This is a genomic window from Paenibacillus sp. FSL H7-0918 (genome assembly GCF_038007025.1).
Classification (GTDB): Bacteria; Bacillota; Bacilli; order Paenibacillales; family Paenibacillaceae; genus Paenibacillus_AQ; species Paenibacillus_AQ odorifer.
On sequence record NZ_JBBOWJ010000005.1, the window covers coordinates 115,343 to 230,685 of the forward strand.

The following is a 115,343-nucleotide window of genomic DNA, read 5'->3' on the forward strand; positions in this document are numbered from 1 at the left end:
TATGTACCATTACTTAAACATGGCAAGAGGGAACTACCGTGATTATTTGCAAGGCGAACAGGTCAAGATCAAAAAGTACTTTTATGTACTTCGTCCCGTTCTAGCCTGTGAATGGACTCACCGATATGGAGAGATGCCGCCGATGGAGTTCGATGTACTGGTAGAGCGGCTTATTCCGCAGGATGAAGAGCTGTGGCAGGTGATTCAGCAATTGCTGGCACGAAAAAAATCCGGTGAGGAACTAGACTACGAGCCGCAGCTAACCGCGATTAACGATTATTTAGAAGAACAGTTCCAAGTGTTGGATAAGGTGGCGGCGTCCTTGAATGCTAAGGAGAACAACAGAGATCATCAGCTGGATGCTCTATTTCGAGAAGCTTTACAGGAAGTATGGGGACGGGCCCTATAGAAAGATTGATAGGAGGAAGATGGTAGTGGCTATTGTACAACTGAAATCTACGAATCCAAAATTCACTTTTTTAATTAAAAAAAATCCAGTGACAGGTATGCAGCTTCGTCCGGTTCGTCAGGGATTGGCTTATGGATGGTATTCTGATGAGGCAACTTATAACGTTTATTTTAAGGACGCAGATAACGATATATCCTACAAGCAGAACGGAAGCGAGAGCTTTGAGTATTTAAATGTCTCCCGGTTTAATACACCTCTATTTCCGCTTAATACGGTCAATGAGTTTTTCTCTACACCCTTCAAAGCCCAGGATGAACGGGATGCGGAAGGATATGAGCATTCTTTTTTCATCAATATGGTTCAGGTTGAGCGGATACACTATATTGAATTTTTCCAAAAGCATTTAAAGGGCTATACCTTCTCCTTGCAGCATCAGGCACATAAGAGCTATTCGCTGACGATTACCACACATAAAAGCTTGTATCACCTCTTACATGTTGTTGGTGTGCTGTCCTTGTTCTTATCCATATTTGGGGATGAGTACATAGATATTTCGGATGCTATTTTGGATAAATATATCCGCAGCCTTAACGTCATTGATGCACCTTTTTATATAAGAAGTCTATTTGCAAGGAATTTCCTTACCTCTAAGGAACGGTTCAAGCGATATAAAGCCTCCATCGAACAAACAGACCAGTATTCTATTGGGCTGGAGTATGGCGGTACTGCGATGCAGCGGCGTACTTTTATTTCGAGTGTGCTTCCATTCAATAAGCCGATTCTGGACATCGGCTGCGGAGAAGGTTTCTATGCAATTCCGTTTGCCGGAAAAATAGAGAGCACCTATTATGCGGTAGATATAGCCGAGGCGTTGCTGGAGGTTGTGAATCGGAAAGCGAAAGCTAAGGACATTGATAACATTGCAACCTTTGGCTCACTGGACCATTTTCTGGAGTCGTACAATGGGGAGCAGGTTGATGTGATTCTAACAGAAGTTGTAGAGCACATGAGTGAGGGTGAAGCGGCAGAGCTTATTCAGCAAATAATCGGTAATGTGAATTTTCAACAGCTTATTGTGACGACACCGAATGCTGATTTCAATCGTTACTATGAGCTGGAAGGATTCCGGCATGAAGATCACAAGTGGGAAATGGGACAGGAAGCGTTCGGGCAATGGGTTTTGGATACGGTTCAAGGTTTAGCAGTCGAGGTTGAATATTTGATGGTTGGTGACCGGGTTGGCGAGATCCGTACGACGCAATGCGCTATTGTGCGAAGAAAGGAGGAGTAGGCAGTGGAAATTCAAACGCGTGTACATACCATATTTCTGCTTGTAGGAGCAACGGAATGCGGGAAATCAACTTTTGCTAAAGAAGTTCTGATCCCGCAGTTAAAACTAGAGGATGCCTCCAAAGGTTTACGTACGAATGTGCAGTATTTATCCTCGGATAGTATCCGCCAGGAGATATTGGGCTACGACTATGATAAGTATGATCAGGTTATGCTGGAGGCGAGTTCGCATACCTTTCAATTATTGTTTGAGAGATTGAAGTTAGTCACTTCTTTTCCGATTAATGCGGAGTTTGTGGTGATGGATACCATTGGGCTATCCGAAGATTACCGTAGTAAAGTCCGTGAGATCGCCGGGCAAAATAATTATAATCTGGAGGTTATTCTGTTTGATTACCGTAAACGGGAGGATTACTACGTCTCGGAGCGCTCGAAGAAGCTGATCTCCAATCATTTAAACCGGCTGAGAAAAGAAGTCCTGCCTGTTCTGTCACGGGAAGGTTACAACAAGATTCATAAAGTGCGTGCTAAAGATTTTATTCTCGAGGGTGAAGGGATACCTAACCCGGACTACCGGGTGATTATACAGGATTGGGATACTTACGCATCTACGGTACTTCTACAAGCACAAGAGTATATTGTGGTTGGGGATGTTCATGAGTGCGTCGAAGAGCTTCAGGGACTATTACGTAATTACGGCTACCGGGTGCACGAAGGTAAGTTAAGTGCAACAGATAAGCTCAGTAACACACAAGTCATTCTTGCTGGTGACTGGATTGATAAGGGCAAAAAGACACGGGAGACGATTGAGTTCTTATTTGATAACCGCGAGCATTTCCTATTTGTTATGGGCAATCACGAGAACTTTGTATACAAGTACGTAAAGGGTGAGATTCAAGGAACCGATCCGGAACTGCTAAGAACGTACTTTGATTCCACCCAAGTGCTTAAGGAGGATACCGCGCTTTTTAGTAAATTTTCGGCTTTAGTGGAGCAATCTCAGCCATTTTACCGCTATATAGGTATGCAAGGTCCTTCTTTTTATGTTACTCATGCTCCTTGCCGTAATAAGTACATTGGTAAGCTGGATACGAATTCACTACGCCATCAGCGTAACTTTCGGCTGGATCGTGAGGTTTCCTTTGAGGAACAGCTTGATTTCCTAAAGCAAGAGGCTGTGAGTAATCACCCCTTTCATCTCTTCGGACATATTGCAGCCAAGCAGACTTTTCGGATCAAAAACAAACTCCACCTCGACACAGGGAGTGCGCAGGGTAATGAACTAACTTCTGTTCGCATGTCGTTTAAACCTTTCTATAAAAGTCAAAAATCGCATGTGACTACGGTGCACGAAGAGCTACCTATCCTGTTCCGGGAACAGCAAACCGTATCCTTGTTAGAGCTTGATTACGAGTCTGTGCGCAGACTGCAGTATTCCTCGCAGAACCGGGTCAACTTCATCTCCGGGACGATGTCACCTGCGGATAAGGATATGGCTGCCGGTGAGCTTGAGTCTCTGCGAAAAGGGTTGGATTATTTTGCCGAGCGTCGTATATCTGAAGTCGTCCTGCAGCCTAAATATATGGGATCACGCTGTAGTGTGTACCTTTACCGGGATATAGAGGAGTGTTACGCAATTAGCCGGAACGGCTACAAGGTTAAGGCGGTCGATCTGACGCCTATCTACGAACAACTGCTGCATAGATTCGGAACCTATATGGCTGAGCAGGGGATCCGTGTGCTTTTACTGGATGGCGAGCTGCTGCCTTGGAAAGCGCTTGGGGATGGGTTAATTGAGCGTCAGTTCCGGCCGATTAGCAAGGCGCTGGAGACAGAGCTGGATTTCTTAAGACAATATGGATTTGAGGAGTCACTGGGTAAACTGATACAGGATTTTGAAGCAAGCGGGTTTGAACAAGACCAGCACCATATGTCGAAAGAGGCGCTTAACAACAACTATGGGTCTCATGTTTACCAGACTTTTAAGCATGTCCGTGACATAAGAGAATCGTATGTAGATCTTGACCAGCGTGAGGAAGCCTACCGAGTATACAAGCAGCAACTGGAGTTGTATGCGGGTGATGCAGAATTAGCGTACAAACCTTTTGCAATCCTGAAGGAAGTACTGGAGAATGGTGCTGAACGGGTACCTGACGGTAAAACCTCCGAATTATACAGGTTCTTAAATGATGATGAATCTCTGGTTTTGGACTTGAAAGAGCCTGATGCCTACATCAGAGCAGAGGAGTATTTCGCAAAGATAACAGTAGAGAAACATATGGAGGGAATTGTAATCAAACCGGAGCAAGAACAGCAGGGAGTAGTCCCATATATGAAGGTCCGCAATCCGGGCTACCTGTCGATCATCTACGGGTACGACTACAAGTTTCCACATAAGTATGCCAAGCTGATGAAACAGAAGAATATCGCTCCTAAGCTTCGGACGTCCTTAATCGAACACCGGCTGTGCAGACAAATGCTAGAAGTGAAGCTGGATGAGATCTCGTCTGACAACGAGGACTACAAGCAAATTGCAGCAAACCTGTTATTCGAGGTAACGAAAGAGAAAGAGATCGACCCGAGGTTGTAGAGGATTGTTACAGGCGAAGAAACTTGGTTTGCCAATTATGAGAATGAGTTCAGGCTGTCGGGAAGGTCCCGGCAGTCTTTTTTTCGTCAATTGTATCCAGCTCAATCGCGGTCATAGAGCCGGAAGGCAAGTGTACAAGCCTCGTTCTAATTGTAAAAACAGGAGGACGCACCTTATCGGGTCCGTCCTCCTATCTATTCCTCATAAATACGCCTTAACCCATAATAACGAGCACGTTGTTTTCTGGCGCCATTTTGGCCACCGGGATCAGGTTGCCTTGAATTTCTTCACCGTTAATAACGATATGGGTAACCCCTTTTTGTACACCCTTCTTGTTCTCCACCTGGATGTTCAGCTTCTTCCCACGGAATTCCCGGACCATGGAAAAGTCTGTCCAGTCGGAAGGAACACACGGGTTGAGGCGAAGGCCATCAAATTGCGGTTGAACCCCCATAATGCCTTCCACCAAGGAGACCATCACGGTTGAAGCGGTGCCGGTCAGCCAGTGGACATGCGCCCGGCCTTGATATGGGCTGTCCTTGGACTCGACAAACTGGCCATGTACATAAGGCTCGAGTTTACGGATTTCAGCCTTATCGTTCATGCTGGCCGGACTGCAATTCAGGAAGTATTCGAACGCGCGCCCACCGTTGCCGATCATGGTTTCCGCCAGAATGAGCCATCCCTGCGGCTGGCTGAAGATGCCGCCGTTTTCCTTAGTTGAGGCGTTGAAAAGAGCCATCAACGCTACTGGCAAACCGTATTCACGGAACGGAGGGTAGAATAACATAGTGCCGTAATCGGTCCGCAGATTCTCATACACTTTGTCCATGGCGAGCTTCGCCTGATCCGGGCGGGCTGCACCGCTTAATACGGCCCAGCTTTGCGGATTGAGCCAGATCTTGGCTTCATCATTTTCCCAGGAGCCGATGGTATAGTTGTCTTCGGTAAATCCGCGGACGAATTGATCGTTCTCCCAAGCGTGTTTTTGAATGTTATCGTCCAGCTCATCAAGCAGGCCCTGCGCCCATTGAATATCTTCAGGCTTGTTCTTATTTTGTGCGATTTCCATGAATACCTTGAATGCCATATACAGCTGGAATGCGACGAACAACGACTCACCCTTGGCTCCAAGCCGTAGGCAATCGTTCCAGTCGGCATGAAGCCCAACCGGCATGCCGTGTGCGCCCATACGATCCAGACTGAACTGAAGTGCCTGGCGCAAATGCTCGTACACTGTGCCCTCGCCTTTATCCGAATAAGGGATTATTTCATCTGTGAAATCCCAGTTGCCACTTTCATTCAAGTATTTAATGACGGTGGGGAACAGCCATAAAGCGTCATCAGCCCGATAATGGGGGTGACCGGTTTCCCGCACGTATTCTGGATCATCCGGTGTGCCCTCATGCCCAGGATTGTGGTCAAATTTCACCAACGGAAGTCCACCGCCGTTGGAAACCTGGGCGGATATCATCAGTCTTAGACGTTCAAGGGCCATCTCATGATCCAGATGAATGATGCCTTGAATATCCTGCACGGTATCCCGATATCCGAGTCCATTACGAAGACCGGAGTATTGGAAGGAGGCTGCACGTGACCAGATGAAAGTGATAAAGCATTGATATGCATTCCAAGTGTTGATCATGTTGTTCAGGTTATCGCTTGGTGTCTGAACCTGGAAGCGGTTAAGTTTGCTGTGCCAGAATGCTTTTAACTCTTCGAGTTCTTTATCTACCACGGACAAGTCCTTATAATGGCTGAGAATTTCGGAAGCGCCTTTCTCATCATACTGTCCCAGTAGAAATACGATTTCTTTCTCTTCTCCCGGCTGCAAATCTACGTTAATCTGCAGGGCCCCGCAGGAGTTAGTATTGTAGTTTAATGAATTGGAGCATTGGCCGTTCTCAACAGAGGCCGGATTGCCATAACTGCGGTAATCGCCTAGGAACGTATCCCGGTCACCGTCATAAGCGGTAACTTCTGCACCTGCAGCCCCGAAGAATCTCCAGGTTTGTTCTTCGGGGGTGTTTTCATTGATGACTTGAAGGATCATATTATTTTTATAGTAGGTCCGTGAAATAAACAGAGTGTACTGAAGGTTGACGGTATCCTGCTCATAGTTGTTATTGTTGGTTAATTCAACAAATCCGAAGAGAGCCAGCTTGCGTGCTTTGGAGCCATCATTGCGCACCTTCATGCGCCACACCTCATAGGTTTTGTTCAGTGGTACATAATATAATGATTCTGTATGGATGTTATCGTAGTCCGAGACAATGTTCGTGTATCCGGTTCCATGATGGCATACCGACTTATATTGCTCCAGATCTTTACCCACTGGCTGCCAAGAGCCGGACCAATAATCCCCGTTCTCCAAATCTCTCACGTAAATATAGCGTCCGGGCTCGTCCTTAGAGTTGAAGTGGTAGCGGATATGCCGCCCATTTGCGCCAGACTTTACAAAGCTATAGCCGCCTGCGTTACCTGAGATGATTGCACCGTATTCCGGCGAGCCGAGGTAATTCGCCCAAGGGGCAGGCGTATTCGGCTTGGTAATGAGGTATTCCTTGTTTTTTTCATCAAAATAACCATATTGCATGACCATTCCTCCTATTAAGTGGTTAATGGGCCGATCTATAAACGCGCGTTCACAAAGAGGTGAAATATCCATGTGTAATTTTATTATAAGATACTTTTAGTAAATCGATAACCCTATATTTTAGCGAAAAAACGAACAAAAATGCTAACTTTTTTAGTAGGGTGTAAAGCGAAAGACACCTTAAAAGGTGTCTTTTTTTATTTTAGCGGCAATGTCTACTCCACTAAAACACCATTAACAAACGTCATAGTTTTATCTTTGAATTCAAGAATAAACTTGTTTGGAAAATCTAGATCGGTATGAATCTCCGTCCCCAACATAACTTTTTTGCCTACATCATCAAAGGGATTATGAAGTAAACCTCTAGGCGTATACCTAGTTTCAGAACCGATTACATTATTATTCTCATCGCGGATAAATTTGGTTTTTCCTGAGAACACGAGGTCCTTGCCATTTTCCAAAGTTAGATGAACTTCCAAACGATCCTTTGTTTTCTGATAATCTATGACTACATCTTTAGAGGATACAGGGAAACCGATAACAAAAAGTCCAATAAGGGCTGTAGCCAGTATGAGTACCGATAAGACGGAAAAAATGAGAGTTTTTATATTCTTTTTTTTCACTTTTTTAAAATAATTGAGTTTGTTAACTTCCTCTTTATCAATAATAGGCACACTTAGATTTGCTGTGGCAGTCATTTCATTATAGGATTGAAGGCAGCTTTCACAGGATTGCAGGTGTTTTTCGATTTCTTCGTTACTATGTACAGAGGTTAGCTTTTCAATATAGGAAGGTAATAAATCCTGAATGATCTCGCATTTCATGAAGATCTTCCTTTCATTAATTTTTGTTTTCCACGGTAAAAGGTAACTCTTGCCCAGGTCTCATCTCTGCCAAGAATTTCGCCAATTTCCCGAAAACTGAATTCTCCGGTCAAACGCAGATATAATACTTCCTTGGTATTTGGATCAAGTAAATGAAGTTGTTTAAATAAATCCATTTTGTCCTGAGCAAAAATGAACTGGGATTCTGTTGAATTTGCGTTAGCCAAAGGAGCGTCTTCTAATTCCTCAGACTTCCGCTTGCGCTGCTTGTCCAGCTCCTGATACCACACATGTTTAGCAATTTGACAAAGCCAAACGTATACTTTGCAGGTCCCATCGTATTTATCTATCGATTTTATAGCTCTATAAAAAGTTTCTTGGGTGATTTCTTCTGCCAGCAAGTGATTATGACAAAAGCTAAATACGAATTTATATACTTGGGTTGAATATTCCCTGTATAATTGCTCGTTGTCCTCCATCCATTCACCTCCTCAAGTTATATATCCGTAAAAAGCTATAAACGTTACAAGTTTTTTTAAAAAAATTTGATTTATACAATTATCGCCTTTCAACCCCGGTATGTGAGGGAATTAAGGAGGTTCAGCGTTAAGGCTGGTTTCACAGTTGGTTTACCCTTTATAATTACATGAGATCTTATTGTACAAGTTACAAGGGGGTTCATATATGATAACAAAGGTAAACCGGCAGTTAAATGAGGGTCCTAAAATTCAAAAAGAACAAGAGCTTGTTACCAAAATGATTCGTATATATTGTAAGAAAAAACACCATCATAAAGGCTTTTGTAAGGAATGTCAGGAATTAAATGAGTATGCGCTGAAGAGGTTAGCCTATTGTAGGTTTGGTGAAGAGAAAACAGCTTGTGCCAAATGTCCTGTTCATTGTTACAAACCGGATTATCGCCAAAGAATTAAAGGGGTTATGCGTTTTTCTGGTCCGTGGATGCTGCTCTATCATCCCATTGAGTCGATTAGGCATATTCCGCTACCCAATAAATTGAGAAAATAAGTGAAAACCGGACATCATTTGATGCCCGGTTTAATGTATTTTTAGATATCATTCTCCCAGCTTTTCAGCCTTCACCAAAATCTCTCGCAAAACACGGGCAACCCGGCTTTTTCTTCTCTTTACTTTTACACTTATCCGTCTTAACGACTCTTGGTATACGGCGGTATCAATGGGTTCATAGAGCTGTTTGGCGGCAATCCGTAACGTCCTTCTCATTAATATTGCTGATGAACGTGTTGACTTCGTTCGGTATCCTCTGCGCAAGACCCGTATAGTATGTTTGTATTTCTCCAGGTCTTCGTTTGGAGGAACAAGGGCGAACAGATTTAGGGAAGAGTCATTGAACCCGTAGCTTTTGAACATGATTTTTAGATTCTCAATATTTATGAGATTTCCTCTGAAGTGGGTTGGATGTTCTTGGTGAACGCCGACAACTTCTTTGATGCTGTGAAAAGGGATTTTTAATCGATGCAGTCGATACCCAAGATCCCAATCTTCGAGTCCATAGAGGATAAACTGTTCATTAAAACCTCCAGCCCGAGTTAATTGGCTGCGTCTTATGGACACACAACGTGTGACGAGTAACATCCATGGGGCTACATCTGTGCTGGCAAATTGCTTTTTAGTATTTGGAGGAACTCTTGAGGCAAAGGTGACTTTTGATAACGTCTCCGTCTGCTGAAGGATATCATTGGGTGTGATTATTGGGATAATTTCAGTCACTGATTCGAAGTCAGGATTCCATAAGTTAGAAGGCGAAAGTGTATTGCGGCAATGTTCTTTTTCTTCAGGAGAAAAGTCTGGGTAGTAGTGGGTATAAGCATCATCCCATGAGTGTGGAATACCTGAAATTATGGACTTAGGATATTTACGGTGATACTGGTTTACGATCCTAATGAATTCAGGGAATACCAGAAAATCAGCATCGCAGAAGATGACGTATTTCCCTTTTGCCTGACTCAGCCCCAGATTTCTTACGGCAGAACGGCCGCGTTGTTCCTGCTGAGCGACATAAATAAGCGGATAAGAAGTTTGAAAGCTTTCGACCATTTCCTTAGTACCATCTGTAGAACCGTCATCTGCGACGATCACCTCGAACCGATCCTTCGGATAGGTCTGTGTCTCGAATGAAGTGAGTGTAAGTAGCAGCTGCTGAAGTCGGTTATAGGTTGGAATTATGATGCTGTAACGGATAGCCAGAATGATCACCCCCACCATTTAATAAAAGTCCTTGAATAGGATAAATAATAACAATATATTCAGGGACTTTAGCCTGGTCTAGTCAAACGCCTTTAAGGGTGGAAATAGGCAGGGGACAGGGTTTAGCACGAATCAAAGATTTTATATTTTTGTGAACTTACCTAGCTCCGTCTCATCTCTATTGTAAAGAACCCGCTATATTAGCGGGTTCTTTACTGTCTGTGCGCTTAATTGTAGTAGACAGAATGCTCGGTATATGTGAAGTGCTATTAGTGAGATATAAGAACCCCATATTGTTTAAAAAAGTTGGTGATTTCAGAGATGTCCATCCGTTCATCAGGTAGATCTTCTGGATAATAAATGCCTGGGACCCATGGTTCTTCCTTTGATATCCGCAATAGCTTTTCTGCTTGGACAGCAGCTCCCAAAGCGGTAAGATGAGTCTGACCAAGCGGGTCAGAAATCGCTATTGTCCGTTCAACCCAGTGCCCATTATGATCCAGACCCTTTAGATGAATAAGGATATGATGTGCACTGCCAGTACCAGGATTGTAGAGCAGTCTTCGTCTAAGCGAACGGAATCGGTCCCCGCTGATCATCTTCCATATTCCGCTGTTAACTAGTCCGACAAGGATGGAGGTGGAGGCTTTGCTGTCGAAGGAGATGCGGAAGCTGGCGGAGTCGATATGCTCAGCTGTTGGCAAGGTGACATGATCTGGGGTGTCAAGCCGATAGCATTTTGCTGTATATCCATCTGGAAATTGGACTTTGATGGGGTCAGTCATTGGAAATACAAGACGTTTTCCCCCCCGTTCTGTAATATGGAATGGAATGGTCATACGATCCATGTACGCCGCGGAGTCGGGTCCTGCTTTGTCACGTAGAGAGTACAACGCGTGAATATCAACGGCGACGTTTTGAAGTGTGGCCGAGTGCAGCATGGCGAACAGCGAAGCAGTTCCCGCCATCCATCCCGAAGAAAGCACGATAGGAGCATAGAGGTCTGCTTTTTCTAACTTTGTGATTGATTGTTGGAATATCTCTGTCCAGCGAGTAAGATCGATCAGTGGGATTTTTCTTCTAACTGCAGACATAAGTAGCCGATCCTGCAGATCGTTGACGGAATTGATGATTAGCGATACATTATCGCCTGCATAAAGCAGTGGATCATCCGCATTATTATCAACTACGACTGTTTGTACCCGTGTGGACTCAAAAGGTGCTGCTTTTTGCGGTGACCTTCCTCCCAATATAATCTCGAGATCGGGATGTCGATCGTGTAATATTTGAGCAATTTGTCTGCCGACGGCACCGTATCCTCCTACAATAAGTACCTTTTTCCTATGCATATCTGCAACCTCCGTTTAAATGTTTATATGTTTAAGTTATTTAACATATCGCTTAAAAAAATAGGAATGACAAGTGCTAGTCAGGTTAATGGCATTAGCACTGGCATTCCTCTTCAACGAAATGGACAAGTTGTTTCATAAGCGCTATCGCTTCGTCAAACTCAAGTCTGTAGAACATTTCCGTGCCCTTCTTCTGAACCTTAAGCAGCCCTGCTTGCCGTAATATTTTCAGATGATGAGAGACTGTAGGCCGGGACATGGGGATATGCTCTGCAATTTGGCTCACATTCATACTCTCTTTGTCGATCAGCAATGCAATGATTTGCTGACGTATAGGATCTCCCAAGCATTGGAAATAGGGGCTTAAATTCTCAAAAATGTGAATCGCCTTCTGATTACTATTAGATTCGTTCATAACTCCCTCCGTTATAATGTTTAATTGTTTAAACGTATCATAATATATTTCAGGGAATAATTCAATGCGTTGATAATCTCCGTTATTTTGGAGGAATCCTAGTTTATTAAATATAATCAAGGGACATATGGATATTTGTATTAAAATTGTGAGGTCATATGGTAAGGCGGTTTTATGGATGAACTCAAGTAAAAAATAATCATGTCCTTAAACAAAAGACACCTCGATGGGTGTCTTTTGTTTAAGGAATTCCAGAAGGTAGCATACAAAGCTCGGCTTATTCGCGGGGATAAAAAAGGATCAATAAGAGGCTGCTCCTTTTTATGTTCTATTTTCCACTAGGTAATAATTTATTCAATAATATTGCTGCCAATGAAGCAGCTAGGATAGGTGAGCCTAATAAATACTGTACGAATGTAGGCAAAGAGTTCAAGTAGTCACCAGGAATGAGTACCAAAGCCAAGGTGATGATCATTGGTAAGGCAATAATGTACATTTCTTTTTCGCCGATGGTTACATTCTTCATTACTTGCACACCATTAATTGCGATGATGCCGCAGATGATGGCGAAGACGCCGCCGATTACAGCGGATGGAATGGAAGAGATCAAAGCGGCGAGTTTACCGGAACAACCAAAGAGGACAAACCATCCTCCTACAGCGAGAAAAACCCGGCGGCTGGCAACACCTGTAATGGAGATGATCCCTGCATTAGTTGAATAACCTGTAACAGGAGTCGAACCGAGCACAGACGCAATAAGACAGCCAATTCCTTCTCCAATTACGCCGCGGTTAATATTTTTGTCTGTCAAAGGTTTATTGATTACATTGCTGACCGCAAACCAGGTGCCTGTTGTTTCAGCCAGCAGCACGATATAAATAATAACCATGGTGATAATAGCTGAAAAGTTGAAGGAAAAGCCGAAATCAACAAAAGCGATCCGCGGCATGCTAAACCACTTGGCACTACTTATCGCTGAGAAATCTAAAACGCCCATAATATTAGCGGAAATACATCCGACTACTAACGCCATCATTACGGAAAGAATTCGGAAGACAGATCCTTTATTACGGAACAAAGTACCAAGAACCACAAAAACAAGTAGTGTAGCGCCTGAAATGAGGGCTAATAATACATTTTGATTAATTGAAGCCCCGGAGGCTCCGTAGATATTATCTCTGATCGCAACAGGCAATAAAGATAGACCTACAATGAAAATGATTGTGCCACCTACGATAGGCGGAATAAAGTTTTTAACGATTTTATTAAAAATCCCCGCATAACCCAAAATAATAACCAGGATAGCCCCGATTAAGCTGGCACCTAACACGGAGCTCCAACCGAGCTCTCCGCCACCACTAGCTGCATAAATACTGACGATCGCACCCAGCGGAACATAAGAAGGACCTTGAGCGATAGGCAGCTTCATACAGAAATAGGTTTGCACAATCGTTGCAAGTCCTGCGGCAATAAAGGTGGATTGGATTAACGCGCTGGACTGATTGGGCTGTAAGCCGATTAACATCGCAATAAGGAATGGCACTACATAGACATCCATAGCCAATACATGTTGAAAGCCGAGAATGACGGATTTACTAAATGAAACTTTTTCATCGGGTAGGACAGTTAGTAGCTGTGATTCCAAATGTGCTTGCTCTTGTACGTTTACTTGTGTTTTCACTCCGATGCCCACCTTAAGTTTTCTAGTTTAATTAATCTTTAACGCGAATGAACTTTTTCACCCTGTACCCAGACTTCACGGATATTTTCAGGTCTAGCCAGATACATTATCTTTTGAAAAATATCTTGCAAATCTTCATTCTCATCAAAGACGGGCAATTTCGCCGAGGGTACTTTCGTATCGATTATTTGAACATCCCATGCATAACCTTCTAGTAACCGGCCGATAGGTAAGCTTAAGCTTTCTCCGCCGCCAGCGGTAGCAAGATAAAAGGATTCATGGATCGTAATTCGTGATCCCGGTACTCCGCGGTTTTGTGCAGAAAGTGAGGGATTCACACCATCCTCCAGCATTCTTGAAGACATTACGGCTTGTCTAATGTTGTCGAAGAGACTAGGTGAAAAACCTCCGGAAATATCAGAGCCTAAACCAATCTCAACGCCTTTGGCATGGAAGTCAGCGATCGGAATGACACTATTGGCAAAATACGCGTTGGATATCGGACAATGCGCAATAGCTGTTCCTGTCTCTGCAAACAAATTCACATCATTTTCATCTAAAAAATTACAATGAGCCATGACAGATTTATCACTGAGCAGACCAAAATCATGCAAGGCAAAAGCATCGTTCTTTTGGAATCGTTCTTGCACATAACCGTGCGCCCAATCACTTTCACTACAGTGCGATTGCACATACGTATCATATTTAGCGGCAAGTTCTCCCAAGCCTTGTAAAGCCTCATTAGTGCAGCTTGGAATGAACCTTGGTGTCACTACTGGATAAACGCCTTGTTTAGTAGATTTAGCGAGTTCTTGTACAGCTAGTATAAATTCTTCCGTATCCACTAGTGCGGTGTGGGTGTCGGAGTCGCGGTAATTCTCAGGATTTCCCTGCGGATCGTCCATAACCACTTTTCCAACGAGTCCACGTTGTCCTTTTTCCGCACATATTTTAGCCAATAATAGACTGGCCTCTTTATGCACCGTTGCAAAATAAAGTGCTGTAGTGGTTCCGTTTGCGAGCAAAGTACCAACCACGTCATCGTAGACTTTTTTTGCAAAAGCCAGGTCCGAAAATTTAGACTCCAGTGGGAAGGTATAAGTATTTAGCCAATCATAGAGCGGGATATCTAATGCAGTTCCAGATTGAGCCCATTGTGGCGCGTGGACATGCAGATCGATAAAGCCGGGCAAAAAATACTGGCCCTCGGCTAATACATGAAAATTGTCCTGACCTTGATAAGCATCAAGCAAGGGTTGATAGTCGGCGTGCTCCGGTGCAACGATCATTTCTATCATCCCATCCGAATTGATACAGAAGAGATGATCCTTTAAAATTTGAATTTCTTTTGGGGATAGGCTAGAAAATGAAGTGCCTAGGAATATTTGCATATAATTTCTCATGATTTCCGCCTTAATGTTCGTCTTTTGGTGTGCATTTGTTATTATAATCCGTGAAAAAGGATAAGTCCAGACCAAAAGTCGAATAAAGGCGTAATTGACGGATAGGAGGAACTGAGGAATTGAAAGCGAATATGACGCATAGACGTCACGTTCGCTAGGCTAGAATACAGAAAAAGATAGAGGGAAGTAAAAAATACTGATCGGCTTCGATTTCTTTACGGTTATAGGAAATGAATGCGGTTACTATCTTGTGATATAATAGATGAAATCGATCAATAGTTTGAGAAAATTGGATTAGGAGTGTTGCCTGGATGAGAAGATACAACATTTGGCGCCCGTTGATGTTAATTATTGTTGCTGTACTTACAAAAAGCTTGGTCACTAACCTGTGCATTTTGTTTGGTATGCAGGCTGAATCAGCAAGTAGTATGGGGACGCTGGGCATGGTCATTGCCGGTTTAGTGATGTACAATCGCATGACAAATCGCCGACGTAAATAAGCTGGCCGGATAGATTATAAACGTCTGGTTATTATGTTATAGTAAAGATTGAAATAAAACTTGTATCGACCTGAAAAGGAGTACTTCATGACACAGTTTGTCTACAAACAAATTATTGATGACTTAAAAATGAAAATTTTTGCTGGGCAGTTTCCCGATATGAAATTACCGGATGAACGAACGCTTAGTGAAACTTATCAAGTGAGTCGTAGTTCTATTAAAAGTGCTCTGACTAAAATGGCAAATGCCGGCATTATTTTTAAAAAGCGTGGCTCAGGGACATTTATAAATCCTTTATACATAAAAAATGAATCTATTTTTAACTACGAAGGCTCTAATTTAGGTGTCACCGACAATTTTCAAATGAATGGGAAGAAGCCAAAGATTAAAGTTTTGAAATTTGAGGTCATTCCACCAACGGAAGAACTACAGCGGGATCTGTTTTTAGGCCCTCATGATTTTGTTTACAAAATCATTCGCTTACGTCTTTTTGATGATGAACCCTTTATGATTGAAACGGGTTATATCCCAATCAAAATCGTGCAGAATTTAAATCAGACCATTATTGAAGGATCTATCTTTAATTATTTGGAGGATTCACGAAATCTGGCGGTAACCAAATCCTTTTTATCGATATCCGCAGAACCCTCTGAGGCTACGGATCAAGAGCTGCTGCATTTGCAGGCAAATGAGCCAGTAAGCATTATGGAAGGGATTTTCTTTTTAGATAATGGCACGCCATTTGAATTCTCCCATATGCGCTTCCACTATAAATACTTAAAATTTAATACCTTTGTGTCCGTTCATTAAAGTAAGACTGGGGAATTTTTCTCGGTCTTATTTTTTTTGTTTTGCGCAAAATAGATGAAGGATAAGGAGCAAATACCCCCGCAAACTTCAGTCCATATTTTTACATATATATTAATATTGACGTATTTTTACAGACAATTGACACTGTATTTCATACTATGTTCATATTTTCACAAAATTGGACCGTATCATTTGTTGAAAAGGTTGAATTAATTTTTCGCGGCGGTATGATGTACTTGTGGAAGAAATTACGGCAATGTAGACACAGAAAAAATTTTGGGGAGTGGAAGAAATGGTATTATCCATGGATGTTGATTACTCATCAAAAACTTATTTAGAGAAGCTTGATGCATACTGGCGCGCAACTAACTACATCTCTGTAGGTCAACTGTATTTGAAAGATAATCCGTTGTTAAGAGAACCGCTGAAAGAAGCAGACGTAAAGATTAAGCCCATTGGACACTGGGGAACTATTCCAGGCCAGAACTTTATTTATGCCCATTTGAATCGGGTCATTACTAAATATGATTTGAATATGTTCTACATCGAGGGCCCTGGTCATGGCGGTCAGGTTATGGTTTCGAACTCCTATCTCGATGGTAGCTATACTGAAATTTATCCGGAAATCACACAAGATATCCCAGGCCTGAAGAAATTGTTCAAACAATTCTCTTTCCCAGGTGGAGTTGCTTCCCATGCTGCCCCTGAAACACCTGGATCGATCCACGAAGGTGGCGAATTAGGTTATTCTCTATCCCATGGTGTAGGTGCAATTCTGGATAATCCAGATTTAATCTCCGCTGTTGTTATTGGTGATGGAGAGGCTGAAACTGGCCCATTAGCGGCTTCATGGTTCTCCAACCGGTTCATCAATCCAGTTACTGATGGTGCAGTTCTGCCGATCTTGCACTTAAATGGTTTCAAAATCAGTAACCCAACGATTCTGTCTCGTCAATCCAAAGAAGAAATTACTGCATACTTTAAAGGTATGGGTTGGGAACCGTTCTTCGTTGAAGGCGAAAATCCTGATCTAATGCATCCGGAAATGGCTAAGGTGCTTGATACCATCGTTGAAAGAATTGAAGCGATTCAAAAGAATGCACGTGACAACAATGACCTGACGCGTCCGGTTTGGCCAATGTTGGTCTTCCGTTCTCCTAAGGGCTGGACGGGTCCAAAGCAATGGGATGGTGTTCCGAATGAGAACTCTTTCCGTGCCCATCAGGTGCCGATTCCAGTGGATCAAAAAAATATGAAGCATGCTCCAGCGTTATTGGAGTGGATGAACAGCTACAGACCAGAAGAATTATTTGATGACAATGGTCGTCTGAACGCTGAACTTGCTGAGATTCTGCCAACTGGCGACAGACGTATGGGAATGAACCCAGTTACTAATGCTGGCAACCAAATTAAAGATCTAAACTTACCGAATTTCCGTAAGTTCGCACTTGATAATTCCAAACCAGGTGAAGTAATAGCACAAGATATGGCCGTTCTGGGTAAATACATGAAAGATGTTATCTCTCTGAACGAAGAGAACCGCAATTTCAGAATTTTCGGACCGGATGAAACAATGTCCAATCGTCTGGGACCTGTCTTTGAAGTGACGAAACGTCAATGGTTGGATCAAGTGATTGAGCCGAATGACGAATTCCTAGCTTCTTATGGCCGTGTTATCGATTCCCAATTGTCTGAACATCAGGCAGAAGGTTTGCTTGAAGGTTACGTATTGACAGGTCGCCATGGTTTCTTTGCAAGCTATGAAGCTTTCTTGCGTGTCGTGGATTCGATGATTACTCAGCATTTCAAATGGCTGCGTAAAGCAACAGATCAAAGCTGGCGTGCGGATATTCCATCATTGAATGTGGTAGCAACTTCAACTGTATTCCAGCAAGACCACAATGGTTACACTCACCAAGATCCAGGTTTGCTAGGTCACTTGGCTGATAAAAAACCAGAATTTATCCGTGAGTATTTGCCGGCTGATGCCAACTCCTTGCTGGCTGTCTTTGACACCGTCTTAAATGACCGTCAAAAAATTAACTTGATTGTTTCTTCCAAACATCCTCGTCCACAATGGTTCAGTGCGGATGAAGCACAAGAGCTGGTGGATAAAGGACTGAAGATTATTGACTGGGCAAGCACCGATCAAGGTGGAGAGCCTGATGTTGTCTTTGCTTCTGCAGGTACAGAACCAACTATCGAAAGCTTGGCTGCCATCTCTATCCTGCATGAAAAACTGCCGAACCTTAAAATTAGATATATCAACGTGGTAGACTTGTTGAAACTGAGAAGTCAAAAATTAGATCCGCGTGGCTTATCTGACGAAGAGTTTGATCAATTTTTCACAAAAGATAAACCAGTTATCTTCGCTTTCCATGGATATGAAGGTCTGATTAAAGACTTGTTCTTTGATCGCCATAACCATAACCTGCACGTACACGGATACCGCGAGAATGGCGATATCACAACACCATTCGATATGCGCGTATTGAATCAAATGGACCGCTTTGACTTGGCGAAGGAAGCTGTTCTGAGCTTGCCTAATGCTAACGACTATAAAGCGATCGCAGATGAAATGGATGCTATCGTTAAGAAACATCACCAATTCATTCGTGAAGAGGGTATTGATTTGCCAGAAGTAGAGAACTGGGTATGGAAAGCTTTGAAATAAGCGTATAGCCAGTACCATAGGAAGTAATACAAAAAGACACCTTTAGAGGTGTCTTTTTATTTGTTTAAATAACCATACAAAACAATTATAATCATTTTTTCATCTTTACCACTGTAAATATATGTGAGTAAATAGGTGGGTAAAGAAAGGGGAGAAATGTATGACATCTATTGATAAACTTCCCAAGTCTATAGAAATACAGCTTACAGAACAACCTTTATTTCACTCTGTATCCGATTTAATGAAAGATGGGCAATTCGGTGAGCAGTGGCTTGTATTGACTGAGAAGGAGATTTCCGTTTGGGGAACGGACGGGAAACTGGTCTCAAAGCTTCTAGTCTCGAATATTACTGATGCCCGGGTAGTAGGCGGGGTAGGCGGCGGATCGTTGCTTGTGGATACCCAAGAAGGGCCTATTATACTTATACGTTATACAGCATCACTTACCTCTATATTTGGTTTTGCTTCTAAATTAATTGGCGCTGTAGCTAAAGGCGAGGAACGGCCAACCGCTTCTGAAAAAGAGTTTCCAAGAAATTGTCCAAAATGCCGCAATCCACTGCCGGAAGATTCGCAAGCTTGTCCGGTGTGCAAGAGTAACGGCAAGGTTCTATTTCGGATGCTGAGCTATGCCAAGCCTTATAAGATCCAAATGATCGCTGCGGCGATTATGTTGATTTTTACTACATTGGTAGAGCTTGTTCCACCATTTTTGACGAAGATGATCGTTGATAATGTGTTGACAGAAAAGGATATGGGCTCAACGCTTCTATGGATTGTGATCGGGCTAGCAGCCACATCCTTAGTAATTACTTTAATGCAGACTGTACGTGGACTTATAGGGGTATGGATTGGTTCCAAAATCATGGGTGATCTTCGTCATGATGTGTATCATTCCTTGATGAAATTATCTTTATCTTTTTTCGACCGAAGACAATCTTCGCAATTTATTGGACGGGTGAATAATGATTCAGAGGCGATGCGGCAATTTATGACTGACGGTGTAATCTGGGTCTCGGGTGAATTGCTGCGGGTAATCGCTATTTTCACTATTATGTTCAGTATGGATTGGAAGCTAACGCTGCTTGCTATGCTGCCTATGCCGCTTATGGTGGTGCTGTCGACCGTGTTATGGCCGATGATTGGCAGACGTTGGTACCAGCAGTGGAGATCTATTTTTAGATTAAACGCTTTGGTTGGCGATTCTTTGCAGGGGATTCGTGTAGTCAAAGCATTCGGTCAGGAAACAACAGAGATGTCACGTTATACAGTCGCCAATAAGGAGCTGGTTCGGCATAATATTCGGATCGAAGGCTTATGGCAGGGGATGTTTCCTGCTTTTGCGTTGGTTGCTGGTGTGGGTACGTTATTAATTTGGTTTTATGGCGGGAAAACGGTGCTACAGGGACAATTATCCATCGGTACGCTAATCGCTTTGGTGACCTACCTTGGGATGCTTCTCGGACCTTTGCAGTGGGTGAGCCAAATGATCAACTGGGCCAGCCATGCGATTTCAGCAGCAGATCGGGTCTTTGAAATTATGGATACACCGTCAGATGTGCCTGATACTGTGAATCCAGCAGCCATCGGCCGCGTAAACGGTGAGGTTGAGTTTAAGCGGGTTACTTATGGATACGAAAAACATCATCCTGTGCTCAAGAACGTGGATTTAAAAGTGGGTGCGGGCGAGATGATTGGTCTGGTCGGACATTCAGGTGCCGGTAAGTCGACTTTCATTAATATGATCTGTCGCTTCTATGACACAGATGAGGGAACCATTACCATCGATGGTGTGGACATCCGAAATATCAGCCAGTCAGATCTGCGTAGTCAGATCGGTGTAGTGCTGCAGGAGACGTTTCTATTCGACGGAACGATTGCTGAGAATATTGCCTATTCTAAACCGGACGCTACGGAATTAGAAATCATGCGCGCTGCAAAAATTGCCAACGCCCATGATTTTATCGTTCAATTGCCGGATGGCTATGATACAAGAGTTGGGGAACGTGGCCATAAATTGTCCGGTGGAGAGAAGCAGCGAGTGTCTATTGCCCGAGCAATAATTCACGATCCGCGAATTCTAATCCTAGATGAAGCAACAGCTTCTGTAGATACAGTGACCGAGCGACAAATTCAAGAAGCGATCTCGCGACTGGTAAAAGGCAGAACGACATTCGCGATTGCCCATCGATTATCCACGCTAAGAAATGCGAACCGTCTTGTAGTGCTTGAACGCGGGAAGATCATTGAAGTGGGTACACATGAGGAATTGCTTGCTGCAGAAGGTGCTTACTTCAAGCTAGTTGAGGCACAGAAGGAAATGTCGCAGATTAAGGGGGTTGAGATGCATGAGTGATCCGAATCTTGTTAACGGGGAATTGAATCCTAAAGATCCCTATGAGATTAACATTCTTGAACCGGGTGCAATCTCTTTTAGCCGCAGTCAAGGTGGCGTGTTTCAAGGAGTAGTGGAGGGTCAAGTCTATGAGGAATTAATTCTTTTTCGTATATTTCCATTCCAATATACCACGGAGTATATTTCAGTTCGTAACTCCAAGAGTGAGGAGATCGGAGTCATTCGTGACATTGATCAGCTCGATGAAGAAAGTCGGGTGGAAGTGGACACAGAGCTCCGGCTGCGGTATTTTCTTCCGGTTGTAACCCGCATTGATTCTATTAAGCAAAAAGCGGATATGTGGATTTGGGAGCTGCAAACAAATCTGGGCCAGACCCGGATCGTTATGCGGAACCTGCACGAGCATATGCAGTATCCAAGTCATAAACGAATCATTCTTACGGATATCAATGGAAAAAGATGCGAAATCCGTGATTATCTAGCCCTGGATGTTCAGAGCCGAAGCAAGCTGAAGGATGTTTTATAGTCTAGTTATGAAAAAGCTCCGCAGCCATTTGTTGATGGCCTGCGGGGCCTCTTTTTTTATCCGTAGTTTCTGCTAAGGAAAAATTTGATGGCGTTCTCTCTTCGGTATGGTAATATATTACAACCGGATCTTTACCATAGGGGAGGTATGTGAGTGAAGCATAAATGGATCAATTCGCCGTACACCTTTGCTTTAGGGATGTTTGCGATGATGGTTCCCAGTCAGGCATTTAGTTCATTTTACAGTTACTTTTATGTTGAAAAATTAGGATTGGGCATTGGACTTGCTACATTAGCCAGAACCATCTTTCTGATCTGGGATGCGGTAAACAATCCGTTATTCGGCTATTGGTCAGATCGCACAGATACTCGTTTGGGTCGACGCAGACCATGGGTGTTTGGCTCAATTCCGTTATTCATGCTGGCATTTGTACTGGTTTTCTCCCCTCCCGGCGGATTATCTGAAAATGGATTGTTCACTTGGTTTCTAGTCACACTTATTTTCTATGAGGCTGTCGCCACTGTGTTATGGGTGAATTATGGAGCGTTACTCCCGGAGCTCTTCCGTGGAGACCGTATTCGGGCAAAAGCCTCTGCGATTCAGCAAGGCTATCAAGTTGTAGCTTTGTTAATCGGTACTGCCTTAACCCCAATTATTTTTGCAGCTATTGGTTTCTCTTATATGGCTATAGTGTATGCCTGTCTCTTTGGAGTGTTTATGTTTTTATGTATGATGAATGTCCAAGAAAAGAAGGAGCCCACAGAGCAGGAACCCTTGAAGTTGATTCCGGCTTTTCGGGAGACCATTCGGAATAAAAAGTTTTGGGTGTTTAATATTTCGAACTCTTTTGCCCAAACGGTGAATGGACTTGTAAGTTCGATGATTCCTTTTTATGCAAAATATGTACTTCATATCTCAGAGGCTCAGGTATCGATTTTACTCGCAGCTGTTTTTGTTTCGGTCATTCCATTAGTATTCGTGTGGTACTGGATGATTCGTAAGATGGACGGGGTTAAGGCGTGGCGGTTATCACTGATCTTATATGCGTTATCGGTAATTCCGTTATGGTTTGGTTATGACCTCTTAAGTGGCGTGGCTGCTGGCGTAGTTGTCGGTTTCGGATTAGCCGGATTTCTAGTGACCCCAGCAATAGTAGGTGGCAAGATTATTGATGAGGATGCGGAAAAAACAGGTCTGAGAAGAGAAGGAATCTACACGGCTGTAAGCGGATTCATCACTCGTTCAAGCGGGTTAATCTCTGCGTTAGCTTTTTTCATTGTAGGTATGATCTTTGGCTATCAAGGCGGCGATGACCCAGGGTCCAATCCTGAAGCGACATTTAGGTATTTAATAAGTGTGGTGCCATTATGTCTTTTGGCCATAGCTGTTGTCATATCCTTCACAATGAAATTTACATTTATGGACTCTTTGAGAGGTGAGGCTGACTATGAACAAAAAATTAATCATCAATTGTGATGATTTTGGGCAAAGTCCCCCCATGAATCAGGCGATAAAACATCTGCTGGAAGAGGAAAAGGTATCCTCAGCAACGATTATGGCGGTGGCCCCTGGCTTTGAGGAGGCGGCTACATGGTGTAGTCGCAGGCAACAACGGAATGTGGGACTTCACTTGACGATGACTAGTGAATTTGAGGCTTTGCGCTGGGCGAGCCTGACGGGGGAGGCTTCTCTTCACGACGAGAGCGGACATCAATATAGGACGGTAAAAGAGTTCGAACAGGGGGCGCAGACAAAAGCCGTACTAAAGGAGATAGATGCGCAGTACGAGCGAGTGAAACAGTCGGGAATAGTGATTAGCCATGTAGACAACCACATGGGTAGTTTATACGGAATGGAAACAGGACGCAGCTTGCTTCCGCAGACGTTGTGGAAAATTTCCCGCTGGGGATTGCCCTCACGATTCTTCAGATACATCCATGCTGAGGATCCGCTTTTGGCATCGCTGAAAAATATTGAACGACCAGTTGCCCTTGGAGCAGGGCTGGCGGATACGTTTGGGGTGCCGATTCCCGACTATTTGCTATCGCATCCTTTTGGTGTAGAGGAAGGCGAGACGTATGAAAGGTTTAAAAGATCTATTATTGCTAAGCTGTATTCGTTGCCGGATGGCGTTAGTGAGACCTATATTCATCCCGGGATAGACGATCCATGGATGCAAGCAAATATTCCGCACTGGAGTAAGCGAGTTTGGGAGTATAAGTTGCCCTTTGATGATGATTTTACCTATGCCCTCAGTGATGCTAAGGTTGAATTGACGAATTATCGTTATGTACAGGAGCATTTAAAACGTCCACGGTTAAGATCTGCAGGCAGATTGTTAAAGAACCTGATAAGATTATGAGCAAAAATAAAAGACACCTTGAGGGGTGTCTTTTGATTATCCCATTAATCCTTTTAGCCCGTTAAGGAAGGGGGAAATAGATTTAATCATATTGTAACCCATCTTCATAACCGGCATAGTTTTTTGTACCATTCCAATAAAGTTGCCGATTCCCCCGAACCCGCCAAATCCGCCAAAACCACCGCCTCCAGAACTGGCAGCCCCTGCTCCTGCGGAGCCTAGAGCGCCTCCACCCATTCCGAAAAGTGAGCCGAATAAGGGCATTAATCCTGATACGTTTGCTTTCCGGGAGCGGGAAGAAGAGTGTTTTTTTGATTTTCTGTGTTTGTTTTTACGTGGTTTGGAAAGGGTCAGTCCATTCTTATCGAGGCCGGTTATCCATCCTATATACGTACGTCCATCATGTAACGTAATGCACACGGGTCTACCTTTCAGCTGTTCAGCACGTTTGCGAATCTTCGTTGTATTTGCCATTTGTGGATCACCTCATTGGTCTATTTACTTCTATATTACTCAGATATTTTTGTGTTGCTTGTGCTAGTTCATCATAAAAAAATATTTGGGTGAAAGAGCTACCACTTGTGTTGATGCCCATAATAATTCATTACACTCATATAATTTAATGTGCGATAAATAAATTATGGAGGAGTGAAAACTTGATATCAGCATGGATTGGGAGTATTACTTTTTTGGGAGCAGTGATTCTTTATATACTGCTGTCTCTGGGATTGCCTTATGGGGAATTTGCAATGGGAGGAAGACATAGAATTATGCCTTCACAAATGAGAGTCGCGTGTGGAGTTTCAGTAGTGATACAGCTAGTTGCCATCCTGTACTTATTGCAGGCAGGGAATGTGATCTCTATTGGATTACCTTTTGATAGAAGGGTATGTTATTTTTTTGCCGTCTATTTAATGCTTAATACTATAATGAACTTATTGTCGAGGAGCATGAGAGAAAAACTTGTGATGACACCCTTATCTTTAATAACTGCAATCTGTTTTGGGATTACTGCTATGAATGGGTAAAAAGTAGTGCCGGACATAGATTCGACTTTTCTAGACTTTATATAGGATTGTTTTTAGGACACATCTGGTGAAGATGTGTTCTTTTTGCATCTATTGACTCTTGACCTATAAAAACGGATTCATAAGTCTAGGTCTTTCTTCTTATGTTATTATATTTAACATTGTTTTATATTATTTTTACAATTATATGATAATTGGTTATGTTTGTGTGATATAATATCACAGAAATTATGTGAAAATGATAGGGAGGACTAATATTATTATGGGATGGAAGACACGATGGAATAAGCCGATTGCTTCTGTATTAGCAACTGCAGTGCTTTCTTTGCAGGTGTTTGGAGGTATTGGTTTGGGTGCAGCTTGGGGTACAGATAAAGCTGAAGCAGCATCCGCAGCCACAGCCAAACTCCGGCTGATGAGCACGACGGACGTGCACACCAATGTCTACGGCTGGGACTATTTTAAGAATGCGGCTTCTACAACTGTAGGACTCGATCGGACAGCTACGTTGGTTACTTATGCTAGGAGCGAATATCCTGATAATAATCTTCTGCTCGACAATGGGGACTTGATTCAAGGTACGCCATTGGGTACTTACATCGCGAATGAAAGTAATTTAGTAGAATCAGAGACTAAGCTACACCCTATGATTGCGGCTATGAATATTATGGAATATGATGTTGCGACTTTTGGTAATCATGAATTCAATTATGGGCTGGAATTCTTAAATCGGACTATTAAGGGCAGTGCTAATAACCCATTGAGTGGTGCGGACTTCCCCTATGTAAATGCCAATATATATATTGATGATAAAGATGGTAATCCAGATAATGACGTAAATGCTTTTGAACCTTATGTCATTCTTGATAAAAAAATAGTGGACAGCGATAACCAGCTCCGGGATATTAAAGTCGGTGTGCTTGGTCTTGTGACCCCGCAGATTATGGAATGGGACAAGGTTAATCTGGAAGGCAAAGTCATTGCTAAGGACATTGCTGAAACAGCAGAAAAATATGTTCCTATCATGAAGAGTGAGGGTGTCGATGTAATCGTAGCAATGGCACATACCGGCTTCGATGCAACTGCAGTTGCAGGTACTGGTGCAGAGAATGCTATCAATCTTTTAAGTAAGGTTGACGGCATTGATGCGATTACTTTCTCACACACTCACAAGGTGTTCCCAACAGTTGATAATAAATCCCTTGACGCTTCTTTCAAGGATCCATTAACAGGGCAGGCGTATAATAACGCTCAATCTGTTGTTGATAATGTTTACGGCCACATTAACGGGACTCCAGCCGTGCAAGCGGGTTATGGTGGGGGTTACTTGGGCCTGATTGATCTCAAATTGGTGGAAGTAGGCGGAAAATGGGAAGTGGATAAAGATAAATCCATTGCCTCAACCCGCTCCATAGCCAATGCTATACCGGATGCTGCTGTTGATGCTGCTGTTGCAGCAGATCACCAAGCTACTATTGACTATACAGGTCAAGAGCTAGGTGTTACTACCGCTCCGATGAACAGCTATTTTGCAATGGTTCAGGACGACCCTACCGTGCAGATTGTTACCAATGCCCAGAAGTGGTATGTGGAGAAGTATATTGATACCAATCTTCCACAGTATAAAAATCTTCCGATTCTCAGTGTAGGTGCTCCTTTCAAGGCTGGGCGTAACGGTCCTTCAGAGTACACGAGTATTGAGAAAGGTCCACTGACTATTCGTAGTGCAAGTGACTTGTATTTGTATGACAACACGCTGAAAGCTATTAAAGTTAAAGGTTCTGTTGTTAAGGAATGGGTTGAAATGAGTGCGGGTGCGTTTAATACCATCAAAGAAGACATCACAGCTCCACAAAGCTTGCTGAATGGGGAGTTTGCTGTTTATAACTTCGATGTTATTGATGGCATTAAGTACACAATTGATGTAACCAAACCTGCAAAATATAGTCCTACCGGTGTGATTAACGATGCTTCATCGAGTCGTGTGAAGCAAATTACGTATAAAGGAAAAACGTTGGATCCTAACCAAGACTTTATTGTTGTAACTAACAACTACCGTGCAAGTGGCGGAGGGAATTTCCCAGGTGTGAAGGGTTCGGAGATTCTAGTCGATTCCCAAGATGAGAATCGCCAGATCCTTATGGACTACATCAAAGAAGTAGGTACAATAGATCCTTCTGCGGATGGCAACTGGTCTTTGGCTCCACTTTCGGATGACGTAAATCTCACGTTTACTTCGTCACCAGAAGCGGCGAAAGTTATGCCGGCCAACATTAAGGACACTGGTGAAAAAGATATTAAGGGATTTAGTATTTATGAATTGGCTCTACCAGCTAAGGACGTAGAAGTTCACCTTCTTGGAATTAATGATTTCCACGGTCAACTGGATACGGTGTCTGTCGTAAACAATAAGAACGTGGGAACAGCCGCTATTCTTGCGACTTATCTGAAAGAAGCACAGGCTAAATACGATAATTCTCTACTCTTCCATAACGGAGATTCCGTAGGTGCATCTGCTCCAGTATCTTCACTTGAGCGCGATGAGCCGACGATTGAGTGGATGAACTTGATGAGATTTGATGTGGGCTCCCTAGGAAACCATGAATTTGACCAAGGTGTCGATGCACTGATGACACAATTGAACGGCGGAGTGGACCCTAAGGATAGCAACGTTACCCACAAGGGTACAAACTTTGATTATGTTAATGCGAATGCAGTGGATGCCAAAACTGGCGAGCCAATTATTAATCCTTATGTAATCAAAGAAGTAGGCGGTGTGAAGATCGGCTTTATTGGTCTTGTAACGAAATCCACACCAAGTAAGGTGGCACCTTCCGGTACGGCTGGCGTGCATTTCCTCACGCCTGAAGAGGAAGTGGCGGCTGTTGAGAAATACGCTAAGGAGCTTCAATCTAAAGGTGTTGAGACGATTATCGTGCTTGCACATGATCCTGCAACAACCAAAGATGGTGTGACTACAGGTGAAGCGGCTGATCTAGCCAATGCGCTTCCTGCGGAATCCCCTGTTGATGTTATCGTTGCTGGTGATAACCATGCACTTGCAAATGGAACAGTAAACGGCAAGCTGATTGTACAAGCTTATTCTTACGGTACAGCATTTGAGGATATCAAGTTGATCATTGATCCTAAAACAGGTGATGTGAAGGACAAGTCTGCTGTGGTAACTTCCACCTTCCATGATGGGGTAACACCAGATCCGGAAAGTGTGGCACTGGTTAATGCTTACCTTGAGAAGCATCCTGAGCTCACTCAACCAGTGGGTACAACGGACGGAACTATCACTCGTACCGATGCTTACAATAATGAGGCTGCACTTGGTAATCTGATTGCTGACTCTATGCGTAATGCTGACTTCGGCGATGGTGCAAAAGCTGCCGATTTCGCCTTTATGAATCCAGGCGGTATCCGTGCGGACCTTCCGAAAGGTCCTGTAACCTTCGGCGATCTGGCTAAAATTCAGCCATTCGGCAACACGCTTGTGAAGCTGACACTAACCGGAGCGCAAATCAAAACATTGCTGCAACAGCAATGGAATGTAAAAGCTGATGGAACACCAGATATCAAAACGCTGCAAATTTCCGGACTGAAATATACAGCGAATATGTATCTGCCAGTAGCCGATCGTATTGCGAGCCTCACACTAACTGATGGATCACCAATTAATCCTACGCAGAAATATACAGCAGTAGTAAATAACTTTATGGCTGCGGGTGGAGATAACTACAAGGTTCTGACTCAAGCTAGTGATTCATTGGCTGGACCTATTGATTTGGACGTGTTCTACGACTACATTGTAAAAACGTTTAATGGCAAAGAGATTAAAGCAGCCATTGAAGGTCGTATTATTAATAAATTAAAGGCTGATTCGGGATCAGGCAGTGGCAGTGGCAGTGGAGGCGGTTCTACCGGTGTAACTCCAACGCCTACTCCAACCGCGAAACCAACAGCAACACCAGCACCATCAACAGCACCAACGGCAACACCTGCACCAACTACTGCGCCAGCAGCAAACTTCAAGGATCTGGGCAAGGTAGCTTGGGCGCAAGAAGCTATTGAAGCATTGGCTGCTAAGGGCATTCTGAAAGGTCTGGATGCAAATACTTTTGCGCCAACCAAAACAGTGACTAGAGCAGAGTTCGTTACGATGCTGGTACGCGCACTGAATCTTACGGGTTCAGCAACAACCAGTTCGTTCAATGATGTTAAACAAGGAGTTTGGTACTCGGATTCTATCGCCCTTGCGGTGAAGGCTGGACTTGTACAAGGCTCTGGAAATGGCAAATTTGAACCGGGTCGTGAAGTGACTCGTGAAGAGATGGCCATTATGGTTGCTAACGCACTGAAAGACAAACTACAGCCGATTGATAAAAATGCAGCATTGGGTAAGTTTGCAGACAAATCCAGTATTGCTCCTTATGCACAAGAGGCTATCGCACAGCTAACTCAATTGGGAATCGTCAACGGTGTTGATGGTGGGAAATTTGCACCTAAGGGTATAGCTAATCGCGCTCAAGCAGCGGTTATCATCTATCGCATGCTTGGACAAGCATCATAATTCTATTGTTCTAACTAAAAGTGTATCGATGATCCTCTTGAGGGCACCGATACACTTTTTTTAAATATAAGAAAGTATAAGTGACACCAATACTCTTATAGTCTTCCCTTAAACGCTTACTGCCCTTACAAGGGCACCGAAGACGCTTTTACTTGTTAAATTTGTTGTTGCTCTTTCTGTGAAATCATGTTAACTTATATTCTGCACTGTATTTTTTTATATCTTGTGCGGTCGTGGCGGAATTGGCAGACGCGCACGGTTCAGGTCCGTGTGGGCTAACCCCCGTGGAGGTTCGAGTCCTCTCGACCGCATACCTAAGTGCATATAAACAGGCAATACTTTTGAATCGCTCTTCAACCTGAAGAGCCTTTTTCTATTTATACGCATAATTCAATTTGACAAACTCTATGTAAAAGAAGTGAAGCAAAGATGGAGCCTAATGTAGGTGTAAATACGAAGCAAAGTGTGCGGTTTCTAGAAAAGTATTTCTCTGGTGAATCGATAGATTATCGTCAGATGATTGCTTTATTCATCCCTATCCTAGTGGATCAGGCCTTTGTGGTGGGTCTTAATCTAGTGAATACAGCTATGATAAGCTCGTCTGGTGTGGCAGCTATCAGTGCGGTCAATATGATAGATTCTCTTAATATTTTTCTCATTAGTGTGTTTATTGCCGTCTCAACAGGTGGGACGGTTGTTGTTGCGCAGTATAAAGGGAGCGGCAATGACCTCATGGTGTCAAAAGCTACGGCAGGTGCTACGTCATCTGTTTCGCTGATGGCATTTGCTATTGGGATGTTCGGAATTCTTTTTCACAATCCGCTGTTGAATTTACTATTTGGAGCGGCCTCACCGGAGGTTATGGAGAACGCCCGAATATATTTAATCGGGAGCTGTATCTCTTATCTTGGTATAGCTGTTGTGGAAGCGGTATGTGGTGCTCTTCGTGGAATTGGTAGAACGAGGGCCTCGCTTGTACTTTCGCTAATTATGAATTTAACTTATGTCTTATTGAATCTCGTCTTTATTAACCTGTTGCATATGGGTGTTCTGGGGATGACCATTTCTATAAATATAGCTAGATACCTGGGGGCGTTCTGCGCACTTTATTATCTATTCCGATTGGACAACGATCTGCATATCCGTATTCGCGATCTTGTAGCGGTTAAGCTGTCTATGCTGAAAAAAATAATGTTCATCGGGATGCCGTTTGCGGCAGAGCAGATGTTCTTTAATGGTGGTAAAATTCTGACTCAGATCTTCATCGTTAGTCTGGGTACGTATGCACTTGCGACTAATGCGATTGCCTCCTCCTTTGCAGGGATTATGCAAATCCCGGGGAATGCGTTGTCCTTGACGATTATTACAGTGGTGGGACAATGTATGGGAAGCAATAATGTTAAGGATGCTCGAAAATTTATTAAATCATTCCTTGTCGCCTCTTCTCTTTCCCTGGTGGTGATGGGGTTGCTGATTATGCCTTTTTTCAATCCATTAGTGTCAATGTTCCATCCTCCTGCTGAGATTGTGGGTGATATCTTCCTGATTGTGCTCATCAATACGATTGCGCAAATTCCGTTATGGTCCATAAGCTTTATTACACCTTCGGCGCTTAGAGCAGCAGGGGATTCCAAGTTTACCTCCATGGTTTCAATGCTTACGATGTGGCTGTTCCGTGTAGTGCTCGGATACATCTTAGGTATTGTTCTGAACTTTGGTATACTCGGCGTTTGGCTGGCGATGAATTGTGAGTGGGGGATCAGAGGTTTGATTTTCCTGCGGCGATTTATGGGCAAGAAATGGGTTCAGCATCGTGTTATATAATAGATATAAAAAATCAAAGGACACCCTGATGGGTGTCTTTTTTGCATGCTCTGATGAGTGCCTCTGGAGAATGCAGCTTGAGTATTTCTTGGGTAGCGGGGTAATAATATGTAGGAATTGCGTCTTTATGCTTACTAAAACACACAACAAGGAGTCTTGCACAATGTCACATTTCGTTAGATCCGTTACTTCACCAAAGAAATTTATCTCCGGCCATAACTTACTGTCAGATCTGAATGAGTATATTAAGGCGTTTGGCGATCATGCCTATGTGATCTGTGATGAGTTCATTTTGGAACGTGCTAAGAAAGAGGCGGGGAGTTCCATCGAAGGTGCGGGGAATAAGGCTACTTTTGAAAAATTCAATTATGAATGTACTCAGGAAGAGATTAATCGTAATCGGGAACTTGCCCGTAAAGCTGGGGCGAATATCATCGTCGGTATCGGTGGAGGTAAAACACTGGACACTGCCAAAGCTACTGCGTATTATGAGAAGCTGCCTGTAGTTATTTTTCCGACGATTGCATCTACTGATGCACCATGTACAGCGCTGGCTGTCATTTATAATAAAGATGGTTCATTTGATCAATACTTATTCCTCCCAAGTAATCCGGATGTGGTCTTGGCGGATACAGCGATTTTAGCTTCAGCGCCTTCCCGTTTTTTCGCAGCTGGAATTGGCGACGCACTGGCTACTTATTTTGAAGCCCGTGCTTGTTATGCCTCTAATGGCGACAATCTCGTACTCATGAAACCTTCTACAACGGGTCTAGGTATATCAAGACTTTGTTATGAAGCTCTACTTAAGAATGCGGTAAAAGCAAAACGTGCGGTTGATCAGAAGCTCTATACACGCGCGGTGGAGGAGACCATTGAAGCGACAATTTATCTAAGTGGTGTGGGTGCTGAATCTGGTGGTCTGGCTGCCGCGCATGCTATCCATAATGGGATGACAGCCGTTCCTTCACTACACAAAGCTCAGCATGGTGAAAAGGTTACGTTTGGTCTTTTAGCCCAGTTAGTACTGGAAAATGCCTCAAATGAGGAGCTGGAAACTGTCATTAAGCTTATCAAGGATGTAGATCTTCCGCTAACCCTCGCCGATCTGGGGTGCACGGAATTTATCGAATCCGAATGGCGCCAAGTTGCTGAAGCTGCTTGTGCAGAAGGAGACACAATGGGCAATATGCCGTTCCCGGTTACTCCGGAAGATGTGTACAATGCGATAGTGGTGGCGAACTCGCTGGCAGAGTCTTATAAATAACTAGCACAACTAATATGCAGTGATAATGAAGGCGCCCTTGGGGGTGCCTTTTGTTTTTATATAGGTTAAGCTTTTGAAGTAGAGTAGTGGTAAAATTTTGCTTATAGGTATCGGCTTTGGCATACTTAATCACGGGATAGGGTGTCTACGGAAACGAGATTATTGCTAATCGTTCCGTTGCTATGCTAATTGTACTCTATGTAATAAGGAGGAAAGATGAGAAAAAAACATTTAGGTTATCTAGTCCTTATTATCATAATTATTGGAGCGGTAATAATAGCAGTAATTCACGGAAATTCGGAGCGTCAGAACAAGCAGTCGGCAGGAAGCCTTGGAATGGATTATGTGCGCAAAGAGTACACGGAAAGTGCGTCGCTGAGAGTTGCAACGATTTGCAAACCCTTATTTGGAGGGTCGGGTTATCAGGTAGTGCTCGAGGATTCAAGTGGGCAATCGTATTATGTCATTATCGTTCTCGGAACTACACGTAATCTTGTCACTATGGACGATCTGACGAAAGAGGTGCGGGAAGGTACATCTGTGTTTCCGTGCCACCAATAAAACATGATAAATGAATCGGATCTCTTCTATATGATTATTGGGAGGCACTCCTGCGGGGTGTCTGTTTTTGTTATATTAAATTTAATTTTGTTATATATTTTCGGAATTACTAACATTAATACTAACGTAAACAATAAAATAATTATAACAAAAGGGAATATTTAGATTGTTTTATGCCAATGTAACCGCTATAATCTTGCATATACCGAAATATCTAACGAAATAAGAATATTTTGTTAGTGTTTGTTATTAATAACGAAGCTGAATATGTGGAGGTGAATAGTTAGCGAGTAGGTCTGTAATTGTCTTCTATAAGGACAGATAGTTATTGGGTTCATAACAGCTGGTTGGCTATTCTTATTATCAAATCCATTCATTTTCGAAGGAGAATTAGGAATGAAAAAAGCGAAAAAGTGGCTGGGGAGTATACTTGCCTGTGCAATGATAATGTCTCCTTTCCCCTCTGTAATTTCTGCAGCAGCAGCGCCATCGACTGTGGGATTCGGTGATACACAGGGTCACTGGGCACAACAAAATATTGCGAAGTGGGTAGAAAATGGCGTATTAAACGGGTATCTGGATGGTTCTTTTCATCCCAATGAAGGAATTACAAGAGCTGAGTTTGCTACGATCTTGAATAAGGTATTTGGTTTCTATATGAAGTCAGATCAATCTTTTTCCGATGTAAAAGCGACCGATTGGTATGCAGATCAGCTTTCGTTGGCACGATATGCTGGGTATTATGAAGGCTACTCAGAGAATAAAGCACAAGCTACTGATTATATAACGCGTCAGGATGCGGTGACGATGTTGGCTCGGATATTTACTCTTCAAGCTACTGAAAGCGCTTCATCGATGAGTGGATTTAGTGATTCCACTCAGATTCAGGCTTATGCTAAGGATGCAGTTCATGCGCTCTCAGGTTTGATTACAGGGTATGAGGATGGAACCTTTAAGCCGCTTGGAAGGATCACCCGTGCCGAAGTTATAACGTTAATTAATAAAATAGTGAAGAGTTATTACTCGCAATCTGGAAGCTTTGAAGGAGGAATAGTTTCTGGGAATGTAGTCGTTAATCAGGATGGTGTTGTGTTAAAAAATGCAACGATAAACGGAAACCTGTATCTAACTGCTGGGATCGGTAACGGCGAAGTGACCCTTGAGGGTATTAAGGTTACGGGCACCACATTTATTGCAGGTGGCGGGATAAACTCCATTCTTATTAAGAATAGCTCATTAGGCAAAGTAAATATAAATCGTAAAGAGGGTGAGGTTCGTGTCCTCACGAGTGGTACGACCCAAGTTTCTCAGCTAACGGTAGATAGTCTAGCAAGACTGGAGTTTGGATCTGGGACGATGATCACCACGGCAATTCTAAATAGAACTGTGGGGCTGATCCTAGGTGAAGGCGCATCGATTGCTAATCTAAACGTAGCTGTCAAAGCGACTGGAACCACCCTTTCCGGTCAGGGCGACATTGCAAAAGCGGACGTTAAAGCAACAGGAGTAACGTTGAACGGTAAGCCCATTGCTCCTGGCACAATTGTCATTATCAAAGGCAATCAAGGTCCTGTAGCAACGACTACCCCAGCGCCTACCTCGGCATCAGGCTCATCAACAACGCCGGTAGGTCCGACTAATCCAACCGCGGCACCTACAGCGACACCAATACCAACGGAAACACCGACACCAACAGCGACACCGACAGCAACAGCAACACCGACACCGACAGACCCGACGGGTCCTGTGGGACGTATCGAGAATTTAGCGGATGTTGGTGCAAGTAGTGAGACTAGATCGCTATTCGCCTATTTACAGGATATCCGCGGCAGTGAGATCTTGTTTGGACATCAGCATGCTACTACAGAAGGACTTTCTATTACTGAAAAGGACGGAACGCAGTCTGAGGTCGAGAATGCAGTAGGCGACCTTCCGGGGCTGTTCGGCTGGGATACGCTTAGTCTTGAAGGTTTTGAGAAACCAGGCGATCTAGGCGCAACCCAGCTGGAGAATCGTGATAAATTAATCGGCGTGATGAAATCTGCTTATGAAAAAGGCGGCGTGCTTACTTTAAGCTCGCATATGCCGAACTTCGTCACAGGAAAGGACTTTTATGACACCAAAGGGAATGTGCTTACGCATATATTACCCGGCGGTGACAAACATGCAGAGTTTAATGCATTCCTGGATATGATTGCGGACTTTGCGAATAACTTAAAAGATGATGATGGTAAAGCTATTCCAGTCATTTTCCGTCCATTCCACGAGCAAAATGGTGGCTGGTTCTGGTGGGGTGCGCCTTACCGTACGAAGGAGCAGTATGCTGAAATTTATCGTTATACCGTTGAATACTTAAGGGACAAAAAAGATGTGCATAACTTCTTATATGCGTTCTCACCGGGAAGTCCATTTAACGGCACAGATGCGACATTCCTTGAGACGTATCCGGGAGATGACTATGTCGATATCCTTGGCTTCGATAATTATTATGACGGAACCACTGAGGGTTGGTTTGATTCAGTCGTGAAGGATGCTAAGCTGATCTCGAAGCTGGCGGATGATAAGGGGAAAATCGCAGCATTTACTGAGTTCGGTTATTCGGGTGTGAAGCCAACTGGAACGAAGGACCTGAAATTCTTTACCAAGCTAATCGCTGCACTGCAGTCTGATCCGGATGCTAAACGGATGGCGTACATGCAGACTTGGGCGAATTTCAATACAGATTCTATCTTTGTCCCTTATAGAAATGCTCCAAACGGGCTAGGGGATCATGAACTGCTCCCTGATTTTGTAGACTATTATAATGATCCGTATACAAGCTTCAGCCATGAAGTGGCTATTGCGGATGCGTATTCGAAACAGGTAACTACAGAAACCGAGCAACCTTTTTTACACATTGCCTCACCAACGGCAAACCAAACAGTGCCCACGACAAAAGCATCGACCCTTCGTGTTCGTGTGTTGAATCAGGACGTAGATAAAGTAACCTACCTGATTGGGGATGACACAACAGAGTACAGCATGGCAGCTGACGCAGAAGGTTTCTATTACTTGGCAGATTGGACACCAGGTGTAGCCTTCGACGAAACTGGCGTGATGCTTACTGTTAAGTCCTATGCAAAGGATGGTTCTGTACTTTCACAAACGATCCAAATCTTTGTAAGTGACGTAGAGGGCAATGGGGACCCATTGATTGTAGATACTTTTGAGAATTACAAAGGGAATGATGAATTACTTCGTGCGGCATTAAGTCCTGCGGGTGATCTAAATACGATCTCACTTGATGCGGACCATAAAAATGATGGCAAGTATGGCCTGAGATTCGATTATAATGTGGATGGCCAAGGTTATACAGGTCGTACCAAAAACATGAATAATGCCGACTGGTCGGACGCCAACAAATTGAAGCTCTGGATTGCACCTGATGGCAGCGACCACAAGCTTGTTATTCAGGTCAATGCAAGCGGCATTTCTTTTGAAGCTTATCCTTCACTGGCAGGTACGACACCTGGCTTGGTGGAAATTCCATTCAGCCAGTTCGCTCCAGCGCCATGGGATACAGGAAATGCCGGTAAAGTAATCACTAAAGAGAACCTTAAGGACATTCGGGCAGTGTCTATCTACGTAAATAAAAAGGACATAGTAGCAAGTACGTCTGGTACGCTGTACTTCGACGATATTGCAGCGTTTAATGATGGAACGGGTGGCGTTCCTAATGGGGGCGAAGGCCCTGGCAGCACGCCAGAACAGGCGAAGCTGTTGTATGGTTTCGAAAAAGATACTCAGGACTGGACAGTAGAGCAAAATAATGCGAGTGCAAGCGCGGCGGTAATCTCGACTGATGAGGCTGCTGAGGGAACTCATTCGTTAAGCACTTTGTTCTCACTCGATTCAGATGGAGCTTTTGAGCTCACCAAAAATGGCAGTCTGGATCTGAGCGCGGTTGATAAATTAAGCGCACAAATTAAACTGTCGAACGGAACAGCGGATGCACGTTTGTATATTAAGACGGGATCAACCTGGTCTTGGGCTGACAGTGGAGCTGTGAAAGTAGATTCGAGCGGATTTACTACGGTTTCGCTCAACTTGGCAGGTATTGCAGATCTTAATAGTGTAAAAGCCATAGGTATCAAGCTCGAGGGATTCAGTGGTACGGGAACTTCTACGCTGTATCTGGATGATGTTCGGACCCTGAAGAATGGTACCGCACCTGAAGCTGTCGTCTATGGCTTCGAGGACAATACACTGCAAGGCTTCAGCATCAATGTGGATGAAAATAATAAATATAATACAGCGCTGGCTCAGAATCTATCGGTGAGCAATGCTGTGTATGCTGAGGGAACTCATTCGATGCAAGCGGACTTAACATTGAATGGAGGGCAATTCCAGCTGCGTCGTATGGTGGTTACCAACTTAGCGAATGCATCAACAATTACGCTTAAAATCAAGGTTGTACCTATTGATGCAAGCGATGTTAGCGGTGTAATGGCTCAGCTGTTTACCCAAAGTGGCTCAAGCTGGGGAACATGGACTGCTTCTACGGCTACACCAGTAGATGCCAATGGATTTACTACAATAACACTGGATATCAGCAAGGTAGCGGATCGTAATTTGACCCAAGCGATTGGCGTTCAAGTCATGACCACAGCAACTGATCCAGTAGGTAGTGCTACCGTATATGTGGACGAAATCACGATTAAATAGAAAGTAGTAAAGCCGGAAGCGAACATTTTACGATGTTCACTTCCGGCTTATTTATTTAGCATCAAATTTATTCATTTTAAGTCGAGTATCTGCTTGAAATTAACGAAGCTTAATAGACCCGCCATCTACCATGATAGTCTGGCCCGTAATATAATCGGAATCTTCACTCGCTAGGAATACCGCAACACGACCAATATCACTTTCCAGTTCACCCAATCTTCTCAAAGGTATTTTTGAAATCATGTTTTGGTAATACTCAGGGTTTGCTTCTGCCCATTCAATCATGCCAGGGGAATTAGCAATTGGAGCAATGATGTTTACGTTGATACCAAATGGACCAAATTCATTAGCGGCTACCCGGGTAATTCCACGGATGGCTTCTTTTGCAGCAGCATATGTTCCTTGATTGGTATCCCCGTTGAGGCCAGCGCCCGATGCAAAATTAATAATTTTACCTTGTGCTTCTTTTAAATACGGTAGTGCTGCTTGCATGAAATAGAAGGTTGGATAGAAGCCTGTATCAAAAGATAAATCGAAATCAGCCTGTGTAGTTTCTTCGATAGATTTCATTCTGGATGCGTGGGCATTGTTTACTAAAATATCTATTTTTCCAAATTTATCAGCTACTTGTTTAGCAAGGTGAGCTATTTTATCGTGTTCCTTGAGGTTCGCTTGAATAAAGATAGATTCAGGTTGATATTCTTGTAATTCTTTAATTGTTTCTTTGCCGGTTTCTTCATTGAGGTCAATAATAGCTACCTTAGCGCCTTCTTTAACAAAAGCCAGGGCCATCCCTTTACCAATACCGCCTGCTCCACCAGTAATAATAGCTACTTTTCCTGCAAGTCTGCTCATGTTGGTATCTCCTTTTTGTGAAAAAAATGTAGTATCTAACTCTTATCAGAGGTAAGGTGTAATTGTTACTTCGACTATATATTACCCAAAATAGTAGCTATATTTACCATGAAGTAGAAACGGCATCATTTACCAATATGAATATAGAGGGTGATGATGAACGTTTTAGTAGCTGATGAGGCCTATTCCAGCTCTTATGTACATGTTGAGCGATTGAATTAAGCGGCGCACCAAGTGATGAGCAGTTGATGATTCATGTGTCGCTCCAAGTGATGCTGCAAGTGATGCAATAGGTGAAGTATTTATAGAGTAATTAGGGAATTTCTCCCTGAAATCCAGAGATTTCTGTTCATCAGACTTATAATTAGGGAAAACTTACCTGATTTTCGGCCGATTTAGTAACTAATTAAGAAATCCCCTATTTATTAGGGAGGAAATTCCTGATTTCGTGCATTTAGAGCGAATATCGGCTATTTTCAGGGAGTTTTTCCCTAATTAGTTTAAACCCTACCGCAAGCCGTATGAAAAACTCACCTAATATATCGTTCACCGCTCACCGCCCAACTGCCTACCATCCAACCTTCCAACCACCCACCGTCCACCGCCACCATCGAACCGTCCAACCACCCACCGCCCACCGCCCAACCCAATATCAGAGAACACTACGCGTGGTATATAGTCATATGGCACAGTAAAATCCATTACTTTTCTATTCCATAAAAAAGAAGCTGCCCCAAGTAGAGTTCACTACTTTTGAGACAGCCTCTTATGGATATTTATAAAGGAAACCCCATCGAGATTACCGCACCGCCATTTCTTCGGTTGCCTGCGCTGATCTGACCTCCACAACGCTCGATGATTGCGCGGGAAATAGCCAGTCCAAGTCCGGATTCTCCGTCTTTTCCTTTTACAAAACGATGGAAGAGATAGGGAAGCAGATCGTCCGAAATTCCAGGGCCATCGTCACTTACGGATAACAGAGCCCGGCCCTCCTTGACTGAAACATGGATATAGATATGTTGATTAGCATAACGTGCTGCATTGGAAACTACATTAAGAAGCGCCTGTAGCAGCTTATCCCTATCCGCACGGATCGTAAGAGAATCTTGATGATCGTGGGAGATATGGAGGGTTAATTCTTTTTTCATTAATAGAGGGTTCATTCGTTCGATGGTTTCTGTCAGTAGATCTTTTAAACAAATAACCGTAGGCTTGAATATATCTTCCTCGCTGTCTAGCTTCGCAAGTAAAGTCATTTCGGACACGAGCTTCTTCAAGCGGCTGCTTTCGCTCATGATAATGTCTAGCCCTTTTACTACATTCTCACCTTCAAAAACACCATCCTTAATCCCTTCAGCGTAGCCGGAAATGGACATTAAGGGAGTTTTTAATTCATGAGACGCATTCTGGAAAAATTGTTTCTGCACATGGTTGAAACGATTTAATTCATCTGCCATGTCATATACCGATTGAGCGACAGATCCAAGCTCTCCACCAGCTTTAATTAATTTAACATCTGAGAAGTGCCGTTCTTTGACTTTGCGGAGTTCTTGTTGCAGCCTCATTAGAGGTTGAATCAGCTTCTTGGTGATAAATAGGCCAAATAGGAACATAAATGCTCCCGCTGCGCTGAAAACGATCAGCAGTCTTTTGAGCAAAGCTTGTTCAATAGCAGTGACTGCGCTCATAGGGGTTAGTAGAGTTAGCGTGCCTATAGGTGTAGCCTTCACTTCAGTAATATACCGTGTATCTGTTCCATTCCAAATGTTCTGGAGCTCAGTGGCTTGGCCTGTGACACTCTTGGCATCATAGTTTATTGCAATTGAACTCATCTCTGATGATGTGGACAAGACTTTTCCTGTCTCATCGCTAAGAATGGCTTCGACGCCTGCAGTGCTTAGAGAAGGTAAGGTCACCGGCAGAGCTTCCAGCTGAGTGCCAATCTCCCCGATGTATTTACTTTCTTCAGTCAATGTAACTGACATCGCCGCACCAATGGTTCTTAAATCCTCTTTTTGTGTTCCGACAAAATGGTTGAGTAGTACAAAATGGATCACGACTGCAGTAATAGATAGTAGCAATACCAATGCAATACTAAAGGCTAAATTAATCTGATGTGCTAGTTTCATTCGTATGCTCACCCCCATCTGTTCTCATGCGGTATCCGTGTCCCCATACAGCCTCAATGGGCAAATGCTCCAGTTTTTTGCGCATCCGTTTAATGAGATGATCCACGGCGCGATCACTTCCAAAATAGTCGTCTCCCCACACATAGCTCAGCAGCTCATCTCTTGTAAATGCCCGGTTAGGGGCATCAGCGAATACTTTTAGCATGGTGAATTCCTTGCTGGTCAAGTCTACCTCTTCACCACACCAGAATACACGTCTTTCTTCCGGCAATAGTAGAAGCTGGTCGATTTCAAGACGGGTGGAAGTGGTCTGACTATTCAATTTTTCGGCCTGATTACTCATTTTGTACCAGCGTTGAAGCTGCCGTTTGATCCGGGCGACTAATTCACGAGGGCTGAACGGCTTGACTAGATAATCGTCACTGCCAAGCTCCAATCCTAATATTTTATCCACTTCATTATCTCTTGCGGAGATCATAATGATCGGTACTTCGGCTTCGTTACGAATCCTTTTACAGAACTCATAACCATCCATGCCGGGGAGCATAACGTCGAGTACCCACATATCCGGGGGGCTAGTCTGCCACAAGGTCCATGCTTCCTCAGCGCTGCCAAGGCCGATGGTGTGGTAGTTTTCTTTTTGTAAATAAGCTTCAACAAGATTGCGTATATGTTCATCATCGTCGACTACGGCAATGAGATATGGATTATTCATTTCGGGTTACCTCCAGATTATTCTCCTACAAGTATATCAATCCAGAGGTGGGTAGGGGCGGCTGCCATCGTTTTTCCACAAATTAACCAATGTTCTGCCACACCCATTATGTAAGCTTGGTCTTGTAAGATCATTCGAATCGACGAGGAGTGTTGTATTTATGAATCAACAGATGTTATTTAAAAAGTTAGCGCTGTCCGCCCTGCTAGTGTCCGCCGTTGCTGCACCGTCTGCAACGAACGCAGCAAGTGGAGCGCAAGACGGAAACACGAAAACAACGGCTGCAGCCGTGGTTACTGCTGCCTCTAAAGGAACAATTGCCACTAAAGTAACCACTATTGATTGGGTAAATCCCCTAGAGTTGGCTAAGACCTACGCACCTAATACCCAAGAAGATTGGAAGAACACCTTGGATCAGTATTATAAGGTTGCTGGATTTAGTATAACCGCACTTGCCGAGCTTGTGCCTGCGGAACTGGTGGAGGGAGTTCAATTATCTAAAGAAATACTATCCACCGAAGCTCTACCTGCAGGATATATTGAAGCTGGTCGTAACCTTGAAGTAATACCTGTAGTCGATGATATGCAGGTAGATAGCAATATCACTACTTCAATTAAAGCTGTAGACGCGACTTCAATTGCTATTTCCATTCCAGATCTTAGCGACGCGGATAAAGCTTTTTTCAAAGCCCAAGATGATCTGAATAGTGCCGCTAAATCCAAAGATGCGACTGTGATCAAGGAAGCTTTAGCTAATCTGCTGGATCAATATAAAGAGAAAATCAAGGAGCTTGAAACAGCCAAATAACAGCGATTAGCGAGGCTTGCTACAGAATAGAGATACTGAAAAGGGTAAAGATAAAAGACACCTCGCGGGGTGTCTTTTTTGTATGCATATCAATCTTCACGCTTTGCCTGTGGCCCTTACTTGCTTCCGCCAGTTCACACCGATCACCCCGGCGATGATCATCACTGTACCGGTCCAATGGTACCATTCCAGTTGCTCATTCAGCAGAAGTACACCACCGAGAATAGAGACAACTGTTGAAAGACTGCCGAAAATGCTCACGCGTGAAGCTTCCATCCGTGATAAAGCATAGTTGGAGAGGAAGGAGGTTACGAGGGAGGAGAGTACGCCGAGATAGAGCATGGAGAATATAAATTTTGGCTCTTGAAAAGGTGTGAAATACTGACCCAAGGTTCCTGCCGAACCATGCTTAATGATCGACAGTCCATTAAAAAATATAAATCCGAACAAAGTAATCATATAGGTAAGTTCTTTGGGACTCCAAGTACGTGTCAGCTTTCGAGCTGCAACATTATAACCAGCAAGGGATAAAGCTGAGATTAGGATGAGTAAGACGCCCCAAAGACTAGAAGAAGAGATACTCAAACCTGGAATGGCAAAGATAAGAATAATGCCTGCAACTGAGATTAATGTAGAGATCTTTTGGAAGCTGCTCGTGGTTTCCTTCAAGAACATCGCCGCCAAAAGGATGGTGAAGATGGGCATTGTCGCCTGAATAATACCCGCTACAGCGGAAGTTGTATACAAAAGTCCATACGCCTGAAGGGTGAAATATAACGCTGGATACATTAAAGCCAGTGGGATTATCACTGCGGCCTTGGATATTCCAAACTTCACCCGCCCCCACCCTGGAAAAGTAAATAAAGAAGCGGCAAGGAAAGATAACGTGAAGCGATGAGCTAGCGTATCAAAAGGATCCGAGACGGTTAGGGCCATTTTTACAAATATAAAGGAAAACCCGACGATAATAGCATTCATGACAGCTGCTGCTATCGCTTTTTGAGTAGAAGATGTATTCATTAGTAAAGACCTCCAAAGTGTTGCGCGCATTTAGGTACCGGTCCTGTTCTGCTCTTTATTCTAAGGCTAGAGTAGCTGTGCTACAATGTAATTATTATTCATCTGTACCGGTACAGAATAAGCTTGGAGGAAGGTGAAAGGGATGTATAAGTATTCGGAGTTAATCAACAAGCTGGAAGCGCAAATTGCCGAGGATGCGTATCGTGAGGGAGATAAATTACCGTCTATCCGGGAGTTGTCCTTACGTTATGGATGTAGTAAAAGTACGGTTATTCGCGCGTTGCAGGATCTTCAGGACAAACATTTAATCTATGCCGCCTCAAAAAGTGGTTATTATGTCATGAAACGAAGCGGACAGCGAAAAGACGAAGGTGCACATTGGATCGATTTTACGGTGTCTGCACCCGACCCGGATATTTTTCCGTATCTGGATTTCCAACATTGTATTAATAAAGCGATTGATATGTACCGCAATGACTTGTTCATCTATGGAACGCCGCAGGGGCTTCCTTCTCTTATTCGTGAAATGCAGCGGCATCTGGCTTCTTATCAGGTATTTGCCAATCCGGATCAGATTTTTATTACCTCAGGTGTGCAGCAGGCGCTTGGCGTATTGACCCGAATTCCTTTTCCGAATGGCAGGCAGCGAGTGCTAATTGAGCAGCCGGGTTATCCGCTTTTTATGGAATATCTGAAGACGTATGGCATTGAGACAGAGGGAATAAAGCGTTCGGATGCTGGGGTGGACTTGAATGAATTAGAGCGGTTATTTAAGACAGGCCAGTTCAAGTTCTTTTATACCGTCCCGCGATTTCATAATCCGCTCGGCGTCTCCTATACCCGTACCCAGAAGAAGGCGATTGCTCAGCTAGCAGCTAAATACGATGTGTATATCGTTGAAGATGACTACATGGCGGACTTGGAGCAGGATGCAAAAGAGGATCCGATCTACGCTTATGACGATGCTTCCCATGTGATCTATTTAAAAAGCTTTTCCAAAATTATATTTCCGGGTCTACGTGTCGGTGTCGCGGTACTGCCAGCGGTCCTGTGTGACTCTTTTAACCGATTCAAAAGACTGATGGATATAGATAGCTCTATGCTGTCTCAGGCTGCCCTGGAGTTGTATCTGAAAAGCGGAATGTTCGAGCGCCACCGAAAAAAGATGCGTTCCTGCTACGAAAAAAGATCCACGCTGCTCCATGAATCGATTATGAGAGAGTTAGATACAGCGACAGCACAGCATTATTCCTACCATCCAACCGGCCAGCTTGGTGTGCATACGTATCTGAAGCTTAGTGACAGCATAAAGACAGAACAGATGATCAAACGTCTGCAAAAAAAGTTCATTCGCATCGAAATGGCGGACAGCGGGTATCTGCCCTCTTTTAATAAAGAGAAGATTCTAAAGCTCAATGTATCCAGTGTAAAAGAGCCGGATATTCGCTTTGGCATTGAACAGGTAATGCAAGAAATACGCTGAGAGCGCAGCAATAAATGAGTGGATGATAATGGTGGAAATGCTGGGAGCCCATTGGAGTAGAAACAAAAAAGCGTTCCTCCAGTAACAGGGATCGTTTTTTTGCGTTGTGGGTCGTTGGCAAATCTGGCAGCAGTGAACTGATGGACAGCAGATCTCATTATCGGTACAACTCGCAGTAATCTCTGGTTCTTCTATAAATATCCGAACACATTTTCTGTGCAATCTTCGGCCGAGTCATGCGGACCCAGATAACGTTATTTGCTAGTTTTTAGCCTTTGAAGCAGGTTTTCGGACACCAGCGCCGCTATTCAATTAGAAAGGGGTTATATTGGGTGGTTTTCATGCTAATAACGGCTATGGGGTCCGCTAGCACTCTAAAAATGTGAAAAAGCCGCTTTTAAGGTCAGCTGTGTCCGATAGCGAATTCGCTAAGTGCAAATTACCAAGATGCTTTATTCATTTTTGCTTCGGTAGCGAGTATCAGCAACAAGCGCAAAAAAAGAGACCGGGTTCGGTCTCTTTTAGTTATTTCTCGATAGGAGGTATGAATTAATTCGCAAAAAAGTTCGGCAGGAATTCTTTATTAGCTTCCAGCATTTCGTCCAGCATCCGAATCGCTACGTCCACGGACGGAACAAGCGGGTGATGTGCGAGCGCCTGAAGGGCAAGGGCGCGGTCTCCGGTTACAGCGGCGTCAATCGCCAGCTGTTCATAGGTTTTGACAGCATGAATGAGTCCTTTAGCCATGGTTGGAATTTTGGTCAGTGGCAGTGGTAGCGGGCCGTTTTTAGTGACCACGCAGTTCACTTCAATGCTGGCGTCATCTGGCAGGAAGTCCAATATGCCATGGTTTGCGACATTTAGGGTCTGAATGTCGTTTGATCCGTTATGGAGCGATCTCATGAGATTAACAGCTGCTTCTGAGTAAAAAGCACCGCCGCGCTGTTCCAGCTGCTTCGGCTTCTCGCTTAGCTCTAGATTGCCATAAAGCTCGAAGAGCTCTTCTTCTACACGTTTAACGACTTCAGCACGGTTAATGCCTTGTTTATGGGATTCTATCTGCTCTTCGAGCATGGCATCGGTCATATAGAAATATTTTAAATAGTATGAGGGCAGTGCATGAAGGGATTGCAGGAATTCCGGGTTCCATTCTCTTGCTGGTACGTTCTTAGCGCTGTAGCTGGTTGTATCTGCAAGCATATCGTCCAGCTTGTCTTCACCTTCAACATCGATACGAGTAATCCAGTGCAAGTGGTTGAGGCCCACAAATTCGGCATATACACGGTCTGCTGCTACATTATATTTGGCAGAGACTTGCTTGATCAGGCCGATAGGTGCGTTGCACAGGCCAATACTTTTTACCTTAGAATATTTCAGAACGGCTTCGGTGACCATCCCAGCAGGGTTAGTGAAATTGAGCAGCCATGCGTTAGGAGCCAGTTCCTCGATATCACGGCATACATCCAGAATAACAGGGATGGTGCGCAGTGCTTTCATCATTCCCCCAGGACCTGTTGTTTCTTGGCCAATAACGCCATATTTGAGCGGAATCGACTCATCACGAGCACGGGCATCAAGCATGCCGACACGCATCTGGGTGCTGACGAAATCGGCGCCTTCGATCGCTTTACGGCGGTCTGTTGTCAGATGAACCTCAATCGGAAGGCCTGATTTCTCCACCATACGTTTTGCCAAGTTACCTACAATATTCAGCTTGCGAAGACCAGGCTCAATATCTACAAGCCATAATTCGCGCACGGGAAGTTCTTTATAGTGAAGAATGAATCCCTCTACTAATTCTGGGGTATACGAAGAACCTCCACCGATAACTGCAATCTTTAATCCTTGGTTAGCTGCCAAGATTAATCACTCCTGTCTTGTAGTTTGTTTGATCGATTCATAATCCTGAAATTTCCGCATTTTCTCATATACTTCACTACTAATGGTCAACCCATCTTGATCCATAGCTGACCATACTGCACCGACTACAGGCTCTGTGGCAAGGGTAACCACGGTTGCCTGAGGGGCTGCAGCGTGTACAGCTTTCTCGATAGGCTGGCGAATCCAACCGCGATCCCCTCGGGTTAGCAGACTTCCTGCCAGCACCACATCGAAGGCCTCCTGCTCCATGCCTAGCTTGTGAATGATAGCTGCCGCAGACTTACCCAGTTCAACCCCTTGCCGATGTAAAATCTCCAGCGCTACGGCATCTCCTTCAGCTGCTGCTTCAAAGAGCAGGCGGGCAACATTTACGGGGACTTTTTTCCAATGATCAAGGAAATCGTGAAACATATGCCCAACTTCCTCATAACCTAGCATTTTTAGCAGTAAGCCTGTTAATAAGGTGGGCTGTTCCCGGCCGTCCCAAGCTCGGATAACGGAACGAAACACCTCAATATTGAGTGCGCCACCCCCGCCAAAATCACCATACATATAGTCAAAGCCGCCGCATTGATAATGCTCTCCCTGCAGGTTTCTGCCTGCTGAATTGGTGCCGGTGCCGCAGATGAGCGCGACACCATATGGGCGATTCGTTCCGGCGCGTAGACCGATCATAGTGTCACAGTTAATGGTGTATTTGGTGAATCCTATCTGGCGTATCATCGGATGGAGAATAGCATAGTCGGCCTCGCGATCAGCACCGGCAAGTCCGAGATAGGTATGCTGGATGTCTTCCAACCGGAGTCCGGCTTCAACCAGCGCCCCGAATGTGGCCTCTTGAATACTGTTGGCGGCCTCAAGGGCGCCTGTCTGGTGGTTGCCGTTACCACTCTTGCCTTTGCCAAGAACATTGCCATGTTCATCGCTTAGCAGAGCATAGGTTTTCGTGCCTCCCCCATCGATCCCCAAGTAGTAAGTCAATGGTCGTCACTCCTAGTGTATAAATTTAATCTACTCAGCTCCGGTAGATTCACGTACGATAAGTTCAGGATCAATCCGCATCCCGGCTCCACGTTTCATCTTTCCAGAGATGCGTTTGAGCAGCATATCCGCGGCTGCCAGCCCGATTTTGTCTGCAGGCTGACGTATTGTTGTCAGATGTGGATGAAGCTGTGAAGCAATATAATGATCGTCATAGCCGACCACTGCCACCTCTTCGGGTACCTGAATGCCCGCTTCCATCAGGGCATTGATGACTCCAAGCGCGATATTGTCATCCCCGGCGAAGACGGCGGTGGGCAGCTTTCCTTCCTTCAGCCAACGTTTACAGGTCTCGTATCCCATCCCAATATCGAAATCACCAGGCACGATCTCAAAGGGGGCAAGCCCTTGTTCCTGAAGCGCCTGTAGAAATCCACTGCGCCGCTCCCGCGTACTCCGGAACATTTCCTGACCGCAGAGATGAGCGATTGAAGTATGTCCCAGCTCCAGCAGATGACGCGTAGCTGCGTATCCCCCCTTGAAGTTGTCGATCGTGATGGAGTAGGTATCATTTTCGGGCTTCTGATTATCTATCAGCACATAAGGAATACCCCGCCGTTTTAACTCCACAATATAATTGTCCTCTTCCATCGGAGAGAGCAGAATTAAACCGTCTACACGATCCTCCTGAATTAAATAATGGCTATCATCCGATTCGATGCCTGTTGAGATGGATATGGCTAAAAAATAACCATGCATCGCTAATATTTCATTCAGCTCTTTGACCACTGCGTCAAAAAAGGAATCTTGCAGGGTAGTGACAATAATGCCGATAATTCCCGTCTTACCGCTTGCCAGACTGCGTGCCGCAGCATTAGGGCGGTAATCCAGCTCTTTAATTGCCTCCAGCACCTTTTGGCGATTATTCTCGCGTACCGATTCGGCCCCATTTAACACCCGGGATACGGTTACAACGGATAATCCGGATTTTTTGGCTACATCAAAAATACTAACTTTCATCTTTAATTCTCCTCACGGCAGATTTTCCGATCCTGTTTTCTACTTTCAGTATACAGGGTTGGCAGACTGTCCGCTAAACGTATGATTTCACGCAGGTATACCGTCCCTAAAGGGGGCGGTATACCTGCCAAACAGTTATCGCTGAATGATCTCTGTAACCTTCTTCTGAATCGTCGCCATCACCTCTTCAACCGTCTTATGTCCAGTTTCTACTGGCTGCAATTCATTAATGAACATGTCATTAATTTGCGAGTAGTTGGTGATTAAGTGGTTATAGGATTCGAAGCCGTAGTTAACAGCACCCTCGTAGACATTTTTGATATCCTGTGGATCGATACCTTCAAAATGTTTATAGTAAGCTTCTGCAGCTTCGGTGTTGACTGGTGGGTTACCGCCACTAAGCTCAATGGATTTCTCTTGCACTTCGCTTGTGATCAGGTATTTGATCCATTCAAAAGCTTCCTTCGGATGTTTGGAGTCCTTCAAGATCAGCAGCGGATCGACATAAAGGGTGCTGCGTACCTTTTCGTTTCCTCCCCATGGTACAGCGGCTACGCCAATTTTGAAGGGGAAGTCATTTGCACCTGCAAGGTTCCATGAGCCTCCGATAGACATGCCGATTTTACCAGCAACAAAGGGATCGCCGTTCTGTCCAGCTACACTTTTGCTCCATTCGGAAGAAGGAGAGACTTTATCCTTAAAGACAAGATCAAAAAGCTTGTTGTAGGCAGCGATCACTTCAGGGGAGTCAAAATAAGTCTCGGAAGGCACGCCGCCATTAGTCCATGTATCTTCTGAGTAAGGCTCCGCTCCAAAATATAACGGCCGCATATCGCGTTCGGACCAAGTGAAGTCTACGCCATATTGAGTTTTGGCGATATCATCGGATACAAGCGTCATTTGTTTAGCTTCGTCGACCATTTTTTCAAACGTCCAGCTCTTATCTTCATAATCGCTTGTTGGATAAGTCAGTTTGGCAGCATCAAACATGTCTTTGTTATAGAGCATTAAGGTGACATACATATTGACCGGGATGCCGTAAGTGTGATCTTTAACCTTGTAGATACCCATTAGATTCTCTGGGATACTATAATCCTCTGCCTTGAAACCATCCTCTTTCATAAGGTCGGTCATATCGAACAACATACCCTTATTGTAGTATTCTGCGAAACCTCCATACCCCCAGTGACTTGTCACGTCGGGCGATTTGCCGCCGGCAATTAGCGTTTGCAGCTTGCTGTCGAACTGCTCATATGGCGCTTTTTCCACTTTCACTTTAATATTCGGATGCTGCTTCTCGAAATCAGGGATTAATTTTTCGACAAATGTGCGGTCTTCTGAATCTATTGTGTAATGGGTAATCGTTACCGTTTCTGCTTTGCCTCCAGAATTAGTAGAGCCACCGTTTCCTTCAGATAGGGCGTTACCCGCCGATTTGCCGCCGCTACAGCCTGATAAGGCTAGAACAACGAGCATGGTAGCTGCAAGTAAAAGCGCAATACTTTTCCTGTTCTTGTTCATTAGCTAAACCCTCCATGATTTCAAGTATATTTGGCCGCCGGATGGCGGATTATTACTTAATCCCTGTAAGTACAATCCCTTCGACGAACTGTTTCTGGGCTACAGCAAACAGCGTAACGATTGGGACCATAGCTAGAACCGAAGCAACCATTAGCAGATGCCAAGGTGGAATGCGGAACCTCGATGAGGTAAGAGAAGCCATCCCGACGGGTAGCGTGAACTTATCTGATGAGCTTAAGTAAAGGACTGGCGTAAGCAGATCATTCCAGTTGTAGATAAAAGCAAAGATAGCTACGGTCGCAAGTGCAGGTTTGGAGAGTGGGATTGCTATGGTAGCCCACATCCGTATTTCACCACAGCCATCAATGCGTCCGGCATCAAACAGCTCTTCAGGCAATGTGGAGAAGAATTGGCGCAGCAGAAAAATATTATAGGCTGAGCCGAAGAAAGCAGGCACGATCAGGGGTAAAAAGGTATCTATCCAGTTCATTTGCGAAAAGAGTACAAATTGCGGAATCATAATGGCCGGATAGGGTAACATCATGGTGCTCAGCAGCAGGATGAACCACACCTGATTACCTGTACCTCTGAATCTGGCGAATCCATAGGCAACCAGCGCCGAAGAAATCAAGGTTCCCACAACACTAAAGCCGGCGATAATCAGACTGTTTTTATAAAGAGTACCGAACTGCAGGGTATCAAATATTTCTGTGTAATTGCTCCACTGCCAGCTCTCCGGAAGAAAGGTGGGTGGGAACTTCAGCATCTCGCGTTTGGACTTAAGTGAAGTGGAGACCATGAAGAACAAAGGAAGCAGCATCAGAAATGTTGTAACTACTAGAGTAATAAAGCTGAAAATCTTAACAGGCTCCGCTTTCCGGCGGCGTTTTGTTCCTTTAGTCCGGGGGCTTAGCGCTCTGACTGTACTCATTTGCGTCCGCCTCCTTCATAGTGAACATAACGGTTAGACAATTTCATAATTAGTGCGGTGCAGAGCATAACTACGATAAGGAGCACCCATGCCAAGGCTGAGGAATAACCGGCACGATATTCTTTGAAAGCGCTGGTGTAGAGATTATAGACATAGAACCAGGTAGAGTAATTCGGCCCCCCTTGAGTCATGACAAAAGCTTGGGTAAAGACTTGGAAGGAATCAATTAGTCCCATAATCAGTTGGAAGAGCAGCACGGGAGAGATCATCGGTAAGGTAATGTTCAGGAAGATTCTGAAGCGCCCGGCACCGTCAAGGTTAGCGGCTTCGATCAAGCTAGCCGGTACGCCTTGCAGACCTGCGAGGAATAAAATCATTCCTGAGCCTGCTGTCCAGAAGGTCATGATGATCAAGGCATATAGTGCAGTGTCTGGGTTCATCAGCCAAGCCGGTCCATGAATGCCGAACCAGGAAAGGATGTAATTAAAGAGCCCGATCTGCGGGTTGAAGATCCAGTACCACAGCAGGGACATGGCCACGCCGGATACCATGCTTGGAAAATACATTGCTGTTCTGAAAAAGCCGCGCAAAGGAATGGTCTGGTGAAGCAATAGTGCAAAGCCAAGACCGAGTGCAAGCTGGATAGGTACACCGATGAAGGTATATCTCAGCGTGACAACCACCGATTTCCAGAACAGGTCATTGTGAAACATCTCTGTGTAGTTAGCGAGCCCGATAAATTTAGGTGGGTGTATGATGTCATAATCAGTAAAGCTGAAGTAAAGCGATGATAAGATAGGATAAAGGGCGAATACTAGGAAGCCGATAATCCAAGGAGAAATGAACAGATACATGTAGAACGTCTGCCGCCTGTTCTCGCGATTGATCATGACACACCAACCTCTCGTTTTAAAAGTATAAGCGCTTTAACTTTTGATCATACTAACACTATTAATTAGCAATAATACTAGGTACCTAGAGATTAAAGTTTAACCGCTTTAACTTTTTGATTCGCTTTAATAAGCTTATCATAGAGGATGATCACTAAATAATCAACACTTATTTTAACTATAAAAGCGCTGTCAGTCATTAAACGTAACATACAGTCTGTCATTTTTGTGAAAAAGGGACCTGAAATAAGATTCGGGAGATTATTGTGTTAACTATTATAACGCAATTTTATTATTTTTTATTAATATTCCTCATGCTATGATTAGGTTTGGTTATATTTTGTTAGAAATGAGGAAACTGAATGACGACTAGACCTTACTTAAAAATGATCCAGCATTCTGTTACAGCCTCAGGGATTAGCTTTGAGGAAATTACACCGAATTTCGTATATAGAGCGACAGATGGAGTGAAATCATTTGTGATGGTAGACGCTGAGATCGGACTAAACAACAGTGCTTCTACGATCATTGCCATGAGTAAATCTCTAACTTATGATGTTTTGCATAAGGCGAATATCCCAGCCGTAGAACATATTTATTTGCCGCATCCAGACTCCAAATTTAGCAATTTGAATCCTTATCCATTGGCTGAGCGTTATTTCCAAGCATGCAATGGGGAGGTAGTTATGAAGCAGGATAACGGGGCGCAGGGAAATCATGTGTACAAAATCAATGAGATAGCCGATCTGCACGAAAAGCTGGATTTATTATTTTCTTTACAGCTTAATGGGGCAATAGGTCCTTATTATGAAGCGGAGATTGAGTATAGAATTGTAACTTTTAATCATCAGGCGCGTGTATTCCTTGGCAAAAAAAGAGTTCGTTCGTGGAAGCACAATTTGATTAACGGAGCTGTTACGATTGAGGTGAAAGATCAGGTCAAACAAGAGGCGCTGGCGGAGCTTGCCTCCCGGACCTCTAAAGCGCTGGGCCTTGATTTCTGCTCAGTAGATATCTTAGAGACAAATCAAGGCTTGTTGGTGATCGAAGTCAATCATAAGGTAATGTTAGATGAATATTGCAAACAAAATCCAAGTGAAGTACCTGGCCTCTCAGACCTTTACAGGGAGGTTATTCTTCAGCGTATGAATCAGTTATAAGCCGATATTCAGCAGCGATTGCCCGAATAATCTTTTGGCATTTCCGATTAGAGTTTGCGTACCCACGATTACAATAATCTCGGAAGGTGATTGTTCTTTAATATACGTAAGAGCGTCCTCTAAATAAGGGAATTCGGAACTTTTTTCGAGAAAACTTTTAGCGATAAGCGGAGCATCCGTAGGGAAAATTAGATGGCTTATATCGGGTTTGGTTACGATTAGTTGATCCGAGACTGTACTCATGACTTCGATGACCCCTGTGTAATCTTTATCCTTAGGGACACCGATGATGGATGTGACGGTACGGCTGCGCTCAGGATTCACTAATTGAATAAGTTCAGCCAGATAGCTTGCAGAATCTCTATGAATAGCTCCGTCAATAATCGTCAGTGGGTCATGACAGATAACTTCACAACGCCCCGGCCATTGTAATTGTTCAAAACAGTGATGTACGATCTCCTGATCAAGGGGTCCCCCTGTAATCTCTTCACAAAGTGCGACTGCGCTGGCAGCATTGACCGCTTGAAACTGTCCCAATAGCGGGAGGGTCAAGGATGGATAAACGGCTGACTTCGTCCGGACATCAAAAGTAGTTCCGACAGAAGTGGTGGTGATAGATTCAGCTAAAAACTGTTCTTCATAATATTGCACAGGGTTGGAGGAGAGGTTGTCCTTCATGATCGCAAGAACGTCGGATTTCTGTTTGCTAACATAGACGTTTGTTGTGTTGTTTTTGACAATCCCCAGCTTGTGCAGTGTAATGCTGTTCAGATCAGGTCCCAAATGGGCTACATGCTCTTCCATAATCGGGGTAATGACAGCCCAGTCATTGCTCAGGACATTGGTGTCATCAAACCTTCCTCCTCTACCGCATTCAATCACATTGATATCTGTACCCTTCTCCTTAAAGTACAAAGCCGCAATAGCCAAAGCAACCCCAACCGGACCTTGATATTCATCAGCAGCAAGCTGCTCTTCGATCTGGTGGAAGCCCCCGCGAATTACATTACCTAATCGTACAAAATCTTCTGTGGCTATTGCCTGCCCATTAATCCGGATTCTTTCGTTGAAATCTACCAGGTGAGGGGAGGTGAATAACCCCACTTTATATCCCAAGTGACTTAACAGAGAGGAAATAAATCTAGAGGTGGAGCCCTTACCTTTACTGCCTGTGACCAGTATGTATTTTTGATTGCGATCCGGACTTCCGACTGCATCCAGTAATGCTCTGGTTAACTCCGGTTTTCTAACTTCTTCATCCAAAGTTTCTGTAATGTTGTTAATGGCCCTTAGGTAAGAGCTGTAGATCATATCTTCTACTTGGGATTGTGAAGTGAATTCCACGGAAATCCCTCCATTTAATTAATTTTGGCGCGTTCCTCAGATAGTGTTGTGTAGATGATAATCGGAAGTAACACAAGAGAAATGATGACGGTCAGAGCGATGCTCCAGTTCAAATCCTTATATAGCTGTACTATGGTGAACAACAAAGCGATAACAGGTAAGACTAGTTTATTTAAGTGCTTTAGGAATAAGGAGTACATACTTCTTTTTACGGTAACTGATGTGCCGATGCTTGGGATTTCTAACTCGTTACGCGATAAGGCGGTGATCCCGATAAATAAGTGGCTGTCGATAAATTTAAGCTGCTCATTATCCGCATGAAGCTTGACTGACTGGGCAATATGCTCCGTATCGATGTCTAAGATGGGGATGGTGATTTGTTTGGAATTATAGGAGATCACGATCTGATCTGTTTCTTCCATGCCTAGCAGTTTTCTAACATTCGGATGAATTCTGCATAAATTCTGGTGCTCATCAAAAGGGTAAGGATGACCCACTCTGAGGGTGAGCTCTCTTTTGCCAATAAAAAAGTTCCCTAATGCACTTAAGGGCCGTTGGATCAGTTGATTTATAAGTTTATGTATGCCTGGCTTGGGTTGAAAACGCGTCCTAGCGCGAGTAATGATTAATGGATCATGCCCCTCGGAATGGGTTTCAAGCAATAACATGATGTATCTGTTGAAGTAAAGGGTATTCGGTTTGGCTGTGCTATCTTCTCGTAAAGTTAGGTTTACCCGGAAGCCATTTTTGGGATTGATAAGTTCTACTTGATTCGTATATTTACGGACGAGTGCTGGACAGGCTTTTACATAGGGTTTGGCAATCTCGTCCACTTTAGGAATTCCCCGAAGAACTGTGTCGTATTCTGGCTTCGTTATTGTTAATCCTGTAGTCAGGCAGTCCCCGAGCTTGTCCTTTGCCCGCTTGGATAATTGGATTGTACCTCTTGGCACCTCATCTGCCGATAAAATTAAACAGCTGACTTTGACACCATTCTCTGCTGTAAGATCAACGAAGATATGCTGGACTAAACCTAATTCCTTTAACTCTTCGGAGTTCATTGTGATTTCTTCACGAGGTTGAAGGCTTTGTTTGTCTAGAATAGTAAAGGTTTGCTCGATAATAATGTCAGACACCGCCCAATAGTTTAATGATTTGTTCAAGGGAATGAATGGTTTTTTGGAATAAATCAAACGCATTCGGGTTACGATAATTTCGATTAATTTCAATTTGAATACTTTGAACTAACAATTCCTTAGCGCAATATGAAGTAATTGTTCCAGGATGGGATGCAGAAAATGTATGATTTTGTCGAACATTGGTAATACCATTATTGTTAAAGATGCCTATGACGTCATTTAAATTATTCTCTCGTATAGAGGTTCCGTACAGTGTCCCTAGGTCAATATCAAACTCTCGAAGTTTGGAAGCTCCGTGCAGATCGATCACAAACTGAATGCGATGTTCTTTGACAAGCGCTCGTAGCGCAGCCTTATATTCTCCACCTAAGATGTAATTTGGGTCTTCTTTGGAAAAGCTATTCGAATAAATACAGTAGCAATTGGTGAGCTTTTGTAACAAGAGGGCAAGGGAGCCTGTATACATGTCAGCTGGTTTTACAGCATGTTCTCGAAAATGATTAATGGCATGTGGAGCTGAGACTAGTACAGGAAGGGAGCCTTCTACAATGGAGTAAGAGGGATCTACCCCGATATCGCCAAAATAATTATTATTGGAGAATTGTAGCTCATACTGTTCGATCAGAGATAAAATATGCAATCACCTATTCATAGTTATTTAATGGGTCGTTAACCATTAGTATGTCCTAAGCATTCACCATTCATGAATAAGGATGAATCTATTATAACGCTTGCAAGGTTTGCCGTGGGCAGTTTTTCCATAAAATGATTCTAAAAGATTGGCTATTGAAAAGTTCAAAATGGTGTGCTAATATTTCAATTGAAAACGTTACCGATAAGGATACCGAGAAGGATACCAAAAAGTAGGCTGGGGATTACTTAAGCAAATGAAAACGCTGACATAATTTTCACTAACAGCATCGGAACGTCTTCATGCGAAGTAATCTAATAAAAAGTACGAGGGGGAAGAAGAATGAAGAATATCAAAAAATATTTAGGGCTCATGTTAGTAATGTCTATGGTTGTTGTCTTAGCGGCAGGATGTGGAAATAAAGAAAATAATTCTGCATCCAATGATGGAAACGCTACATCTGGTAAAAAAGGGTCAGTTTATTTCTTGAACTTCAAACCTGAGATTGCAGAAATATATGAAAAGATCGCTAAGGATTACGAAGCAGAGACAGGAGTTAAGGTAAAAGTCGTAACGGCTGCTGCGGGTACTTACGAAACTAAATTGAAATCCGAAATCTCCAAGTCTGAAGCGCCAACTATTTTCCAAATTAACGGACCTGTTGGTTTTCAATCCTGGAAAGATTACACCTTGGATTTGAAAGATACTAAGCTTTACAGCTATCTGTCCGACAAAAGCTTGGCTGTAACTGAAGGTGAAGGCGTGTATGGTATCCCTTACGTAGTTGAAGGATACGGCATCATCTACAACGACGCAATTATGAAGAAATACTTCGCTTTGGCTGATAAAGCGGTATCGATCTCCTCCACAACTGAGATCAATAACTTCGACACTTTGAAAGCAGTAGTAGAAGATATGACGGCTAAAAAAGACCAACTGGGCATTAAAGGTGTATTCGCCTCCACTTCCCTCGCTGCTGGTGAGCAATGGAGATGGCAGACTCACCTTGCAAACTTGCCGCTGTACTATGAATTCAAAGACAATACTGAGTTTGACAACACCGTTCTTGCGGGTCTAGCTTCTAAAGAAGTTGAATTCAAATACAACGATAAATTTAAAAACATCTTCGATCTGTACATCAAGAACTCTGTAACTAAAGAATCCTTGCTGGGTAGTAAATCCGTAGCTGACTCCATGGCTGAATTTGCACTTGGTAACGCAGCTATGGTTCAAAATGGTAACTGGGCTTGGTCACAAATCAACGATGTTGACGGTAACGTAGTTAAAGCTGAAGAAATCAAATTCTTGCCTATCTACACAGGTATGGAAGGCGAAGAAAAACAAGGTTTGGCTGTAGGTACAGAAAACTATTTCGCAATCAACAGCAAAGTATCTGCTGAGAACCAACAAGCTTCTATCGCTTTCCTGGAATGGTTGTTCTCCAGTGAAAAAGGTAAAGCTTATGTAACTAACGATCTAGGTTTCATCGCACCATTCAATACCTTTGAAGACAGCGAAAAACCAGCAGATCCACTTGCTAAAGAAGTATCTGCTTGGATGGAAAAAGATCTTACTTCTGTAGCTTGGACATTCGCAGCATTCCCAAGTGAAGAATTCAAAAACGTCTTTGGTGATGCGCTCTTGCAATACGCTCAAGGAAACAAAACTTGGGATGAAGTTGTAACCATCTTCAAGGACACTTGGAAGGCTGAAAAAGCAAAATAATAAATGCATGGAAAGATGCTTGAATAACTCTCAGTTGTCATACAGATAAAAGCTTAGTGCCACTGGGCTCCCTCGGGATTCAGTGGCACTAAGCAACAATTGGAGTGGATCTTGCTACATCTGTTTCATCATTTTCCATACTGAGATAGGAGAAGACTCCATGGAAAAATCGATAAAAAAATATTTTGCTCTTTTTGCATTACCGACCATAATAGCCTTTGGAATTGCCTTTGTGATCCCTTTTCTTTTGGGTATATATTTGTCTTTTACAGAGTTTACTACAGTCAATGATGCAACATGGATAGGGTTTGGCAATTACGCTAAAGCTTTTTCGAATCAAGAGTTTCTAAATGCATTAGGTTTCACCGTTAAATTCACAGTTTTATCTGTTCTTACTATTAATGTGTTCGCCTTCATCTTGGCGATGTTATTAACTAGAAAGCTAAAAGGTACCAACGTATTTAGAACGATCTTCTTTATGCCTAACTTGATAGGCGGTATCGTATTAGGATACATCTGGCAGTTGATTTTTAATGGGATTTTGTACAAATTTGGTGTCACTTTGACCTCTGATGCAACGTATGGATTTTGGGGACTAATCGTTCTTATGAATTGGCAATTGATAGGGTACATGATGATTATCTATGTTGCAGGTATTCAGAATGTTCCTAAAGATATAGTAGAAGCCGCAAGAATTGATGGAGCTTCACGTTCTAAGATTTTGCGTAATGTGACTATTCCACTCGTAATGCCGTCCATTACTATTTGTTTATTCTTAACCTTATCCAATTCATTTAAATTGTTTGACCAGAACTTAGCGTTGACCGCTGGTGCTCCTTCTAAGCAGACCTCCATGTTAGCACTGGACATCTACAATACATTCTACGGAAAATCAGGATGGGAAGGTGTCGGTCAAGCGAAAGCCGTCGTATTCTTTGCTTTAGTAGCCTTAATCGCCTTAATACAACTTGTCATTACTAGAAGAAAGGAGGTTGAGAACTAATGCAAAAGACTAGAGCAAAAGATTACTCTATATTCACCATTTTGTTGGTCTTGGCCATTGCGTTCTTATCTCCTATTTTTATTGTTCTGATGAACTCCTTCAAGGGTAAGTTCTACATTAGTGATACGCCGTTCTTATTCCCTAATGAGACTACGTTTGTTGGTTTAAAGAACTATACTAGTGGTGCAGCAAAGATTGATTTCTTCAGTGCCTTCGGAATGTCCTTGTTTATTACGGTATGCTCGGTGGCTGTGATCGTGTTATTTACTTCCATGACTGCATGGTACATTACCCGGGTGAAGTCCAAATTCACAGGCATGATGTATTATGCGTTTGTATTCTCGATGATCGTGCCTTTCCAAATGGTTATGTTCACAATGACTAAGACTGCAAACGTGCTGCATCTCGACAATCCGATTGGGATTATCTTAATCTATTTAGGGTTTGGATCAGGGCTGTCTGTGTTTATGTTTAGCGGATTTGTGAAGTCTATCCCGCTTGAGGTTGAAGAAGCGGTAATGATTGATGGCTGTAATCCACCTCAGGCCTTCTTTAAAGTGGTATTGCCCATCCTGAAACCTATTGCTGTAACTGTAGCTATCCTTAATGTAATGTGGGTATGGAACGACTTCCTATTGCCAGACCTGCTGATTGGTACAGAATATAAAACGATTCCTATTGCGATCCAGTACCTAAAAGGTGGATACGGATCGATTGACATGGGAGCTATGATGGCGATGCTGGTCTTAGCTATTGTGCCAATCATCATTTTCTACCTGACTTGTCAAAAGTACATCATCGAAGGTGTCGTTGCAGGTGCGGTTAAGGGTTAAGCTTGATCTACCTCGTTAAATAAATTAATATTCATGTAAGAAGCGAGTAGGGTGTTTTTCTTGGTGGGTGACCATCAGGAATCCCCTGCTTTCTTATTTTGACTATGAAGTTGAATAAGGATTAAGGAGTTTGATAGATACTAACAAGTAAAGGATAGATAGAAATGGAGAGACTGACTATTATAGACATCGCCAAATTATGCGGTGTTGGCGTGACTACTGTATCAAGGGCTATTAACAATCATCCGGATATTAATGAAGAAACAAAAGCGATGGTTATGAGGGTTATCAAAGAAAATCATTATGTCCCGAACAACAGTGCAAGAAATTTAAAACGTTCTGATTCGAAAACGATTGCAGTATTGATTAAAGGGATATCCAATCCATTTTTTAGCCCGATGATCAAAGTGTTCGAAAAAGAGATTCAACGCAAGAAATACTCCTTCATCCTACAACGAGTTGATGAGAATCAAGATGAGATCGAAGTGGCGATTGAGCTGGAGAAAGAAAAAAGGCTGAAGGGAATTGTCTTTTTAGGAGGGCTATTCTCACACTCTCAAGAGAAATTACAGCAATTAACGGTTCCATTTGTCCTTAGTACGATCGGAATGACGGAAGAGTTTGATTTGAGCGACTATTCTTCTGTATCTGTCGATGACTTTAATGAGAGCTATAAGATTGTGGACTATTTATGTAATCTGGGGCATGAGAAAATCGCAGTCATTACTGCACCAGAAGAAGATGTAAGTATCGGTAAGTTAAGATATGAAGGTTATAAAAGGGCTTTAGCTGATCATGGAATCGCTTATAATGAGCGGCTAGTGCGGCGGATGAAAGAGGATATCGACAGTTACAGTATGGAAAATGGGTATGCGGTTACAAAAGAATTGCTAGAGTTAGGTGAAGAGTTCACCGCTATTTTTACCTTATCAGATAGTATGGCTATCGGCGCCTGTAAGGCAATATTTGAAGCGGGCAAGCAAGTCCCGGAAGATTACTCTGTGGCTGGTTATGACGGATTGGATATTTCCTTCTATTATAATCCTTCTATTACTACCATCAAACAGCCGGTAGTGGAGATTGCGGAAGCTACGATTAAGATTCTTTTTGATCTCATCAATAAGAAGGTTAAGCATGCGCATCAGATTTTCCCGGCAGAATTAATAGTTAGAGAATCTACAAGGTCTTTATTGTAGTTTCAACAAGTGAGTATGTTTAAGTTTATTTACGAATCGGGGTGGGGAGATAGAACCGCAAGAGATTAAACCTAACGATATCAACAGCATCACACGGTTTCTCACCGCATTTGGTGATCCTACTCGGATTCGGATTGTTACGTTATTAGGGAATAAAGGTCGGCTGAATGTTGGGGAAATTGCAGGTGAATTCGAAATAAGCAGGCCAGCGATTTCACATCATCTCAAAATCCTACGGGATGCCCGCATTGTTGACCATAAAAAGAGAGGCCAGGAAGTCTATTACTGGCTGGCGCGTGAACGGCTAGCAACAAACTTTAGGGCGCTTGCTGATTTGGCAATGTCGTTTAATCATGGGGACTAAGCCATCTCAAGGGAATGGTTCAGTCCCATTTTAGGATAACCAGGCATTTACCATATCGGAGACGGGTTTATAGATAAATATCATCCATCCCAATGGGTTAGAGACCGAAATATGTAACGCATTAATAAGACTGAAGAAAGTTCCCAGCAACAGAAGAAATGAGAAAACCCACATCTCCTTGATTAATTTTTTCCTCCACATCAGGGGAACTTCAATGGCTGCTATAACGGCTACAACTATGAGAATCACTACTATACCCAATATTCACAACCTCCCAAACCATCTAGTTTCGAGATATTAAGTCTTTGCTCAGTGCTCTTCTGAACATTACTACGCTTAACAAAACCAGGGGTAGAAATAACCCAAAGGTTATAACATAATACACCCAATAATTATCAAAAATTTCGCCGTAATAAGTGTAATTTGGGGCTATAAGAGGTGCTAGTGCGACCAAAATCAACCCTGTCGGTAAGGATAACACTCGATACTCCTTCAATTTTAATAATTGGGACAACCCCAGAATAAAAGCATAGAAATACAAAGTTACTTTTATAAAGAAAGTTAACATCCACTGTAGAGCTATCATGGCTTCCACCCGCTCAAAGATTCCACCAACAGATATGCGCCTTGCGATGTTATAGCTGGGATATATATCTCTGGCCGTCAGATCCGGACCTAAGACCAGTATGGAGACGATGAGCGTTATGAAAATTACAGTCCCCCCTAGGAGGGTGCCTTGTAAAAAACTCCTTGTTATCTTTTGTTGTTTATCTACATAAGGAAGTATCATTAGAAAGACGACTGGTTCTAAAAAAGTGTAGGCCGTAATGGGAATAGTCCCTCTCAGTACTGGCTTTATTCCATCTTCCAGGATGGGGAATATTCTGATAATTTCCATCTGAGGAACAATTGCGACCGTCAGGATCAGAAATAGGATAACGACCATTGGAGTGAAGATCTCTCCCGCTCGTCCGATAACCTCAATACCGAGCCGCGTTGCCATAATTACGATAAGTATAAATAAGAGCAGGATGGCCGGGATAGGAGTTCCAGGCAACATTTCTGAAATCACAAAATCACTGATCTCCCTCATACTTCCAGCGATAACTATAAGAAAAAACAATAAAGTCATAAGCGATAGAATAGTCCCAAGCCATTTTCCGAAGACCTTTTGAATGGCCTCAATAAGCGTTAATTTGGGATATAACTTTGCGAACTTGCTGTACATATAGTTGGCCAGCAAACCTAATGCCATTCCAATTAAAGCTGAAATCCAGGCGTTTTGTGTGGCGTAGTGTGTGGATGAAGAAGGGATTATAAGGATGGAATCCCCAATAGTAAGGAGCATAACCAGTAAGGTTAGCTGGCGAGTACTTATTTTTCCCTTTTCCAACATGGTTTTGTTCACTCCAATTCATCACTTCGCCTCTTCTAGGAAAGAGTTAGTCACTTTCCCTAACAGGCGAATCTTAATATCCATCTTTACGCTTACTGGAAGGTTAACAAAGGTCTCATCCCAATTGTTTCGCAGTTTCTTCCACGCCTGCGGGTTAGAACGATGGATGATTTCGCCGAATCCAAAAATATCACTTTTGTATTCAGTTTGTACCTTTTTAATTGTAGCTTCGAATAGATTTATTACTTTTTTATTGGCGATTTGTTCTAATTGAGTGATGGTCTTTGGGTCCCTTAGATCAAGATTTCTGCATTGTACCTCTCCTAAATCTGATTCTAAATGCTGCTCAATAGTGATTTCTGGTTTGCCACTATGGATGCTGCCTTTCATTTTGGAACGGGCTTCAAATACATCAAGTGAAACCTTTTTACCTTCGGGACATTGGATATAGAAAACAGTGCTCCTTACTTTATTGGTTAAATAGTTATACACTTTTGATTCCTCTGGATTTAGCCAGCCAATCAATTTGTCCTCCTTGAATATGGCCAATCCGGAGTATTTCAATTCCGTTGGAGAGTCTACCGTTTCAACATTCTTCGGAGTTTCTCCTTCATCTACACTTCCATCGATGACAACACCTGTTAAGACTGGATTTTTACCTTTACTCACAAGTTCTGTAATTAGGGTTCCTAATGTCACAGTAGATGTAGGTGCCCAATTTTTCTCAGAGGTTTCCAGACTGGAAAACAATCGCACGGCAGGAATCTTTTCAAGACTGGTTAATATTTTCAACGCATCTTCTGCCCTCGCATCCTTTGCTACCACTATAAAATAATCATTTCGCGTATCGTTGTCTCTTGACATGAAATCAAGAACATCGCTGATTCCCTCTTTAGCCAAATCCTCGCCAAGGACTAGGATTCGTAAATGAGAGATATAAATTTTACGTGGACTAACGGTTGTGATTTTTCTAAGGGCTTCATATACGGTATTTCCCGTCGCTTTATAAAGGTTGACTGGTGCCTGAGGAGAGCCCCCCTTTGAGCCAGCGATTTGACTGGGTAAGACCACTTGCGCAGAAACTTGATATTGATCTCCGATTTTATCGATACCTATTCCTACAGCAATCGCAAGATCATTTAATTCTCGGCGGCTCCAGCAACCTGTTACAAATATTTGCATGAGAATAAGAACACAAATCAGAAGCGATCTTCGTTTCATGGTTTAATCCTCCGTTAGATCTTTCGGTATTCATGTCTCCCAGCCCATCTTTAGCTTCGAGATTTTAAGCCTTTGTCCAGTGCCCTTCGAAACATTCCCACACCTAACAACACCAAAGGTAGAAATAACCCGAAGGTTATAACATAGTACACCCAATAATTATCGAATACTTTGTTGTAATAGGTGTAATTTGGCGCAATAAGAGGTGCTAGTGTAACCAAAATTAATCCTGTGGGTAGAGTTAGCACCCGGTACTCTTTTAGTTTGAATAATTGAGACAACCCCAGAACGAAAGCATAGAAGTATAAGGTAACTTCTATAAACAAGGTTAACATCCAAAGTAGTGCTATCATGGCTTCCACCCGCTCGAAGAAACCACCAACGGATATGCGCCTTGCAATGTTATAACTGGGATAGATATCCCTGGTTGTCAGATCTGGACCCAGCACTAATATGGAAATAGTAACCGTCAGGAAGATAATAATACCGCCTAAGAAACAGCCTTGTAGTAAGCCTTTGGTTATCTTTTGTTGTTGGTTTACATAAGGGAGAAACATTAGAAAAACAACCGGTTCTATAAAGGTGTAAGCCGTAATGGAAATAGACCCTCTCAACACTGGTTTTATGCCATCCTCCAATATGGGCAGTAATCTGACAATCTCCATCTGAGGAATAATTGCGACCGTTAGAATCAGAAATAGGATAATAATCATAGGTGTAAAGATCTCTCCAGCTCGTCCTATGACTTCAATACCTAGTCGTGTAGCCATAATCACGATCACCATGAATAAGATTAAAACAGCCGGAATAGGGGTTCTCGGTAATATTTCGGATGTAACGAACTCACTGAGTTCTCGCATACTTCCAACGGTGACGATAAGAAAATACATTAAGGTCAAGAGTGATAGAATAGTCCCAATCCATTTTCCAAAAGCCTTTTGAATCGCCTCAATAAGCGTTAGTTTGGGGTACAACTTTACGAACTTGCTGTACATATAGATGGCTAGTAAACCTACGATCATACCAATTAATGCGGAAATCCAGGCATTTTGTCTGGCGTAGTGTGAAGTGGAGGGAGGGATTACGAGAATGGAATCCCCGATCGTAAGGAACATAACCAGTATGGTAAGCTGACGAGTACTTATTTTACCTTTTTCGAGCATGGCTTTCTTCACTCCAATTTATCACTTCATAGGTCAAGGTTTCAGGGGCTATTCCTCCGTGAGATCTCCCGGTTTCTCCGGTGGTGTACTCTTTTCCCGAACGATATTTTTTTTATTGATAAGTCTAGGGCGGGTAAACATAGCCCAATGCGGCATTCGGAAAAAGGTGTCCTTTTGATCGGCGAGATTATAGGGAGCAAACGGGCTCAAATAAGGAATTCCAAAGGAACGTAAGCTGCACATGTGAAGAACTATCGCAATAACGCCGATAATGATCCCAAACAATCCAAAGGATGCAGCAAGGAACATCATTGGGAAACGGAGCATTCTGATGGTCAGGGCAAGATCGAAGGATGGCAGCACAAAGCTGGAGATAGCAGTAATAGCGACGACAATAAGCATGGCAGCAGAAACAATGCCGGCATCAACTGCCGCAGTCCCAATCACTAGGGTGCCTACAATGGATACAGATTGGGCTATGGTTTGAGGCATTCGTACACTCGCTTCTCGTATAATCTCAAAGGCAAGCTCCATTAAGAGTGCTTCAATAAATGCTGGAAGCGGCACGCCCTCCCGTTGTGCGGCTAGACTGATCAGCAGGGTTGTGGGCAGCATCTCCTGATGAAAGGTAGTAATAGCTACATACAAAGATGGGGCAAGTAGTGAAATGAAAATACTGAAGTATCGAAGCATTCGTACTAAGGTGCTAACATCGGCACGTTGATAATAATCTTCCGCCGTCTGCATGAAGGAAACAAATAAGGTAGGCACCGTCATTACTATAGGAGTCCCATCTACTAATATGGCTACTTTTCCTTCCATAAGAGCAGCTGCTATAACGTCAGGGCGTTCCGTATGATGGATCGTTGGAAATGGGGTATAGGTTTCATCCTCGATTAATTCTTCGATATAGCCACTTTCCAGGATCCCGTCAATGTCGATCCGATCTAAACGTGAGTGGACTTCTTGCAGAATCTCATCACTAACAATGCCATTGATATACATGAGGGCTACGTCTGTCTGTGTTACACGTCCAATTTGCTGTGTTTCTAACCAAAGATTGGGGTCTTTTATTTTCCGCCGGATTAATGCGGTATTCGTGCGTAAGCTTTCTGTGAAGGCTTCCTTAGGTCCACGAATCACCGTTTCAGTGGCACTTTCCGTTACGCCACGGTCTTTCCAGTCACGCATGCCTATGGTGAACCCTTTGGTATATCCATTAAGTAAGAGGATCACATCTCCGGATAATAGAGAGGTGAATAAAGAATTGAACTCCGTCGCATCTTTAATATCCCCTACAGTGAGCATGTGATCTTTTAATAATTGATAGTTGGCTGTTTGTGTATCAAGACTTGGATCTGGAAGTTCTAAGATTAGTGATTCCAGAATGAAATCCTGAATAGCTTTACTATCCGCCAATCCATCTGTATAGAAAATAGCTGCTTTAATCTGGTGTTTGGAACCAATAAAGAATTCTCTAATCACGAGATCTGTACTATTGCCGAGTGTTGTTTTTATATATTGAATATTATCTTGAAGTTTTTCTTTAATGGGTTCCTTGGGTAATTCTTTAGTGGGGTTAGGGTGCCCTAATGAAGGGTTCTTAAAAACTTTTGTTATTGTTCTGTTCAGAAATCCCATAGTTGTTATCCCTCTTCCGCTGGTGCTGTAAATATAGCTATTACCAGAATGAGGTGGGATTATTCTGAACCATGGATGGGTCAACGCATATCAAAAAAGCCGCAGAGAGATTCTCTGCAGCTAGCTAGAAGCGCTTAATTAAGACTTTAAGACGTCCAATCGTTATATAGATGCTTCTCCGTTAGGATGGACAACAACTGAATACCAACCTCATTATGGCCACCTTCAGGGATGATCAGGTCAGCGTATTTTTTGGATGGCTCGATAAAAGCTTCATGCATGGGTTTAACTGTACTCAAATATTGATGATGGATCGACTGGATGCTCCGTCCACGTTCTTCAATATCTCTAAGGACCCGGCGGAGAATGCGTACATCAGGATCGGCATCCACGAATACCTTGATGTCGAGCATTTCACGGAGATTCTCGTCAGAAAGGACGTGGAGTCCCTCGATGATTACAATATTGTTTGGCTTCAGTTCTACCGTCTCTGTAGTGGAGCGGGCATGGACTGTAAAGTCATACACGGGAGCGAATGCGGTCTGTTCTTCGCGCAGAGATTTAAGATGCTCAATGAGCAGCTCGTTATCGAAAGCGAAAGGATGATCGTAATTAATGGATTCACGTTCAGCAAAGCTGAGATGTGAGTGATCCTTATAGTAGTTATCTTGAGATATGAAAGTTACCTTTCCCGTTCCAAGACGGTCAATGACGGAGCGGGCTACGGTTGTTTTTCCCGAGCCGGTGCCGCCGGCGATACCAATAATGAGCATGTGATTCAATAACCCTCCCTAAGATTGCCGTTGCAATTCCAATATTGTAGCACAGCGCTCATGTTTTTTCACCTTAGATCGGGTAAAATTAAGATGGGATTTTTGGAAATTCGTCTATATTAGGGACAAGGCAAATCCGGAAGGGGTTATCCAACGAATGAACGGAAAAAAAAACGTACAAGAGGCTTTTAATGAAACGGCCTATCGAATCGCAGGGAATGGGAATAGAGATGTGCAAGTGTTGAAGGAAGCCTTGGCAGCCGTAGAGAACAGTACGGCATCTGATATTTATGGAACGGGCGAAGTGATTGAAGATTTCCAGACGAAAATGGCGAATATCCTGGGCAAAGAAACCGCGGTTTTCTTTCCGAGCGGAACGATGGCGCAGCAAATCGCTTTAAGAATTTGGTGCGATGAAAAAGAAGTGAAAAAAGTAGCCTATCATCCCTTATGTCACTTGGAGATCCATGAGCAGGATGGCCTGAAGGAATTACATCATATTGAGCCTATCTTGCTTGCGGACAAGAACCGATTAATCACTTTGGAGGATGTGGCGAACCTAAAGGAGGATATCGCCTGTCTGTTGCTGGAATTACCCCAGCGCGAGATTGGTGGTCAGCTGCCAGAGTACACGGAGCTTGAAGCTATTTCTGCTCATTGCCGTGCACGCGGCATTAAATTGCATTTGGATGGGGCAAGATTATTTGAGATCCTCCCGTATTACGGGAAGTCAGCAGCTGAAATCTCTGCACTCTTTGATAGTGTGTATATATCCTTTTATAAAGGAATTGGAGGAATCGCTGGGGCAATTCTTGCAGGCAGTGAAGACTTTACGAAGCAATCAAAGATATGGAAACGGCGGCATGGTGGAGACTTAATCAGCTTATATCCGTACATCATTTCTTCTGATTATTATTTCCGGCAAAGAGAGGGCAAGATGCAGCAGTATTATGAAGGCGCGAAGGAGCTTGCTGCTTGGGTTAATCAATGTCACGGCGTAACCACTCTGCCCGCTCAACCTGTCTCCAATATGTTTCACATGCATTTTCAAATGTCTAAGGAACAACTTGAACCGATTCTGTCAGCGGTGTATGAGGCGACAGGAATCGGTTTAAGCGCGGGAATAAGAGCTACCGGGGAACATACTTCTTATTGTGAGATCAGCATTGGAGACAAGTATGCCGACATCCCAAAAGAAAAGCTTAGAGAGTTTTTTCTGCTGCTCGATAAGCTAATGAGCGAATCATCTGCCGAGTAGCGTACGGAGTAAGGAGATTCGTAATAATTGTTTTTTAATAAGCTTCATGCGAAACTCATTTTTCAATTGATTGTAGATCAGCGGGCAATGGTTAAGCGCCCAATGGTACATGAATTTAAAGTCTGTAGCGTCTTTTGCAGAATTTAATAAATAGTATGAGATCGTATCGTAAGCATTATGGTTGAACCATTCCGTCATTTCCTGTGCGTTATATCCATATTTCTGCACGGCCATATTCTTAATGAGTTTCTTTTCTTCCAGATTCTCAATTAAGAATCCCTGGCTCAAATTAAAGGTGATATTGTTCCCGTGTATTCGGTACACGCCCGCAATCACATCAATGAAGCCCGCATCACCTACCAGCAGGGAACGCAAATAGATGGAAGCATCGTTGACCATATTCATATCTAGGATATCCATAGCCATTAAGGCCTCTCGTTTAAAGACAGTAGTTAAAGTAGAGGCGGGTTTTGGATATCCTTTTTTCTCGAAATTCATGAAATAATCGCGTTTCTTAATAATGCTGCTAAGCTGCAGATTGGAGATTTTTAGTTGTTTGGCTTTGGAATACTCCAGAAACACATTCGCAGCTACAAATGATATTTCGGGATGAAGGAGATGGAAGCGGACAGCTTTACTGAAATAATTCATGTCGATCAGATAATCATCATCATCGAGAAAAAGAACATATTCCCCATCACCATGTGCAGCGAAAGCTTTTCGGCGATTATTTCCAGGTCCGCTATTGGTAGCATTGCGCATGTAAATGACCCGTGGCTCCGCCCCAAAGTGTTGCTGCATTAACTCTTCCGTGCCATCTGTAGAACAATCATCAATCACTGTAATCTCTTTATTGGGATAGTCCTGCATTAAGATACTTTGGATCGCTTGGTATAGGAATGCTTTTCTATTATAAGTGGTGATAATGACACTGATCTTGGGAGAATCGGATAAGGATTGGACTGTTGGGTAGGAAATTTCCGTATCCGAAATGCGGCTTTCCATTTTAACCAACCCCTGAATTAAACCTGCGATATCACTGGCAACAATGTTGAATTGTTCAGACAGATAGAATTTCAAAGTATCCTCTGAAGCCCTCCCCGTCAGAAAGGCATGAATAACCTCAGATAAGGTTTCCAGATAAGGTTTGATTTGTACATTTTGTTCTTGATCTATGATCTGGCGGCATCTTTGCAATAGTTCTGTATCCTCTATTTGGATGGTAGGTGAATGGTTTATTTCGTCATTTAGGTCGTTTAGAAAGACGTAACAGGCTTGCTGCAAAACCTCGCTATGATCCATTTCCAGTCCTCCTGTTGTGTTATTTGGATAAACCACTTACCTCAGGCTGAGCGTTAATTTTATTTTTGAGTTTGTATCGATACTTTTTGAGATGTTCCCATGTATAGAGGAAGACTTCCCGTTCCATTAAAGAGCCGATTACAAAATATACAGGCAAGATCACTAGTCCTAGAAGTACACCCCAGATCATAAGCCCCAGATAGGAATGGATCGGGATGTCGATGGCAGTTGTGATGAGAATAATGCCTACAAAAACTACTGCATTCGTAAGCCATCTTCTAAAAGTGACCCATGGACTGCGGTCCAGCAAATGTTTGCTGGCATAGATCACAATATCTATGGAGCGGTATAGGAGGGCAACTATCGTTCCCATCAGTACACCGTAAATTCCCATGAAGATTACGAAGACAACAGAAGCCACCAGATTAATGGCGGATTCCAGAATGGAACGGTTTTGTGTTTTTTTGAAATGTCCAGCGATGGTAATCACATTATTGGAAGACGTTCTGGCATTGGTTAATAATTTGATGACTACGAACAAGACCGGCAGCCACATATCAATGTAATTCACGTCGTTTACCCCAGCGGTATACAATTTCATAAAGGGTAAAATCAAAATGTAAGCCACCGTTAAAATCGAGAAGATAAGCCCCATAAAATACACTTCGTAAGCATCATAAAATTTAATAAATGCTTCTTTACTCTCATGGTAGCTTTGCCCGAGGGCAGCCTTCACACTTCCGTTTATGGTCTGGACGATATTATCCACGATCGTAAAAATCATATTGTACATAACATAGATACTGACGATTTTTAGATTCGTAAAGATAGTTAATATAAGTACGTCAGTATTTCTAAACACCAAATAGGAGATTTCATGGACTAATACGGAATTCTTTTGACCAATGGCTTCATAGTCTGGTTTGAGATTCAGGTTGATCCACTTGTAATTCTTATTCATATAAATATAGAAAGCGATGATTTGAAGTAAAGTTAAGATAAAATAGGAAGCTTGAACCGCAATAATGTCCACACCTTGCAGTAATAACAGAATCCGGATCAGGCTGTTCATAATATTAGCCACAGTGACAATGGAAGTCTCTACATAGCTTTTTCCCTCCGCAGCGAGCAGAACCTTGAATTTCCCCTGAAAATAATAATTGATTGCTCCGCCCATCCCCGTAAGCAAAATAATGACCATAATCGATAATTTATCGATCTCAGATGAGATCACTAGCGGGTACACGATGGCGAGTAGCAGTACGGCGAAGAAATAGTAAATACCTGTTTTTTTATAATAGCTGGAGGTGGCAGCCAGAATAGAGTTGATATTGTTTTTATTATCCGAAGCTACCGGCTTGTAAAGTGCTTGGATCGAGGCCGCCCCAACACCTGCTTCCAGCAGCGCCAAATAACTAATAATCTGCACAATCGAAGCGATCAACCCATTGGCCTCAGAGCCATAGTTGACCATTATCAGTCTGGGTATAAAAAAACCGAGGATAATCGTGATGAGTTGACTTCCCAGTCCAAAGGATAAGTTAAGAATGCTCCGCTTGGCTTTCATAACGAATCCCCCTTTCGTAAAGCGGTAAATACGTATCTAGATGCTCGAAATGTCTTTCGGCTTGTTTTGCTTGCAGTGTGACATCCATAGAGCAGGTGATCATACTTTCAAAAATCTGTGCAGGCTGGACCTGTTCCAGCGTGTTGAAATCGGCATACAGACCTGTAAATCCAACATCTTCCATTACATTGACCATTTTTTTGCTGTAGGCTACAGGGAATACCGGTTTATTAAATACCCAGCCCAGAATCATTGCATGGAATCTTGAAGCCACAATAGAACTGGCATTAGCTAACACGGACAACACTTCTTCCATGTTCGTTTTATATAAATGCACTTGAATAGCATCCTTGTAGGAGGGACCGATAAGGCGCTGAATCTCTTCAATCGCCAGTTGATCGCCTTCGTGTTCGCAAAATGACATGAAATGAACCGCGTAACCTTTTTCAATGAAATAAATTGCGAGTTCTTTCATTTTTTCATAATAGAGGTTGTCAAAACCGTTCAGACCTTTCGCAGAAGGTTTAATAACGGATAAGACGATGTAATCCTCCGGTTCGTTTGGAATATCTGGCGGGTCTAGCTGAAAAATAATATCTGGGGCTAAGCGGACATTATCCAGATCCTTAAATAAATCATAAGAGTACTGTTCTCTGAAACATATATCTGTATAATCCTTGAAAATCCGCTTGTGCTCATCATAGTATTCTTGATTTGTAAAAGGGCCAAAATTAGATCCTAACAGATAGTAAGGCTTATTTTGATTACGAATGACTTCTGCATTCTTGAAATGCTCTGCCCAGTGGTCTGCTTCCATGAAAATTGAGCCGCCGATATGAACGACGCCATCTGAGTGATCTGCCAGATATTTGTGAGCCACATTATGTATCTTTAGCTTCCTGCAAATATAGCCAATGCCTCTTAGAAGAAGGGAATCGGAAGGATACACTTTGAGGTTAGGGAGCTCTTTGAAACATTGTTTATAGAGGCGTGGTGCGCAAATTCTGAATTTGGTATCCGGATATCTTTCGCACAGCACCTTAATGAATAGATCATCGCCCAGATTAAATTCGGTATAGGCGTATATCAGCATCTTTTTCATATTCTAGATTCCTTTCGGGTTCCGTTCCCTTTAAGTAGGTTGCGCTTGAACCGGGATAAGCCTCTCTCCACAGAGATGAATCTGTGATATAGAAGCGGGGAGATTAAAAATGTTCTGATATAAAGGGTTAATCTGCGATTATCTCCTCTATAACGTCTTATGAGTTCATCCATTTCTTGATTGAGCTTGGGATAGGTATGGTTGATGTCACGAAGTAATTCCTGAATGCTTACCCCTTCCGTACCATTTAGACAGGTTTTGAGGTTGAAAAAGTAGTTCTCAATCAGCTCCCGGTTCATTAACAAAGGGGAGATCGTGTCTAGTTCAGCAAAGGGATAGGTTTTGAAATATTCATCCACCCTTTTGAAAGCATCCACTACATCGAATTTATTCACGTTATAGCTGTTGGAGATGGAGGAGTTTCTCTGTAAATAAAATGATAGTATATCCGGGATTGAGATGACTCTGGCCGCTCTGGACAAGGCTTTGTAGATGAACTCTTGATCCTCTCCATTCACACAGCGTTCTGTATAACCTAACCCGTGGAGAAGTAAGAATTCTCGCTTATAAGCGATACTCCCTGTCCATATTCGCAAGCTTTTGTTCACGAAAATCCGCGCCAGTGCTTCGCTTCCCGTCACGTCGCTGAAATCAGAGGTACAGCTTAATAGAGTTTCTCTGCCTTCTGAGACATGATTATAACCCCAGCAAATAATCTCGGGTTGTTCATCTTGAGTATAAGAATGAATGGTTGAGACCAAGTCTGCGGAGACATAATCATCTCCATCGACAAAAAGAACATAATTACCTGTGGCTTCAGCTAATCCCCTATTTCTAGCCGCGCTTACTCCATGATTCTCCGTTCGAATGACTTTACAGAAAAGGGCGGGATTACGCGAAAGAATCTTTTCTATAACGTTGTAAGTGTTATCCGTAGAACCATCATCTACGATGATGATTTCGAAATGCGGATCGCTTTGGTCAAGCAGTGAATTAAACATAGGGGTTATATACTGCTCTATATTGTATACCGGGATCACAAGGCTTAGATTCATGGGTTCGCTCCTTTCCTGTGGAAAACTGGATGATAAGCTATCTTAAGCTTACCCCTCGTATGAAAAGATTGTATATACTACTTTAGTTTACTTATTGCTGGCTCTACTCGTTGTAGCATCATGTGAATAATAGTTATTACAATATGTAAAATGAAAATATTATGGTTTGGTTTAACATAGATAGAAAGCCAACAAAATGCTCGAAGCGGAGGGATCTGGGATGCAGCTGCAAAAAATATTCGTGAACGGTGAGAGACTGAAGAATACAATCGAGGCATTTGCCGATTATGGGCGTACAGATAAAAATGGCGTGACCCGATTATCGCTGACGGAAGAGGATCTTAAAGTTCGGGATTATTTTCGTGCCTGTTGTGAAGAGCTCGGAATGTCTGTGAAGATGGATGATATGGGGACGATGTATGCCACACTGGCAGGCGAAACTTCCGGGCCTCCGATTGTGATTGGCTCGCATATGGATACTGTGAAAAAAGGGGGCAGATTCGATGGCGTCCTGGGGGTTATCGCGGGTCTAGAGGTGGTGCGGACGCTTGTAGATTACGGGATTAAGCCGAAGGTTCCGGTGACGATTATGAATTTTACGAATGAAGAGGGGGCACGTTTTGAGCCATCGATGATGGCCTCTGGTGTGTTGTCCGGAAAGTTTGATAAAAGTGTTATGTTGAACAAAAAAGATCCAGCAGGCATCACCTTTGGTGAAGCGCTGGAGAAGAGTGGATATAAGGGAGAAATGAGCAATCGTATCACCGAAGCCACCGCTTATTTGGAGCTTCATATCGAGCAAGGGCCTGTTCTTGAAAAAGAGGAGCTGACGATTGGGCTGGTTGACTGTGTAGTTGGTATGGCCTGTTACGAGATTGAGGTGACGGGAGAATCCGATCATGCGGGCACAACCCCTATGGCGATGCGTAAAGATGCTTTGTTTGCTGCTACAGATCTGATTATTGAGCTGCGGAGCAAGCTGGGGGCGCTCGATTCCGAGCTTGTGTATACCATGGGCAGAATGAATGTGCTTCCTAATATCCATACCGTCATTCCCAATAAAGTGATTTTCACCATTGAAGCCAGACATAAAGAGATGGAGATTGTGCGTGAAGTGGAAGCCATTATCAACGGTTTGCCAGAGCAACTGCTGGATTGTGAAGTAAGCAAGACTAAGCTTTGGGGCCGAGATACGGTGTGGTTTGATCAGAATGTGTGTGATTTGGTGGAGCAAGCGGCTCAAACCTTGGGTTATTCCAGTCGAAAGATCGCAAGTGGTGCAGGGCATGACGCACAATTCGTAGCCAGCTTTCTGCCATCCGCAATGGTGTTCGTGCCTAGCGTGAAGGGTAAAAGCCATTGTGAAGAGGAACTAACCTCTTATGAAGACTGCGAAAAAGGGGTAAATGTAGTGTTAGAAACAGTGATGTTGTTATTATCAAGATAGGTAATGTCACTTAATATAACATCATACGATAAGGTAGTCGCTTTAATTTCATACAAAATCGTCAAAAAGGCACTCTATAGGGTGTCTTTTTTTATGAGATAATAAAGATGGTTGTGTTGAGTACCAAAATGGTTAAAGATTAATGGGCAGTTAAGTCTGATCCTTTGTGTAAAAACACAATCATGGTAGATAATATTTTAATTTTTTAACAAAATGGGAATGCTAATCATATGTTATCATTCTTTACATAAGGGATCTACATTAGATGGGAGAGATGAATGATGATTATCGGAGTACCTAAAGAAATTAAAAACAATGAAAATCGTGTTGCCATAACCCCTGCGGGTGTAGTTAGTTTAATTACTGAAGGTCATCAAGTGCTCGTAGAAGCTGGAGCCGGTGTGGGCAGCGGATTTCCTAACGAAGAGTATGTCTCTGCCGGAGCACAGTTGATTGAGGATGCAGCAAAGGTCTGGAGCTCTGCTGAAATGGTGATGAAGGTAAAAGAACCATTAGCAACTGAGTACCCCTATTTCCGTCCAGGCCTTATTCTATTTACGTATCTTCATCTTGCTCCAGAGCCTGCCTTGGCTGCTGCGCTAAAAGACAAAGGCGTCTTTGCGATCGGATATGAGACGGTTGTTCATGGACGCACCTTGCCGCTGTTAACACCGATGAGCGAAGTAGCTGGCCGGATGTCCGTCCAATTGGGCGCGCAGTTCCTGCAAAAGAACTATGGCGGACAAGGTATTCTTCTTTCCGGAGTTCCTGGCGTTAGTCGAGGTAAAGTGAGTATCATTGGCGGCGGTGTAGTAGGTACTAATGCAGCTAAGATGGCTATTGGCTTAGGCGCAGATGTTACGATAGTTGACCTCAGTGCGGAGAGACTACGTCAATTAGATGATATTTTTGGAGCACAGATTAATACGTTGATCTCTAACCCTTATAATATTGCCAAAGCAGTGGCTGAAGCGGATCTGCTGGTAGGTGCCGTGTTAATTCCGGGTGCTAAAGCACCGAAGCTGGTTTCCGAAGAAATGGTCAAGACCATGAAGCCAGGATCAGTGATTGTTGACGTGGCCATTGACCAAGGTGGCATTGTAGAAACCATCGACAGAGTGACGACACATGATAATCCCGTGTTTGTGAAACACGGCGTGCTGCATTATTCCGTGGCTAATATGCCGGGTGCTGTCCCTAAGACCTCAACTATTGCCTTAACAAATGTTACAGTTCCATATGCCCTGCAAATTGCCAATAAAGGTGTGATCAAGGCGATTCAGGATAATGACGGCCTAAGAAGCGGCGTGAATGTAGCCAATGGCAGAATCACCTGCCAAGCTGTTGCCGAAGCGTTGGGTGAGACACCATATACGGTTGAGCAAGCCATGGAGCAGACATTCACATTGATCTAAAATAGACACGTTCCATAATGGAATGAGCCAAACAGCAAGCTCTCTGCGGGGAGCTTGCTGTTTGGCGTTTCTTGCGGTGGAGACCGGGTGGAAGTTGGTCAGTACGGCGTTAAAGTAAATAGATTGCGTTTCAGTGTAATTAGATGCAGTAGATGTTTGCTCGTGCGGTGCTATGGTGGATAGATTACGTAGTGAAGTTGGATGGATCGGGTGAAAGCTTTGATGGAGAGCTGTTTTAGGGAAATTCTCCCTAAAAAAACGCAAAAATAGCTTTAAAATGCTGTTATTAGGGAATTCCTCCCTAAAATACGAGGAATACACCTGTTTATACGCAAAACAGAAGAAAATCAGGGAGTATATCCCCAATTATGATCGTGTGATGCTTAAAGTGCAGAATATTAGGGAGGATTTCCCTAATTATTTAAAACACAGAATTTCCGGGGGATGTTCCCTAAAAACCATCTATAATATTCGTAAACACCAACAACTATTAAACCTTACCAAATACCCCGACAAAACTCCCCACACCCCCCAACAAAACCCCCACCAATCATCCCCGTCCCAAACACCTTCCTCAACAAGCCGATCTCGCCCCTCACCTAAACCAGCTATTTATCTTATAGTCAGCTAGGGGGATGCATACTATAATGAAATCACTCTAGAGTACAGGATTTGGTTATTCTTCAGGTGGGAGTGAAGCTAGTGACAGATAAGGATCCATTATTTGATCGTTTCTTCGACAGTATGGAATCATTGGCGGATACGATAAGTGAATCGCTACAGTCTCAAGTTACCATCGAGGACAGCAATCATCATGTGATTGGCTACAGCTCGCATGAATTTGAGAGTGACTCCGCGCGGATTTCAACGATTATCGGGAAGCGTGTACCTAACGCTGTGATTATTGGCTTGCGCAAAAAAGGGATTATGCAGCAGCTGGAGAGCGCGGCACATCCCATTCGAATTCCTGCAGTGCTGGAGGTGGGACTTGGTCCCCGGCTGGCCATTTGTATTAAACATCAAAAGGAAATTCTCGGGTACATATGGGTAGTAGATACAGGCAACCTGGTAGAAGGGCATGCCGAAAATATCGTTGAGAAGGCGGCAGGTATCGTAGGCCGTTATTTACTTAAGCAGCGAGGTTGGAAAACGAAGCAGGACAAAACGCATGAGGACTTTTTCTGGAAGCTGATTACCTCCCACTACGACAACGAAGCAAATATTAAAAAGGATGCGGAATTTTGGTCCATTCTTTTGCCGGAAAAATATTATATTAGCGTGTTTGAAAGTGACAAGGTAATCGATGATCATTTAATACTCCGGTTTCGGCAGGTTATGGCATCTTATTCCGGACTGCAATTACTATTTCTGACGGCTGAGCATAATCGGCTGATTATTTTGTTTTCCTTCAGCTTTGTGATCGAGGGGGCGGGTGGATTATCTTCATTCCTGCATAAAACAATGGAGGATATGTATAAGAGTGAAGGCTGCACACTGGCTGCTGGCTGTAGTCTCGATTACACTGAATATATGTCCGCGGCTATTGCCTATTGGGAAGCGGTGTCCATTGTGGAGATCAAAAAGCTGCTGCCTTTTCATGGGCGGGAGCTGCTATTGTACGAGGAGATTGGATTTTGGGCATATATACCGGCTATTATGGAGCAAAAGCGCAGTCGAATTCGTAAAAGCCCGTTGCTATATCCGCTAAAAGAACATGATCGCGAGCATAAAAGTGATTTTCTCAAAACCATCGCTGTCTATTTATCATTAAGCGGCAATTTAAAGGAATCCGCGGCTTTTTTACATATACACACTAATACATTGCTTTATAGATTAAACCGAATTGCAGAGATTACGGGCAAAAGCTTGAAGGATACGGGTTATCGCACTTCTATTTTCCTGGATATTTTGACGGAAGAGACACGGCAGCTTAACCAGTGGTTCGTGGATGCCAGGGAATCATGAGAATTAAGCACCAACCCGGTAACGAACACGTACAATAACCTATATTTAGAACCTATTACATTGGAGGGACTAAGCATGGTGAAGGAAGTTCGTTCACCCGATGCCCTTGACTTTGAGCGCAAAATGAGAGATAGCATCGTGGAATCGGCTGAAGCTTTAAATGAAAGTGGAGTGGATTTTGCAACATTTGATGATTCCCGCTGCAATCCGCAGTTTTGGACACGTACAGAGATTGGTGGGCTTCAACTGAACGCTGGCGTGGAACCCACAGTGGGGATTAAAGATATTTTTCGGAATGGTCATTTATATGCCTTTGAATGCGCGACAGCCATGGTCATTGTTATGTATCGGGCGACGATTGAAGCTATAGGTGAGGAAGCGTTTAATCAGTATTTCAAGGATTTGTTCTTATGGGACTGGAATTACGATGAGAATCTACGCTTAATTACAAACTACAACAAGGAACTAACGCAGCGGGGAGACGTTGTATATTTCAAGAATCCCGATCATGCTCCGAGCAAGCCAGAATGGCAGGGCGAGAATGCAATTAAACTCGAAAATGATCTGTTTTACGGCCATGGCATAGGGATTACTACTGGAGAGATCATCATAGACTCTCTGAATCAGGAAAGAGTATATGGGAGTGATATCTCGGCCTATTTAACGGATGAATCGGTGCATCCAGACTTTAATTACTTACAGCGGTTATCTGCAGGAACGGTTTTACCGGCAGCCAACAATAGAAGCTTCCGATACACTGTATGTTCAAGGATAGGCTCTAGAAACTATATTTATAAGATCTAGCGTCTGCCTATTTTATACTTACTGAGCAATGCAAAGAGGGGGCTCTTTTGTATTGTTCATTTTTTATTCACAAAGGAAAGGGATAGAGCTTCAGATAACTCTGAAAACTCTATCCCTCTTTTTTAATTAAGGATTACCACGTCGTTTCTAATTTGTTATAGCTCAATAAAATCGTTGCGGAATTTCTCAAAATCAGATTTTCTGCATTCCAGCTCAAGGCGTGTGCCTGTTTCTTCATAGCTAGTAGATTGAACATGGGCATGTTCATTGAAATAAGAGACTACATTACCCCGATCAAATGGAACCAGAATCTCACACTGGACATAGTCCGTAAAAACATGGCTGCGGATCAGAGCGGTAAGTTCAGCCATTCCGCTATTTTGCTTGGCGGAAAGGTAGACATTGTCACCTTCAATTTGCGGGTAAGGCAAATCAGTCAGATCAGCTTTATTATAGGCATAAATCGTTGGAAGCTGGTCAGCGCCAAGTGCTTTGAGCGTCTCATCTGTAACCGCCATATGCTGTTGATGCTGCGGATCGGAAATATCGACTACGTGAATCAATAAGTCCGCTTCGGTAACCTCTTCAAGAGTGGAGCGGAACGCTTTGACCAGATGATGGGGAAGCTGGCTGACGAATCCGACAGTATCTGTTAATAAAAAGGTTTTGTGATCAGGCAGCTCAATGCTGCGAACCGATGTCTCTAGTGTAGCGAACAGCATATCCTTGGCGAATACTTGTTTATGGGAACCCGGATGGTAAGTCTCTACCATGACATTCATTAAGCTGGATTTTCCGGTGTTCGTATAGCCTACCAGGCAGACGACGGGAACTTCATTTTTATGCCGTTGTTTCCGCTGGATTTGGCGTCTTGCTACTTGTTGTTGCAGTTCAACCTGTAAAGCAGTAATCCGCTCTTCAATTCTTCTGCGGTCCAGCTCTAGCTTGGTTTCACCAGCACCTCTGTTTTTAAGTCCAGCTCCGCCACCTTGTCTGCCCAGCGACTCACGAAGACCTGTGAGGCGCGGCAGCATATATTGCAGCTTGGCTACTTCAACTTGCAGCTGGGCTTCCTTGGTCTTCGCTCTTTCCGCAAAAATATTCAAGATCAGAATGGTCCGGTCAATGACCTGACGGTCCAGTGCGGACTCCAAATTGCGGATCTGTGAAGGTGACAGTTCGTCGTTAAAAATAACAATAGGAGCATCGTGTGCTTCTAAAAGTGCCGATAATTCCTCGATTTTACCTGTCCCGATATAATGGGAGGGGTTAATTCGACTTGCCTTTTGACTAAGCTCTCCTACGACTTCAAGGTCACAGGCAACTGCCAGATTGCTCAGCTCTTCCATCGAATAGGCGAAATTCGTTTCGTTCTGAAGCTGGACACCGACTATAATTGCTTTTTCTCGTATTTGTTCCATATATTTATTCATCCTCCAATAGTAAATAATAAACGCAAAAAAACACAGGCAATCTGCCTGTGCTTACGGTTCGTTAGAGGACGTCAGAGTTAGGGCCTTCCATAGGTAGAATGAATTAAACAACAGTCCAGTCGCAGGGAAGAGTCACTTTGATCCCTTGCGAGCAGCAGTTGGCTAATCGGCTTCTATGGATGTTCAATTCTTAAAGGAATGGAGGTGAAGAGAATCCTCCCTACACGCTGTTGTTAAATTATCGGGTTACCTTTAAAAATGGGTAGACCAATCCTGAGTCCTCTGCACATGGGCAGAGCTTTAGCGCTATTCAATTAGCCGCGCAAAGTTCTAACTCGGATAAAGTCTATCACACGTAACCCTCCGTTCATAAAAGTTAAGTCGAGTTTACCACATTCGTTATTTAGTGGCAAATTTCAATTTATGCTCTGGAACATCTCTTGTATTTTAATTACACCCAATAATTCTAAACAATGTTTACATATCATATATGAATTGATATATAGGAGGTGTGATGACATTGCCTGTTCTGTCCACAAACACCATTATTAATTTACCAGTCGACGGTACTCGGCCAATAGATCAAGTAGTGATCAAAGTTGTCAACAATGGATCGGCTGGCGCGTTTTGTTATATTACGGGCTTATCCAATAGTGTCAGTCCCCAGGCCATTTTTGTTGAAGAGTTATTTGAGCTGCAATATCAGGAGACCTTAAGCAAGACCTATGTCATGGTAGAGGATTTATTCCAATTTAATTTTGTATATTCACAGGAGCAGATGAAGATTCAGGTTTTCCTTGTTGATGCGGACGGTGTATGGACGGCCGTTGATCTTGAAGTGTTTCAAGTGAGCCGAATAACTTCGGAAATACGTGATAACGTGACCGTTACATCGACTGACTTTGCAGCAATCAGCTTCATGAGGCGTCCTGGCTTTGCTATTCCACAAGGTCTTGCGGCTGAGATTCGACCGGCAGCTTTAGATGTTATGTCCAAAAGACCTGTGCGATATATGGTCGTTGCAGGCGGGACCCTTGATGGGGCCTTCGAGAATTATCCTACACCGACTACAAATATTCCTGTCACGGACACGGCGCTGCTAGTGAACTATACCTGCACTACGGTCACGGGTGGAAAAGTTATTATGCAAGGTACAGGATCAGGGATTTCTGGGGCGTATGCGAATCTGGCGGTCAATTTACTTAATGAGCGACTCTCATACGAGTTCCATGATGAACCTGTCACATTGGTGGTAAACTCCCTCTCGGGCGGGGACGATCTCGCAGTTACCTTTAAAATGTCCGAGCAATGGTAATTATTCTTGTGAAAAAGGAACATTCGCATTTACGCGAATGTTCCTTTTTGCTAGTCATTTAAGTCACGACGCAAGGTGAAGAGATCTTTCAGAGCCTCTGTGGACAGCTCGGTAATCCAGCCTTCCGAGCTGGAGATCACATTATCGCTGAGCTGCTGTTTATTCTCCAGCATCTCATCAATCCGTTCTTCGAGTGTGCCCAGGGCGATGAATTTATGCACCTGCACATCACGAGTCTGGCCCATGCGGTAAGCGCGGTCAGTTGCTTGATTCTCCACCGCTGGATTCCACCAGCGGTCGAAGTGGAATACGTGATTGGCTGCAGTTAAGTTCAGGCCAACTCCCCCAGCTTTGAGTGAAAGGATGAATACATTCGGCTGATCAGACGGCGATGTGTCTGGGCGTGTAGACCCATCTTCCGCCGAAGGGGCTGGTGTCTGAAACCGCTCGATCATGCGGTCGCGCGCCTGTTTGGAGGTACTTCCGTTCAAATAAAGGACGGGTTCGCCCAGCTCCTGCTGGAGAACCGCCTGAAGCATTTTTCCCATACCCACATATTGAGTAAAAATCAGGCAGCGCTCGTCTTCCGCGCGCAGCTCCTTAACCATGTCCAGCAGTCTTTCCAGTTTGGAGGAACGGTTAATAAGAAAGCTGGTATCCAGTTTATTGTCCGTATCAAGTTCAGGGATAGCTTCTTTTGTCACAAGCATCGGGTGATCGCATAGCTGCTTAAGCCCGGTCAGAGCCCCGAGAATTGCCCCTTTGCGCTCAATGCCTTCCAGCTTCTTCATCCGTTCCAACAGTCCGTTTACGGTTTGATCGTAAAGCGCCGCTTGTTCGGCTGTCAGATGAACATAGGTTTTCATTTCATTTTTATCAGGTAGATCGAGCTGTATATTAGGGTCTTTTTTCTTGCGGCGCAGCATGAAGGGTTTTACTAGATTTTGTAGGTCCGCTGTACGTTTCGCGTCGCGTTCCTTCTCAATAGCATTCGTGAATCGGTCATTAAAAGACTTGGCGCTGCCCAGATAACCTGGGGTTATAAAATCATAAATGGACCACAGCTCGGATAATCTGTTCTCTATCGGCGTCCCTGTTAAGGCGACCCGGTGAAGAGCTGGAAAACTACGTACAGCTGCGGATTGTTTGGTTTGGGCATTTTTGATATTTTGAGCTTCATCCAGGCAGATCGTCGCCCAAGTGAATTCCTTCAGCAGCTCTTGGTCAAGCGCAGCAGTCGCATAAGAGGTCAGTACCACATCGGCTTGCGAAGCTGCGCCATAGAAGAATCCCGCGTCCAGACGGCGGCTTCCGTAATGAAGCATAACATTCAACGAAGGCGCGAAGCGTTGCAGCTCCTTCTGCCAATTGCCTAACACAGAGGTCGGGCAGATGATCAATGAAGGCCAGCCTGGTGGGTCGGTCTGCCGCCGGGCTGAGCTTGCATCCGTGTTTTCTTGGATGTGTAGCAGATAGGCGATGAGCTGTACTGTTTTGCCTAGTCCCATATCATCGGCTAGACAGGCCCCCAGCCCAAAGCGGCGCAGAAAGGTCAGCCAAGCGAATCCTTCATGCTGATAGGTGCGCAGCTCCGCCTTAAGGCCTGTGGGTACGGGCGGCTTAGGCCATTCTGAGCGCTGGCCCAGCTGACCGATAAGGCTGATCAAATGCTCGTTCAGCTCTACCTCCAGACGCAGACGCGCGGCATCTTCTTGCAGCTGCTCTTCCGTAGCTTCAGCGTCTGCCTCTTCACCAGCTCCTAGTAAGTGGAGCTGAAGCACGTCTTGGAAGGACAAGCCTTGCGACTTGTCCATTCCCGCCATGGCTCTTTGGATTTGCGCCAGCAGAGCCGGATCGAGTGAGACCCATTTGCCCTTGAAGCGGACGAGCCGTTCCCCTCTTGCGACCAGCTCGGCAAATTCGGCTTCAGTGAGATCCGCATCGCCGATGGAGATTCGCCAATCGAAATCGATGATCGAATCGAGACCGAACAGCGACTCGCCGCCGCTGCGTTTGTCTTCGCCGGAGCTGATCTTCGCTCGCAGGCGCGGCTTTTTCCGGCTGGCGGCTTCCCACCACGCCGGCAGCAGCACTTGCCAGCCAGCTTCCAGCAGCCGCTGGCTCTCGGCCGTCAAGAACCGCCAGGCGATGGCATCGCTCAGCGGTTCGGCCAGCACATCGCCGCCCGCCGCGAAGCGCTCGGGCGGCAGACTGCCGCGGAGGCGCTCCAGCCATCCCGCGGCCCGTTCATGCACGTGAGCCGACCACGCGGCCGGCCACAAGCCGTACGGCTCGCCGTTATCGGCGAGCCTGATGGGAACAAGCGCGGATTCATCGCGCTTGTCCTGAAGGATCAGCTGCAGCCGCCAATAGGATTCATCCTCATCGGGCTCCAGCAGCTGTAGAGCGGGCCGGAAAGGCGCGGTGTCCGCCTTCCAGCCAATGGCGATAAGCCACGCAGCGGTATCCATGCCCGCTGCAAGTGCTCCGCTTCTATCGAAGAGAAGCGGGAATTCGCTGCGGAGGTCGCCGGCCTCGGCCTCCGTGCTGTAATAGCGCTGCGATACGGCGGCAGAGAACGCCGCACGTAATCCACGGCTAAATTCGCTGCCGCCATTTAGCGCCTCAAGGGCTCCCTTAGCAGTGTCACTGTCCACTGCCACCTGCGCAAGAGCCCCCTCGTCCCAAGTCCATTGCAGCCTCCCGGCGCGGTAGGCGGAGATGTCGGGAATATACTGTTTGTGCTCCAGACATATAGCCAGAAGTGGCGCCAGTTCTGTGAGGTGGGCGGCATCGCCCTCCCAGCTCCATTCGATATGCGCCAAAAGCTTCTGCTCGGCAAAGAAGGGGATGACCTGCTCAGCAGGAAGAATCACTAGCTCCACGCCTTCGCCAGCTGGCTGCACGGTTAACTCCGTACCATAAAAAGACGCCTCATGCCAGGCGAAAAGCCGCTGCTTAAGCTGCAAGCCCGGCACGAGATCTTCGCGCTCATTCATTCCAAATATTAAAGCATCGCCATACTGGCTTAATGCAAGCCGGATGGTTAGCGTGCGTAAATGCATGTTCATGGTATTAGCTTTCCTTTCCGAAGCTCCTCTTGCAGCGCACGGAGCCTGCTATGCCTAATGGCGAAGGCAGTGAGGAAATCTTCCCAGCGTTCTTCTTGTTTCAGCTTTTTATACAGCTTGGATAATCGTTTCAATAATTTCACAGCCGCTTTGTAGCTATGTCTGTTCTTATCCAGCACGAATCTTTCGGCGGCCTGATGGTAAAAGGGCAGCAGAACCTCAGGTGCATTCTTTTCCACCGGTTGGAGGTCTTTGACACGAAATTCGGAGGGCTGTTTACCGATGGACAGCTGATAATCCATCCAGGTCTGCCATTTCTCATAGGTGATTAGCTTCTCTTCATAGACTTCGCCAGAGATAGGTAACATGGTGGCTAGTGTGTCCCACATTTGCAGCTCAGCTTCAGGCAGGTGGCGAACAGCTTCTTCCCAACTGGTTGAATAGCTATTGAGATTATAGAGTCTGCTGCTCAGCAGTGGACCGATCTGAACAAGCCAACCCACCAACCGGGACCAGTCCCCTGCATCCAGCAGCGGAGAGGTGAAGCTCATGAGCTCATCGGGATGGAGACCCGGGCGCTCGGCAGCCTTATTCAGTAAGTCCCAAGCCTTCTGGTCATCCATCAGATAGTAATACATGCGGCTCTGAGCTAACAGCCAAGCATGTTGTGACAGGGAAGCGCCTAATTCACCTTCTGCTTGCTGCAGCTGTTCGATTTCATTCAGGTAAAGCTTAGTTCCACCTGTATTCGGATAAATCCAGTTTCTCCACAGCAGATCATAGCTAAGAGAAAAAGAGGGTTGATCCCGTGAGCGATCCCGCGACTCCGTCAACATCTCGCGCCGTAGATAAGATAAAGTATCGATGACGTATGGCCATAGATCCTGCTCTTGCTCGGGGGACAGCGGAAGTGTCTTTTTTAAAAGACCTGTGATTACTTCCTGTAGCTCTGAGACTGCTACCTGTGTGTAATAACCAAGAGAAGGGGCGTAAGCGGCCTGACCGACGGATTGCGTGGAAGGCTTAGCGAGCTTTTCCAACAGATAAAGATGAGCATGCAGAGTGAACAGCTTCTCCGTTTCCGGAAGCATTTTTGGTTTGAATTTATTAATTGCAGACAAGGCCCGACTCACATATTCAGGATTTCGGGTGGTATGGGCTAGAGGGGAGACACAGAATTCAAAATACTCCCGCCACTCCGTTATTTTCCCGCTAGCGATGTGGTTAGCCATCTCTTTCATTTGCTGCTGACGAGTTGCATCGGCTCCAATAGAAGTACTTGTTGCTGTACTTGATATTTTGGGCAAAAAGGAAGCAGCTTTAGCGTTAGCTAGAACTTGTACAGATCTATTCTGCTGTTCGGCATAATTCAGCAGCACAGCAGCCATATGCTTGCAATGACCTGATACTGGACAATTACAATGACAATTGGTGAAGCCGTCGAGATCAATGGTGACGCGGTAATCCTCTCTACCTTCAACTAGAGCGTTAATCTTACGAGGCTCCGTCATGGTAAACGGCTGCACTCGATTTTGTTTATAATATTGGAACCCCCGCTTGAGGGTAAGATCATCGAAATAATAGGCGACATTTTGGATGAGCTTACTCCACTGCGTATCATCCATAGGATAGGTTGGTTGCATACAATTGGTCTCCTGTAACGAAAATGGTCTTTAGTTGTCTTTCATTATATCACTTCTGCTGGCTTCATCTTTAAATCGTTAAATTTTGATAGATCGTAAGAAAACTCTGTTTAAAAGCTGGCGTGAAGATGATTAGAAGCTAATGGCTTGTATTGAACGGAAGGTCTGAACATATAATAATCGTACTGCAAGTTGGATCATGATTATATAGGTGTCATTTACGAAAGATCAAACAAAGGTCAAAATTGGTCAAATAAATAAAAAGAACTAATTTTGTTGTGGAAAATCAGCTAATTCGCCTGAATTTGAGCGGTAATCGGCTTAAATCGGTTTTGTTATTCCTCGGGTAGGGGACTATAATAAGGTCATAGGTCAAATAAAGTCAAAGTCAATGAGAGGAGAATGGATAATGTTTGATATGGTTCCTTTTGGTAAACGTAGAGATGATGCTTTTGGTGTGCTGGCTAAGTCCTTGAATGATGTTTTTAATGATGATTTTTTTGCACCGATTAAGAGCTCCACGATGTCCTTCAGAACAGATATTCGTGAGAGTGAGCAGGCTTACCTGATTGAAGCTGAACTTCCTGGTTTGAAAAAAGAAGAAATCGACATTGATTATGCCAGTCCTTATTTGACGATTAAAGCGGTACGTAAGGAAGAAAATGCCGAGGAGAACAAGGAACATCAGATTGTACGCAGAGAACGTCGATATGGTGAATATGTGCGCAGATTCTATGTTCAAGATATTGCCGAGGAAGAAATTCGCGCGTCTTTGAAAGATGGAGTGCTGAAGCTGGAAGTTCCCAAACGGCAAAAAATGCAAGGTAAACGCATCGAGATTCAAGACGGAGATTCTAATTCTACGGGTTCGCAGTCTGAATAAGCATAAATTAAGCGGAATGAACTTCCGCTCAGTCTTTTAGAGATGGCAGCGGGCTTTTAATATAGTGTTATGAATAGAAGGCGCATTGTAGTGGAGGATTCCGGCTATGGTGCGTCTTTTCTCGGAGTGCAATGGTGGTCAATATGAGAATAGGGATGGAAAGGAGGAAGCGCGAGTGGCTAGTAAAAGCTATTATGATGCTTTGGGTGTGAGCAAAAAAGCTACTAAACAGGAAATTAAAAAGGCTTATCAGAAGCTTGCCAAGAAGTGGCATCCCGATGTTAACAAAGCCCCTGAGGCAGAGGCGAAATTCAAAGAAGCAGCTGAAGCCTATGAAGTGCTTGGTAATGAGGATAAACGGAAACTCTATGATGAAGAGCTGCTTTATGGAGCTCAACGTGGCAGAGCTAGTGGAGGGGCGGCGAGTGGAGCCTCCTCTTGGGATTCAAACTTTGGTGGAAGTGGAAGCTGGAACGGTGGAACTTATTCAACAGGAGGTTCTGGTATTTCGGAGGAAGATTTATTCGGGATGTTTTTTGGGAATCGGGGCTCGGCGGATCGGGCTGGCTTTGATTTTTTCTCGGGAAGTGGAACGGGACGTGCGAATGGCAATCCGTGGGGCGAGGCCCGTAGTACCATGCAGGCGCAGCTGGATATTACCTTGGAGCAGGCTTATAAAGGCGCTACTGTAAGAGTACAGGTCAGTGACAAAACGGTGGATGTGAACATTCCGCCTAGATCCTATGAGGGTACAATTATTAAAATCGCGGGAAACACTCCGGGTGGCGACGTGCTGCTGGCACTTCATATTCTTCCTCATGATATTTATGAGATTCGCGATGGCGACTTATATGGCATGGTTGAAATCGCTCCTTGGCAAGCGGTATTGGGTGGAGAAGTGAAGGTTCCATTACCGGGGGGCGGCGCCGTGAAATTGAAGATTCCAGCAGGAATTCAGAGCGGCAAAACGCTACGTATCCCCGGCAAGGGCTTAAAACGTGAGAATGGTGCGAACGGCGATATTTTATTTGGAATTGAGATTGTTATCCCTGAACCTATCAGCGAAGCGGAGAAAAATCTCTACCGAAAGCTGGCAGACTCCAGCCCTTTCGAAGCCAGAGCTAAACGTCAAAGCACTGGCACCCAGCGGCAGAAGGCGAAAGTGGGTAATTAATAGATAGGTAGAAGAGGTAGAGGTGAGGTGATTACACTCGTTTGTGATCAACTCTGGTTGGTGAATAAGGTGATTTGAATGCTAGTTGCAGAACAGTAACTTATTTAGCCACTAACTATAAATGAACGTTTCGCTCAAACGGTGAAAGTCGGCACTATGGTGGGAAAAGAGAGTCAAAAGTGCTTTCGAAAGTGCCTTCGAGAGTGCCAAACTGGGATCGATGGTCGAAAAGAAAGGCAAAAATGCCTTAGAAAGCGCTGAATTAAGCTCGATGGTCGAAAAGAAAGGCAAAAATGCCTTCGAAAGTGCCGAATTAGGCTCGATGTGCGAAAAAAGAAGCAAAAATGCCTTAGAAAGTACTGGCGAGGGCTCATTGGTCGAAAAGAGAGGCAAAAATCCCGTAGAATGCGCTGAATGAGGCTCGATGTGCGAAAAGAGAAGCAAAAGTGCCTTAGAAAGCGCCGAAATTGGCTCGATGTGCGAAAAAAGAAGCAAAAATGCCTTAGAAAGTGCCGAATTGGGCACGATGTGCGAAAAGAGAAGCAAAAGTGCCTTAGAAAGCGCTGAAATAGGCTCGATGTGCGAAAAGAGAAGCAAAAGTGCCTTAGAAAGCGCCGAAATTGGCTCGATGTGCGAAAAAAGAAGCAAAAATGCCTTAGAAAGTGCCGGATGGAGATCGTTGGTCGAAAAGAGAAGCAAAAGTGTCTTCGAAAGTGCCGAATGGGGCTCGTAGGTCGAAAAGAACGGTAAAAATCCCGTAGAATGAGCTCAAACCAGCCAGTTACTCGAAATAAGCGGGATAAATCCCACTAAATTAACCTATCCCCGGCCCAAAAGGCCGATTTAATATAATCACTCCTAAATAGAAAGGTGAGAGAGCTATGGATTTCAATAAATTAACTCAAAAGCTGCAGGAAGCAGTAGCTGCGGCGCAGTCGCTGGCATCAGACAGCGGTCATCAGGAGATCGATAATCTCCATCTGTTAAAAGCGTTGCTCCAGCAGCAAGAAGGATTGCTGCCAAGATTGCTGCAAAAGATGAATATCCCTGTGGCTGAGCTGATGCGCAGCACAGATGAACTGCTTCAACGCAAGCCGAGCATCAGCGGGTCAGGAGCAAGCACGGTAAGGCGTTACGCCTCACAATCGCTGATTCATCTGCTGGAGCAGGCGGAGAAGGAAGCGGCGAAGATGCAGGATGAGTTTGTTTCTGTGGAGCATGCGGTGCTGGCCATGGTGTCAGATTCGAGCGGGGAGAATCGTGAGCTAAGGGATCTCTTTGTCCGCCGTGGGCTGACCCGTGAAAAGCTGATGTCGGTGCTTGCTGAGATTCGTGGACATCAGCGGGTAACCAGCCGGGAGCCAGAAGCTACTTATGAGGTGCTGGAGAAATACGGCCGTGATCTTGTAGCAGAGGTTCGCGCGGGCAAGATTGATCCAGTCATTGGTCGTGATGGCGAGATCCGCCGGGTAATCCGGATTTTGTCCCGTAAAACGAAAAATAACCCTGTGCTGATCGGTGAACCAGGTGTAGGGAAAACAGCCATTGTGGAAGGCTTGGCCCACCGGATCGTGCGCAAAGACGTACCAGAGGGGCTGAAGGATAAGACGATTTTTTCACTGGATATGAGTTCACTTGTGGCAGGCGCGAAGTTCCGTGGTGAATTCGAAGAACGCCTGCAGGCGGTATTGAGGGAGGTTCGCGAAAGTAACGGCCGCATTATTCTTTTTATTGATGAGCTGCATACGATTGTGGGCGCAGGTAAAACCGAAGGCTCGATGGATGCGGGCAATATGCTGAAGCCGATGTTGGCCCGGGGTGAGCTGCACTGTATCGGTGCCACAACGCTCGATGAATATCGCAAATATATAGAGAAGGACCCTGCGCTGGAGCGCCGTTTCCAACAGGTGCTCGTGAGCGAACCCGATGTAGAGGATACGATCTCCATTTTGCGTGGTCTGAAGGAGCGGTTTGAAGTTCACCACGGGGTCAAAATCCATGACAGCGCACTGGTAGCCGCAGGGGTATTGTCCAATCGTTATATTACGGATCGATTTTTACCGGATAAGGCGATTGACCTAGTGGACGAGGCTTGCGCCATGATCCGCACAGAGATAGACTCTATGCCGGGTGAGATGGATGAAGTGACCCGCCGCCTGATGCAGATGGAGATTGAAGAAGCAGCGCTAAAAAAAGAAACCGATGACGCCAGCAAACGCCGTCTCGAAATATTGCAGCGCGAGCTCGCTGACCTGAAGGAGAAGCAGCTAGGAATGACGGCGCGCTGGGAGAAAGAGAAGTCGGCCATCCAAGGGATTCGCGACCTCAAAAAACGGCTGGAGCAAGCACGTAAGGATCTGGTCGATGCACAGGAGGAATATGATCTTAATAAGTCAGCCGAACTGAGCTACGGCATTATTCCTGATCTGGAGCGTCAGCTGAAAACAGCGGAAGAAGCGGCACAGCAAGACCAGGATACAAGATTGCTACGTGAGGCTGTTACTGAAGAGGAAATTGCAGATATTGTCTCCCGCTGGACCGGCGTTCCGGTTAGCCGACTGGTAGAAGGTGAGCGGGATAAGCTCCTGCGTCTGGAGGATACGCTGCATGAACGGGTAGTGGGCCAAGACGAAGCTGTCAGCTTGGTGGCCGATGCAGTGCTTCGGGCAAGAGCGGGAATCAAAGATCCGAATCGCCCGATTGGCTCATTCCTGTTCCTTGGCCCGACGGGTGTAGGGAAGACTGAGCTCGCTAAGTCGCTTGCGGTATCTCTGTTTGACCGCGAAGATGGGATGATCCGTATAGATATGTCGGAGTATATGGAAAAGCATAGTGTCTCCCGTCTCGTCGGCGCACCTCCAGGATATGTTGGATATGAGGAAGGCGGGCAGCTCACGGAAGCTGTGCGGCGTCGGCCTTATACTGTAGTGCTGCTCGATGAAGTGGAGAAGGCGCATCCCGATGTGTTTAACATTCTGTTGCAGCTGCTTGATGATGGACGGCTGACTGATTCACAGGGCCGAATGGTTGACTTCAAGAATACAATCATCATTATGACTTCCAATATCGGTTCACCTCATCTGATTCAAGGCACCGATGAAAACGGTCAGCTCACGGAAGCTGCCAAGGATAGAGTGATGAAGGAACTGAGTGGTCATTTCCGTCCAGAGTTCCTGAATCGGGTGGATGACATTGTAATGTTCAAGCCGCTGACACTGGGTGAGATCGAGAAAATTGTGGACAAACTGGTGGATGGATTGCGTCTACGTCTGGCAGAACGGGAGATCGGGCTGGCATTAACTGAATCGGCGGTGCGTTTTATCGCTAAGGAAGGTTTTGATCCTGTGTATGGGGCAAGACCGTTGAAAAGATTTATCCAGCGCAGCTTGGAGACACGTGTGGCGCGTGCGATTATTGCTGGTGAAGCCGCAGAGGGATCAGTTATTCAGGTGGATGAATCCGGCGACGAGCTGACAGTAACCATTCTGAAGCCAGAAGTCGATGGACCAGAGAGTTCTGAATTGAGTTCTGAATAAAAAAAGGGCGTTCACAAAACCCTAATGGTTTTGTGAACGCCCTTTTTATTGTAAGCCTCATTCCACCCAAGGGATTAGATGAGGCCGTTCATCCAAGATGGACATGTACTGCTCTTTCCAGCCGTATTTGCCGTCGGGGTCGAGGAGCATATAACGCAGATATTTTTCCAGCCGGAACTCGGCTTTGGACCAACCGAGATGCTTGAGCCGCAGGTTGCTTAGCTGATGAGACAGCTCGAAGATATTTTCCGGGAACCGCCCACAGTGCTGTGGGGATTCATTCCATACATAGTTGAAGTCTTCTTTATAGCGAAGCAAAAAAGGGCGGTAGTTCAGATGAGAGCGCCAGTAGGTATCCTCCCTGTAATGGTTCGCGTTCCATAAATCGTAAAGGCGGAAGCAGAACAGATCGACCCCATCTGCATACAGCAAGGAATCTATATTTTCTGCAAAGCTGGCTTCAAAGATCTCATCCGCGTCCAGACTCAGAATCCACTCGGGATTTGTCTTTAGGACTTCCTCCCACTGCTGTTTTCGCAGCTCAATTTCATTGCCGAACTTGGATTCGGTATTATGCACGAGATGAACGGGAATGCCTTCAAGTGCTTCCAGACAGACAGCTGCTGTATTGTCGGTGCTGCCGTCATCAATAATGACAGCCTCATCGATATATTTGCGGTGTTCCTCCAGAACCTGTCGCAGGAAGCGCCCGCTTTCATTTTTTACAACCATGGTAAGGGTTAGCTTGGGACGCTTTTTGGTTATAGGAGCAGCTGCAACCTCATTGGAATTTTCCTCGATGGGTGTGGGTGCCGATTCAGCTTTTACCCCTGTTGTTTCTCTGATGAAATCTTCAACTTTGTTCAAATCACTATCTCTGTACAAATGAAGGGCAGGATAATGGGTGTCAACAAATAGCGGAATGCCAAGGGCCGCGGCACGAATGCAGAAATGGCGATCCTCGCCCCAGTATGATATGTTCCGGATCTGATTGTAGCTCACCCCGGCTTTTATCGCATGCTGGCTAATCAAAGTACAAGCGCCGAGACCCCCCACTTCATAGATTCCAGGATTGCGGAGTTTGGCTATGAATTCATGAAATCTGCGGTTGATCTCCTCGGGTTGCAGTTTTTCGCCGGGAAGTATCTCCCACTGATTATATTCGTCATGCATCCAGACCTGCGGCTGAAACATGGTATCTGGCTGCCACTGTGTCCAAAATACCTCTGAAATAATATCTCTGTTCGTCCCTATTAGATGTCTTAGCGTATCGGGGTGGAGGATGAGGTCTGAGTCGATCAGGAACAGGTAGTCGTAGTTCAGGGTTTGCGCTCGGTTAATCATGAGGTTTTTGAAGTTGGCGACTTTCCAGACTAAATCAGAATTCCAATAGTGAGTCGTATCATTGCGGATGTACACATCGTTAAAGCCGGAGCTTTGAATAAAAATATGCTCGCCCTTGCTTTTAAATTCCTGGAGCAGCCGGCTGGATTCCTCATCATCATTGTCATCAATCAGATGGAAATCCAGTTCGATTTGCTCGATATTCAAGCGCAGCAGGGAATTCAGAAATTCCCGTAATACATTGGGCTTTTGATGGATCGGGCTGCCGATTAATACGCGTGTCTTATTCATTGCGGCCTCCTTGGGGGACTCTCCCTTTCTTCCGAGAGGTATAGGTATGTTCTCAATATATTTACAGTGAGAGAGTAATAATCCTTATTTCGCAAAGTTCTTATAGTAAATGAGAAATGAGAGTTGGATAAATTGAACTTTTTAGATATATTAATTTTGATGAATCTGCTGTACAATTACCGGATAATTAGATAAGAATGCAGCCAGATGAGCACAGGAATGAGACTATGGATAAATCACCACTAAAAGTTCAGTAGTTAATCAATCTGTTACTGGCCATGAATCCTCGTGCGGATGTGTTCTGGGATGATGGAAAGGGTGAATACCGACCTCTGCTGAATGAGGATGCTGAGGAAATTGATTGCACCGGAAGAGACAGCTAAGACTGAAGCTCATATTGGTGGCTGAACAGAGTTTGATTATTGCGACCCTTGGCATACTGTATTCGGAAGAGTCATTTCAGGTATGGACCCTGTGGATACTTTAAGGCGTGGGGATGTCATGAAAAAGGTCGAAATTATCAGTTCCCTCAATATTACATTAATGTGAAATGCTATCCATTGTAATTCCTAGTATCCCGATATACAATATAAAAAACAAACAAAGACAATATAGACACGGGGGAGAAACTTATGCGTAGAGGATTATCTGGAGTTATTACTTTGGTTTTGTTAACATTTTTGATTAGCGCGTGCTCCGGGGGAAATAACGCCGCTTCCACAAATACAAATCAGACGCCTACGGCTACTGAAGGATCGACAGCAAGCACTGAACCAAAAGATGGCGGCAACTTAATTATTGGGGTCGCTGCAGATCCTGTCATTCTAAATCCGAACTATGCAGGTGATCGTGTCAGTCTGACGATTGACCAAGCGCTCTACGCGCCATTGTTCCAAGTGAATAACGGAGAGAAGACCTTCTACTTGGCAGACAGCCTGACACTTTCCGAAGATAACCTGACCTATACATTGAAACTGAAAAGTGGACTAACTTGGCATGACGGAGAAAAGCTTACAGCTGACGATGTCGTGTTCACGATTGATAGCATCCTCGATGAGAAGCAAAACAGCATGCTGAGAGCGAACTTATTCATCGGTGATAAACCCGTTAAGGCAGTTAAGGTGGATGATCTGACTGTAGAGTTCAAGCTTCCGCAGGTCAGCCCAGCTTTTGAAGCTACACTAGTGCAAGTATTTCCGATTCCAAAGCATATTTTTGAGAATGAGACGGATCTAGAGAAAAGCACCAAGAATGCTGCTCCGGTTGGATCTGGCCCATTTAAATTTAAAGAATACAAAGCAGGCGAATATGTTACACTCGAGAGATTTGATAACTACTTTGGCGGCAAACCACATCTTGATTCTATAACGTACCGGATTGCTAAAGATACGAATGCTGCGAATCTCGCACTTCAGAATGGTGAGATCAACATTAAGTATCTAGATCCACAGGATGTTGGAACGATTGAGGCTTCGAACAATTTCGAAATCCTGCCTTATAGTGAAGGCCGATTGTCCTACCTGTTGTTCAATGCAAACAGTGATAGAGGTGCTCTTGCTAAAAAAGAAGTTCGTCAAGCCTTGTCTTTAGCCCTAAATCGTGATGAAATCATTCAGGCTGCTTATACTTCTAATGAGTATGCAGACCCGGCGAAGTCCTTTTTGACTCCGGATGCATTGTTCTATACTGATGACGTACCTTCTTTTGATAATGATGTAGAAAAAGCCAAAGAGCTTCTGCAATCGGCAGGGGTTAGCGATCTGAAATTGAGATTGATTGTATCGAGCGGTAATAAAGCTCAGGAAGCCATTTCACTATACGTGCAGCAAAAGCTAAAGGCCATTGGCGCTGAAGTTGAACTGCAAAATATGGATGCCTCGGCATATGGCCAGAAATTCAGTGATATGAATTCAACAGATTTTGAACTTGCGATTGCAGGTTATATTATGGGTTACGATCCTGATGCTTACAGAATTTTGTATACTTCTACTGCAGACTCTAACTACTCGCATTATAATAATGCTGAAGTCGATAAGTTGTTCAATGATGGTGCAGGAGAAGCAGATGTAACTAAACGTGGTGAGATCTATAAGAAGATCCAAGAGATCATTGCTGACGATGCACCGATTTATCCAATTGCTAATACTAAGACTATTGTAGCTGTCTCCAAGAACTACGGTGGTCTAGAAGAAGCAGTCTTGAAGCCTGTCGTTATTTTTGAAGATTTATCGAAAATCTACCTTAAATAAGAACGGGAAAAAATAAGCTGGTCAATCCAGCTTATTTTTTTACCGATATAGAACTGGGAGAATATACGTATGAGACAACTTATCGTCCGAAGATTACTGCAAACCCTGCCGATGCTGTTTTTTGTCTCGGTTGTGTGCTTTGCGATGATTAAGCTGGCTCCGGGGGATCCGGTACTATCCTTCGTTACGCCGAATATGCACGCGGATGATATTGAGCGCATCCGGCATAACCTTGGGCTGGATAAGCCAGCCTACATTCAATATTTTATATGGATCAAAGAAGTACTGCAGGGCAATTTCGGTTATTCCCTTGTGAATCATCAGCCTGTATTGGAGCAAATTCTAGAACGTTTACCTGCAACAGCAGGTTTGATGGGCAGTGCAATCGGCTTAGCCGTTCTGTTGGCGATCCCGATGGGTCTGCTTGCTGGAGCTAACCGGAACCGCTGGGTGGATAAACTAATTAATTTTTTATCCTATATCGGAATTTCAGTGCCTTTATTTTGGCTGGCCATCTTACTTATGTACTTATTCGCAATTAAGCTGCACCTGCTGCCTATAATGGGGATGCGAACCATTGGTGTGGAATCAGCGGTTGATGTATTGAAGCATGGTATTTTGCCTTGCGCCGTATTGGCGTTTGGATTTCTGGCCGGTTACGTACGATACATCCGCTCTAGTACGATTGGACAGCTAAAAGAAGAATATGTGCAGATTCAATATGCTTTTGGATCCAGCAAGACAACGATTCTGTTCCGTCACGTGCTTAAGCATGTACTGTTGCCAGTAATTACATTGCTCGGGATGTCGATGGGTGATCTGGTGGCGGGTGCAATTGTAACGGAGACGGTATTTTCATGGCCGGGTATTGGCTCTTTAGGGATGACTGCGGTTAAAGGGATGGATTATCCCGTAATTATGGGAATAACTTTGTTCTCTTCTTTAATGCTGATCATCGGCAATCTGGTCGCGGATATTCTATATAGCTTCGTGGACCCACGAATTAAATTAACGAGGTGACCTCATGAATCGCAGTAAATGGAAAAGTGTTGGAGATGAGCTATTTACGAATAAATTGGGTGTCGCAGCCCTCATTACTTTAATCGTCTTCACACTAGGCTCTATATTTGCTTTTTTATCCGGACATGATCCGAATGCAATGGATGTTTTGGCACGTTTGAAGGCACCCGGGGCGGATCATTGGTTTGGTACGGATGATTACGGCCGGGATTATTTTGCCCGAGCTTTGTATGGTGGCCGGGTATCTTTGCTAGTTGGTTTTGCTTCAATGATCATTGCCACGGGTATAGGTGTGACGGTGGGCGTAATCAGTGGATATTTTGGCGGATGGATTGATAATCTATTGATGCGGATGCTTGATGTAGTGATGTCCATTCCATCTTTCCTTGTGCTGCTGCTGCTCAGCGTATTTTTGAAGCCGAGTGTAGGAAACATCATTTTAATCATTGCTCTATTAATGTGGATGAACATTGCCCGTGTGATTCGTGCGGAGACGATGACGATTAAAGAACGGGAATATGTACTGTATGCAAAAGCTTCCGGCCAGAGCAACTTCGGAATTATTTGGCGTCATATTCTTCCGGGGCTAGTACCTGTTGTGATTGTAGGTGCGACGAATAATATCGCTTCCGCGATTATGATGGAGTCGTCCCTAAGCTTTCTTGGGTTCGGGGTACAACCTCCGAATGCCACTTGGGGCAGTATGCTTAACAATGCGCAGGGATATATCGCTCAGGCACCTTATTTGGCATTGTTCCCGGGGTTATTGATACTATTAACGGTTCTGAGCTTTAATGTTCTGGGCGATATTTTGCGGGTTGGCTTTGAACCGAAGCTGATCCGAAGATAGGAGTGTGAAGACATCATGACGGAACGGCTATTGTCTGTTGAGAATTTGAAGGTTTCCTTCCAAACTCGGGATGGAGAGAATCAGGCAGTTCGTGGCGTTAGCTTTCATATAGATGCTGGAGAAACGGTAGGGATTGTTGGTGAATCCGGAAGCGGGAAAAGTGTAACTGCGAAGGCGATTATGTCGTTGATTACACCTCCGGGTAAAATTATCGCTGGAAATATTAATTTTCGTGGTGACAATTTATCTAACCTTTCGGAAAAAGAGTGGAGAAAACTGCGCGGTAACCGCATAGCGATGGTGTTTCAGGACCCCATGACTTCTCTTAATCCTGTGAAAAAAATCGGCCAGCAGCTTACGGAGGTCATCCGGCGGCATCGCGGCTTAAATAAGGAAGCAGCGTTTAAAGAGGCAGCAAGTATCCTGCGGCAGGTGGGCATTAATAATCCTGAGCAGCGGCTGCAGCAGTATCCGCATGAATTCAGCGGCGGGATGCGGCAGCGGGTCATGATCGCTATGGCTCTTTCCTGCCAGCCAGAGCTATTGATTGCGGATGAGCCGACAACTGCGCTTGATGTAACAATACAGGCCCAAATTCTTGATCTTTTTAAAGAGCTAAAAAATAATACCAGTACAGCTATAGCGCTGATCACTCATGATTTGGGTGTGGTGGCTCAGGTATGTACACGGGTTATCGTAATGTATGGTGGACTAGTGATGGAGGAAGGTACGGTGGAGGATATTTTTTATCGCCCACAGCATCCTTACACGAAAGGTCTGCTTCGCTCCATTCCGAAACGTGACGGCAAATCGCGTGAACGTCTAATTCCAATCGAAGGCACACCTCCGGATTTGTTGAATCCTCCTTCTGGCTGTCCCTTTATGGAACGTTGCCCTAATGCTTTTGCCCGTTGCAGCGAACGTCCTCCGGTAATCGAATTATCGCCCGGTCACCGTTCGATGTGCTGGTTAGCAGATGGCGTGCAGGAGACTCCAGCCGTAGCTGGCGTTGAAGGGAGCGGTTCGGTTGAGTGACAATAAGATTCTAGTGGACGTAAATAATCTCAAAAAACATTTCTCCAAAGGCAAGGATATGTGGGGACGCGATACATCGGTGCTTAAGGCAGTAGATGGCGTAAGCTTTCAGATTCGTCAGGGAGAGACCTTTGGGCTGGTTGGAGAGTCGGGAAGCGGCAAGTCCACGGTTGGACGCTGCTTGCTGCGCTTATATGACTACACAGACGGTGAAGTGTCTTTTGACGGGCAGCCGCTGAGCAAGCTTGGAGAGAAGCAGCTAAAACCTTTTCGCAGACGCATTCAGTCGATCTTCCAAGATCCCTATTCATCACTTAATCCAAGCTTAAGTGTGCTTGATCTGATCAGTGAACCGATGAAAATCCACGGCATCCACGAAGGTGAAGAACGCAAAGAAGCTGTTGCGGCATTGCTGGAAAAGGTAGGTTTAAAAAGAGAACATCTCTACCGCTTCCCGCATGAATTCAGCGGTGGCCAACGCCAGCGGATTTCGATTGCCAGAGCATTGTCCGTAAGACCTGAATTTGTTGTGTGTGATGAACCGATCTCAGCGCTGGACGTGTCTGTCCAGGCTCAGGTAGTGAACATGCTGGAGGATTTGCAGTCCGAATTCGGCTTGACCTATCTCTTTGTCGCACATGATCTGTCGATGGTACGGCATATTTCTGACCGGATCGGCGTGATGTATGGCGGTCGTCTAGTGGAGGTAGCCGAAAGTGATGAGCTGTACGAGAATCCTATTCATCCTTATACAAAGGCGCTGCTGTCTTCCATCTTGGAGACGGATCCCCGGCGGGCCAATCAGAGAATTATTTTAGACGGATATTCGCAAGAGTATGGCAGAGCTGAGACTTCCACACTAGAGGAAGTAAGTCCGGGCCATTATGTTGCTTATGATTTTACGGTATGATTAGACTCTATATATAGATTGGGAGGGATCAGAATGTCAGAGAACTTAAACCGGGTAAAGTTATCCCAGTGGGATGCGTTATTGGTGGAATCACTCCGCTCCTTGGGGTGGTCTGATGAGGATATTCTTCGTAAAGTGGCAGAGGGCGATTTGCCCGTTGACAAGAGCGAATACCAATTTGATTATAAGCAGCTGACTACGTTGCAGTCAGAGCAGCCGGAGTTGTTCGGGCAAGCGGTGAAGACAGGCTATCAGATTAAATACAACACGATTCGTGGGATTCGCAGCTGGATATGGGTAGCTCTGGGCAAAGAAGCGGCTCTGGAGCTTGAGGAAGGTAAGGAAGCCGCTGAGGTGGCTTTAACCTTGGCCGAGAAGGAACGTTTGGCTTCTGTGTTATCCTTCGGTTGGCAGATCGAGAGCGATACGAAGGCAGCGGTTGGAGATACAGCTGTCTACCGGATTGCACCGATTGGACGTTAAGCTGAATATCTACAGTAAAAAACGATTGTTGCGGGGAAGGACTCCCTGTGCACAATCGTTTTTTTGTTATATTTCTCGCTTAAATGCTTATCTTTAATATACGCTTACCGCTGGGTAAAATACCTCATAGTGTGCAGCCTCAATCCAGCTTCCTGTCTTAAAATCTCTGCCCCGGACAAGCACTTTATCGCTATACACTTCTACATAGAAGCCTTGGCTGCCCTCTTTATGTTTATCTTCATTAGTCCAAAGATAGGCGACAGAAGCAGCATTAAACATCGTTGCGATCTCTCCATCGCCAGGGAACATAGTGTTGTCTACCTCCAGCTCCCAATGGGTATGTCCAGTGAATAACAAGGTCTGAGGGTATCTCGACAGGATTTCTTTTAATTCCTTATCTTGTGTGACACCATACCAATCTTGCGATTCCAGCGATCCGGCTACGGTGTCTTTAAGCGGTTGATGCAGGAAGAGAAAGATAGGCTGATCTGGTGAAGCTTGTTCTCCAAGCTTATGCTCCAGCCAATCAAGCTGTTCAGAAGAAAGATCACAGAATTTGGGCAATCCTTGTTCTGTCCCTAGCATAATAAAATGATAGCCATTGACCCAGTGATCATGATAGGGTCCGGACATTCCGGTCTGTGACGTATACATTCCTAAACGTGATTCCCAATTTCCGAGGCCCACATCATGATTGCCTAAGGTAAAGGTAATCCCGGGCAGTTCGGTTTTGTATTGTTTGAGGATACGAAGCATTTCTTCGTATTCAGCAGGGAAGCCGTGGTCTGTGACATCACCGATATGCATAATCCCGCTGCTGCCTTCCCCATGCGCTGCTATATCACGGAGAGCCAGCTCGAAGTTAAGATTGTACTCATGATTGCGGTCAGCAGTGACATGGGTATCCGTAATGATCTGAAAGGTGATAACTGGTTTATCTTCAGGTGATGTGTTCGTACTCATGTTTGGGCATCCTCCTTCATCTATGAACCTATCCAATACTGTTGCTGTTCGCTAATGCGTCTTGCCGCTAATATTCAGTCCTATGATCCCGACAATGATGACGGCTATCCAAAGTAGTGAGGATAGGGTTAGCTTTTCTTCAAAGAACAGGGTTCCTATGAAGGAAATCAGGATGATTCCCGCTCCTGACCATATCGCATAAGCTACGCCTACCTTAATAGAGGTGAGAGCATAATTCAGGGAGGTGAAGCTGGCTCCATAGAACAGGAACATAAGCACGGAAGGCCAGAGCTGGGTGAACCCTTGAGATATTTTCATTGAGAGGGTCCCTGAGAGTTCGAACACAATAGCCAGCGCCAGAAACATCCATGCCCATATTCCTTCTATTCTCACAGGGGAGTAACCTCAATTCTGAGCTCAGCATAAGATTGTACAATGAGATCTGCATCCGGGAGAATATGTGTTGAAGCACTAGTACCGTCGCTTTCTGCTAGGCCGATAGCTACCTGTACACCCGCTGCTTTAGCCATTCGCATATCCCCGTTAGTATCGCCGATAACCGCTGTGTACGCGGGTTCCACGGCTAACCTTTTGCAGGCAAGCTGCACCATGTCGGGGAAAGGTTTACCCTGATCCACAAGATCTGTTCCAATTACCTCGGAGAAATAATGCCGTATGCCCAGCCATTGGAGATGTTTGTCTGCGGCCTCTGTTTCATCTGCGGTCACCACGGCGAGAGGAATGCCTGCACTCACACACTCATCAAGAAAACGATGAAGTCCCGGAAGGGAGTGAACGGGGCGTTTCTCTTCTAACCTAACATCCGCTTCGAGACGGCATTGATGGACAAGCTCCATGGACTCCGCCCAAGATAAACCTTGCAGATAACCCTGCCATGACAGAATGGCATAAAGATCACTCATAGTCCCCATAGCCAGCGGTCCGTTGCGATCATAATCGGTAATGCTCCCCTGGGCATTGTGTACAGTTCCCATTAATGCAGGGAGCTGCTCTTCTGCAATCTGTAGTCCTTTTTCCTTCATATACTTCGTGAATCTCTCTAAAAAACATTCGCCCCAGCTGCCCCAGAGGGATACGAACTGGAGCAGCGTACCATCCTTATCGAATAGAATAGCTGCTACAGCATATCTGCCTTGTGGAGTGATGAGCTCAGACATGAAGTCCACCGCCCTTTATTTTAATTTATCAAGCGCTGCTTGTGCCGTTTCTTGTGCTTCCTTAAGTGCTTGTGCTGCTGGGATATTCTCAATCTGCACCTTATCTGCGGCGATTGTCAACGCATCGTTAATTTTGCCGCCAGTTGGGTCTTGGAAAGGTGCAGAACCATGAGAAGCTTGCATCAATGGAACCTTAATCTGTGGATTGCTTTCGCTGAATGACACAAACGCCGGGTCTTGCAATGCGGATTGGCGCACCGAAATATATCCCGTATTAATGGACCAGGACGCAGTATTCTCAGCATTCGTGAAGTAGGTTAGCCATTTCATAGCTGCTTCCTTTTCACTGTCGCTGGCTTTGGATAGAATGCCGGCCATAAGGGCTTGGGCTACGGGTTTGCCCTCACCGATCCCTGCCCAGCCTGGCTGCTCCATAGCCGAAACAATGCTGAAGTCCAAGTCGCCCTGATCGCCGCTGGAGCCAGTGTAGCCTGCGGCTTGACCCTTCATTACATCGTCAATCGTCTTGTACCAATACTCCCAGCCTTGACCGCCGGAATGAATCCGCATGATCTTATCCTCGTGAATCCACTTGCGGAACAAATCCCAGGTTTCAATCCACTCTTTAGAGTCGACCATAACTTGTTTTCCATCCTCACTAAGGATAGTGCCTCCTTTGCTGAGTACGGCATCAATCATGTTCCCTGAACCCCACATAGGCTCCCAACCATAAAAGGTGGTTTTGCCGCCGTCCTTCACTGTCATTTTCGCAGCTGCGGCAGCCAGATCTTCCCAAGTATTTAATGTGCTCGCATCAATTCCATTCTTCTCAAAAACATCTTTGTGGTAGTACATGACCTGCGTTGTTCCATACATCGGCAGGAAGTATTGCTTACCATCAACCTGGCCCTGATTTAGAAAGGTTTGGACAAAATCCTCTTTATTAAAATCTGGCTGCAGTGCCATAAGCTCGTCTATCGGAGCGAAATATCCTTTACGGGCCCAATCTACATTGGAGGAGAGAGCAGCCGCAGGTACTTTTCCTGTAGCGATAGCTGCTTGCAGCTTCTGTTCGGTTTCCGTGTAGTCTGCCTGCGCGATACCTTTGACGATGACCTCTTGCTGAGAGGTATTAAATTTCTGAATCAGTGCCTCCATATTCTCACCAAGCTTGCCGCCGAGACCATACCAGAATTCAATTGTTACCGGTGCATTTTGTGTGGGCGCAGCCTCTGTGGAGGGGGAGGAAGAAGCTCCATTCGCCGCTGTAACATTGCCTGTATTCGCATTTCCTCCGCAAGCTGTTAACATTGTAAATCCGGCAACTAAAGACAGGGTGGACAGTCTCTTCAATACGTTCATCATCATTCTCCTCTTATTAAAATAGAATTGTTAGCTTATCCTTTGCTGGAACCAGCGGTCATATTGACACTTTGCATGATCGTTTTCTGAGCTAGTAGAAATACTAGCAGCAACGGGGCGATGGTGAATGCGCTAGCGGCCATGATCAGCGGCCATTTTAATCCGTAGGCACCTCCTTGAGTAAAGAAACTACGCAGACCCGCCGAGACTAGCTGTAGATTCGGGTCTTTGGTGATCAGCATCGGCCAGAAATAGTTATTGTACTGATCAATGAAGGTGATCAGGGCTAGCACAGCAAAGGAAGAACGTGTAATGGGGACAAGAATGGTCCACAGAATCCGCATATGTGAGGAACCGTCCACTTCTCCAGCCTCCACCAGCTCATGGGGAACCTGAAGGAAGGCTTGGCGAATTAGAAAGATGGAGAAGACACTTACACAGTTGGATAGAATTAATCCGGCATATGAATCCAGTAGATGGAGCTGGGACAATACCAAATATCCGGGAAGATAAACAGCGGTGGCTGGAACCATATAGCCGAAAAGAATAACGCCTGAGAACAGCCCTCTGAAGCGGAATTTCATATGCGTAAGCGCATAGGCCATCATCCCGGAATTTATGACCTGCAGAATAACAATCGACACAGCGACAAATATGCTATTGCCCATATATCTGAAGAAAGGGGCTTCGTGCCAGGCGGCTGAAAAATTACTCCACAGCGCATCCTTAGGCCAGATTGTGGGCGGAGACTGCCAGATTTCATCATTGGTTTTTAAGGCGCTGGTGACCATCCAATAGAAGGGGAAGGCCATGATCAGTGCAATAGCTGTAAAAAATAGATGGCGGGTCAGCTTGCCCACGCGTACGATCGTTGCATTCATCAGTCGTTCTCCTTTACAGCAGTTGTTATTGATAATGGGTTGTCCGTTTACTAACCTCTAGCGAGACTACGGATAGCAGCATACATATAAATACCAGAACCATTGCGACACTAGAGGCTTCTCCAATCTGAAAGGCTTCAAAGGCAGACTGATAATACATATAGAGCAAGGTGCGTGTTGATCCAGAGGGTCCACCTTGTGTAAGTACGTTAATCTGGTCGTAAGCCTGTAACGCCCCGATGATCTGTACGATGAACAGAAACAGTGTCGTTGGCGAGATTAGCGGTAAAGTAATACGGCTGAATTTTTGAACAGCATTTGCTCCATCCAGTTGAGCTGCTTCCAGCAGATCCGTAGGGACATTGCGTAGTGCCACCAAGTAAAAAATCATCGCCCAGCCTACCGATTTCCATATTGTCACGAGCAGAACGCCAAGCAGCGCCCATTTAGGGTCTTGAAGCCAACCAATTTTTTCTAGACCTAAGAGGTCAAGTACAGTATTGGCAAGGCCGATTTCGGGTTCATAGATCCAGGACCAGACAATGGATACAGCCACGGTCGGCGTGACCCAAGGGGAGAACAGCAATACCTGATAGAGGGTGGAGCCTTTCAGCTTCCCGTTCATCAGGAGTGCTAGTCCAAGTCCGATCAGAATAACGGGCAGCACACTTCCGGCACAGAATAACAGAGTCACTCTAAGTGCTTTATAGAAGGCAGGATTGCTGAACAGATCCAGATAGTTGGTTAGTCCGACAAAGGTTTTCTCAGGGCTCATGAAGTCCCATTCCGTAAAGCTGAGATAAAATACATAAAGTAATGGCGCTAGCCAAAATACAACGAATGGAATCATTGCCGGCAAGGTGAAGAGCACCGGTTTCAACTCCCCTATAAATCTCGAACGTTTCATTATTCTGTCGATACCCCATTCCATCTTCTGTTTTTTGCGGTATAATTCTGAGGAAAGCTCTTCCGTTCAAAAAAAATTGTACACTCATCGAGCGGCTGCGTGGTCAAGTGGACGTAAAGATCGATGCGAGATTATGTAAAAAATTAAGAGATTAGCGCAGGTAGTTGCTATTTTGTGTAAAATAGAAGGGTAGATTCTAAGTGGAATGAAGGTGCAGCTATGAAACAGGTAGCCTTTGGTGAAGAGAATAAAGACTTATCTCCACGCGAGCAGCTGCTGCGTCCGATGATCGATGCGATTGCTCAGACGATGGACCTATATGGTGCGAATTATTCATTCGGGCAGCTGTATGGAATTATGTTCTTTGAAGACCGTCCGATGACGCTTGAAGAGATGAAGAATGTGATGAATATGAGCAAGAGTAATATGAGCTATGGAGTCCGTTCTTTGATGGCCTCCAAGATGGTCACTAAGCTGGAGGAGAAGCGGGACCGAAAGGATCTGTATGCAGTGGAAACAGATTTCTTTCAGACCTTTAAGAACTTTTTTGGGATGAAGCTACAGCGGGAGATTGATGTCATGAAGCACGCTTTAGACGTTGTCATTCCTGAGCTGGAGGGATTGGTTCAAGCCGTGGATACGTCTGAGGAGGAGCGGCAATTCTGCCTGAAGGATCTGGAGAAGCTGGAGCATGCCGTTCAATATTATCATTGGCTGCAGCAGTTCGTGGACGAGCTTGGGGAAGAGAATTACTTCGCAGATAAGAGAAGGTCCTAGACCGTCTACAATCACATATAGATGTACATAATTGTATATAGATCTCCATTTTTGCGGGGTGTTCCTTAAGCCGGTTCAGGCTTGAGGTTCGCCCTCTTTTTTATGATAAAGAAACAAAAATAAGAAGAAAATGTAACCAATAGCAGGTGGAACTTCCATAAAATATATAGTTACATAGGGACAAGAAATGTTGTTAAGGAGATTCTGAGATTGAAAACAAAAAAATATATGCTGCTTGTTGTCATAGTTCTACTGCTGAGCTTTGCTGCTATTTTGAATACACAACGTGAACCTTCAACAATTATTATTAACGTAAATGGTCAAATGATAAAGACGATAGCTGCCAACCCTGCCTCGCCTGATGATCTTATGATCCCGAAGGCGGTAGCTGAACAGGCACTAAATACACAAATCGGCTGGCAGAAATCCGGCCCTCTTCCAAAAGGTATTTACTACAGAGATCAGGTGGCTGTGCTGATGTATCATCATCTTTCTGAGAAGCCCATGCCACAGTTTCCTTGGGTGTTATCGGTTGATCGGTTTGATGATCAAATGAATCTGCTGAAGCAGGAAGGTTTTCATGTGATCAACATGGCGGAATACCGTGAATTTATGCTGAATAACGGCGCAGTTCCGGACAATGCAGTGCTGCTGACCTTTGATGATGGATATGAGAGTTTCTATAAATTGGCGTTCCCCGTTTTGCAAAAATACGGATATACAGCCGTTAATTTTGTTATCGTATCTACAATAGATCACCCAGATCCGAATAGCGTACCGAAGCTCACTTGGGAGCAAATGCGGGAAATGAAGCATGCTGGGATGGGATTTTATAGTCATACCTATGATTTGCACCATTATGGGATTGTCGATGCCGAGGGCGGGCAGCGGCCAGCTGCAAGTGCCTTGTTATATGTTGATGATGAGAACAGGAATGAGATGAATGTCGAATACTACAGCAGAGTTACACGTGATCTGGCTAAGGCGGAGCAAAGGCTGAAGGAAGAATTGGGCAATACGGATTCGGCGATTGCTTTTCCTTATGGGTCCTACAATGACAGATTGCTGGCTGTTTGTGATTCGCTAGGGATTTCGCTGACCTTCAAAATTGAGGATGGGATTAACACTAGAGCGGATCGGAATGCCGCACGAATTAACGGGGGAAGTGAGACACTTACCGCTGCGTTGACGCTTGATCAGATGAAGCATATCGATTTGCCTATGGAATTGACCTTGAACAACCAAAAGGTGAATATGGTAAGGAATTCTCCTGAAATGAGGAAGGGAACCTTGATGGTTCCATTTCATCAATTATGCAAAGATCTGCATATAGATATGAAATATGATCCGAAACGCCGAATCGTTGAATTGACTCATATGGATGCAGGAGCATGAAAAGTGTCACTTTTATTGATGATGAGATTACAAAAAGTGAGTAAATTCGTCATTTTAGGCGAATCACTAGTTGCTATAAGTGAATTCCTTACTGTAGACTATAAACAGAGTACTAATTGGTAAGCGAATGGAGAGAACTGATGGAATTGTTTAAGCGTTATTACGCAAATTTAACGGTCCGGCGTTTTTTGATTTTAGGATTGGTTGCTCTACTGCTATTCAGTATTAGAGATATGCTTAATTTGGTACTGTTGACGTTTTTGATTGCGTATGTAATGAATAGCTTTCAAGTGCTGCTCACGAAGCGCATTAACAAATATGTAGCAGTTAACAGCAAAGTGATTATTGTTATTCTATACCTTGCCTTAATCGCTGTAATTGTCATAACCCTCGTTAATTATCTGCCTAAGGTTTTCATACAGATTAAACAGTTAACGAATTTTTTGACCAATTTGACCCCTGAGAACATCCCGCAGAATGATATTGTGCAGTATATATTCGCCCAGCTTAAGGATTTGAACTATCAGTCGTATATGAAAGACGGTATTGAATATGTCTTGAAAATAAGCAATTGGGGCACCAGCTTTGTTTTATCAACCATTTTGAGCTTTGTATTTATACTTGAGAAGAACAGGATCGTTAGTTTCACTTCCCGCCTTAAAGAGAGCAAAATCTCTTGGTTCTATGTAGAGCTTGAGTATTTTGGCAGAAAATTTATCTCCTCTTTCGGAAAAGTGATCGAAGCACAAATTCTGATCGCGTTGTTTAATACATGCTTTACGGTGATCGGACTCTGGATTTTAGGTTTTCCTTACCTTTTCGCATTATCCATTATGATCTTCTTGCTTAGTTTAATTCCGGTTGTAGGTTTTGTTATCTCGCTAATCCCACTTTGTATTATTGGTTACAATATTGGTGGCCTAGTCATGACTATCTATGTACTGGCAATGATTGCCGTGCTTCATTTTGTAGAAGGCTACTTCCTAAATCCTAAACTGATGTCATCCAAAATGAATTTGCCTATGTTCTATACGTTTATCGTGTTGTTATTCTCTGAGCATTATCTCGGGGTTTGGGGTCTGATTCTGGGGATTCCGATCTTTGTATTCTTCCTTGATATTCTGGAGATTAACAGAGAGAACAAGATAGGGACTTAGGGATTCTGTTATAAAATAAGTATTAAATATAAAAAACCCGGCTAAATGGAAGATCCATTTAGCCGGGTTTTTTTTGTGTATGTTACAGCGTCGCTGTATGTATTCCCTTAACCGAAGGAAGTATGGACACTATCTGAAACGATGTCCCTCAGCTCCGCTTTATATGCCGCATACTGCTCGGTTGTTATGCTTCCAGCGGCTAACCGTGAATCCAATTGATCCGTTAGCTGGGCAACCTGTAGATCGATTACAGCTTCAATATCTTGGCCTTGTTCTGATGCAATATCTTGAAGTGACTTACCGTCATATATGGCCTCGTATAGATCCTCGTCCGTTGGCTGGTTAAGTACCTCCAATAATTCGTCTTGATCCGCGACCTCTGCCGTGGACCATTTTACAGGCGAACTTGCATTAGCGGTAAGACTAGTCCAAGCATTTCCGAAAGACATCACTACAACTACCGTTCCGACTATGATCACTCTTTTTATATCCATTAGAGTCCTCTTTTCTTGTTCTGCAATAACTTATCTTGCTTAAGCATCCGTCTAAAGTATCGTTTAAAATGGGTTCTAACTAGTTATATTGTAACCCGCGAAGCTGAACTGAAGCTTAAGCAATATTAAAAATAACCTAAAGATTTAACACGGCTATGATATAGCGATAATACACCGCAGGTATACTTTCCAGATGAGCTTCATTGCATATTTATGCATTGAATCACAATCAAACAAATGGGGAGTGTTCGGAGTTTTGAGAATAACAGCAAAAACTAAACGTTTATTTTCCAGCATAATTGCCAGCAGTTTGATGTTGGGAATCATGGTTCCAGCAGGATATGCTGAAGAGCAGCAGCTGGAGACGGAGCAGACATCTTCCGAATTAGAGGCGCATTTTGATGAACAGGTTGAGCTCGACACGCTTTTAAGTCAACCGACTGTAATGGCAGAGGTGTACGCGGTACCTAATAATCCAGGAGCGCTACTGATTACAGAAGTTGTTCCGGATACTAAAAATGTAAAAGGGACAGATGGAACCTCTGTAGATGGTTACGAGTTTGTTGAGGTCTACAATAATACGGACAAGCCGGTTAATTTTAAGGATTATTATTTCTTTTATAATGACAAAGATACATGGGCGCCTAATGGTGATGCTGTAATACCGGCGCATGGAAATATTGTTTTCTGGATTATGAACGGCAATAATCTGAATGTTCCTACGGAGGATTTCATCAAAAACTTTAATCCTTCTGCAGCTTTGCAGGAAGGAGTGAATCTGTTCCGGATCAACGGTGGCGGGGGGATGGCTAACACTTCTGCGCGTAATTTACAAATTAAAAGCAAAGCAGGAGATACGCTAATTGTTTCTGCTTCCTATGGAAAAGAACAGGTGAAGGAGAATAACGGGATCTTCTATCAATATTTGCAAGCGGATAGCTCCGTTATGAACCTCATGGCGAATTCGGGAACGGTTGTGGCTACGCCTGGAACCGTAGAGGCAGAACAAGTGCCTGAGCTAGTTCCTGGGAACAAGCAGCCAGTGATTGAACATATTGCACAGAGTAGTGTCGATCCAGCCGATCTCCCTATCAGTGCGAAGATTACTAATCTGGAAAGCGGGGCAGATGGATCACAGCCTGTAGTGAAGCTACAGTATGGCTCTCCTTCTCAGGCGAAAGATACGGTAATCACCATGACTTCAAAAGGTGGGGATGAATATGCGGCAATGATTCCTGCAGCTGCGCTGGAAGAGCCGGAGCTGCATTACAGCATCCGCGTTAATAATGTGACAGAGAGTTATTCTGTTCATGTGAACCTGCCGGCGTTCGATTCGAATAATGTGCCGCCGTTGTTAATCACAGAGCTGCTGCCGAATTCGACGAATGTAAAAGGAACGAGCAGCGACGCTTTTGAATTCATTGAGATCTATAACAATACTGATGCACCAGTTAATTTCAAGGACTACAAGGTCTATTATCGTTATCCTGATAAAGGTAACGCTTCCGATGTGAAGTGGCCTTCGACGCCAGAGAACTTTCTGATTCCTGCACAGCAGTCCGTGGTGTTCTGGGTTATTAATAGTGCCAATAGTACTTACACTGCTAATGATTTCAATACAGAATTCAACACAAACTTAATTGAAGGCACCAATCTCTTTTTGATCAAAAGCGATGGTATGGCGAACTCTGGCCGCCGGGCAGTCGTAATCAAAAGTAACACGGAAAAAGAAATTTCCTCCGCGTATTATGATGCTGACCTCACCTACGATGGTGGAGCTAAAGGTGATGACACCAAAGAGAATAAAGCCCTTCTATATAAGTATCCTGTGAATGGGCTGAGCAAAATGCTCAAGATCAGTACGGGGTCAGCCGTTCCGTCACCAGGCCAGACGGATGTAACACAACTTCCAAACACACCGATCCATGTGGAGCCGGATACAGAGAAACCAACAGTAGAAGATCTGACCGGCGTAACGGAGATTGATCAGTCGCTGGGTCTCGATTTGAAGGCTTTTGCTGATGACAATAAAGCTGTTACTTCTGTGGAAGTTAGAGTGTCTTCGGACAAGCAGCCGGAGGCTGTTAGCCACAATCTATCCCAAGACTTCAACGACAGCTTGTATCACTTTAAATTGACCTCTGCGGATTTGATTGGCAGAAATGAAATCCAGTATTACTTTGTTGTTTCTGATGGAACGAATGAAACACAATCTCCAGTAATAAAAGTAAAAGTTACAGGAGGACAGGATCAATCACCCCTTCGTTTGAATGTGAAGGAAGGGCAGTTGATCAATGGCTCCGTGACCGTAAAGGGAACCTCTGCCACCGCTAAGGCTGATGTCTTAGGCTTGAGCATTGACAGTAAGTTACTGGGCAATAACGAGGCATATAATGCACTGGAGAATGATGCCTACTTTGTATTTGAAGCTAAAAATGTGGACTATTATTTTAAAAATGCGATCACGATGGGACCGGAAGAACTAGGAGATGCCAGTATTCTGTATACCTTTATGGACCCGATTACTACGTATACTACATTGACTTTTCCTATTTCTTCTGCCGCTTTAAAAAAGGGTACGGATAATGTGATTTACATTCGGGCGGGCTCTAAATCATCTCCATTTGATCCTCGTCCTGAGGAGAATAAGGATGATTTTGAAGTAAAAAATGTTCGTCTCCTGCTGGCAGATGGTACCGAAATTTGGGACCCGGCTTATGCAGAACGTGATAAGGAAATCAAGATGGGGGACAGCGCAGGTAAGCATGAATCCCTCGGCTTCCAGTTTGATCTAAAAGCGGATTTGTTCCGTTCAAAGGCGTACAACTGGAATACTAAGGAAGCAACTGACGGAGAACATAAAGTAACGCTTACCGAAGGTGGAACGAAAGTATCATCAAACGTAATTGTCGACAACACGCCACCATCCATCAAAGCATCCATAGAAGAAGGACAAACTTACCGTGGCAATTTTGAAATTGCTGCTGAAGTTAAGGATACTTATGCGGGTGTAGATAAGGTCAGCGTGAAGCTGGATGGTAATGTTATTGAACTGCCCTATGCTACTTCATCCGGGAAGTTGTCGGCTGGGGATCATACGCTTTCTATCACAGCCTTAGACAGGATTGGCAATCAGGCAGAAAAGGTCATTACATTCCATGTACCGAATGAGAATCCATTTGCGCCACTGCTTATTTCTCCTACAAACTGGGAGACCGCTGTAGGTACTAATCCGACTTTAAAGGTTAAGGTTGAAGATCCTAATCAGGATAAGATAAACGTTACCTTCTTTAGAGGATTTAAGTACGATGCTAACCATCCGGAGCAAGGCTTTGCTGGGTTTATAAATGCATCCGATACAGAGCCGCCGAAACAATCCGTACCTGCGGGCGAACAAGCGCTTAGCAGTGATGACTACAGTAAAATAAGTGCGGTGGACGGACAATATTTAATTAATGATGCTGTCGATCAATTCCCTTATCAGCGTTATGAAATTAAGCTGGATGAGTCGGTTAAGGCGTCAGATCGTGTAGATATTGAATGGAAAGGGAATTCGTTGCCGGGACGAAAAGTAAGTCTCTACGCATGGAGTCCAGCTCAACAAAAATGGGTACAGCTGGATCATTTAATCGCTGGAACAGAGGATTTTGAGCTGAAATCCACGGTTACAGCTGGAGAATATGCTAATGGAAATAGCATTGCCGTAATGGTTCAGGATGAAATTGCTTCTGTGGCTAAGACAGCACCTACAGTAACACAAGATACGTATGACTTCTCTTTTGTATGGATGTCTGATACACAATATTATTCACAGAGCTACCCTTACATTTACCGTAAAAATGTAGAATGGATAGCTGACAACAAAGAGAGCTTGAACCTGAAATACGTTATTCATACAGGAGATATCGTGGATAAATCCTATCAGGAGTATGAGTGGAAGGAAGCTGACCGGGACATGAAGGTTCTGGAGGAAGCTAACATTCCTTATGGTGTTCTTGCAGGTAATCATGACGTAGGTCATCAAACCGGGGATTACACGAAATTCTGGGAGTATTTTGGAGAGTGGAGATTCAAGAATATGCCGACCTTTGGTGGCTCTTATGACAACAACAGGGGCCATTACGATTTAGTGTCTGCGAACGGAAATGATTTTGTTATTGTATACATGGGCTGGGGATTGGCTGAGGAAGAAATCGAATGGATGAATGAGATCGTTGCCCGTTATCCAGAGCGTAAAGCGATTCTTTGTCTCCATGAATACTTGCTGGTTTCTAATAACCGGGCACCTATTGCGGATAAGATTTTTGAGATGGTTGTGAAACCTAACAAAAACGTAATCGCAGCACTGTCCGGCCATTATCATGATGCTGAGCTTAAAGTAGACGAGCTGGATGATAACGGTGACGGTATTCCAGACCGCAGTGTCTATCAAATGCTGGCAGATTATCAAGGCGCTGAAGAAGGGGGACTCGGCTATATCCGACTGCTTCAGTTCGATGTTGCTAATAACAAACTTCGCGTGAAGACTTATTCGCCTTATTTGGATGATTATAACTACTATGATGAAGACGAATATCCAGGCAAAGATGAGTTCGTTCTGGATCTGGATTTACAGCCTGTGACTAAACGTGTGGCTACCGACTATATCGGAGTCAAGGTTTACAGCGATCAGGAAATTGCGGCCAATCCACAAGTAGAGAGTGGCGCGGAGACTCAGGTCACTTGGAGTAAGCTGAATCCGGATAGCTACTACCAATGGTATACAAAGGTTGAGGATGATCACTCCGGTAGTGTGCTTTCAGATATCTGGGGCTTTTACACTGGAAAAGAGGATGTGACGCCGACACCAGAGGTGACACCGACACCAGAGGTAACGCCGACACCAGAGGTATCGCCATTGCCAGAAGTGACGCCATCGCCAGAAGTGACGCCTACACCAGCACCAGAGGTGACAACGGCACCTCCGGTAGTTTCACCAGTGCCAACAGTGACTCCAACGCCTACAGCCACACCTGGAGCGGGAAAAGGAAACATTGAACTGGCATTAGGAAGTAATGGGACGTATACAGCTGATCCGTCAGCCTTGAAGAAACTGATAGAGGAAGCTGCTACAGGGGGAAGCCTAAAGATTAGCGCAGGCGGAGCAACCTCGGCTCAAGATCAGATTAGAATTGCTCTTGATGCAGCCGCTGTTCAACAGGCTGTCGATAAGAAGTTGAATTTGAATATTGTTTCATCTAACGTTACCTTGAGCGTACCAACAAGCTCCTTACCAGCCATTCCGGC

Annotated in this window: 89 protein-coding genes, 1 tRNA gene and 1 pseudogene (2 of these 91 running past the window's edge); 47 read left to right on the forward strand and 44 right to left on the reverse strand. The window is 44.3% G+C overall.

Going from position 1 to position 115,343, the window contains the following annotated elements:
- The 3 genes in view from MHI15_RS28010 to MHI15_RS28020 are tightly spaced (at most 25 nt apart) and all read left to right on the forward strand, a layout consistent with a single transcriptional unit that may run on beyond the window.
- A protein-coding gene (locus MHI15_RS28010) for a nucleotidyltransferase domain-containing protein (protein WP_076126909.1) crosses the window boundary here: on the forward strand, positions 1–409 show its 3' portion. Its footprint begins 383 nt before the window's first position; the window shows 409 of its 792 coding nt (coding positions 384–792); its start codon lies beyond the left edge, outside the window; its stop codon occupies positions 407–409.
- Between the two features lie 25 nt (positions 410–434).
- Positions 435–1,700, forward strand: coding sequence for a class I SAM-dependent methyltransferase (locus tag MHI15_RS28015; protein WP_076192611.1), 1,266 nt, complete (start codon positions 435–437; stop codon positions 1,698–1,700).
- Between the two features lie 3 nt (positions 1,701–1,703).
- Positions 1,704–4,289 carry a metallophosphoesterase gene (locus MHI15_RS28020; RefSeq protein ID WP_341165153.1) on the forward strand — a complete coding sequence of 862 codons (2,586 nt, stop codon included), beginning with the start codon at positions 1,704–1,706 and terminating at the stop codon, positions 4,287–4,289.
- 214 nt (positions 4,290–4,503) lie between these two features.
- Here MHI15_RS28020 and MHI15_RS28025 read toward each other — a convergent pair whose 3' ends face one another.
- The 3 genes from MHI15_RS28025 to MHI15_RS28035 all read right to left on the reverse strand — a co-directional run bounded on the left by MHI15_RS28025 (position 4,504) and on the right by MHI15_RS28035 (position 8,188).
- Positions 4,504–6,885, reverse strand: a complete 2,382-nt coding sequence (locus MHI15_RS28025; RefSeq protein ID WP_341165154.1) for a GH36-type glycosyl hydrolase domain-containing protein — start codon at positions 6,883–6,885, stop codon at positions 4,504–4,506.
- Between the two features lie 215 nt (positions 6,886–7,100).
- On the reverse strand, positions 7,101–7,709 hold the full coding sequence (locus MHI15_RS28030) for a zf-HC2 domain-containing protein (protein ID WP_076126916.1): 609 nt from the start codon (positions 7,707–7,709) through the stop codon (positions 7,101–7,103).
- Entirely contained in the window at positions 7,706–8,188 is a 483-nt protein-coding gene (locus MHI15_RS28035) for an RNA polymerase sigma factor (protein WP_076187044.1), read from the reverse strand. The genes MHI15_RS28030 and MHI15_RS28035 overlap by 4 nt, the downstream gene beginning before the upstream one ends.
- A 205-nt stretch (positions 8,189–8,393) precedes the next feature.
- Here MHI15_RS28035 and MHI15_RS28040 point away from each other — a divergent pair, with 205 nt between their 5' ends.
- On the forward strand, positions 8,394–8,735 hold the full coding sequence (locus MHI15_RS28040) for a nitrous oxide-stimulated promoter family protein (protein WP_340394819.1): 342 nt from the start codon (positions 8,394–8,396) through the stop codon (positions 8,733–8,735).
- 48 nt (positions 8,736–8,783) lie between these two features.
- On the opposite strand, the gene MHI15_RS28045 is transcribed toward MHI15_RS28040, so the two are convergent.
- The 5 genes from MHI15_RS28045 to guaD form a co-directional block, all read right to left on the reverse strand.
- The gene (locus MHI15_RS28045) at positions 8,784–9,935 is read right to left on the reverse strand and encodes a glycosyltransferase (RefSeq protein WP_076187066.1); all 1,152 of its coding nucleotides are present in this window, start codon (positions 9,933–9,935) and stop codon (positions 8,784–8,786) included.
- Positions 9,936–10,204: 269 nt separating this feature from the next.
- The gene (locus MHI15_RS28050; RefSeq protein ID WP_076282637.1) at positions 10,205–11,284 is read right to left on the reverse strand and encodes a saccharopine dehydrogenase; all 1,080 of its coding nucleotides are present in this window, start codon (positions 11,282–11,284) and stop codon (positions 10,205–10,207) included.
- Between the two features lie 94 nt (positions 11,285–11,378).
- Complete coding sequence (locus tag MHI15_RS28055; protein ID WP_341165155.1) at positions 11,379–11,699, reverse strand: ArsR/SmtB family transcription factor; 321 nt, start codon at positions 11,697–11,699, stop codon at positions 11,379–11,381.
- Positions 11,700–12,027: 328 nt separating this feature from the next.
- On the reverse strand, positions 12,028–13,380 hold the full coding sequence (locus tag MHI15_RS28060; protein WP_076187050.1) for a uracil-xanthine permease family protein: 1,353 nt from the start codon (positions 13,378–13,380) through the stop codon (positions 12,028–12,030).
- 38 nt (positions 13,381–13,418) lie between these two features.
- Entirely contained in the window at positions 13,419–14,783 is a 1,365-nt protein-coding gene (gene guaD, locus MHI15_RS28065; protein ID WP_076279934.1) for a guanine deaminase, read from the reverse strand.
- Positions 14,784–15,094: 311 nt separating this feature from the next.
- On the opposite strand from guaD, the gene MHI15_RS28070 reads away from it, so the two are divergent.
- The 7 genes from MHI15_RS28070 (at position 15,095) to MHI15_RS28100 (ending at position 24,011) form a co-directional block, all read left to right on the forward strand.
- Positions 15,095–15,283 (forward strand): hypothetical protein, encoded by a 189-nt coding sequence (locus MHI15_RS28070; RefSeq protein ID WP_036687195.1) that lies wholly within the window; start codon positions 15,095–15,097, stop codon positions 15,281–15,283.
- Positions 15,284–15,370: 87 nt separating this feature from the next.
- Positions 15,371–16,093 (forward strand): GntR family transcriptional regulator, encoded by a 723-nt coding sequence (locus tag MHI15_RS28075; RefSeq protein WP_076126926.1) that lies wholly within the window; start codon positions 15,371–15,373, stop codon positions 16,091–16,093.
- A 292-nt stretch (positions 16,094–16,385) separates the two neighbouring features.
- Entirely contained in the window at positions 16,386–18,767 is a 2,382-nt protein-coding gene (locus tag MHI15_RS28080) for a phosphoketolase family protein (protein ID WP_175618986.1), read from the forward strand.
- Between the two features lie 160 nt (positions 18,768–18,927).
- Positions 18,928–21,123 (forward strand): ABC transporter ATP-binding protein, encoded by a 2,196-nt coding sequence (locus tag MHI15_RS28085; RefSeq protein ID WP_076126928.1) that lies wholly within the window; start codon positions 18,928–18,930, stop codon positions 21,121–21,123.
- Positions 21,116–21,649: a DUF1854 domain-containing protein gene (locus MHI15_RS28090; RefSeq protein WP_051491493.1), complete on the forward strand. Its 534-nt coding sequence runs from the start codon at positions 21,116–21,118 to the stop codon at positions 21,647–21,649. The genes MHI15_RS28085 and MHI15_RS28090 overlap by 8 nt, the downstream gene beginning before the upstream one ends.
- A gap of 153 nt (positions 21,650–21,802) precedes the next feature.
- The gene (locus MHI15_RS28095; RefSeq protein ID WP_076306826.1) at positions 21,803–23,125 is read left to right on the forward strand and encodes an MFS transporter; all 1,323 of its coding nucleotides are present in this window, start codon (positions 21,803–21,805) and stop codon (positions 23,123–23,125) included.
- Positions 23,097–24,011 (forward strand): polysaccharide deacetylase family protein, encoded by a 915-nt coding sequence (locus tag MHI15_RS28100; RefSeq protein WP_076126933.1) that lies wholly within the window; start codon positions 23,097–23,099, stop codon positions 24,009–24,011. The genes MHI15_RS28095 and MHI15_RS28100 overlap by 29 nt, the downstream gene beginning before the upstream one ends.
- A 36-nt stretch (positions 24,012–24,047) precedes the next feature.
- On the opposite strand, the gene MHI15_RS28105 is transcribed toward MHI15_RS28100, so the two are convergent.
- The gene (locus MHI15_RS28105) at positions 24,048–24,485 is read right to left on the reverse strand and encodes a hypothetical protein (protein ID WP_076126935.1); all 438 of its coding nucleotides are present in this window, start codon (positions 24,483–24,485) and stop codon (positions 24,048–24,050) included.
- Positions 24,486–25,301: 816 nt separating this feature from the next.
- On the opposite strand from MHI15_RS28105, the gene MHI15_RS28110 reads away from it, so the two are divergent.
- From MHI15_RS28110 to MHI15_RS28135, 6 genes are all read left to right on the forward strand, one after another.
- Complete coding sequence (locus MHI15_RS28110; RefSeq protein ID WP_341165156.1) at positions 25,302–29,615, forward strand: bifunctional 2',3'-cyclic-nucleotide 2'-phosphodiesterase/3'-nucleotidase; 4,314 nt, start codon at positions 25,302–25,304, stop codon at positions 29,613–29,615.
- 227 nt (positions 29,616–29,842) lie between these two features.
- Positions 29,843–29,926 (forward strand) — tRNA-Leu (locus MHI15_RS28115).
- 118 nt (positions 29,927–30,044) lie between these two features.
- The gene (locus tag MHI15_RS28120; protein ID WP_076218289.1) at positions 30,045–31,439 is read left to right on the forward strand and encodes an MATE family efflux transporter; all 1,395 of its coding nucleotides are present in this window, start codon (positions 30,045–30,047) and stop codon (positions 31,437–31,439) included.
- Between the two features lie 163 nt (positions 31,440–31,602).
- Positions 31,603–32,703: a glycerol dehydrogenase gene (locus tag MHI15_RS28125; protein WP_076101108.1), complete on the forward strand. Its 1,101-nt coding sequence runs from the start codon at positions 31,603–31,605 to the stop codon at positions 32,701–32,703.
- A gap of 216 nt (positions 32,704–32,919) precedes the next feature.
- Positions 32,920–33,264: a hypothetical protein gene (locus MHI15_RS28130; protein ID WP_076126939.1), complete on the forward strand. Its 345-nt coding sequence runs from the start codon at positions 32,920–32,922 to the stop codon at positions 33,262–33,264.
- Positions 33,265–33,660: 396 nt separating this feature from the next.
- On the forward strand, positions 33,661–37,968 hold the full coding sequence (locus MHI15_RS28135; RefSeq protein WP_341165157.1) for a glycosyl hydrolase: 4,308 nt from the start codon (positions 33,661–33,663) through the stop codon (positions 37,966–37,968).
- 99 nt (positions 37,969–38,067) lie between these two features.
- Here the strand turns inward: MHI15_RS28135 and MHI15_RS28140 are convergent, their stop codons facing one another.
- The 4 genes from MHI15_RS28140 to MHI15_RS28155 all read right to left on the reverse strand — a co-directional run bounded on the left by MHI15_RS28140 (position 38,068) and on the right by MHI15_RS28155 (position 41,667).
- Positions 38,068–38,823, reverse strand: coding sequence for an SDR family NAD(P)-dependent oxidoreductase (locus MHI15_RS28140; RefSeq protein ID WP_339189136.1), 756 nt, complete (start codon positions 38,821–38,823; stop codon positions 38,068–38,070).
- A 546-nt stretch (positions 38,824–39,369) separates the two neighbouring features.
- The gene (locus MHI15_RS28145) at positions 39,370–39,525 is read right to left on the reverse strand and encodes a hypothetical protein (protein WP_341165158.1); all 156 of its coding nucleotides are present in this window, start codon (positions 39,523–39,525) and stop codon (positions 39,370–39,372) included.
- A gap of 74 nt (positions 39,526–39,599) precedes the next feature.
- Positions 39,600–40,952 (reverse strand): sensor histidine kinase, encoded by a 1,353-nt coding sequence (locus tag MHI15_RS28150; protein ID WP_076192593.1) that lies wholly within the window; start codon positions 40,950–40,952, stop codon positions 39,600–39,602.
- Entirely contained in the window at positions 40,930–41,667 is a 738-nt protein-coding gene (locus MHI15_RS28155; RefSeq protein WP_076126944.1) for a response regulator transcription factor, read from the reverse strand. The genes MHI15_RS28150 and MHI15_RS28155 overlap by 23 nt, the downstream gene beginning before the upstream one ends.
- Before the next feature lie 160 nt (positions 41,668–41,827).
- On the opposite strand from MHI15_RS28155, the gene MHI15_RS28160 reads away from it, so the two are divergent.
- Positions 41,828–42,475, forward strand: a complete 648-nt coding sequence (locus MHI15_RS28160; RefSeq protein WP_312150771.1) for a hypothetical protein — start codon at positions 41,828–41,830, stop codon at positions 42,473–42,475.
- Positions 42,476–42,571: 96 nt separating this feature from the next.
- Here MHI15_RS28160 and MHI15_RS28165 read toward each other — a convergent pair whose 3' ends face one another.
- Positions 42,572–43,495 (reverse strand): DMT family transporter, encoded by a 924-nt coding sequence (locus MHI15_RS28165; RefSeq protein ID WP_341165159.1) that lies wholly within the window; start codon positions 43,493–43,495, stop codon positions 42,572–42,574.
- 142 nt (positions 43,496–43,637) lie between these two features.
- On the opposite strand from MHI15_RS28165, the gene MHI15_RS28170 reads away from it, so the two are divergent.
- Positions 43,638–44,978, forward strand: coding sequence for an aminotransferase-like domain-containing protein (locus MHI15_RS28170; RefSeq protein WP_341165160.1), 1,341 nt, complete (start codon positions 43,638–43,640; stop codon positions 44,976–44,978).
- A gap of 549 nt (positions 44,979–45,527) precedes the next feature.
- Here the strand turns inward: MHI15_RS28170 and MHI15_RS28175 are convergent.
- From MHI15_RS28175 to MHI15_RS28200, 6 genes are all read right to left on the reverse strand, one after another.
- On the reverse strand, positions 45,528–46,838 hold the full coding sequence (locus MHI15_RS28175) for a 6-phospho-beta-glucosidase (RefSeq protein WP_076303199.1): 1,311 nt from the start codon (positions 46,836–46,838) through the stop codon (positions 45,528–45,530).
- A 6-nt stretch (positions 46,839–46,844) separates the two neighbouring features.
- Positions 46,845–47,840, reverse strand: a complete 996-nt coding sequence (locus MHI15_RS28180) for an N-acetylglucosamine kinase (protein WP_341165161.1) — start codon at positions 47,838–47,840, stop codon at positions 46,845–46,847.
- Positions 47,841–47,870: 30 nt separating this feature from the next.
- A complete protein-coding gene (locus MHI15_RS28185; protein ID WP_076305126.1) occupies positions 47,871–48,860 on the reverse strand; it encodes a LacI family DNA-binding transcriptional regulator in 990 nt (329 codons plus the stop codon).
- Between the two features lie 135 nt (positions 48,861–48,995).
- On the reverse strand, positions 48,996–50,381 hold the full coding sequence (locus MHI15_RS28190) for an ABC transporter substrate-binding protein (RefSeq protein ID WP_076192581.1): 1,386 nt from the start codon (positions 50,379–50,381) through the stop codon (positions 48,996–48,998).
- A gap of 52 nt (positions 50,382–50,433) precedes the next feature.
- Positions 50,434–51,312, reverse strand: coding sequence for a carbohydrate ABC transporter permease (locus MHI15_RS28195; RefSeq protein ID WP_038568194.1), 879 nt, complete (start codon positions 51,310–51,312; stop codon positions 50,434–50,436).
- Positions 51,309–52,202, reverse strand: a complete 894-nt coding sequence (locus tag MHI15_RS28200; protein ID WP_036687229.1) for a carbohydrate ABC transporter permease — start codon at positions 52,200–52,202, stop codon at positions 51,309–51,311. Before MHI15_RS28200 ends, MHI15_RS28195 begins: the two co-directional genes overlap by 4 nt.
- 362 nt (positions 52,203–52,564) lie before the next feature.
- Here MHI15_RS28200 and MHI15_RS28205 point away from each other — a divergent pair, with 362 nt between their 5' ends.
- Positions 52,565–53,362, forward strand: a complete 798-nt coding sequence (locus MHI15_RS28205) for an ATP-grasp domain-containing protein (protein WP_076126956.1) — start codon at positions 52,565–52,567, stop codon at positions 53,360–53,362.
- On the opposite strand, the gene MHI15_RS28210 is transcribed toward MHI15_RS28205, so the two are convergent.
- The 3 genes from MHI15_RS28210 to MHI15_RS28220 are packed head-to-tail and all read right to left on the reverse strand — an operon-like array spanning position 53,357 to position 56,485.
- Positions 53,357–54,706, reverse strand: coding sequence for a bifunctional folylpolyglutamate synthase/dihydrofolate synthase (locus MHI15_RS28210; RefSeq protein ID WP_341165162.1), 1,350 nt, complete (start codon positions 54,704–54,706; stop codon positions 53,357–53,359). The two genes, MHI15_RS28205 and MHI15_RS28210, sit on opposite strands and share 6 nt — an antisense overlap.
- Positions 54,707–54,720: 14 nt before the next feature.
- Positions 54,721–55,869 carry a hypothetical protein gene (locus tag MHI15_RS28215; protein WP_179088767.1) on the reverse strand — a complete coding sequence of 383 codons (1,149 nt, stop codon included), beginning with the start codon at positions 55,867–55,869 and terminating at the stop codon, positions 54,721–54,723.
- Positions 55,835–56,485, reverse strand: coding sequence for an N-formylglutamate amidohydrolase (locus tag MHI15_RS28220; RefSeq protein WP_076192573.1), 651 nt, complete (start codon positions 56,483–56,485; stop codon positions 55,835–55,837). Before MHI15_RS28220 ends, MHI15_RS28215 begins: the two co-directional genes overlap by 35 nt.
- 333 nt (positions 56,486–56,818) lie before the next feature.
- Here MHI15_RS28220 and MHI15_RS28225 point away from each other — a divergent pair, with 333 nt between their 5' ends.
- The 5 genes from MHI15_RS28225 (at position 56,819) to MHI15_RS30830 (ending at position 61,597) form a co-directional block, all read left to right on the forward strand.
- Entirely contained in the window at positions 56,819–58,201 is a 1,383-nt protein-coding gene (locus MHI15_RS28225) for an ABC transporter substrate-binding protein (RefSeq protein WP_076126963.1), read from the forward strand.
- A gap of 160 nt (positions 58,202–58,361) precedes the next feature.
- Entirely contained in the window at positions 58,362–59,204 is an 843-nt protein-coding gene (locus MHI15_RS28230) for a carbohydrate ABC transporter permease (protein ID WP_036687240.1), read from the forward strand.
- Entirely contained in the window at positions 59,204–60,037 is an 834-nt protein-coding gene (locus MHI15_RS28235; protein ID WP_076126965.1) for a carbohydrate ABC transporter permease, read from the forward strand. The genes MHI15_RS28230 and MHI15_RS28235 overlap by 1 nt, the downstream gene beginning before the upstream one ends.
- A 164-nt stretch (positions 60,038–60,201) precedes the next feature.
- Positions 60,202–61,233, forward strand: coding sequence for a LacI family DNA-binding transcriptional regulator (locus MHI15_RS28240; protein WP_076126967.1), 1,032 nt, complete (start codon positions 60,202–60,204; stop codon positions 61,231–61,233).
- A gap of 88 nt (positions 61,234–61,321) precedes the next feature.
- A complete protein-coding gene (locus tag MHI15_RS30830) occupies positions 61,322–61,597 on the forward strand; it encodes an ArsR/SmtB family transcription factor (protein WP_370511611.1) in 276 nt (91 codons plus the stop codon).
- Positions 61,598–61,627: 30 nt separating this feature from the next.
- Here the strand turns inward: MHI15_RS30830 and MHI15_RS28245 are convergent, their stop codons facing one another.
- The 6 genes from MHI15_RS28245 to udk form a co-directional block, all read right to left on the reverse strand.
- Complete coding sequence (locus tag MHI15_RS28245) at positions 61,628–61,858, reverse strand: hypothetical protein (protein ID WP_254847760.1); 231 nt, start codon at positions 61,856–61,858, stop codon at positions 61,628–61,630.
- A 22-nt stretch (positions 61,859–61,880) separates the two neighbouring features.
- Entirely contained in the window at positions 61,881–62,993 is a 1,113-nt protein-coding gene (locus MHI15_RS28250; RefSeq protein ID WP_076219030.1) for a GerAB/ArcD/ProY family transporter, read from the reverse strand.
- 21 nt (positions 62,994–63,014) lie between these two features.
- Complete coding sequence (locus MHI15_RS28255) at positions 63,015–64,214, reverse strand: Ger(x)C family spore germination protein (RefSeq protein ID WP_076126972.1); 1,200 nt, start codon at positions 64,212–64,214, stop codon at positions 63,015–63,017.
- Positions 64,215–64,264: 50 nt separating this feature from the next.
- Positions 64,265–65,377: a GerAB/ArcD/ProY family transporter gene (locus tag MHI15_RS28260; RefSeq protein ID WP_076282651.1), complete on the reverse strand. Its 1,113-nt coding sequence runs from the start codon at positions 65,375–65,377 to the stop codon at positions 64,265–64,267.
- Between the two features lie 48 nt (positions 65,378–65,425).
- Complete coding sequence (locus tag MHI15_RS28265; RefSeq protein WP_076192561.1) at positions 65,426–67,018, reverse strand: spore germination protein; 1,593 nt, start codon at positions 67,016–67,018, stop codon at positions 65,426–65,428.
- A gap of 146 nt (positions 67,019–67,164) precedes the next feature.
- Positions 67,165–67,791, reverse strand: coding sequence for a uridine kinase (gene udk / locus MHI15_RS28270; protein WP_036687251.1), 627 nt, complete (start codon positions 67,789–67,791; stop codon positions 67,165–67,167).
- Positions 67,792–67,948: 157 nt separating this feature from the next.
- Here udk and MHI15_RS28275 point away from each other — a divergent pair, with 157 nt between their 5' ends.
- Complete coding sequence (locus MHI15_RS28275; protein ID WP_076282653.1) at positions 67,949–69,049, forward strand: threonine aldolase family protein; 1,101 nt, start codon at positions 67,949–67,951, stop codon at positions 69,047–69,049.
- Here MHI15_RS28275 and MHI15_RS28280 read toward each other — a convergent pair.
- The 4 genes from MHI15_RS28280 to MHI15_RS28295 are packed head-to-tail and all read right to left on the reverse strand — an operon-like array spanning position 69,035 to position 74,075.
- Positions 69,035–70,351: a glycosyltransferase family 2 protein gene (locus MHI15_RS28280; protein WP_076282654.1), complete on the reverse strand. Its 1,317-nt coding sequence runs from the start codon at positions 70,349–70,351 to the stop codon at positions 69,035–69,037. The two genes, MHI15_RS28275 and MHI15_RS28280, sit on opposite strands and share 15 nt — an antisense overlap.
- Before the next feature lie 19 nt (positions 70,352–70,370).
- The gene (locus tag MHI15_RS28285) at positions 70,371–71,918 is read right to left on the reverse strand and encodes a sugar isomerase (RefSeq protein WP_076126979.1); all 1,548 of its coding nucleotides are present in this window, start codon (positions 71,916–71,918) and stop codon (positions 70,371–70,373) included.
- Positions 71,893–73,020 carry a polysaccharide pyruvyl transferase family protein gene (locus tag MHI15_RS28290; protein WP_076126981.1) on the reverse strand — a complete coding sequence of 376 codons (1,128 nt, stop codon included), beginning with the start codon at positions 73,018–73,020 and terminating at the stop codon, positions 71,893–71,895. Before MHI15_RS28290 ends, MHI15_RS28285 begins: the two co-directional genes overlap by 26 nt.
- Complete coding sequence (locus MHI15_RS28295) at positions 73,017–74,075, reverse strand: glycosyltransferase family 2 protein (RefSeq protein ID WP_076303191.1); 1,059 nt, start codon at positions 74,073–74,075, stop codon at positions 73,017–73,019. Before MHI15_RS28295 ends, MHI15_RS28290 begins: the two co-directional genes overlap by 4 nt.
- Positions 74,076–74,295: 220 nt before the next feature.
- Here MHI15_RS28295 and MHI15_RS28300 point away from each other — a divergent pair, with 220 nt between their 5' ends.
- The 4 genes from MHI15_RS28300 (at position 74,296) to MHI15_RS28315 (ending at position 79,706) form a co-directional block, all read left to right on the forward strand.
- Entirely contained in the window at positions 74,296–75,522 is a 1,227-nt protein-coding gene (locus MHI15_RS28300) for a Zn-dependent hydrolase (protein ID WP_341165163.1), read from the forward strand.
- Positions 75,523–75,803: 281 nt separating this feature from the next.
- The gene (gene ald / locus MHI15_RS28305) at positions 75,804–76,937 is read left to right on the forward strand and encodes an alanine dehydrogenase (RefSeq protein WP_076126986.1); all 1,134 of its coding nucleotides are present in this window, start codon (positions 75,804–75,806) and stop codon (positions 76,935–76,937) included.
- Between the two features lie 702 nt (positions 76,938–77,639).
- Entirely contained in the window at positions 77,640–78,902 is a 1,263-nt protein-coding gene (locus MHI15_RS28310; protein ID WP_076275928.1) for a PucR family transcriptional regulator, read from the forward strand.
- Between the two features lie 75 nt (positions 78,903–78,977).
- Complete coding sequence (locus MHI15_RS28315; RefSeq protein ID WP_076305114.1) at positions 78,978–79,706, forward strand: protein-glutamine gamma-glutamyltransferase; 729 nt, start codon at positions 78,978–78,980, stop codon at positions 79,704–79,706.
- Between the two features lie 155 nt (positions 79,707–79,861).
- Here MHI15_RS28315 and hflX read toward each other — a convergent pair whose 3' ends face one another.
- On the reverse strand, positions 79,862–81,127 hold the full coding sequence (hflX, locus tag MHI15_RS28320; protein WP_076220524.1) for a GTPase HflX: 1,266 nt from the start codon (positions 81,125–81,127) through the stop codon (positions 79,862–79,864).
- 526 nt (positions 81,128–81,653) lie between these two features.
- Here hflX and MHI15_RS28325 point away from each other — a divergent pair.
- A complete protein-coding gene (locus MHI15_RS28325; RefSeq protein ID WP_076126993.1) occupies positions 81,654–82,454 on the forward strand; it encodes a hypothetical protein in 801 nt (266 codons plus the stop codon).
- Between the two features lie 50 nt (positions 82,455–82,504).
- Here MHI15_RS28325 and MHI15_RS28330 read toward each other — a convergent pair whose 3' ends face one another.
- Both MHI15_RS28330 and MHI15_RS28335 read right to left on the reverse strand, forming a co-directional pair.
- Positions 82,505–85,525 carry a DEAD/DEAH box helicase gene (locus MHI15_RS28330; protein WP_076307980.1) on the reverse strand — a complete coding sequence of 1,007 codons (3,021 nt, stop codon included), beginning with the start codon at positions 85,523–85,525 and terminating at the stop codon, positions 82,505–82,507.
- A complete protein-coding gene (locus MHI15_RS28335) occupies positions 85,522–87,168 on the reverse strand; it encodes an SWIM zinc finger family protein (protein WP_341165164.1) in 1,647 nt (548 codons plus the stop codon). Before MHI15_RS28335 ends, MHI15_RS28330 begins: the two co-directional genes overlap by 4 nt.
- Before the next feature lie 409 nt (positions 87,169–87,577).
- Between MHI15_RS28335 and MHI15_RS28340 the strand changes: the two genes are divergently transcribed.
- The 5 genes from MHI15_RS28340 to clpB all read left to right on the forward strand — a co-directional run bounded on the left by MHI15_RS28340 (position 87,578) and on the right by clpB (position 92,761).
- Positions 87,578–88,051 (forward strand): Hsp20/alpha crystallin family protein, encoded by a 474-nt coding sequence (locus tag MHI15_RS28340; protein WP_076186194.1) that lies wholly within the window; start codon positions 87,578–87,580, stop codon positions 88,049–88,051.
- A 175-nt stretch (positions 88,052–88,226) separates the two neighbouring features.
- Positions 88,227–89,225, forward strand: a complete 999-nt coding sequence (locus MHI15_RS28345; RefSeq protein ID WP_175618984.1) for a DnaJ C-terminal domain-containing protein — start codon at positions 88,227–88,229, stop codon at positions 89,223–89,225.
- 220 nt (positions 89,226–89,445) lie between these two features.
- A complete protein-coding gene (locus MHI15_RS28350; RefSeq protein WP_341165165.1) occupies positions 89,446–89,643 on the forward strand; it encodes a hypothetical protein in 198 nt (65 codons plus the stop codon).
- A gap of 6 nt (positions 89,644–89,649) precedes the next feature.
- Positions 89,650–89,958 carry a hypothetical protein gene (locus MHI15_RS28355; protein WP_339245786.1) on the forward strand — a complete coding sequence of 103 codons (309 nt, stop codon included), beginning with the start codon at positions 89,650–89,652 and terminating at the stop codon, positions 89,956–89,958.
- 148 nt (positions 89,959–90,106) lie between these two features.
- Positions 90,107–92,761: an ATP-dependent chaperone ClpB gene (gene clpB / locus MHI15_RS28360; protein ID WP_341165166.1), complete on the forward strand. Its 2,655-nt coding sequence runs from the start codon at positions 90,107–90,109 to the stop codon at positions 92,759–92,761.
- Positions 92,762–92,818: 57 nt separating this feature from the next.
- Here the strand turns inward: clpB and MHI15_RS28365 are convergent, their stop codons facing one another.
- Positions 92,819–94,396 carry a glycosyltransferase family 2 protein gene (locus tag MHI15_RS28365; RefSeq protein WP_341165167.1) on the reverse strand — a complete coding sequence of 526 codons (1,578 nt, stop codon included), beginning with the start codon at positions 94,394–94,396 and terminating at the stop codon, positions 92,819–92,821.
- 435 nt (positions 94,397–94,831) lie between these two features.
- Between MHI15_RS28365 and MHI15_RS28370 the strand changes: the two are divergent.
- The 7 genes and pseudogenes from MHI15_RS28370 to MHI15_RS28400 form a co-directional block, all read left to right on the forward strand.
- Positions 94,832–94,945 (forward strand): annotated as a pseudogene (locus tag MHI15_RS28370) (peptidylprolyl isomerase); the annotation flags it as partial.
- Positions 94,946–95,028: 83 nt separating this feature from the next.
- The gene (locus MHI15_RS28375; RefSeq protein WP_076219020.1) at positions 95,029–96,645 is read left to right on the forward strand and encodes an ABC transporter substrate-binding protein; all 1,617 of its coding nucleotides are present in this window, start codon (positions 95,029–95,031) and stop codon (positions 96,643–96,645) included.
- Positions 96,646–96,714: 69 nt separating this feature from the next.
- Positions 96,715–97,665, forward strand: a complete 951-nt coding sequence (locus MHI15_RS28380) for an ABC transporter permease (RefSeq protein ID WP_036687292.1) — start codon at positions 96,715–96,717, stop codon at positions 97,663–97,665.
- Positions 97,666–97,669: 4 nt separating this feature from the next.
- Positions 97,670–98,515, forward strand: coding sequence for an ABC transporter permease (locus MHI15_RS28385; protein ID WP_036687295.1), 846 nt, complete (start codon positions 97,670–97,672; stop codon positions 98,513–98,515).
- A gap of 15 nt (positions 98,516–98,530) precedes the next feature.
- Positions 98,531–99,550, forward strand: coding sequence for an ABC transporter ATP-binding protein (locus tag MHI15_RS28390; RefSeq protein ID WP_076127008.1), 1,020 nt, complete (start codon positions 98,531–98,533; stop codon positions 99,548–99,550).
- The gene (locus MHI15_RS28395; protein WP_303047204.1) at positions 99,543–100,460 is read left to right on the forward strand and encodes an ABC transporter ATP-binding protein; all 918 of its coding nucleotides are present in this window, start codon (positions 99,543–99,545) and stop codon (positions 100,458–100,460) included. The genes MHI15_RS28390 and MHI15_RS28395 overlap by 8 nt, the downstream gene beginning before the upstream one ends.
- 33 nt (positions 100,461–100,493) lie before the next feature.
- The gene (locus MHI15_RS28400) at positions 100,494–100,943 is read left to right on the forward strand and encodes a hypothetical protein (RefSeq protein ID WP_076192528.1); all 450 of its coding nucleotides are present in this window, start codon (positions 100,494–100,496) and stop codon (positions 100,941–100,943) included.
- Positions 100,944–101,036: 93 nt separating this feature from the next.
- On the opposite strand, the gene MHI15_RS28405 is transcribed toward MHI15_RS28400, so the two are convergent.
- Genes MHI15_RS28405 through MHI15_RS28430 form a run of 6 tightly spaced genes read right to left on the reverse strand, consistent with a single transcriptional unit; the run spans position 101,037 to position 106,234 of the window.
- The gene (locus tag MHI15_RS28405; RefSeq protein ID WP_076186180.1) at positions 101,037–101,906 is read right to left on the reverse strand and encodes a metallophosphoesterase family protein; all 870 of its coding nucleotides are present in this window, start codon (positions 101,904–101,906) and stop codon (positions 101,037–101,039) included.
- Between the two features lie 51 nt (positions 101,907–101,957).
- Positions 101,958–102,299 carry a DMT family transporter gene (locus MHI15_RS28410; RefSeq protein ID WP_248549163.1) on the reverse strand — a complete coding sequence of 114 codons (342 nt, stop codon included), beginning with the start codon at positions 102,297–102,299 and terminating at the stop codon, positions 101,958–101,960.
- Complete coding sequence (locus MHI15_RS28415) at positions 102,296–103,084, reverse strand: HAD family hydrolase (protein WP_076192524.1); 789 nt, start codon at positions 103,082–103,084, stop codon at positions 102,296–102,298. The genes MHI15_RS28410 and MHI15_RS28415 overlap by 4 nt, the downstream gene beginning before the upstream one ends.
- Positions 103,085–103,099: 15 nt before the next feature.
- Entirely contained in the window at positions 103,100–104,446 is a 1,347-nt protein-coding gene (locus MHI15_RS28420) for an ABC transporter substrate-binding protein (RefSeq protein WP_081386373.1), read from the reverse strand.
- 35 nt (positions 104,447–104,481) lie between these two features.
- On the reverse strand, positions 104,482–105,327 hold the full coding sequence (locus tag MHI15_RS28425) for a carbohydrate ABC transporter permease (RefSeq protein WP_076127021.1): 846 nt from the start codon (positions 105,325–105,327) through the stop codon (positions 104,482–104,484).
- 25 nt (positions 105,328–105,352) lie between these two features.
- Positions 105,353–106,234: a carbohydrate ABC transporter permease gene (locus MHI15_RS28430; protein ID WP_076127023.1), complete on the reverse strand. Its 882-nt coding sequence runs from the start codon at positions 106,232–106,234 to the stop codon at positions 105,353–105,355.
- 219 nt (positions 106,235–106,453) lie between these two features.
- Here MHI15_RS28430 and MHI15_RS28435 point away from each other — a divergent pair, with 219 nt between their 5' ends.
- The 3 genes from MHI15_RS28435 to MHI15_RS28445 all read left to right on the forward strand — a co-directional run bounded on the left by MHI15_RS28435 (position 106,454) and on the right by MHI15_RS28445 (position 109,563).
- Entirely contained in the window at positions 106,454–107,011 is a 558-nt protein-coding gene (locus MHI15_RS28435) for a GbsR/MarR family transcriptional regulator (RefSeq protein WP_076101159.1), read from the forward strand.
- Between the two features lie 210 nt (positions 107,012–107,221).
- Positions 107,222–108,406, forward strand: a complete 1,185-nt coding sequence (locus MHI15_RS28440; RefSeq protein WP_339245955.1) for a polysaccharide deacetylase family protein — start codon at positions 107,222–107,224, stop codon at positions 108,404–108,406.
- 140 nt (positions 108,407–108,546) lie between these two features.
- Positions 108,547–109,563 carry an AI-2E family transporter gene (locus tag MHI15_RS28445; protein WP_036687315.1) on the forward strand — a complete coding sequence of 339 codons (1,017 nt, stop codon included), beginning with the start codon at positions 108,547–108,549 and terminating at the stop codon, positions 109,561–109,563.
- A 107-nt stretch (positions 109,564–109,670) separates the two neighbouring features.
- Here the strand turns inward: MHI15_RS28445 and MHI15_RS28450 are convergent, their stop codons facing one another.
- Positions 109,671–110,057, reverse strand: a complete 387-nt coding sequence (locus MHI15_RS28450) for a hypothetical protein (RefSeq protein WP_038568262.1) — start codon at positions 110,055–110,057, stop codon at positions 109,671–109,673.
- A 256-nt stretch (positions 110,058–110,313) separates the two neighbouring features.
- On the opposite strand from MHI15_RS28450, the gene MHI15_RS28455 reads away from it, so the two are divergent.
- Positions 110,314–115,343, forward strand: the 5' portion of a protein-coding gene (locus MHI15_RS28455; RefSeq protein ID WP_341165168.1) for an S-layer homology domain-containing protein. The gene runs 874 nt beyond the window's last position; the window shows 5,030 of its 5,904 coding nt (coding positions 1–5,030); it begins with the start codon at positions 110,314–110,316; its stop codon lies off the right edge, out of view.

Bases quoted from the DNA above. Each gene is read 5' to 3' on its own strand.
- MHI15_RS28025 (WP_341165154.1), bottom strand. From the start codon at position 6,885: ATGCAATATGGTTATTTTGATGAAAAAAACAAGGAATACCTCATTACC.
- MHI15_RS28030 (WP_076126916.1), bottom strand. From the start codon at position 7,709: ATGAAATGCGAGATCATTCAGGATTTATTACCTTCCTATATTGAAAAG.
- MHI15_RS28035 (WP_076187044.1), bottom strand. From the start codon at position 8,188: ATGGAGGACAACGAGCAATTATACAGGGAATATTCAACCCAAGTATAT.
- MHI15_RS28040 (WP_340394819.1), top strand. From the start codon at position 8,394: ATGATAACAAAGGTAAACCGGCAGTTAAATGAGGGTCCTAAAATTCAA.
- MHI15_RS28050 (WP_076282637.1), bottom strand. From the start codon at position 11,284: ATGCATAGGAAAAAGGTACTTATTGTAGGAGGATACGGTGCCGTCGGC.
- MHI15_RS28055 (WP_341165155.1), bottom strand. From the start codon at position 11,699: ATGAACGAATCTAATAGTAATCAGAAGGCGATTCACATTTTTGAGAAT.
- guaD (WP_076279934.1), bottom strand. From the start codon at position 14,783: ATGAGAAATTATATGCAAATATTCCTAGGCACTTCATTTTCTAGCCTA.
- MHI15_RS28070 (WP_036687195.1), top strand. From the start codon at position 15,095: ATGAGAAGATACAACATTTGGCGCCCGTTGATGTTAATTATTGTTGCT.
- MHI15_RS28075 (WP_076126926.1), top strand. From the start codon at position 15,371: ATGACACAGTTTGTCTACAAACAAATTATTGATGACTTAAAAATGAAA.
- MHI15_RS28080 (WP_175618986.1), top strand. From the start codon at position 16,386: ATGGTATTATCCATGGATGTTGATTACTCATCAAAAACTTATTTAGAG.
- MHI15_RS28085 (WP_076126928.1), top strand. From the start codon at position 18,928: ATGACATCTATTGATAAACTTCCCAAGTCTATAGAAATACAGCTTACA.
- MHI15_RS28090 (WP_051491493.1), top strand. From the start codon at position 21,116: ATGAGTGATCCGAATCTTGTTAACGGGGAATTGAATCCTAAAGATCCC.
- MHI15_RS28100 (WP_076126933.1), top strand. From the start codon at position 23,097: ATGAACAAAAAATTAATCATCAATTGTGATGATTTTGGGCAAAGTCCC.
- MHI15_RS28105 (WP_076126935.1), bottom strand. From the start codon at position 24,485: ATGGCAAATACAACGAAGATTCGCAAACGTGCTGAACAGCTGAAAGGT.
- MHI15_RS28110 (WP_341165156.1), top strand. From the start codon at position 25,302: ATGGGATGGAAGACACGATGGAATAAGCCGATTGCTTCTGTATTAGCA.
- MHI15_RS28120 (WP_076218289.1), top strand. From the start codon at position 30,045: ATGGAGCCTAATGTAGGTGTAAATACGAAGCAAAGTGTGCGGTTTCTA.
- MHI15_RS28125 (WP_076101108.1), top strand. From the start codon at position 31,603: ATGTCACATTTCGTTAGATCCGTTACTTCACCAAAGAAATTTATCTCC.
- MHI15_RS28130 (WP_076126939.1), top strand. From the start codon at position 32,920: ATGAGAAAAAAACATTTAGGTTATCTAGTCCTTATTATCATAATTATT.
- MHI15_RS28135 (WP_341165157.1), top strand. From the start codon at position 33,661: ATGAAAAAAGCGAAAAAGTGGCTGGGGAGTATACTTGCCTGTGCAATG.
- MHI15_RS28140 (WP_339189136.1), bottom strand. From the start codon at position 38,823: ATGAGCAGACTTGCAGGAAAAGTAGCTATTATTACTGGTGGAGCAGGC.
- MHI15_RS28145 (WP_341165158.1), bottom strand. From the start codon at position 39,525: ATGGATTTTACTGTGCCATATGACTATATACCACGCGTAGTGTTCTCT.
- MHI15_RS28150 (WP_076192593.1), bottom strand. From the start codon at position 40,952: ATGAAACTAGCACATCAGATTAATTTAGCCTTTAGTATTGCATTGGTA.
- MHI15_RS28155 (WP_076126944.1), bottom strand. From the start codon at position 41,667: ATGAATAATCCATATCTCATTGCCGTAGTCGACGATGATGAACATATA.
- MHI15_RS28160 (WP_312150771.1), top strand. From the start codon at position 41,828: ATGAATCAACAGATGTTATTTAAAAAGTTAGCGCTGTCCGCCCTGCTA.
- MHI15_RS28165 (WP_341165159.1), bottom strand. From the start codon at position 43,495: ATGAATACATCTTCTACTCAAAAAGCGATAGCAGCAGCTGTCATGAAT.
- MHI15_RS28170 (WP_341165160.1), top strand. From the start codon at position 43,638: ATGTATAAGTATTCGGAGTTAATCAACAAGCTGGAAGCGCAAATTGCC.
- MHI15_RS28185 (WP_076305126.1), bottom strand. From the start codon at position 48,860: ATGAAAGTTAGTATTTTTGATGTAGCCAAAAAATCCGGATTATCCGTT.
- MHI15_RS28190 (WP_076192581.1), bottom strand. From the start codon at position 50,381: ATGAACAAGAACAGGAAAAGTATTGCGCTTTTACTTGCAGCTACCATG.
- MHI15_RS28195 (WP_038568194.1), bottom strand. From the start codon at position 51,312: ATGAGTACAGTCAGAGCGCTAAGCCCCCGGACTAAAGGAACAAAACGC.
- MHI15_RS28200 (WP_036687229.1), bottom strand. From the start codon at position 52,202: ATGATCAATCGCGAGAACAGGCGGCAGACGTTCTACATGTATCTGTTC.
- MHI15_RS28205 (WP_076126956.1), top strand. From the start codon at position 52,565: ATGACGACTAGACCTTACTTAAAAATGATCCAGCATTCTGTTACAGCC.
- MHI15_RS28225 (WP_076126963.1), top strand. From the start codon at position 56,819: ATGAAGAATATCAAAAAATATTTAGGGCTCATGTTAGTAATGTCTATG.
- MHI15_RS28230 (WP_036687240.1), top strand. From the start codon at position 58,362: ATGGAAAAATCGATAAAAAAATATTTTGCTCTTTTTGCATTACCGACC.
- MHI15_RS28235 (WP_076126965.1), top strand. From the start codon at position 59,204: ATGCAAAAGACTAGAGCAAAAGATTACTCTATATTCACCATTTTGTTG.
- MHI15_RS28240 (WP_076126967.1), top strand. From the start codon at position 60,202: ATGGAGAGACTGACTATTATAGACATCGCCAAATTATGCGGTGTTGGC.
- MHI15_RS28250 (WP_076219030.1), bottom strand. From the start codon at position 62,993: ATGTTGGAAAAGGGAAAAATAAGTACTCGCCAGCTAACCTTACTGGTT.
- MHI15_RS28255 (WP_076126972.1), bottom strand. From the start codon at position 64,214: ATGAAACGAAGATCGCTTCTGATTTGTGTTCTTATTCTCATGCAAATA.
- MHI15_RS28260 (WP_076282651.1), bottom strand. From the start codon at position 65,377: ATGCTCGAAAAAGGTAAAATAAGTACTCGTCAGCTTACCATACTGGTT.
- MHI15_RS28265 (WP_076192561.1), bottom strand. From the start codon at position 67,018: ATGGGATTTCTGAACAGAACAATAACAAAAGTTTTTAAGAACCCTTCA.
- udk (WP_036687251.1), bottom strand. From the start codon at position 67,791: ATGCTCATTATTGGTATCGCCGGCGGCACCGGCTCGGGAAAAACAACC.
- MHI15_RS28275 (WP_076282653.1), top strand. From the start codon at position 67,949: ATGAACGGAAAAAAAAACGTACAAGAGGCTTTTAATGAAACGGCCTAT.
- MHI15_RS28280 (WP_076282654.1), bottom strand. From the start codon at position 70,351: ATGGATCATAGCGAGGTTTTGCAGCAAGCCTGTTACGTCTTTCTAAAC.
- MHI15_RS28285 (WP_076126979.1), bottom strand. From the start codon at position 71,918: ATGAAAGCCAAGCGGAGCATTCTTAACTTATCCTTTGGACTGGGAAGT.
- MHI15_RS28290 (WP_076126981.1), bottom strand. From the start codon at position 73,020: ATGAAAAAGATGCTGATATACGCCTATACCGAATTTAATCTGGGCGAT.
- MHI15_RS28295 (WP_076303191.1), bottom strand. From the start codon at position 74,075: ATGAATCTAAGCCTTGTGATCCCGGTATACAATATAGAGCAGTATATA.
- MHI15_RS28300 (WP_341165163.1), top strand. From the start codon at position 74,296: ATGCAGCTGCAAAAAATATTCGTGAACGGTGAGAGACTGAAGAATACA.
- ald (WP_076126986.1), top strand. From the start codon at position 75,804: ATGATTATCGGAGTACCTAAAGAAATTAAAAACAATGAAAATCGTGTT.
- MHI15_RS28315 (WP_076305114.1), top strand. From the start codon at position 78,978: ATGGTGAAGGAAGTTCGTTCACCCGATGCCCTTGACTTTGAGCGCAAA.
- hflX (WP_076220524.1), bottom strand. From the start codon at position 81,127: ATGGAACAAATACGAGAAAAAGCAATTATAGTCGGTGTCCAGCTTCAG.
- MHI15_RS28325 (WP_076126993.1), top strand. From the start codon at position 81,654: ATGACATTGCCTGTTCTGTCCACAAACACCATTATTAATTTACCAGTC.
- MHI15_RS28330 (WP_076307980.1), bottom strand. From the start codon at position 85,525: ATGAACATGCATTTACGCACGCTAACCATCCGGCTTGCATTAAGCCAG.
- MHI15_RS28335 (WP_341165164.1), bottom strand. From the start codon at position 87,168: ATGCAACCAACCTATCCTATGGATGATACGCAGTGGAGTAAGCTCATC.
- MHI15_RS28340 (WP_076186194.1), top strand. From the start codon at position 87,578: ATGTTTGATATGGTTCCTTTTGGTAAACGTAGAGATGATGCTTTTGGT.
- MHI15_RS28350 (WP_341165165.1), top strand. From the start codon at position 89,446: ATGGTCGAAAAGAAAGGCAAAAATGCCTTAGAAAGCGCTGAATTAAGC.
- MHI15_RS28355 (WP_339245786.1), top strand. From the start codon at position 89,650: ATGTGCGAAAAGAGAAGCAAAAGTGCCTTAGAAAGCGCCGAAATTGGC.
- clpB (WP_341165166.1), top strand. From the start codon at position 90,107: ATGGATTTCAATAAATTAACTCAAAAGCTGCAGGAAGCAGTAGCTGCG.
- MHI15_RS28365 (WP_341165167.1), bottom strand. From the start codon at position 94,396: ATGAATAAGACACGCGTATTAATCGGCAGCCCGATCCATCAAAAGCCC.
- MHI15_RS28375 (WP_076219020.1), top strand. From the start codon at position 95,029: ATGCGTAGAGGATTATCTGGAGTTATTACTTTGGTTTTGTTAACATTT.
- MHI15_RS28380 (WP_036687292.1), top strand. From the start codon at position 96,715: ATGAGACAACTTATCGTCCGAAGATTACTGCAAACCCTGCCGATGCTG.
- MHI15_RS28385 (WP_036687295.1), top strand. From the start codon at position 97,670: ATGAATCGCAGTAAATGGAAAAGTGTTGGAGATGAGCTATTTACGAAT.
- MHI15_RS28390 (WP_076127008.1), top strand. From the start codon at position 98,531: ATGACGGAACGGCTATTGTCTGTTGAGAATTTGAAGGTTTCCTTCCAA.
- MHI15_RS28400 (WP_076192528.1), top strand. From the start codon at position 100,494: ATGTCAGAGAACTTAAACCGGGTAAAGTTATCCCAGTGGGATGCGTTA.
- MHI15_RS28405 (WP_076186180.1), bottom strand. From the start codon at position 101,906: ATGAGTACGAACACATCACCTGAAGATAAACCAGTTATCACCTTTCAG.
- MHI15_RS28415 (WP_076192524.1), bottom strand. From the start codon at position 103,084: ATGTCTGAGCTCATCACTCCACAAGGCAGATATGCTGTAGCAGCTATT.
- MHI15_RS28420 (WP_081386373.1), bottom strand. From the start codon at position 104,446: ATGAACGTATTGAAGAGACTGTCCACCCTGTCTTTAGTTGCCGGATTT.
- MHI15_RS28425 (WP_076127021.1), bottom strand. From the start codon at position 105,327: ATGAATGCAACGATCGTACGCGTGGGCAAGCTGACCCGCCATCTATTT.
- MHI15_RS28430 (WP_076127023.1), bottom strand. From the start codon at position 106,234: ATGAAACGTTCGAGATTTATAGGGGAGTTGAAACCGGTGCTCTTCACC.
- MHI15_RS28435 (WP_076101159.1), top strand. From the start codon at position 106,454: ATGAAACAGGTAGCCTTTGGTGAAGAGAATAAAGACTTATCTCCACGC.
- MHI15_RS28445 (WP_036687315.1), top strand. From the start codon at position 108,547: ATGGAATTGTTTAAGCGTTATTACGCAAATTTAACGGTCCGGCGTTTT.
- MHI15_RS28450 (WP_038568262.1), bottom strand. From the start codon at position 110,057: ATGGATATAAAAAGAGTGATCATAGTCGGAACGGTAGTTGTAGTGATG.